108 protein-coding genes and 1 tRNA gene (1 of these 109 only partly in view) are annotated in these 112,530 nt (G+C 70.5%); 46 read left to right on the top strand and 63 right to left on the bottom strand.

The window, feature by feature from the left end; translation table 11 throughout:
- Positions 1-7 precede the first annotated feature (7 nt).
- Positions 8-1,051, bottom strand: coding sequence for a YncE family protein (locus ACZ7L4_RS24765; protein WP_472105578.1), 1,044 nt, complete (start codon positions 1,049-1,051; stop codon positions 8-10).
- Positions 1,052-1,222: 171 nt separating this feature from the next.
- Between ACZ7L4_RS24765 and ACZ7L4_RS24760 the strand changes: the two genes are divergently transcribed.
- The 4 genes from ACZ7L4_RS24760 to ACZ7L4_RS24745 all read left to right on the top strand — a co-directional run bounded on the left by ACZ7L4_RS24760 (position 1,223) and on the right by ACZ7L4_RS24745 (position 5,133).
- On the top strand, positions 1,223-2,590 hold the full coding sequence (locus ACZ7L4_RS24760) for an ABC transporter substrate-binding protein (RefSeq protein ID WP_472105576.1): 1,368 nt from the start codon (positions 1,223-1,225) through the stop codon (positions 2,588-2,590).
- A 91-nt stretch (positions 2,591-2,681) separates the two neighbouring features.
- Positions 2,682-3,488 carry a carbohydrate ABC transporter permease gene (locus tag ACZ7L4_RS24755; protein ID WP_422482633.1) on the top strand — a complete coding sequence of 269 codons (807 nt, stop codon included), beginning with the start codon at positions 2,682-2,684 and terminating at the stop codon, positions 3,486-3,488.
- A complete protein-coding gene (locus ACZ7L4_RS24750) occupies positions 3,489-4,313 on the top strand; it encodes a carbohydrate ABC transporter permease (protein ID WP_472105574.1) in 825 nt (274 codons plus the stop codon).
- A 133-nt stretch (positions 4,314-4,446) separates the two neighbouring features.
- A complete protein-coding gene (locus ACZ7L4_RS24745; protein WP_472105676.1) occupies positions 4,447-5,133 on the top strand; it encodes a helix-turn-helix domain-containing protein in 687 nt (228 codons plus the stop codon).
- 13 nt (positions 5,134-5,146) lie between these two features.
- Here the strand turns inward: ACZ7L4_RS24745 and ACZ7L4_RS24740 are convergent, their stop codons facing one another.
- Positions 5,147-6,172, bottom strand: a complete 1,026-nt coding sequence (locus tag ACZ7L4_RS24740; RefSeq protein WP_472105572.1) for a 6-phosphofructokinase — start codon at positions 6,170-6,172, stop codon at positions 5,147-5,149.
- 310 nt (positions 6,173-6,482) lie between these two features.
- Between ACZ7L4_RS24740 and pta the strand changes: the two genes are divergently transcribed.
- The 3 genes from pta to pyk all read left to right on the top strand — a co-directional run bounded on the left by pta (position 6,483) and on the right by pyk (position 11,305).
- Entirely contained in the window at positions 6,483-8,558 is a 2,076-nt protein-coding gene (gene pta, locus ACZ7L4_RS24735) for a phosphate acetyltransferase (protein WP_472105570.1), read from the top strand.
- 27 nt (positions 8,559-8,585) lie between these two features.
- Positions 8,586-9,800, top strand: coding sequence for an acetate kinase (locus ACZ7L4_RS24730; protein ID WP_472105568.1), 1,215 nt, complete (start codon positions 8,586-8,588; stop codon positions 9,798-9,800).
- Positions 9,801-9,874: 74 nt separating this feature from the next.
- Positions 9,875-11,305 (top strand): pyruvate kinase, encoded by a 1,431-nt coding sequence (gene pyk, locus ACZ7L4_RS24725; RefSeq protein WP_450817931.1) that lies wholly within the window; start codon positions 9,875-9,877, stop codon positions 11,303-11,305.
- A gap of 107 nt (positions 11,306-11,412) precedes the next feature.
- Here pyk and ACZ7L4_RS24720 read toward each other — a convergent pair whose 3' ends face one another.
- The 4 genes from ACZ7L4_RS24720 to ACZ7L4_RS24705 form a co-directional block, all read right to left on the bottom strand.
- Positions 11,413-12,699, bottom strand: a complete 1,287-nt coding sequence (locus tag ACZ7L4_RS24720; protein WP_472105566.1) for a hypothetical protein — start codon at positions 12,697-12,699, stop codon at positions 11,413-11,415.
- Complete coding sequence (locus tag ACZ7L4_RS24715) at positions 12,689-13,255, bottom strand: DUF6114 domain-containing protein (RefSeq protein ID WP_385762633.1); 567 nt, start codon at positions 13,253-13,255, stop codon at positions 12,689-12,691. Before ACZ7L4_RS24715 ends, ACZ7L4_RS24720 begins: the two co-directional genes overlap by 11 nt.
- A 156-nt stretch (positions 13,256-13,411) precedes the next feature.
- Entirely contained in the window at positions 13,412-14,029 is a 618-nt protein-coding gene (locus ACZ7L4_RS24710) for a DUF6230 family protein (RefSeq protein WP_472105564.1), read from the bottom strand.
- 645 nt (positions 14,030-14,674) lie between these two features.
- The gene (locus tag ACZ7L4_RS24705; protein ID WP_472105562.1) at positions 14,675-15,646 is read right to left on the bottom strand and encodes a tetratricopeptide repeat protein; all 972 of its coding nucleotides are present in this window, start codon (positions 15,644-15,646) and stop codon (positions 14,675-14,677) included.
- Positions 15,647-15,972: 326 nt separating this feature from the next.
- Here ACZ7L4_RS24705 and ACZ7L4_RS24700 point away from each other — a divergent pair, with 326 nt between their 5' ends.
- Entirely contained in the window at positions 15,973-16,635 is a 663-nt protein-coding gene (locus tag ACZ7L4_RS24700; protein ID WP_450817929.1) for a TetR/AcrR family transcriptional regulator, read from the top strand.
- Between the two features lie 24 nt (positions 16,636-16,659).
- Here the strand turns inward: ACZ7L4_RS24700 and ACZ7L4_RS24695 are convergent, their stop codons facing one another.
- From ACZ7L4_RS24695 to ACZ7L4_RS24660, 8 genes are all read right to left on the bottom strand, one after another.
- Positions 16,660-17,751 (bottom strand): alpha/beta fold hydrolase, encoded by a 1,092-nt coding sequence (locus tag ACZ7L4_RS24695; RefSeq protein WP_472105560.1) that lies wholly within the window; start codon positions 17,749-17,751, stop codon positions 16,660-16,662.
- Between the two features lie 630 nt (positions 17,752-18,381).
- Positions 18,382-20,082 (bottom strand): acyl-CoA mutase large subunit family protein, encoded by a 1,701-nt coding sequence (locus ACZ7L4_RS24690; protein ID WP_472105558.1) that lies wholly within the window; start codon positions 20,080-20,082, stop codon positions 18,382-18,384.
- Between the two features lie 74 nt (positions 20,083-20,156).
- Entirely contained in the window at positions 20,157-21,227 is a 1,071-nt protein-coding gene (locus tag ACZ7L4_RS24685) for an acyl-CoA dehydrogenase family protein (protein WP_472105556.1), read from the bottom strand.
- Positions 21,224-21,841 (bottom strand): TetR/AcrR family transcriptional regulator, encoded by a 618-nt coding sequence (locus ACZ7L4_RS24680; RefSeq protein WP_472105554.1) that lies wholly within the window; start codon positions 21,839-21,841, stop codon positions 21,224-21,226. The genes ACZ7L4_RS24685 and ACZ7L4_RS24680 overlap by 4 nt, the downstream gene beginning before the upstream one ends.
- Positions 21,842-21,854: 13 nt before the next feature.
- Complete coding sequence (locus ACZ7L4_RS24675; RefSeq protein WP_472105552.1) at positions 21,855-22,436, bottom strand: sugar O-acetyltransferase; 582 nt, start codon at positions 22,434-22,436, stop codon at positions 21,855-21,857.
- A gap of 108 nt (positions 22,437-22,544) precedes the next feature.
- The gene (locus ACZ7L4_RS24670) at positions 22,545-22,883 is read right to left on the bottom strand and encodes a DUF3817 domain-containing protein (RefSeq protein WP_450815426.1); all 339 of its coding nucleotides are present in this window, start codon (positions 22,881-22,883) and stop codon (positions 22,545-22,547) included.
- Positions 22,884-22,950: 67 nt separating this feature from the next.
- Positions 22,951-23,460, bottom strand: a complete 510-nt coding sequence (locus tag ACZ7L4_RS24665) for a MarR family winged helix-turn-helix transcriptional regulator (protein ID WP_450815425.1) — start codon at positions 23,458-23,460, stop codon at positions 22,951-22,953.
- 21 nt (positions 23,461-23,481) lie between these two features.
- Positions 23,482-24,753, bottom strand: a complete 1,272-nt coding sequence (locus ACZ7L4_RS24660; RefSeq protein ID WP_472105550.1) for an MFS transporter — start codon at positions 24,751-24,753, stop codon at positions 23,482-23,484.
- A gap of 69 nt (positions 24,754-24,822) precedes the next feature.
- Here ACZ7L4_RS24660 and ACZ7L4_RS24655 point away from each other — a divergent pair, with 69 nt between their 5' ends.
- Positions 24,823-25,815 carry a DUF5937 family protein gene (locus tag ACZ7L4_RS24655; protein ID WP_472105548.1) on the top strand — a complete coding sequence of 331 codons (993 nt, stop codon included), beginning with the start codon at positions 24,823-24,825 and terminating at the stop codon, positions 25,813-25,815.
- Positions 25,816-25,924: 109 nt separating this feature from the next.
- On the top strand, positions 25,925-27,013 hold the full coding sequence (locus ACZ7L4_RS24650) for a glycoside hydrolase family 6 protein (protein WP_472105546.1): 1,089 nt from the start codon (positions 25,925-25,927) through the stop codon (positions 27,011-27,013).
- 53 nt (positions 27,014-27,066) lie between these two features.
- Here ACZ7L4_RS24650 and glxA read toward each other — a convergent pair whose 3' ends face one another.
- From glxA to ACZ7L4_RS24630, 4 genes are all read right to left on the bottom strand, one after another.
- Positions 27,067-29,022, bottom strand: coding sequence for a radical copper oxidase GlxA (glxA, locus tag ACZ7L4_RS24645; RefSeq protein ID WP_472105544.1), 1,956 nt, complete (start codon positions 29,020-29,022; stop codon positions 27,067-27,069).
- 3 nt (positions 29,023-29,025) lie between these two features.
- Complete coding sequence (locus ACZ7L4_RS24640) at positions 29,026-30,798, bottom strand: glycosyltransferase family 2 protein (protein WP_472105542.1); 1,773 nt, start codon at positions 30,796-30,798, stop codon at positions 29,026-29,028.
- Between the two features lie 115 nt (positions 30,799-30,913).
- Entirely contained in the window at positions 30,914-31,210 is a 297-nt protein-coding gene (locus tag ACZ7L4_RS24635; RefSeq protein ID WP_472105540.1) for an MTH1187 family thiamine-binding protein, read from the bottom strand.
- On the bottom strand, positions 31,207-31,551 hold the full coding sequence (locus ACZ7L4_RS24630; RefSeq protein WP_472105538.1) for a DUF3817 domain-containing protein: 345 nt from the start codon (positions 31,549-31,551) through the stop codon (positions 31,207-31,209). The genes ACZ7L4_RS24635 and ACZ7L4_RS24630 overlap by 4 nt, the downstream gene beginning before the upstream one ends.
- A gap of 130 nt (positions 31,552-31,681) precedes the next feature.
- Between ACZ7L4_RS24630 and ACZ7L4_RS24625 the strand changes: the two genes are divergently transcribed.
- The 4 genes from ACZ7L4_RS24625 (at position 31,682) to ACZ7L4_RS24610 (ending at position 34,330) form a co-directional block, all read left to right on the top strand.
- Entirely contained in the window at positions 31,682-32,320 is a 639-nt protein-coding gene (locus ACZ7L4_RS24625) for an AIM24 family protein (RefSeq protein WP_472105536.1), read from the top strand.
- Positions 32,320-32,988 carry an AIM24 family protein gene (locus ACZ7L4_RS24620; RefSeq protein ID WP_472105534.1) on the top strand — a complete coding sequence of 223 codons (669 nt, stop codon included), beginning with the start codon at positions 32,320-32,322 and terminating at the stop codon, positions 32,986-32,988. The genes ACZ7L4_RS24625 and ACZ7L4_RS24620 overlap by 1 nt, the downstream gene beginning before the upstream one ends.
- A complete protein-coding gene (locus tag ACZ7L4_RS24615) occupies positions 32,985-33,758 on the top strand; it encodes an AIM24 family protein (RefSeq protein ID WP_472105532.1) in 774 nt (257 codons plus the stop codon). Before ACZ7L4_RS24620 ends, ACZ7L4_RS24615 begins: the two co-directional genes overlap by 4 nt.
- A gap of 95 nt (positions 33,759-33,853) precedes the next feature.
- The gene (locus ACZ7L4_RS24610) at positions 33,854-34,330 is read left to right on the top strand and encodes a MarR family winged helix-turn-helix transcriptional regulator (RefSeq protein ID WP_450815409.1); all 477 of its coding nucleotides are present in this window, start codon (positions 33,854-33,856) and stop codon (positions 34,328-34,330) included.
- 4 nt (positions 34,331-34,334) lie between these two features.
- Here the strand turns inward: ACZ7L4_RS24610 and ACZ7L4_RS24605 are convergent, their stop codons facing one another.
- Both ACZ7L4_RS24605 and ACZ7L4_RS24600 read right to left on the bottom strand, forming a co-directional pair.
- Positions 34,335-35,756: a sensor histidine kinase gene (locus ACZ7L4_RS24605; protein WP_472105674.1), complete on the bottom strand. Its 1,422-nt coding sequence runs from the start codon at positions 35,754-35,756 to the stop codon at positions 34,335-34,337.
- A 5-nt stretch (positions 35,757-35,761) separates the two neighbouring features.
- Positions 35,762-36,433, bottom strand: a complete 672-nt coding sequence (locus ACZ7L4_RS24600; protein WP_472105530.1) for a response regulator transcription factor — start codon at positions 36,431-36,433, stop codon at positions 35,762-35,764.
- Between the two features lie 141 nt (positions 36,434-36,574).
- On the opposite strand from ACZ7L4_RS24600, the gene ACZ7L4_RS24595 reads away from it, so the two are divergent.
- A complete protein-coding gene (locus tag ACZ7L4_RS24595; protein WP_472105528.1) occupies positions 36,575-37,222 on the top strand; it encodes a PepSY domain-containing protein in 648 nt (215 codons plus the stop codon).
- On the opposite strand, the gene ACZ7L4_RS24590 is transcribed toward ACZ7L4_RS24595, so the two are convergent.
- From ACZ7L4_RS24590 to ACZ7L4_RS24580, 3 genes are all read right to left on the bottom strand, one after another.
- Positions 37,189-38,466, bottom strand: coding sequence for an MFS transporter (locus ACZ7L4_RS24590; RefSeq protein WP_472105526.1), 1,278 nt, complete (start codon positions 38,464-38,466; stop codon positions 37,189-37,191). The two genes, ACZ7L4_RS24595 and ACZ7L4_RS24590, sit on opposite strands and share 34 nt — an antisense overlap.
- Positions 38,467-38,629: 163 nt before the next feature.
- Positions 38,630-39,586, bottom strand: a complete 957-nt coding sequence (gene meaB, locus ACZ7L4_RS24585; RefSeq protein WP_385762589.1) for a methylmalonyl Co-A mutase-associated GTPase MeaB — start codon at positions 39,584-39,586, stop codon at positions 38,630-38,632.
- 58 nt (positions 39,587-39,644) lie between these two features.
- A complete protein-coding gene (locus ACZ7L4_RS24580) occupies positions 39,645-40,847 on the bottom strand; it encodes an acetyl-CoA C-acetyltransferase (protein ID WP_385762586.1) in 1,203 nt (400 codons plus the stop codon).
- Positions 40,848-40,984: 137 nt separating this feature from the next.
- Between ACZ7L4_RS24580 and mce the strand changes: the two genes are divergently transcribed.
- The 8 genes from mce to ACZ7L4_RS24540 all read left to right on the top strand — a co-directional run bounded on the left by mce (position 40,985) and on the right by ACZ7L4_RS24540 (position 51,710).
- Positions 40,985-41,425, top strand: coding sequence for a methylmalonyl-CoA epimerase (gene mce, locus ACZ7L4_RS24575; protein ID WP_472105523.1), 441 nt, complete (start codon positions 40,985-40,987; stop codon positions 41,423-41,425).
- Positions 41,426-41,667: 242 nt separating this feature from the next.
- A complete protein-coding gene (scy, locus tag ACZ7L4_RS24570) occupies positions 41,668-45,720 on the top strand; it encodes a polarized growth protein Scy (protein ID WP_472105521.1) in 4,053 nt (1,350 codons plus the stop codon).
- 192 nt (positions 45,721-45,912) lie between these two features.
- Entirely contained in the window at positions 45,913-46,848 is a 936-nt protein-coding gene (locus ACZ7L4_RS24565; protein ID WP_385762580.1) for a coiled-coil domain-containing protein, read from the top strand.
- 202 nt (positions 46,849-47,050) lie between these two features.
- The gene (locus ACZ7L4_RS24560) at positions 47,051-48,058 is read left to right on the top strand and encodes an ABC transporter ATP-binding protein (RefSeq protein ID WP_472105519.1); all 1,008 of its coding nucleotides are present in this window, start codon (positions 47,051-47,053) and stop codon (positions 48,056-48,058) included.
- A gap of 1 nt (position 48,059) precedes the next feature.
- Positions 48,060-48,830 (top strand): ABC transporter permease, encoded by a 771-nt coding sequence (locus ACZ7L4_RS24555; protein WP_472105517.1) that lies wholly within the window; start codon positions 48,060-48,062, stop codon positions 48,828-48,830.
- Between the two features lie 35 nt (positions 48,831-48,865).
- Positions 48,866-49,579 carry a hypothetical protein gene (locus ACZ7L4_RS24550; RefSeq protein WP_472105515.1) on the top strand — a complete coding sequence of 238 codons (714 nt, stop codon included), beginning with the start codon at positions 48,866-48,868 and terminating at the stop codon, positions 49,577-49,579.
- A 113-nt stretch (positions 49,580-49,692) separates the two neighbouring features.
- Positions 49,693-50,880: an ABC transporter ATP-binding protein gene (locus ACZ7L4_RS24545; protein ID WP_472105513.1), complete on the top strand. Its 1,188-nt coding sequence runs from the start codon at positions 49,693-49,695 to the stop codon at positions 50,878-50,880.
- Entirely contained in the window at positions 50,877-51,710 is an 834-nt protein-coding gene (locus ACZ7L4_RS24540; RefSeq protein ID WP_472105511.1) for an ABC transporter permease, read from the top strand. Before ACZ7L4_RS24545 ends, ACZ7L4_RS24540 begins: the two co-directional genes overlap by 4 nt.
- A 15-nt stretch (positions 51,711-51,725) precedes the next feature.
- Here the strand turns inward: ACZ7L4_RS24540 and ACZ7L4_RS24535 are convergent, their stop codons facing one another.
- The gene (locus ACZ7L4_RS24535; protein ID WP_399231784.1) at positions 51,726-52,067 is read right to left on the bottom strand and encodes an ATP/GTP-binding protein; all 342 of its coding nucleotides are present in this window, start codon (positions 52,065-52,067) and stop codon (positions 51,726-51,728) included.
- 214 nt (positions 52,068-52,281) lie between these two features.
- On the opposite strand from ACZ7L4_RS24535, the gene ACZ7L4_RS24530 reads away from it, so the two are divergent.
- Entirely contained in the window at positions 52,282-53,316 is a 1,035-nt protein-coding gene (locus tag ACZ7L4_RS24530) for an LLM class flavin-dependent oxidoreductase (protein WP_472105509.1), read from the top strand.
- A 93-nt stretch (positions 53,317-53,409) separates the two neighbouring features.
- On the opposite strand, the gene ACZ7L4_RS24525 is transcribed toward ACZ7L4_RS24530, so the two are convergent.
- Positions 53,410-53,802 (bottom strand): SCO5389 family protein, encoded by a 393-nt coding sequence (locus tag ACZ7L4_RS24525; RefSeq protein WP_266714153.1) that lies wholly within the window; start codon positions 53,800-53,802, stop codon positions 53,410-53,412.
- Between the two features lie 297 nt (positions 53,803-54,099).
- Between ACZ7L4_RS24525 and nucS the strand changes: the two genes are divergently transcribed.
- The gene (nucS, locus tag ACZ7L4_RS24520) at positions 54,100-54,771 is read left to right on the top strand and encodes an endonuclease NucS (protein WP_385762562.1); all 672 of its coding nucleotides are present in this window, start codon (positions 54,100-54,102) and stop codon (positions 54,769-54,771) included.
- Between the two features lie 60 nt (positions 54,772-54,831).
- On the opposite strand, the gene ACZ7L4_RS24515 is transcribed toward nucS, so the two are convergent.
- The 4 genes from ACZ7L4_RS24515 to ACZ7L4_RS24500 all read right to left on the bottom strand — a co-directional run bounded on the left by ACZ7L4_RS24515 (position 54,832) and on the right by ACZ7L4_RS24500 (position 59,728).
- The gene (locus tag ACZ7L4_RS24515; protein WP_472105506.1) at positions 54,832-57,315 is read right to left on the bottom strand and encodes an ATP-binding protein; all 2,484 of its coding nucleotides are present in this window, start codon (positions 57,313-57,315) and stop codon (positions 54,832-54,834) included.
- A 229-nt stretch (positions 57,316-57,544) separates the two neighbouring features.
- On the bottom strand, positions 57,545-57,868 hold the full coding sequence (locus ACZ7L4_RS24510; protein ID WP_266714147.1) for an STAS domain-containing protein: 324 nt from the start codon (positions 57,866-57,868) through the stop codon (positions 57,545-57,547).
- A gap of 201 nt (positions 57,869-58,069) precedes the next feature.
- Complete coding sequence (locus ACZ7L4_RS24505) at positions 58,070-58,921, bottom strand: 3-hydroxyacyl-CoA dehydrogenase family protein (RefSeq protein WP_472105503.1); 852 nt, start codon at positions 58,919-58,921, stop codon at positions 58,070-58,072.
- Positions 58,922-59,089: 168 nt separating this feature from the next.
- The gene (locus tag ACZ7L4_RS24500) at positions 59,090-59,728 is read right to left on the bottom strand and encodes a TetR/AcrR family transcriptional regulator (RefSeq protein WP_450815389.1); all 639 of its coding nucleotides are present in this window, start codon (positions 59,726-59,728) and stop codon (positions 59,090-59,092) included.
- 82 nt (positions 59,729-59,810) lie between these two features.
- Here ACZ7L4_RS24500 and ACZ7L4_RS24495 point away from each other — a divergent pair, with 82 nt between their 5' ends.
- Genes ACZ7L4_RS24495 through ACZ7L4_RS24485 form a run of 3 tightly spaced genes read left to right on the top strand, consistent with a single transcriptional unit; the run spans position 59,811 to position 61,940 of the window.
- Complete coding sequence (locus tag ACZ7L4_RS24495) at positions 59,811-60,593, top strand: ABC transporter ATP-binding protein (protein ID WP_472105501.1); 783 nt, start codon at positions 59,811-59,813, stop codon at positions 60,591-60,593.
- Positions 60,594-60,598: 5 nt separating this feature from the next.
- The gene (locus tag ACZ7L4_RS24490; RefSeq protein ID WP_472105499.1) at positions 60,599-61,354 is read left to right on the top strand and encodes an ABC transporter permease; all 756 of its coding nucleotides are present in this window, start codon (positions 60,599-60,601) and stop codon (positions 61,352-61,354) included.
- 13 nt (positions 61,355-61,367) lie between these two features.
- Positions 61,368-61,940: a cob(I)yrinic acid a,c-diamide adenosyltransferase gene (locus ACZ7L4_RS24485; RefSeq protein ID WP_472105497.1), complete on the top strand. Its 573-nt coding sequence runs from the start codon at positions 61,368-61,370 to the stop codon at positions 61,938-61,940.
- On the opposite strand, the gene ACZ7L4_RS24480 is transcribed toward ACZ7L4_RS24485, so the two are convergent.
- Entirely contained in the window at positions 61,941-62,492 is a 552-nt protein-coding gene (locus ACZ7L4_RS24480) for a hypothetical protein (RefSeq protein WP_472105495.1), read from the bottom strand.
- Positions 62,493-62,656: 164 nt separating this feature from the next.
- On the opposite strand from ACZ7L4_RS24480, the gene ACZ7L4_RS24475 reads away from it, so the two are divergent.
- The 3 genes from ACZ7L4_RS24475 to ACZ7L4_RS24465 all read left to right on the top strand — a co-directional run bounded on the left by ACZ7L4_RS24475 (position 62,657) and on the right by ACZ7L4_RS24465 (position 66,474).
- Positions 62,657-63,832 (top strand): sensor histidine kinase, encoded by a 1,176-nt coding sequence (locus ACZ7L4_RS24475; protein ID WP_472105493.1) that lies wholly within the window; start codon positions 62,657-62,659, stop codon positions 63,830-63,832.
- Positions 63,829-64,476 carry a response regulator gene (locus tag ACZ7L4_RS24470; RefSeq protein WP_472105491.1) on the top strand — a complete coding sequence of 216 codons (648 nt, stop codon included), beginning with the start codon at positions 63,829-63,831 and terminating at the stop codon, positions 64,474-64,476. Before ACZ7L4_RS24475 ends, ACZ7L4_RS24470 begins: the two co-directional genes overlap by 4 nt.
- A gap of 138 nt (positions 64,477-64,614) precedes the next feature.
- Positions 64,615-66,474 carry a glycosyl hydrolase family 18 protein gene (locus tag ACZ7L4_RS24465; protein WP_472105489.1) on the top strand — a complete coding sequence of 620 codons (1,860 nt, stop codon included), beginning with the start codon at positions 64,615-64,617 and terminating at the stop codon, positions 66,472-66,474.
- A 63-nt stretch (positions 66,475-66,537) separates the two neighbouring features.
- Here the strand turns inward: ACZ7L4_RS24465 and ACZ7L4_RS24460 are convergent, their stop codons facing one another.
- The 25 genes from ACZ7L4_RS24460 to ACZ7L4_RS24340 all read right to left on the bottom strand — a co-directional run bounded on the left by ACZ7L4_RS24460 (position 66,538) and on the right by ACZ7L4_RS24340 (position 92,559).
- A complete protein-coding gene (locus ACZ7L4_RS24460; RefSeq protein ID WP_385762540.1) occupies positions 66,538-66,993 on the bottom strand; it encodes a DUF2550 domain-containing protein in 456 nt (151 codons plus the stop codon).
- 133 nt (positions 66,994-67,126) lie between these two features.
- Entirely contained in the window at positions 67,127-67,501 is a 375-nt protein-coding gene (locus tag ACZ7L4_RS24455; RefSeq protein ID WP_385762538.1) for a F0F1 ATP synthase subunit epsilon, read from the bottom strand.
- 116 nt (positions 67,502-67,617) lie between these two features.
- The gene (gene atpD / locus ACZ7L4_RS24450; RefSeq protein ID WP_450815379.1) at positions 67,618-69,054 is read right to left on the bottom strand and encodes a F0F1 ATP synthase subunit beta; all 1,437 of its coding nucleotides are present in this window, start codon (positions 69,052-69,054) and stop codon (positions 67,618-67,620) included.
- Positions 69,054-69,980 carry a F0F1 ATP synthase subunit gamma gene (locus tag ACZ7L4_RS24445; RefSeq protein ID WP_450815377.1) on the bottom strand — a complete coding sequence of 309 codons (927 nt, stop codon included), beginning with the start codon at positions 69,978-69,980 and terminating at the stop codon, positions 69,054-69,056. The genes atpD and ACZ7L4_RS24445 overlap by 1 nt, the downstream gene beginning before the upstream one ends.
- Positions 69,981-70,000: 20 nt before the next feature.
- A complete protein-coding gene (gene atpA, locus ACZ7L4_RS24440) occupies positions 70,001-71,593 on the bottom strand; it encodes a F0F1 ATP synthase subunit alpha (RefSeq protein WP_472105485.1) in 1,593 nt (530 codons plus the stop codon).
- Positions 71,594-71,713: 120 nt separating this feature from the next.
- Positions 71,714-72,535: a F0F1 ATP synthase subunit delta gene (locus ACZ7L4_RS24435; protein WP_450815374.1), complete on the bottom strand. Its 822-nt coding sequence runs from the start codon at positions 72,533-72,535 to the stop codon at positions 71,714-71,716.
- Entirely contained in the window at positions 72,532-73,080 is a 549-nt protein-coding gene (locus ACZ7L4_RS24430; protein ID WP_399231754.1) for a F0F1 ATP synthase subunit B, read from the bottom strand. Before ACZ7L4_RS24430 ends, ACZ7L4_RS24435 begins: the two co-directional genes overlap by 4 nt.
- A gap of 38 nt (positions 73,081-73,118) precedes the next feature.
- On the bottom strand, positions 73,119-73,358 hold the full coding sequence (atpE, locus tag ACZ7L4_RS24425) for an ATP synthase F0 subunit C (RefSeq protein WP_356373946.1): 240 nt from the start codon (positions 73,356-73,358) through the stop codon (positions 73,119-73,121).
- 76 nt (positions 73,359-73,434) lie between these two features.
- Entirely contained in the window at positions 73,435-74,205 is a 771-nt protein-coding gene (gene atpB, locus ACZ7L4_RS24420; RefSeq protein ID WP_422411635.1) for a F0F1 ATP synthase subunit A, read from the bottom strand.
- A 273-nt stretch (positions 74,206-74,478) separates the two neighbouring features.
- Positions 74,479-74,937, bottom strand: a complete 459-nt coding sequence (locus tag ACZ7L4_RS24415) for a hypothetical protein (protein WP_472105482.1) — start codon at positions 74,935-74,937, stop codon at positions 74,479-74,481.
- 271 nt (positions 74,938-75,208) lie between these two features.
- Entirely contained in the window at positions 75,209-76,537 is a 1,329-nt protein-coding gene (locus ACZ7L4_RS24410; protein WP_472105480.1) for an MraY family glycosyltransferase, read from the bottom strand.
- A gap of 161 nt (positions 76,538-76,698) precedes the next feature.
- On the bottom strand, positions 76,699-77,940 hold the full coding sequence (locus ACZ7L4_RS24405) for a serine hydroxymethyltransferase (RefSeq protein ID WP_472105478.1): 1,242 nt from the start codon (positions 77,938-77,940) through the stop codon (positions 76,699-76,701).
- 152 nt (positions 77,941-78,092) lie between these two features.
- Positions 78,093-78,755, bottom strand: coding sequence for an arsenate reductase/protein-tyrosine-phosphatase family protein (locus ACZ7L4_RS24400; protein WP_472105476.1), 663 nt, complete (start codon positions 78,753-78,755; stop codon positions 78,093-78,095).
- Complete coding sequence (locus tag ACZ7L4_RS24395; protein WP_450815369.1) at positions 78,752-79,399, bottom strand: L-threonylcarbamoyladenylate synthase; 648 nt, start codon at positions 79,397-79,399, stop codon at positions 78,752-78,754. The genes ACZ7L4_RS24400 and ACZ7L4_RS24395 overlap by 4 nt, the downstream gene beginning before the upstream one ends.
- A gap of 62 nt (positions 79,400-79,461) precedes the next feature.
- Positions 79,462-80,301: a peptide chain release factor N(5)-glutamine methyltransferase gene (gene prmC / locus ACZ7L4_RS24390; RefSeq protein WP_422409832.1), complete on the bottom strand. Its 840-nt coding sequence runs from the start codon at positions 80,299-80,301 to the stop codon at positions 79,462-79,464.
- A gap of 88 nt (positions 80,302-80,389) precedes the next feature.
- On the bottom strand, positions 80,390-81,466 hold the full coding sequence (gene prfA, locus ACZ7L4_RS24385) for a peptide chain release factor 1 (protein WP_450815367.1): 1,077 nt from the start codon (positions 81,464-81,466) through the stop codon (positions 80,390-80,392).
- Positions 81,467-81,571: 105 nt separating this feature from the next.
- Positions 81,572-81,793, bottom strand: a complete 222-nt coding sequence (gene rpmE / locus ACZ7L4_RS24380) for a 50S ribosomal protein L31 (RefSeq protein WP_010984345.1) — start codon at positions 81,791-81,793, stop codon at positions 81,572-81,574.
- Positions 81,794-81,947: 154 nt separating this feature from the next.
- The gene (locus ACZ7L4_RS24375) at positions 81,948-83,051 is read right to left on the bottom strand and encodes an LCP family protein (RefSeq protein WP_472105473.1); all 1,104 of its coding nucleotides are present in this window, start codon (positions 83,049-83,051) and stop codon (positions 81,948-81,950) included.
- Between the two features lie 341 nt (positions 83,052-83,392).
- Positions 83,393-85,492, bottom strand: coding sequence for a transcription termination factor Rho (rho, locus tag ACZ7L4_RS24370; protein WP_472105471.1), 2,100 nt, complete (start codon positions 85,490-85,492; stop codon positions 83,393-83,395).
- Between the two features lie 397 nt (positions 85,493-85,889).
- A complete protein-coding gene (gene thrB / locus ACZ7L4_RS24365) occupies positions 85,890-86,807 on the bottom strand; it encodes a homoserine kinase (protein ID WP_472105469.1) in 918 nt (305 codons plus the stop codon).
- Between the two features lie 280 nt (positions 86,808-87,087).
- Entirely contained in the window at positions 87,088-88,146 is a 1,059-nt protein-coding gene (thrC, locus tag ACZ7L4_RS24360; RefSeq protein ID WP_385762665.1) for a threonine synthase, read from the bottom strand.
- A gap of 14 nt (positions 88,147-88,160) precedes the next feature.
- Positions 88,161-89,453, bottom strand: coding sequence for a homoserine dehydrogenase (locus ACZ7L4_RS24355; protein WP_472105467.1), 1,293 nt, complete (start codon positions 89,451-89,453; stop codon positions 88,161-88,163).
- 105 nt (positions 89,454-89,558) lie between these two features.
- Positions 89,559-90,950, bottom strand: a complete 1,392-nt coding sequence (lysA, locus tag ACZ7L4_RS24350; protein WP_472105465.1) for a diaminopimelate decarboxylase — start codon at positions 90,948-90,950, stop codon at positions 89,559-89,561.
- Positions 90,951-90,982: 32 nt separating this feature from the next.
- On the bottom strand, positions 90,983-92,032 hold the full coding sequence (gene nrtL, locus ACZ7L4_RS24345; protein ID WP_472105463.1) for an ArgS-related anticodon-binding protein NrtL: 1,050 nt from the start codon (positions 92,030-92,032) through the stop codon (positions 90,983-90,985).
- A gap of 89 nt (positions 92,033-92,121) precedes the next feature.
- On the bottom strand, positions 92,122-92,559 hold the full coding sequence (locus ACZ7L4_RS24340; RefSeq protein ID WP_472105461.1) for a response regulator: 438 nt from the start codon (positions 92,557-92,559) through the stop codon (positions 92,122-92,124).
- Positions 92,560-92,751: 192 nt separating this feature from the next.
- Between ACZ7L4_RS24340 and ACZ7L4_RS24335 the strand changes: the two genes are divergently transcribed.
- The 3 genes from ACZ7L4_RS24335 to ACZ7L4_RS24325 all read left to right on the top strand — a co-directional run bounded on the left by ACZ7L4_RS24335 (position 92,752) and on the right by ACZ7L4_RS24325 (position 93,706).
- Positions 92,752-92,823 (top strand) — tRNA-Arg (locus ACZ7L4_RS24335).
- A 209-nt stretch (positions 92,824-93,032) separates the two neighbouring features.
- Positions 93,033-93,296, top strand: coding sequence for a CopG family transcriptional regulator (locus tag ACZ7L4_RS24330; RefSeq protein WP_472105459.1), 264 nt, complete (start codon positions 93,033-93,035; stop codon positions 93,294-93,296).
- Positions 93,293-93,706: a type II toxin-antitoxin system VapC family toxin gene (locus ACZ7L4_RS24325; RefSeq protein WP_472105457.1), complete on the top strand. Its 414-nt coding sequence runs from the start codon at positions 93,293-93,295 to the stop codon at positions 93,704-93,706. Before ACZ7L4_RS24330 ends, ACZ7L4_RS24325 begins: the two co-directional genes overlap by 4 nt.
- Positions 93,707-93,728: 22 nt before the next feature.
- Here the strand turns inward: ACZ7L4_RS24325 and ACZ7L4_RS24320 are convergent, their stop codons facing one another.
- Genes ACZ7L4_RS24320 through ACZ7L4_RS24305 form a run of 4 tightly spaced genes read right to left on the bottom strand, consistent with a single transcriptional unit; the run spans position 93,729 to position 97,490 of the window.
- Complete coding sequence (locus ACZ7L4_RS24320) at positions 93,729-94,190, bottom strand: MaoC family dehydratase (protein WP_472105455.1); 462 nt, start codon at positions 94,188-94,190, stop codon at positions 93,729-93,731.
- A 5-nt stretch (positions 94,191-94,195) separates the two neighbouring features.
- Entirely contained in the window at positions 94,196-95,689 is a 1,494-nt protein-coding gene (gene menE, locus ACZ7L4_RS24315) for an o-succinylbenzoate--CoA ligase (protein ID WP_472105453.1), read from the bottom strand.
- 11 nt (positions 95,690-95,700) lie between these two features.
- Positions 95,701-96,576 (bottom strand): amidohydrolase family protein, encoded by an 876-nt coding sequence (locus ACZ7L4_RS24310; protein WP_472105451.1) that lies wholly within the window; start codon positions 96,574-96,576, stop codon positions 95,701-95,703.
- Positions 96,576-97,490 carry an SDR family NAD(P)-dependent oxidoreductase gene (locus ACZ7L4_RS24305; RefSeq protein WP_472105449.1) on the bottom strand — a complete coding sequence of 305 codons (915 nt, stop codon included), beginning with the start codon at positions 97,488-97,490 and terminating at the stop codon, positions 96,576-96,578. The genes ACZ7L4_RS24310 and ACZ7L4_RS24305 overlap by 1 nt, the downstream gene beginning before the upstream one ends.
- 143 nt (positions 97,491-97,633) lie before the next feature.
- Here ACZ7L4_RS24305 and ACZ7L4_RS24300 point away from each other — a divergent pair, with 143 nt between their 5' ends.
- Together ACZ7L4_RS24300 and ACZ7L4_RS24295 are read left to right on the top strand one after the other, a co-directional pair.
- Positions 97,634-98,095, top strand: a complete 462-nt coding sequence (locus tag ACZ7L4_RS24300) for a MarR family winged helix-turn-helix transcriptional regulator (RefSeq protein WP_472105447.1) — start codon at positions 97,634-97,636, stop codon at positions 98,093-98,095.
- Between the two features lie 228 nt (positions 98,096-98,323).
- Positions 98,324-99,475, top strand: coding sequence for an acyltransferase family protein (locus ACZ7L4_RS24295; protein WP_472105445.1), 1,152 nt, complete (start codon positions 98,324-98,326; stop codon positions 99,473-99,475).
- Positions 99,476-99,565: 90 nt separating this feature from the next.
- On the opposite strand, the gene ku is transcribed toward ACZ7L4_RS24295, so the two are convergent.
- Positions 99,566-100,585, bottom strand: coding sequence for a non-homologous end joining protein Ku (ku, locus tag ACZ7L4_RS24290; RefSeq protein ID WP_472105443.1), 1,020 nt, complete (start codon positions 100,583-100,585; stop codon positions 99,566-99,568).
- Between the two features lie 75 nt (positions 100,586-100,660).
- On the opposite strand from ku, the gene ligD reads away from it, so the two are divergent.
- The gene (ligD, locus tag ACZ7L4_RS24285) at positions 100,661-101,542 is read left to right on the top strand and encodes a non-homologous end-joining DNA ligase (protein ID WP_472105441.1); all 882 of its coding nucleotides are present in this window, start codon (positions 100,661-100,663) and stop codon (positions 101,540-101,542) included.
- 112 nt (positions 101,543-101,654) lie between these two features.
- Here the strand turns inward: ligD and ACZ7L4_RS24280 are convergent, their stop codons facing one another.
- Positions 101,655-102,458 carry a nuclease-related domain-containing protein gene (locus ACZ7L4_RS24280; RefSeq protein WP_472105439.1) on the bottom strand — a complete coding sequence of 268 codons (804 nt, stop codon included), beginning with the start codon at positions 102,456-102,458 and terminating at the stop codon, positions 101,655-101,657.
- A 122-nt stretch (positions 102,459-102,580) separates the two neighbouring features.
- Here ACZ7L4_RS24280 and ACZ7L4_RS24275 point away from each other — a divergent pair, with 122 nt between their 5' ends.
- The 5 genes from ACZ7L4_RS24275 to ACZ7L4_RS24255 all read left to right on the top strand — a co-directional run bounded on the left by ACZ7L4_RS24275 (position 102,581) and on the right by ACZ7L4_RS24255 (position 107,876).
- The gene (locus ACZ7L4_RS24275; protein WP_472105437.1) at positions 102,581-103,264 is read left to right on the top strand and encodes a hypothetical protein; all 684 of its coding nucleotides are present in this window, start codon (positions 102,581-102,583) and stop codon (positions 103,262-103,264) included.
- A complete protein-coding gene (locus ACZ7L4_RS24270; protein WP_472105436.1) occupies positions 103,261-104,532 on the top strand; it encodes an ATP-binding protein in 1,272 nt (423 codons plus the stop codon). Before ACZ7L4_RS24275 ends, ACZ7L4_RS24270 begins: the two co-directional genes overlap by 4 nt.
- Positions 104,533-104,633: 101 nt before the next feature.
- Complete coding sequence (locus ACZ7L4_RS24265) at positions 104,634-104,978, top strand: SH3 domain-containing protein (protein ID WP_472105434.1); 345 nt, start codon at positions 104,634-104,636, stop codon at positions 104,976-104,978.
- 40 nt (positions 104,979-105,018) lie between these two features.
- Positions 105,019-106,413 (top strand): FtsW/RodA/SpoVE family cell cycle protein, encoded by a 1,395-nt coding sequence (locus ACZ7L4_RS24260; protein ID WP_472105432.1) that lies wholly within the window; start codon positions 105,019-105,021, stop codon positions 106,411-106,413.
- A complete protein-coding gene (locus ACZ7L4_RS24255) occupies positions 106,410-107,876 on the top strand; it encodes a peptidoglycan D,D-transpeptidase FtsI family protein (protein ID WP_472105431.1) in 1,467 nt (488 codons plus the stop codon). Before ACZ7L4_RS24260 ends, ACZ7L4_RS24255 begins: the two co-directional genes overlap by 4 nt.
- Here the strand turns inward: ACZ7L4_RS24255 and ACZ7L4_RS24250 are convergent.
- Positions 107,868-108,974 carry a ferritin-like domain-containing protein gene (locus ACZ7L4_RS24250; RefSeq protein ID WP_472105429.1) on the bottom strand — a complete coding sequence of 369 codons (1,107 nt, stop codon included), beginning with the start codon at positions 108,972-108,974 and terminating at the stop codon, positions 107,868-107,870. The genes ACZ7L4_RS24255 and ACZ7L4_RS24250 overlap by 9 nt on opposite strands.
- Positions 108,975-109,142: 168 nt before the next feature.
- On the opposite strand from ACZ7L4_RS24250, the gene ACZ7L4_RS24245 reads away from it, so the two are divergent.
- The 4 genes from ACZ7L4_RS24245 to ACZ7L4_RS24230 all read left to right on the top strand — a co-directional run bounded on the left by ACZ7L4_RS24245 (position 109,143) and on the right by ACZ7L4_RS24230 (position 112,461).
- Positions 109,143-110,081 (top strand): AurF N-oxygenase family protein, encoded by a 939-nt coding sequence (locus ACZ7L4_RS24245; protein WP_472105672.1) that lies wholly within the window; start codon positions 109,143-109,145, stop codon positions 110,079-110,081.
- A 35-nt stretch (positions 110,082-110,116) separates the two neighbouring features.
- A complete protein-coding gene (locus ACZ7L4_RS24240; RefSeq protein WP_450812581.1) occupies positions 110,117-110,842 on the top strand; it encodes a TetR/AcrR family transcriptional regulator in 726 nt (241 codons plus the stop codon).
- 70 nt (positions 110,843-110,912) lie between these two features.
- Positions 110,913-111,173 (top strand): hypothetical protein, encoded by a 261-nt coding sequence (locus ACZ7L4_RS24235; RefSeq protein WP_472105427.1) that lies wholly within the window; start codon positions 110,913-110,915, stop codon positions 111,171-111,173.
- A 136-nt stretch (positions 111,174-111,309) separates the two neighbouring features.
- On the top strand, positions 111,310-112,461 hold the full coding sequence (locus ACZ7L4_RS24230) for a C40 family peptidase (RefSeq protein ID WP_472105425.1): 1,152 nt from the start codon (positions 111,310-111,312) through the stop codon (positions 112,459-112,461).
- Positions 112,462-112,515: 54 nt separating this feature from the next.
- On the opposite strand, the gene ACZ7L4_RS24225 is transcribed toward ACZ7L4_RS24230, so the two are convergent.
- Positions 112,516-112,530: the 3' end of an SDR family NAD(P)-dependent oxidoreductase gene (locus ACZ7L4_RS24225; protein ID WP_472105423.1), read on the bottom strand. 768 nt of this gene lie beyond the right edge of the window; only the last 15 of its 783 coding nucleotides appear in the window; its start codon lies beyond the right edge, outside the window — the gene reads right to left on this strand; its stop codon occupies positions 112,516-112,518.

Below are 112,530 nucleotides of genomic sequence, written 5' to 3'. Positions count from 1 at the left end.
GTATGCGCTATTTCCGTACGGCGAACCGAGTCAGCGTGTCCTCGCCCGCCGGGCCCGTGCCCGACTTGTCGACGACGTACGCCGTACCGCGCGTGATCTCCACGTGGTTCGGGTTGGCGCCCGTGCTCACCGTTTTGACCACGGAGCCCTTGCGCGGGTCGACGACTGTGGCGGTCGCGTCGGTGCGGTTGACCGCGACGATCTTGCCGGAGCGGTCGTCGCCCGCCACGGAGATGGTGCCCGCGCCCGTCGGCACCGACTTGGTGACCAGGCCCTTGTTCAGGTCGACGACGGAAACGGTGCCGGCGGTGTTGTCGGCGGTGTAGGCGGTGCGGCCGTTCTTGGAGAGGGTCACGGAGAGGGGGCCGTCGCCGGTCGGGATGAGGCGCGGCTTCGTGGACTTCCGGGTGACCTCGATGAGTTGGTCATTGGTGAGGTCGGCGGCGTAGACCGTGCCGGTGCGGTCGTTGACGGCCAGGCCGGTCGGGCCCGCGCCCTCGACGGTGACGCGCTTCTTCTCGGCGAACGTGCGGCTGTCGAAGCCGACGACGCTGCCGTCGCCGAAGCCGCTCGCCCACACGGTGTCGTGCTTCTCGTCGACGACGACCTCGCGGGCGTGGGCGACGTTCGGCAGCGTGGCGAGGTGGGCGCCGTTCCTCTGGCTGTAGACGGCGACCGAGTTGTCGCGGGTGTTGGTGACCCACACGGTGTTGTGCTCGTCGTCGACCGCGATGCCGTAGACCGCCTCGACGGCGCCGGTGGCGGCGTCCGTGACCGGCGGGGTGTACGTCGCCTCGACCTTCAGCGTGACCGGGTCGAGCTTGGTGAGTGCGGACGTCGTCACCGGGGGACGGCCCACGGCCGACGTCGTCCACAGGGCGTGGTTCCGCTCCGAGTACGCCGACTGGTAGAGGCCTTTGGTGACCGGCGCGGTGGCCGGGGCGGAGGCGGTGGAGGCGCTCGCGGTGCCCGCGGGGGCGAGCGTGGCGCCCGCGACGAGGGCCACGGCGACGGCGGCGGAACGGCGGATCCTGGGGGTGATTCGAGGCATGCTGCGTCAATCTCCTTTGCGGACGGGGGCGTTGCGACGCCACCCGAAGACTAACTTAGCTTAGCCTTACCTAACTTGCACCACCCATTGACCCTGATCGCCACCGCTCATACCTTCACGGCAGCCACGCGAGGCAACGAAGCCCGCGCTGCTCCGTAGGAGGTCGTGCCCGTGCGTCCCACCGCCCCGATCCTCACCGCCACCTTCCTGCTGGCCGCCGCGACGCTCACCGCCTGCGGCGGCGGCTCCGGAAGCGATTCGGACACCATCAAGGTCTCCTTCAAGCAGTCCACGGACAACAAGGTCAAGGTCATGGACGACTACCTGGCCGCGATGAAGAAGAAGTTCGAGAAGGCGAACCCCGGCAAGAAGGTGGAGTTCGTCCCGATCAAGGCGCCGGACGCGGAGTACTACACCAAGCTCCAGCAGATGCTCCGCTCCCCCAGGACCGCCCCCGACCTCGTCTACGAGGACACCTTCCTCATCAACTCCGACATCGCCAGCGGATACCTGAAGCCCCTCGACTCCTATCTGGACAAGTGGAAGGACTGGGGCCAGTTCATCGACACGGCGAAGACCGCCGCGAAGGCCAGGGACGGGAAGACGTACGGCGTCCCGGACGGCACCGACACCCGCGGCCTCTGGTACGACAAGGCGATCCTGAAGAAGGCCGGGATCGCGCTGCCCTGGCAGCCGAAGAACTGGGACGAGGTCCTGGACGCCGCCCGCGCCATCAAGCAGAAGGTCCCCGGCGTCACCCCGCTGAACGTCTACACGGGAAAGCCGGCCGGCGAGGCCTCCACGATGCAGGGATTCCAGATGCTCCTGTACGGGACCGGCGCGGGGACCGCCGACCCGCTCTACGACAAGGGCTCGGGCAAGTGGGTCACCGGCTCGAAGGCGTTCAGGGACAGCCTCGGGTTCGTGCGGACGGTCTTCAAGGAGAAGCTCGGCCCCGACGTCTCCGACGCCCTCGACCCCAACTTCCCCACCCAGGTGCGCGGCGAGCTGCTGCCCGAGGGGAAGCTCGGCATCAACCTCGACGGTTCCTGGCTGCCGCAGGACTGGATCAAGGGCAGCGGCCACGAGTGGCCCGAGTGGTCGAGCAAGCTGGGCCTCGCTCACATGCCGACGCAGGAAGGCCAGGCGCCCGGCAAGGTCTCCATGTCCGGCGGCTGGACCTGGGCGATCCCGTCCAAGGCGGCCAATCCCGACCTCGCCTTCGACTTCGTCAAGACGATGCAGACGAAGGAGAACGCGCAGCGCTGGTACATCGCCAACTCCGGGATCGCGGTCCGCAAGGACGTGGCGGCCGACCCCGCGTACGTGAAGGCGCAGCCCGGCATCAAGTTCTTCACGGACCTCGTGGCGAGCACCCACTACCGGCCGGCCTACCCCGCGTACCCGAAGGTCTCCACGGCGATCCAGGAGGCCATGGAGTCGGTCACGACGGGCGACGCCTCGGTCGACAAGGCGGCGTCGACGTACGACGAGCAGGTGAAGACGGCGACGGACGGAAAGGTCGTCAAGAAGCCGTAGTGGAAGGGGACTTGAGGGAGACAGCAGGCTCACCGTGAACCGTCGCAGAACCGTCCTCCGGCTCGTACCGGTCGCCCCGGCGACCATCCTCATGGCCCTGTTCCTCGCGGGCCCGATCGCGTACTGCGCCTACATCGCCTTCACCGATCTGCAGCTGACCGGGCAGGCGGAGTCGTCCTTCGTCGGCTTCGACAACTTCACGGCTGCGTTCAAGGACGACGCGTTCCTGAACGCCGTGTGGCTGACGCTGGTCTTCACGTTCCTGTCGTCGATCGTCGGCCAGAACACGCTGGGGCTCGCGCTCGCGGCGCTGATGCAGCGCGCATCGAAGCCGGTCAGGACGGTCACCGGGGCGGTCGTGGTGACGGCGTGGGTGCTGCCCGAGGTCGTCGCCGGGTTCCTGCTGTACGCGTTCTTCCGCCGCGAGGGCACCCTCAACGCGATCCTCGACTGGCTCCAACTGCCCGGCCAGAACTGGCTGTTCACGCTGCCGATCCTGGCGGTGTCGTTCGCGAACGTGTGGCGCGGCACCGCCTTCTCGATGCTCGTGTACTCGGCGGCGCTCTCCGAGATCCCGACGGAGGTCACCGAGTCCGCCGAGGTGGACGGGGCGAACGCCTGGCAGCGTCTTTGGCACATCACGCTGCCGATGATCCGCCGCTCCATCGGCACGAACCTGATGCTGAACACCCTGCAGACCCTGTCGGTCTTCGGCCTGATCTGGGTGATGACCCGCGGCGGACCCGGCAATCACAGCCAGACCCTGCCCCTGTTCATGTACGAGCAGGCCTTCCAGAAGAGCATGATCGGCTACGGCACCGCGGTGGCGCTGCTGCTGCTCGTGGTCGGCTCCCTGTTCTCGCTGGTGTACATGCGGCTGCTGCGCACGGAGGACTGAGTGAAGACCCGGATCCGTAGACGACTCTCGGCGGACGCGGCGCTGCTCCTCGTCGCGCTCGCCTTCTCGCTGCCGCTCGCCTGGGTCGTGCTCTCCTCGGTCGACGCGGAGGCGAACCTTCGGGTGAAGTGGCCCTCGGCGTTCACGTTCGGCAACTTCGACGACGTCCTCAAACCCGACGTCACCTTCACGCCGCTGCTCAACTCGCTGATCCTGTGCGGCGGCGCGACGGCCCTCACGGTCGGCTGCGCCGCGCTCGCCGCGTATCCGCTCTCGCGCTACCGCTCGCGCCTGAACAACCCGTTCCTCGCGACGACGCTGTTCGCGACCTGTCTGCCGATCACGGCGGTGATGGTCCCGGTGTACGCGCTGTTCGTGCAGGTGAACCTGATCGACACGATGTCCGGCACGATCTACTTCTTCGCGGCGTCCCAACTCCCGTTCGCCGTATGGCTGATGAAGAACTTCATGGACGGCGTGCCGAAGGAGCTCGAGGAGGCCGCGTGGACGGACGGCGCGAACACCTTCCAGGGGCTCGTGCGGATCGTGCTGCCGCTGATGGGTCCGGGCGTCGCCGTCGTCACCGTGTACTCGTTCGCGATGATGTGGGGGAACTTCTTCGTCCCGTTCATGCTGCTGCTCTCCCCAGACCAGATGCCGGCCTCGGTCAGCATCAACGACTTCTTCGGCAACCGGGGCACCGTCGTGTACGGGCAGCTCGCCGCGTTCTCCATCATCTACTCGACGCCGGTGGTGCTGCTGTACGTCCTCGTGTCGCGGCGCTTCGGCGGCGGTTTCGCGCTGGGCGGGGCGGTGAAGGGCTGAGCGCTCTCGTTCTTGTGCATGAGAACGACAAGCGACAAGTTCCGTCAACAGGTACCAACTTGTCACGCGGGACGCACGGACCGTAGCCAAACGCCCCGTGACCCCCTACTTTGTGCCCGTGCAGCACGAGGCCATGCCCAACCAGCCGACACCACCCTTCAACGCCCCCGCCGCCCGGCGCCTTCGCGAAGCGCTGGGGATGGCGCCGGGGCACGTCGCGTACGGCATGCGTGCCTCGTACGGGCTCGCGCACATCACGCCGGACGTGATCGTCGCCTGGGAGCGGGGCGACGCGGCGCCCACCGCGGGGGAACTCACCGCGCTCGCCGGGGCCCTGTGGTGCTCGCAGAGCGAACTCATCGGCGTGCCGCGGACGCTGCGCGAGCACCGGCTCGCGCTGGGGCTCGCGCCCGAGGACGTGGCCCGCTCGGTGGGCCTGGAGATCCACTCGTATCTGCGGATGGAGGAGACCGGCGACTGGCAGGGCAACGACCGGCAGTCGACGGCGCTCGCCGAGACGCTGCGGCTCACCCCGCGCGCGCTGGCGACGGTGACCGGACGCGACGCGCACCTCGCGGAGCTTCTGCGGGACGCGGCGCGCACGCGCTGGCAGGGGTCCGTGCGGCCGATCGCCCGGCTGGTGCCGGTGCAGCGCCGCGAGCTGGAGGACGTACTGCACGAGATGCACCTGGAGTACCAGGCGCTGATGGCCGCCACGCTGAGCTGGGGCGGTGGCACGTCCCCCGGGGCGGGGGACGCGGGGCGGCAGTTCCTGGAGCGGATCCTGGACGAGTTCTGGTCCAGGATCCGTCATCCGTAACGGCTGTACGGGTCTAGAAGACCGACTCCGCCTCGTCCATCCGGTCCTTGGGGACCGTCTTGAGCTCGGTGACCGCCTCGGCGAGCGGCACCATCGTGATGTCGGTGCCGTACAGCGCGGTCATCTTGCCGAACTCGCCGCGGTGCACGGCCTCCATGGCGTGCCAGCCGAACCGGGTGGCGAGCACGCGGTCGTACGCGGTGGGGGTGCCGCCGCGCTGCACGTGGCCGAGGATGACCGGGCGGGCCTCCTTGCCGAGGCGGCGCTCCAGCTCGTAGGCGAGGGCGGTGCCGATGCCCTGGAAGCGCTCGTGGCCGAACTGGTCGATCTCGCCGGTGCCGTAGTCCATGGTCCCGGGGGCCGGGTGGGCGCCCTCGGCGACGCAGATGACGGCGAACTTCTTGCCGCGGGAGAACCGCTCCTCGACCATTTTGACCAGGTCGGACGGGTCGAAGGGCCGCTCCGGCAGGCAGATGCCGTGGGCGCCGCCGGCCATGCCGGACTCCAGGGCGATCCAGCCGGCGTGCCGGCCCATGACCTCGACGACCATGACGCGCTGGTGGGACTCGGCGGTGGTCTTGAGCCGGTCGATCGCCTCGGTGGCGACGCCGACGGCGGTGTCGAAGCCGAAGGTGCGGTCGGTGGAGGAGATGTCGTTGTCGATCGTCTTCGGCACGCCGACGACCGGCAGGCCCGCGTCCGACAGCATGCGGGCCGCCGTCAGCGTGCCCTCGCCGCCGATCGGGATGAGGGCGTCGAAGCCGATCTCCTCGGCGAGCTGCTTGGCGTTCTCGCAGGCCGCGCGGAACCGGTCGCGCTCCAGGCGGGAGGAGCCGAGGATGGTGCCGCCGCGGGCGAGGATGCCGCTGACCGCGTTCAGATCGAGCGGGCGGTAGCGGCCGTCGAGCAGCCCCGCGTAGCCGTCCTCGAAACCGAGCACCTCGTCGCCGTAGTGCGTGACGGCGCGGTGCACGACCGACCGGATCACGGCGTTCAGGCCAGGGCAGTCGCCGCCTGCGGTGAGAACTCCGATACGCATCGTGCTGTGTCTCCTGCTCGCTACTGGTACGTCGGTGAGCGATGTCGATTGTTCCACGCCCTTGGAGGGGACGCGCTCGCGCTCGGCTGTGCGGGGAGCTTCGGCAGGGGTTCGACGGGCACTTGTACCCGGTGGAAAAGGCCTTCTGTCCGGCGGGCGACCTAGCCACCGCCAGAGGTATTGTCAAGGGGGCACGGCTTCCATTGCGCGCCTTTTTTTGACCCGAAAGAGACCGAATCGACCCGGAAACGCCGGGTCGGTACGCGTAGGACCAGGACGCGTAGAACCACGAGGGAAACGGAGAGCACGCGTGACGCGCAGCGTGTACGTGACCGGGATCGATCGCGGCGACGGCCGCCAGGTCGTGGAGCTGGGGGTCATGGAGCTCCTGACCCGTCAGGTCGACCGGGTGGGGGTCTTCCGGCCGCTCGTCCACGACGGCCCCGACCGGCTCTTCGACCTGCTGAGGGCGCGCTACCGCCTCGCGCAGGACCCGGCGACGGTCTACGGGCTCGACTACCACGAGGCCTCCGCGATCCAGGCCGAGCAGGGCACCGACGAGCTGGTCTCGCGCCTTGTCGACCGCTTCCACCAGGTGGCCCGCGACTTCGACGTCGTGCTCGTGCTCGGCACCGACTTCGCCGACACCCAGCTGCCGGACGAGCTGGCGCTCAACGCGCGGCTCGCGAACGAGTTCGGCGCCTCCGTGATCCCGGTCGTCGGCGGCAAGAAGCAGACCGAGGAGTCGGTGCGCGCCGAGGCCCGCAACGCGTACCGCGCGTACGACGGCCTGGGCTGCGACGTCCTCGCGATGGTCGTCAACCGGGTGGCCCCGGCGGACCGCGAGGAGATCTCGGACAAGCTCGCCAACCGGCTGCCCGTGCCCTGCTACGTGCTGCCCGACGAGCCCGCGCTCGCCGCGCCGACCGTCGCCCAGATCACCCATGCGCTGGGCGGCAAGGTGCTGCTCGGCGACGACTCGGGGCTCGCCCGCGACGCGCTCGACTTCGTCTTCGGCGGCGCCATGCTGCCGAACTTCCTCAACGCCCTGACGCCCGGCTGCATGGTCGTCACGCCCGGGGACCGCGCGGACCTCGTCGTCGGCGCGCTCGCCGCGCACAGCGCCGGGACCCCGCCGATCGCGGGCGTGATCCTGACCCTGAACGAGCGGCCCGGCGAGGCGATCCTCAAGCTCTCCGAGCGGCTCGCGCCCGGCACCCCGGTGATCGCGGTGGCCGGCGGCTCCTTCCCCACGGCGGCCGAACTCTTCGCCATGGAAGGCAAGTTGAACGCCGCGACGCCGCGCAAGGCGGAGACCGCCCTCGGTGTCTTCGAGAAGCACGTCGACACGGCGGGCCTGCTGAAGACGATCCAGGCGCCGTCCTCCGACCGTCTGACGCCGATGATGTTCGAGCACAAGCTCCTGGAGCAGGCCCGCTCGGACAAGCGCCGCGTGGTGCTGCCCGAGGGCACCGAGGAGCGCGTGCTGCGCGCCGCCGATGTGCTCCTGCGCCGCGGCGTCTGCGATCTGACGCTGCTCGGCCCGGTCGAGCAGATCCGCAAGAAGGCCGCCGACCTCGGCGTCGACCTCGCCGACAGCGACATCATCGACCCGCAGACCTCGGCGCTGCGGGAACGGTTCGCCGATGCCTACGCGGCGCTGCGCGCCCACAAGGGCGTCACCCCGGAGCTGGCCCACGACGTGGTCGCCGACGTGAACTACTTCGGCACGCTGATGGTCCAGGAGGGCCTCGCCGACGGCATGGTGTCCGGGTCCGTGCACTCGACGGCCGCGACCATCCGGCCCGCGTTCGAGATCATCAAGACCAAGCCGGACGCCGCGATCGTGTCGTCCGTCTTCTTCATGTGCCTGGCCGACAAGGTCCTCGTCTACGGCGACTGCGCCGTGAACCCGGACCCGAACGCCCAGCAGCTCGCCGACATCGCCACGCAGTCCGCCGGCACCGCCGCCCGGTTCGGCGTGGAGCCGCGGATCGCGATGCTGTCGTACTCCACCGGCACCTCGGGCTCCGGCGCCGACGTCGACAAGGTCCGCGAGGCCACGGAGATCGTCAAGGCGGCGCGGCCCGACCTGAAGATCGAGGGGCCGATCCAGTACGACGCCGCGGTCGAGCCGTCCGTCGCGGCCACCAAGCTGCCCGACTCCGAGGTCGCGGGCCAGGCCAGCGTGCTGATCTTCCCGGACCTCAACACCGGCAACAACACGTACAAGGCCGTGCAGCGCTCGGCCGGCGCGATCGCCGTGGGACCGGTCCTGCAGGGCCTGCGCAAGCCGGTCAACGACCTGTCGCGCGGCGCCCTCGTGCAGGACATCGTGAACACGGTCGTCATCACGGCGATCCAGGCCCAGACCCCGGCCAACTGACCCCCACCACCACCGAAAGCAGTACCCGTGACAGCGACTCGAATCCTCGTCCTCAACTCCGGCTCCTCGTCGGTGAAGTACCAGCTCCTCGACATGAAGGACCACGCGCGGCTCGCCGTGGGCCTGGTCGAGCGGATCGGTGAGGAGACCTCCCGCCTCAAGCACACGCCGCTCGCCACGGGCGGCGGGTCCCGTGAGCAGAACCGGCCGATCGCCGACCACGAGGAGGCGCTCAAGGCGGTCGCCGCGGAGCTGACCGAGGACGGGCTCGGCCTGGACTCCCCCGAGCTGGCCGCGATCGGCCACCGCGTGGTGCACGGCGGCAAGCTGTTCACGCAGCCGACCGTCATCGACGACGCGGTGCTCAAGGAGGTGGAGCGGCTCATCCCGGTGGCGCCGCTGCACAACCCGGCGAACCTGACCGGCATCCGCACCGCGCAGGCGCTGCGCCCGGACCTGCCGCAGGTCGCCGTCTTCGACACGGCGTTCCACACGACGATGCCGGAGTCGGCGGCGCGCTACGCGATCGACGTGAAGACCGCCGACGAGCACCGGGTGCGCCGCTACGGCTTCCACGGCACCTCGCACGCGTACGTCTCCCGCAAGACGGCCGAGCTGCTGGGCAAGCAGCCGGAGGACGTCAACGTCATCGTGCTGCACCTGGGCAACGGCGCCTCCGCGTCGGCGGTCCGCGCCGGGCAGTGCGTGGAGACCTCAATGGGGCTCACGCCGCTTGAGGGGCTCGTGATGGGTACGCGTTCAGGAGACGTCGACCCTGCCGTCATCTTCCATCTGATGCGGGTGGGCAAAATGTCGGCGGACGAGATCGACGACCTGCTCAACAAGAAGTCCGGCCTCATCGGGCTGTGCGGCGACAACGACATGCGGGAGATCCGCCGTCGTATCGACGAGGGCGACCAGGAGGCGAAGCTCGCCTTCGACATCTACGTGCACCGCCTGAAGAAGTACATCGGCTCCTACTACGCGGTGCTCGGCCGGGTGGACGCGGTCGCGTTCACGGCCGGGGTCGGCGAGAACGCGGCGCCGGTGCGCGAGGCTGCGGTGGCGGGCCTGGAGGAGCTGGGTCTCGCGGTCGACGGCGAGCTCAATTCCGTACGTTCCGACGAACCTCGGCTCATCTCCCCCGAATACGCCCGCGTGGCCGTGGCCGTGGTGCCGACCGACGAGGAGCTGGAGATCGCACAGCAGACCTACGCCCTGGTACAGAACCGCAACGACTGAGCGCCCGCCCGCCCATTTGTAGATTCCACCAGACGGAATATTCCGTAGCGAAACAAACCGATAGGATCGCCCCCATGCGCCGTTCCAAAATCGTCTGCACGCTGGGCCCCGCCGTCGACTCCGAAGAGCAGCTCGTCTCGCTGATCGAGGCCGGCATGAACGTGGCCCGCTTCAACTTCAGCCACGGCACCCACGCCGAACACCAGGGTCGCTACGACCGTGTTCGCGCCGCCGCCAAGAAGACGGGCCGCGCCGTGGGTGTGCTCGCCGACCTCCAGGGCCCGAAGATCCGCCTGGAGACCTTCGCCGAGGGCCCCGTCGAGCTGGTGCGCGGTGACGAGTTCACCATCACCACCGAGGACGTCCCGGGCGACAAGTCGATCTGCGGCACGACCTACAAGGGTCTGCCCGGCGATGTCTCCAAGGGCGACCAGGTCCTGATCAACGACGGCAACGTCGAGCTGCGGGTCGTCGAGGTCGACGGCCCGCGCGTGAAGACGATCGTCGTCGAGGGCGGTGTCATCTCCGACCACAAGGGCATCAACCTGCCCGGCGCGGCGGTGAACGTCCCGGCCCTGTCCGAGAAGGACATCGAGGACCTGCGCTTCGCGCTCAAGATGGGCTGCGACATGGTCGCCCTGTCCTTCGTGCGCGACGCGAACGACGTCAAGGACGTCCACAAGATCATGGACGAGGAGGGGCGTCGCGTCCCCGTCGGCGCCAAGGTCGAGAAGCCGCAGGCCGTCGCCAACATGGAGGGCGTCGTCGCGGCCTTCGACTGGGTCATGGTGGCCCGTGGCGACCTCGCCGTCGAGTACCCGCTCGAGAAGGTCCCGATGGTGCAGAAGCGCCTCGTGGAGATGTGCCGCCGCAACGCCAAGCCGGTGATCGTCGCGACCCAGATGATGGAGTCGATGATCACCAACTCGCGCCCGACGCGCGCCGAGGCCTCCGACGTCGCGAACGCGATCCTGGACGGTGCCGACGCGGTCATGCTGTCCGCCGAGTCCTCGGTCGGCGCCTACCCGATCGAGACCGTCAAGACGATGTCGAAGATCGTCTCCGCGGCCGAGGAGGAGCTGCTCTCCAAGGGTCTGCAGCCGCTCGTGCCGGGCAAGAAGCCGCGTACGCAGGGTGGTTCGGTGGCCCGTGCCGCGTGCGAGATCGCGGACTTCCTGGACGGCAAGGCGCTGGTCGCCTTCACCAAGTCCGGTGACACCGCCCGCCGGCTGTCCCGCTACCGCGCGGCCCAGCCGATCCTGGCTTTCACCACGGACGAGGAGACCCGCAACCAGCTCTCGCTGAGCTGGGGCGTCGAGTCGCACGTCGTGCCGCACGTGGACAACACCGACGGCATGGTCGACCTGGTCGACGCGGAGCTGGTGAAGCTGGCCCGCTTCGACGACGGCGACACCGTGGTCATCACCGCCGGCTCGCCCCCCGGCGTCCCCGGCACCACCAACATGGTCCGGGTGCACCACCTGGGCGGCGGCGAGCGCGACTGACGCGTCACCGCGCGCCCGAGCAGCACATGAGCGCATGACAAAGGGCGCCCCCTTGAGGGGGGCGCCCTTTGTCGTATGCGGCTCCCGAACGGGCCTTGAGGCTACGGTCAGCTGTCCTCGACCGTGGTGTGCAGACCGGGCACGTGCAGGGTCCCGCCGAACTGCGAGGCCTGCGTGACCTTGACGTTCGTGAAGAACAGGGTCGGCAGGTTGAGCGGCGGCGGGTTCTTGGCGTTGAACGTCAGCGGAACGAGCCCGAACAGATTGCCCGAGAGCTCCTCCGTGTACATCGTCGTCTGCCCGTCGCGGATGGTGGACGTGGAGCCCTTGTCCGAACGGATGTGGAAGAACTTCCCGTCCGGGCCCGGGGCGATCTGGTGCAGATCACCGATGTCCGTGCCCTTGGAGATGATGTACTTCATGACGCGCTTGGTCGACCCGTCGGCCATCCGGACGTCCACCAGGCCCTTGTAGTCCGCGCCCTTGAGCAGCAGCGAACTGGCCTCCAGCTTCCAGGTCTTGTCCGGAAGCTGGGACGGGGTGTCCTCGTCGGCGCCCGACGCGTCCGTGGCCGCGGGGCAGTTGTCCGGCACATCGCCGGAGCCCTGCGGATCGCCCACGTTCTTGGTCGCGTCCTTGGCCGCGTCCCCCACCTTGTCGGTCGTGTCCTTGACCTTGTCGGTGGTGTCCTTGACCGTGTCGCCGAGCTTGTCGGTGGTGTCCTTGACCGACCCGGTCGTGTCCTTGACCGTGTCGTCCACCTTGTCGGTGGTGCCACCGAGCAGGCCGCCCGATTCCTTCGAGGACGTCGACTCCGACGGCGAGGGAGTCGCGCTCTCGGACTCCTTGTCGTCGGGCGTGAACGCCTTCTTCAGGGCGTCGCCGACGCCCAGCGGGTCCAGCGGGTTCTTGGTCTCGGAGGCCGAGGGCGACGGCGTGGCCGCGTCCCCGCTGTCCGAGTCCTTCGAGTCCGTGGACTCCGAGGCGGACGGCGAAGGAGTCGGGGTCGCCTTCTCCTTCTTGCTCTCGGCGTCCTCGGAGGCGGACGGGGACGGCGTCGGGGTCGGCTTGGCCGACTCCTTGGCCTTGTCCTTGTCCTTGGCCTCGTCGGACCCGTCGTCCTTGTTCGCGTCGATGGCGTCGGCGCACGCCTTGTAGTCGTCGACCGAGAACTTCGTCGGATTGTCCTTGGCCGACGCGAGCGTCGGCGTCAGGCCAAGTCCCATGAGCACGGCCGTGGGCATGGCCGCGATCGCCACCGCCTTGCCCGCGGGCATGTGCATCTTGGTGAACAGATGCTTCTTCGGTGCCGCATGCCGCCGCGCCGCATGCCGCGGCCCGGTTCTCGCACGGGGCTCCGAAGAGCCCTCGTACTGCACCTCGTCAGCCGGCACGGTGCCTCCCGTTCGTCCCGTTGTTCGGGCTCGTCCCTGACACGTCGTCGTTTACGCCCGCGACCTGATAGGTGGCTCCCGCAACCGGCGGCACGACCGGCGCCGCGTCCGGGGAGGACGTGGCCTGGTCACCGCCCTTCCCGGCCGAGTCGTCCTGCTGCTCCGCCGGCGCCCAGGCGATGCCGAGGCCACCACCGACGAGGGAGAGCAGGAAACCGATGACGAAGCCGCCGAAGTTCGAAACCACGAGGGAGACCAGGGCGAGAAGAATCGCCGCGACACCCGCGAACACACGGGAGTGCGGCTGGAACCACATCGTCAGGCCGAGCACGACCAGCAGGACGCCGATGATGAGCGAACCGGCACCGGCCGTGGTCGCCATCTTGATCGTCATGTTGCCGATCGCGAGGTTCGCGTACGGGAAGTACATGATCGGGAGGCCGCCGAGGATTGACAGCAGACCGCCCCAGAACGGGCGCTGACCGCGCCACCCTCGGAACGATTGGCGCATCTGACCAAGCTTGGGGCCCAGTCCTGCGTGCGCTTCGGCGCTCATGTCGTACAGCTCCTCGGGAAAGGCGTTGATCTGTGGTGATGGTGGCTGTCCGGAAACGGGCACGGGGACGACCCCACGTCACTGCGAGTGCCCCCGCGCCCGGCCGTTCAGCACATCAAGTGCCAAGACCCCGGCCCGCACGCGGGCCCTGTGGGCCTAGTAGCACTCGTGCTTGCCCTTCTGGACCTTCATCTTGAGGCCGGAGAGCTTGAAGGTGCCGGCTGTCGTGGCCCACGCCCGCTGCTGGACCTTCTCGAAGTGAACCGAGTCGGCCTGCTGCGCGAACGAGTTCGGGTCCGCCTTGTCGCCCTGGTGGATACCGGGGCCCTTCTTGGCGTCACCCGCCGCCACACCGATGTCGATGTTCTTGAAGGTCGCGTCGGCCTTCAGGTCATCGGCGTCGATGTAGAGGGTCTTGGCCTCGACCGGGGCGCTCTTGTCCGCACCGGCCGACAGCTTCATCGACACATCGCCGAAGACCGGGACGGGGACAACCACCGACTGGCAGAGGTTGTTGATCGTCGCGGTCTTCATACCGACAACGGCGACCGGGTGGTTACCCGTCTTGCCGGAGTCGATGGCTCCGTACTGGACAAAGCCCTTGCCGTCGAGGGAGTCCGCCGTCACCTTGAACGACTGACCCGACACACTGAACGATGCCGCGAGCGCACCCTGGGACAGGGCCACGCCTATCGCGGCGGTCGCCGCGACGCTCGGCACCATGACTACGGCGAACCGCTTCCATCTGGTTCCGCCACGAGTCACGGACTTCATGACTGTTCCTCCTTCTCGGACGTACATCTCCGGCCCTGACTGCCCCTAGAGGCGGCTCAGCCGGGCAGGGATGGGAGAAGTGCTACGTCCTCGGGAAGGAGAGCGCCCGCATCGGAAGTGCTTGGTCTGCACCGCACCTTGATCACCGGCGATCACCCCCGAGCGACAACCACTGGTCGCACCTGAGCCATCACGCGCAACCTGCCGGACAGGCCCAGCCGGACGGCTGAGACCCCCCTGTCCTAGACCGCCGGCGCTCCCCTTGGTTCGCCGTCGACCACCCGGTGGGGACCCAAAAACCCCGCCGCGCGATTGGCTGTCGGACGGTGGGGAGAGGACCGAGCGTGCCCGATCGTGGTGCATTCGCGGCGCAGACACAAGGGGGTTCGTTACTCGCGGGTAACGGACGGATAACCGAACACGTGCGGAGTGACACCGAACAACAACTGAGGGTGCTGTCAACCGAGTTGTTATACAGGTTGAATACGGGACGGAACCGGACAGAAGATCGGGTCCGACTTACTCCAAGTAACAGCGGCCGCGATTACCAAGTTTTGGTAAAACGCGGCCGCTGTGCGCCTCCGGCGACAGAACTTTCACTCCGGCATCACAAGCCGCAGTGTTTAACAACTGGTCACTGACGACTCAGAAGAGAACTCGGGCCAGAGCCGTACGCGCCGTCGTCACGCGCGGGTCGTCGCCGCCCACGACCTCGAACAGTTCGAGCAGTCGTACACGCGCCGCGTCCCGCTCCTCGCCCGCGGTGCGCCCCACCGTCTCGACGAGCCGGCCGAAGGCGTCCTCGACATGACCGCCGACCAGATCCAGGTCGGCCGCCGCGATCTGCGCCTGCACATCGGCGGGCTTCTCGGCGGCGTCCTGGCGGACCCGCTGCGGGTCGAGGCCCTGCACGCGCTGGAGGAGCTGCGCCTGGCCGAGGCCGAGCTTGGCCTCGGTGTTGCCGGGGTCGTCGGACAGGACGTTCTTGTACGCCTGCACGGCGCCGTCGAGGTCGCCGGCGTCCAGCGCCTGCACGGCCGCTTCGAGGAGTGCGTCGTAGGGGCCCGCCGGGGGCTCCTCCACGACCGGCGCCTCGCCCTCCGCCTGCGGGTCGACCGCGATGCCGGTGAGCCCGAAGCGCTCCTCGGCGACCTGGATCAACTGGTCGAGCGTGCCCCGGATCTGGGACTCGGGAGCGGCGCCCTGGAAGAGCGGGAGGGCCTGACCCGCGACGACGGCGAAGACAGCCGGGATCCCCTGGACCCCGAACTGCTGCATCAGCATCTGGTTGGCATCGACATCGATCTTGGCGAGCACGAAGCGGCCGCTGTACTCGGCGGCGAGCCGCTCGAGCAGCGGGCTCAGCTGCTTGCAGGGCTCGCACCACTCGGCCCAGAAGTCGATGACGACGGGCACCTCGGCGGAGCGCTGCAATACGGCGCTTTCGAAGTCCGCCTCCTGGACGTCGATGACCAGGCTCGACGGCGGTACGGCACCGCCACCGCCCTGCCGGGCCTGCTCGGCGCGCGTCTGCTCCGCCTTCGCCTTGGCCTCCTGGGCCGCCTTCACCGCGGCGAGGTCGACGACTCCGCTCATGGACATGTTCCGTGGCTGCATGCGTACAGTCTCCCCCTTCCGCGGACAGTTGTGGGCCGGGTCCTGCCCCGTGCACCTCCCGCCGGAATGCGAGACGCATCTGGAGGCACGGAGCGGACTCGGCCTGGTGTGCTTTCGGCGCCGGGTCCCCACCCGGCACCTGTGTGGTTGCCGCTCGTCCGGGCCGCCTCGGGGTGCAGATCCGGGACGCTCGTACGAGTTCGAGCTTTCGCTACGCCTCGTAGCGTAACTGCCATGGGCGGGACGCGGGAACCGGGCCCCCGTGATCACCCGGTGATCTGCCTCACGCGATCTTTCGGCCGTACCCGCCGGTATGGTCGACGACCATGCAGAGCCGCACGCCGTCTCCCTCGTCCCCTTCGTCTCGCCCCTCTCCCCCTGCCAACGTACGGACGGGGCGTCCGCGTTCCGCCGCGGCGGACGAGGCGATCCTGGAGGCGACGCGGGCCGCGCTCGTGGAGCTCGGCTGGTCGAAGCTGACGCTCGGGGACGTGGCCACGCGCGCGGGTGTCGCGAAGACGACGCTGTACCGGCGCTGGCCGGGCAAGAGCGAGCTCGTCGTGGACGCGGTCGCGGTCCTCTTCGACGAGCTGGAGCTGCCCGACCGGGGCTCGCTCGCCGCCGATGTGGAGGGCGTGGTGCGGCAGTTCGCGGCGATCCTGGACCGGCCCGAGACGAAGACGGCGCTGATGGCCGTGGTCGCCGAGTCCACCCGTGACGCGCCGCTGCGGGACCGGATCCGGACGTCGATCGTCGACCGCCAAAAGCGGCTCGTCCTTGAGGGACGGGCGCGGGCCGAGCGCCGCGGGGAGCTCCCGCCGGCCCCCGACCCGGCCGCCGCCGCGGCCACGGCGGATCTCATCTACGACGTGGCGGCGGGGGCGGTCGTGCACCGCACCCTGGTGAGCGCGGAGCCGGCCGACGCGGAGTGGGTGCGGCGGTTCACGGCGCTCCTGCTGGGAGGGCTGGCGGCCGCCGCCACCGACTAGCTGGTCTACGTTCTCCGGGTGCGCCTAGTCGTTCCAGGCGCAGCTGCCCAGCGTGGCGCGCTTCTTGGACACCAGGGCGTCCGCCTCCGTCGCCGGGAGGGCGCGGGTGCGGTCGTCGTGGCAGACGACAGTGCGGTCGGAGCGGCCCGCCAGGTCGACCAGGATCTGGTCCCAGTGGCGGTACTGGACGTCGTGCCCGGTGTCGGCGTACGTACGGGTCTTCACCGGCGCCGACTTCGGGAGGTTGTCGCGCCAGGCCTTGAGCGTGCTCGCGGGCACGGTCGTGTCCTTGTCGCCGTGGTAGAGGAACACGGGGGCCTTCAGCTGCGACAGGTCCGGGCCCGGGCGGTCGCAGTAGAGCCGCTGCTCGTGCACCTGCGGGGCCGGATCGGCCTGCTGGCCGCGCTGGTTGTAGGTCCGCGCGCCCTCCTCGTACGCGGTGTCGGCGAAGCCGGGGATCGACTTGACCGGGCTGTCGTCGGGGAAGGCCCACCACTTGCGCGGGTCCTTGATCTCGTCCTTGACGGCGGCGGCCAGCTGGTCGTCCGTCAGGCCGCAGTACGAGGGCTTCTCGCCGTACGGCGGGAGGGCCGCGCCGAGGTGCAGCGCGCTGATCCGGCCGGGGGCCTTGGCGGCGATCTCGGCGGCGTACGGGCCGCCGCCGGATATCGCGATCACCTTGAACTTCTTGACGCCCAGCTTGTCGAGGACCTCGAGGGCGTCCTTGGCGTAGTCGGCCTTGCCGAGCTTCGGGTCGTAGTCGGTGTCGCCGAAGCCGTTGCGCTCGACCGTGATCATGCGGAGGTTCAGGTTCTGTCTGGTGGTGCGCATGAAGTCGGTCATGTGGACGGCGCGGGCGCTGGTGCCGGTGCCGCCGATGTAGAGAACGGGGGTGCCGTCGGCGGGGCCGGAGTCGGTGTAGTGGGCGGTGCGGCCCGAGGACAGGTCGGCGGAGCGGACGTCGGCGCCGAGGGAGTCGAAGCGGTTCTGGACCTTCGGTTCGGCGGGCGGGCTCGCGCTCACCGTGCCGGCGGCGCCGATGGCGATGCCGCCGAGGAGGGCGAGGGTGGCGGCGCCGACGGTGGTTGTGGTGCGGGTGAGCGCGGGCAGCGGCACGGGGGGCTCCTGGGTCGTCGTGGGCACTTGGCGTGCCCGCGCCTACCCCAAGATCACCTGGTGACACCTGTAACTCCCCTTGCCCGGCACCGTGGTTGCGGCCACGGGGCTCTGCCCCGGACCCCGCGCCTCAAGCGCCGGCGGGGCTGAAATTGCCGAACCGGCGTTACGGCCTCGGGGCTCCGCCCCGGGCCCCGCGTGTCTCGTCCCGGAACGGGGCTTGATTTGCGGTGCCGGCGCTACGCCCCGTGCCCCCGCCCATCTCCCACCACCCGCCCCCTCCGGGGGCGTCGGCCGCACGGGGTGCCGACGCCCCGCTGCAGCCGACCTGCCGCCGGCACGGCTCCCGGGCCGTTGCGGTCGACCGCAACCGCCTTGGGCAATCTGCCGCCTTGGGCGGCAGGGTGGGCAAGGCGGCACCCCGGTGCCGCGCAACCTCGACGCGGGCGAAGCCCCGGCACGGCAGCCGAGCCCCGTGGGGCCGAAGCCCCCGGAGGGGGCGGGTGGGTGGGAGATGGGCGGCAAGCGGCGCAGCCACGCGTGAGTACCGTGCCGCGCAACGGAAACGACGGGCCCCGCCACGGTGTGGTGCCGCGCAACCAGGACGACGGCCCCCGCCACCACACCCGGTCAGAAGCCCGGCGGTTCCGTGTACACGCCCCACTCCTCGCGGAGCACCCCGCAGATTTCGCCGAGGGTGGCCTCCGCGCGGACCGCGTCGAGCATCGGGGCGATCATGTTCGTGCCGGAGCGCGCGGCGCCGAGCATCGCGTCCAGCGCGGCCCGCACCGCCGCCTCGTCCCGCCCCGACTTCCGGTCGGCGAGCACCCGGACCTGCTCCCGCTCGACCTCATGGCTGACCCGCAGGATCTCCAGGTCGCCGGTGACGGAACCTTCCGCCACGTTCACCCCGACCACCCGCTTCTCGCCCTTTTCCAGGGACTGCTGGTAGCGGAACGCCGACTCCGCGATCTCGCCCGTGAACCACCCGTCCTCGATCCCGCGCAGGATCCCGGACGTGATCGGCCCGATCGGGTGCTGCCCGTCCGGGTGCGCCCGCAGGCCCCGCTCCTTGATCTGGTCGAAGATCTTCTCGGCGTCGGCCTCGATGCGGTCCGTCAGCTGCTCGATGTACCAGGAACCGCCCAGCGGGTCCGCGACGTTGCCGACGCCGGTCTCCTCCATCAGCACCTGCTGCGTACGCAGCGCGATCTCGGCCGCCTGCTCGCTCGGGAGGGCGAGGGTCTCGTCCAACGCGTTCGTGTGGAGGGAGTTGGTGCCGCCGAGCACGGCCGCGAGCGCCTCGACCGCCGTGCGCACCACGTTGTTGTACGGCTGCTGCGCCGTCAGCGAGACCCCGGCGGTCTGCGTGTGGAAGCGGAGCCACTGCGCCTTCTCGCTGCTCGCCCCGTACACGTCGCGCATCCAGCGGGCCCAGATCCGGCGCGCGGCGCGGAACTTGGCGATCTCCTCGAAGAAGTCCACGTGCGCGTCGAAGAAGAAGGAGAGACCCGGCGCGAAGACGTCCACGTCCAGGCCGCGGCTCAAGCCCAGTTCCACGTAGCCGAAGCCGTCGGCGAGGGTGTACGCCAGCTCCTGCGCGGCCGTCGAGCCCGCCTCGCGGATGTGGTAGCCGGAGACCGAGAGCGGCTTGTACGCGGGGATGGCGGACGCGCAGTGCTCCATCAGGTCGCCGATCAGGCGCAGATGGGGCTCGGGCTGGAAGAGCCACTCCTTCTGCGCGATGTACTCCTTGAAGATGTCGGTCTGGAGCGTGCCGTTCAGGACCCCCGGGTCCACCCCTTGCCGCTCGGCCGCCACCAGGTACATGCAGAAGACCGGGACCGCCGGGCCGCTGATCGTCATCGACGTCGTGACGTCGCCCAGCGGGATGTCCTTGAACAGGACCTCCATGTCAGCCGCCGAGTCGATCGCGACGCCGCAGTGCCCGACCTCGCCGAGCGAGCGCGGGTCGTCGGAGTCCCGCCCCATCAACGTCGGCATGTCGAAGGCGACCGAGAGCCCGCCCCCGCCGTTGCGGAGGATCATCTTGTAGCGCTCGTTGGTCTGCTCGGCGTTGCCGAACCCGGCGAACTGGCGGATGGTCCAGGTGCGGCCCCGGTAGCCGGTCGGGTACAGGCCGCGCGTGAAGGGGTACTCGCCCGGCCAGCCGATCCGCTCGAAGCCCTCGTACGTGTCCCCGGGCCGCGGCCCGTAGACGGGGTCGACCGGGTCCCCGGAGAGCGTGGTGAAGTCCGCGTCGCGCTTGCGGGCCTTGTCGTAACGGGCCTGCCAGCGTCGGCGGCCTTCCTCGATCGCGTCAGCGTCCATGCTTCAAATTTACTTGGACGTCCTACTAAATGTCGATGGGCCACGGCGGCGGATCCCCATGAACCCGGCCGCCTTCAGCCCCGCAGCGCCGCCAGATGTGCCGCGCGCACGTCCGCCGTCTGCCCCTGCACCACCAGGAAAAGACCCTCGCGGGCCAGCCGCTGGGCCGGCGCCGACAGGCCGAAGGCGCGGCCGCCCCCGGCCACGATCGCGGCCGTCGTCGCCGCCCGCATCAGGTCGTACGCGCGTGTCTTCACCGCGAGCCGGTCCGCCAGCCGCTCCCCCGCCGGGACCTCGTCCACCAGCGCGTACGCGTCCCGGCGGGCGGCGTCGAGGCGCTCGCGCAGGACGGCCCCGGTCCCCTTCGCCTCGGCGTCGCCGGACGCGTCGAGCAGGTCGAGGGCGGCGCGCGCGACACCGAAGACGGCCGGGTTGGTGTTGGTGTTCTTGGGCCGGTCGGCGCGCGCCCACTCCTCGTACGGCTGTCGTACGACGATGTCCTCCTCGGCCACCGTGAGCCCGTCCAGGTGCAGGCCCACGGTGCGGGTGCCGGTGAGTGCGGCCAGCTGGAGCGGTTCGGTGGGGGTCAGGCCGGGCTGCTCGCGCGGCTCCGCCACCGCGAAGACGACCTCCCCGTCCTCGGTCGCGCCGCCGAGCAGGAACACGTCGTTCAGGCCCCAGCCCGTGTACCAGGGCACCCGCCCGTCGAAGCGCACTCCGCCGTCCGCGAGCGGCGTCGCCCGCACCGGCAGCTTCGGGAAGGCCCGCAGGTGCGAGAAGGCGATGCCCGCGAGCGCGGCGCCCTCGGACAGCGGGCGCAGCCACCGCTCGCGGGCCGCCGCGCTGCCGGTGGCGAGGGTGCGTACCGGGGTGTGGTGCTGGACCTGCACGAAGAAGGTCGAGCAGCAGGCGCCCGCCAGGAGCTCCGCGACCTCCCGCCCCACGGCGGAGGGCGCGTCCGAACCGCCGTACTCGACAGGCGCGTTCACGCCGAGCACGCCCGAGGCCTTGACCGCGGCGATCGCCTCCGGGGTGACCCCGGTGCGGTCGTGGGCCTCGGCGGCGGGCGCGAGGACGTCGTCGGCGAGCCGGCGCGCGGCCTTCACCAGCGGATGGTCCTCGACGCGGGGTGCGGTGGCGGTCATGCGGGTGCTCCTCGGTGCCGTGCGTGCCTGTGGGGACACGGTGTCAGGTCCGTGCCCCCACAGGCGGTCCACGGGGTGGTGAGGCGGCGCACCGCCTCACCGGTCAGTTCCCGGGTGTACGGCTCCGCCCCGCCCAGGGCCCGGTGCAGGGCGAGCCCCTCGATGAGCGCGTCCAGCTGACGGGTCGTGGCCGGGTCGAAGTGCCGTTCGAGCAACTGCCTGCTGCGCGCCATCCATGCCCGCGCCAGCTCGCGGTACTCCGGGCGGCGGGCAGCGAGGGTGCACAGCTCCTGCGTGAGGACCAGGTCGCGCCGGGGGCCTTCGGAGAGCACGTGGATCAGCTCGGTGACGGCCTCCCGCGCCTCCTCCTGGCCGCCAACGCCCGCCAAGTGGCGCTCGAAGACGGCCACGATGTGGTCGGCGAACCCCGTGAAGGCCTCGCGCAGCAGCTCGTCGATCCCGGCGAAGTGGTACGTCATCGAGCCGAGCGGCACCCCGGCGCGCGCCGCGATCTTGCGGTGCGAGACCCCGGCGACGCCCTCCTCCGCGATGTGGTCGAGGGTCGCGGCGAGGATCCGCTCGCGGCGCCGCGGGTCCGCCTGTCCGGTGGCCATGTGCCCGCGCCCCTCAGATCTCGCGGACGGGGCGGGCGGGGTTGCCGACCGCGACGACGTTCGCCGGTACGTCCCGGGTGACCACCGCGCCCGCGCCGATCACGCTGTTGTCGCCGATGGTCACGCCGGGGCAGACGATGGCGCCGCCACCGAGCCACACGTTGTCGCCGATGGTGATGGGCAGCGCGGCCTCCAGCTTGTCGCGCCGCGGGCCCGGCTCCACGGGGTGGGTGGGCGTGAGGAGCTGCACACCGGGGCCGATCTGGCAGTCCTCGCCGATGGTGATCCGGGCGACGTCCAGGGCGGTCAGCCGGTAGTTGACGAAGGTGCGGGCGCCGATGGAGATGTTGCTGCCGTAGTCGACGTACAGCGGCGGCCGCAGCTCGACGCCCTCGCCCACGGAGCCGAGCAGCTCGGCGAGCGTCTCGCCCGCCTTGCCGGGGTCGTCGAGGAAGGCCTGCTCGTACCGGGCGGCGAGCCGCATGGCGCGCTGCTGGCGGGCGGCGATCTCGGGGTCGTCGGCGATGTAGAGGTCACCGGCGAGCATCCGCTCCAGGTTGCTGCGCGGGTCTCCGGCGAAGTGGTCCGTGGGCATGCGGACGAACGTACACCGAGGAGCGTACGAACGTACACTCCTGGCCACAGAAAACGCGCGCGTCCGCTCCTCGGAGGGACGCGCGCGAGGTCCGGTGCCTGGCGGGTGTTACGCCTTGGCGAGCTTCGAGGTGTCGCCGGCGACCTTGCCCTCCAGCTCCGCGGAGATCTTGCGCTCCACGAAGAAGGCGGCGGTCGGGATCGTGCCGGCGATCAGCACCCACAGCTGCTTGCCGACCGGCCACTTGGCCTTGGAGCCCAGGTCGAAGGCGAAGACCAGGTACACGACGTAGAGCCAGCCGTGCGCGATGGCGATGACGCGCGTGAAGTCCGCGGCGCCGTCCATGCCGAACGCGTACTTGGCGATCATGCCGAGACACAGGAGGACCAGGAGCACACCGGTCACGTAGGCCATGGTGCGGTAGCGGGTCAGCACGCTCTTCTTCATGGGTCGAGGGTAACCGCCCGTTTTGCGCGATCTTCGGGCGGGCCGGGTGGACGGTGCTTTCCGGGGATCACTCGTCCGTGAAGTCGTGCGCCGCCACCCGCAGGGGCCGCAGCATCGCGAAGATCTCGCCGCACTCCTCCGCGTCGTACACGCCGAGGCCGAAGTCCATCGCCATGAGGTCGCGGGTGGCCGCGTCGACGGCCTCGCGGCCCTTGTCCGTGATGGTGGCGAGCGTGCCGCGCCCGTCGTTGGGGTTGGGGCGCTTGTCGACGAGGCCGGACTTCACGAGCCGGTCGACCGTGTTCGTCACGGACGTGGGGTGCACCATGAGCCGCTCGCCGATCTTCGACATGGGCAGCTCGCCGGACTTGGAGAAGGTGAGCAGCACCAGCGCCTCGTAGCGCGCGAAGGTGAGCCCGTACGGCTTGACGACCGCGTCGACCTCGGCGAGCAGGATCTGGTGCGCGCGCATGATCGAGGTGATCGCGCCCATGGACGGCACGGACCCCCACCGCTGCTTCCAGAGTTCGTCGGCGCGGGCGATCGGATCGAAGGCGAGAGAGAGGGGCTTCGGCACGCATCCGACCTTACCGGGCGGTCACATGGCGGTCAGCCCCGTCTCGGCCTTTGGGCCGCCGGCCGCATCCGCGGCCCGCCCGCTCGCCCGCACTTCGAGGGCGAGCATCGCGCAGCACAGGGTGCCGAGGAGCCCGGCGCCCGCCACGACGGTGGACACGTCGAGGACCTCCGCGGCCGCTCCGGCGAGCGCGGTCCCGACGCCCTGGATGGTCATCAGGCCCGCGCTGTGCAGCGCCATCGCCCGGCCGCGCAGCTCCTCGGGCACCGCGTCCACGAACCAGCGGTCGAGCCCGAGCGTGTACGCGGATCCGGCCCCGGCAAGGAGCAGGATCACCACCGCCCACGCGAGGCCGGGCGCGAGCGCGTAGCCGATCAGCGGCAGCAGGGTTGCGGACGCGAGCGGCAGCGCGATCCGGGAGCGGGCCGAGGGCGAGAGCAGTGAGCCGGCGGCGAGTTCGCTCAGGACGGTCCCGACGGCCATCGAGCACATCAGGAATCCGACGGCCTCGGCGCCCGCCCCGATCTCGTCCGCGTACGCCGCCGCGAGCGCCTCCGGCGCGATCACGAACATGGGCGGCACCCAGAGCAGGAGCAGCAGGGCGCGGATCCGGCGGTGCCCGAGGACCTGCCGGGCGCCGGCCAGCGAGTACCTCAGGAGGGCGCTGCCCTTGCCCTCCTGGCGCTCCCGGGCGGGGCGCGCCTTCGTCCCCAGGCGCAGCAGGGTCGCCGAGCACAGGAAGGTGACGACGGTGACGGTGAGCGCGGCGCGCGGGGTCACGACCGTGAGGAGTACGCCGCCGAGGCCGAAGCCGACGAGGAGCGCGCTCTGCGACACAATGCGCAGCAGCGAGCGGCCGAGCACGAACAGGTCGCCGTCGCCGAGCACATCGGCGAGCGTGGCCATGCGGGTGCCACTGAACACCGGGGACACAAGCGCGATGACGCAGCGCAGCGCGAGCAGCCCGGCGACCGGAGTGGCCGGCAGCGCCATCAGCGCCGCGCACCCGGCGCACACGAGATCGCAGGCGACGAGCACCCGGCGCGCGGGGAACCGGTCGGCGATCCCGGACAGCAGCGTCCCGCCGACCAGGTACGGCAGGAACCCGAGGGTGAAGGTGAGCGCGCTGAGCAGCGGCGACCCGGTCAGCCCGTAGACGAGCACGGTGAGCGAGATCTCCGAGACGACGACGCCGAGCAGGGAGGCGGCGTGCGCGACGAACACGGCGCGGAACTCGGCGATGCGGAAGAGCCGTGCGTAGCCGGGGCGTTCGGGAGGCGGTTCGCTGGTCATGGGCGCAGCCTGCCGAGTGCCGCGCGCCGGTCGTAGTGTTTCGGCGTACGGCGAATGTTGGGGGGACGGATGCCGTTGCATCTCCGGTTCGGGCAGGAGGACCTGCTGCGGTGCCGGTTCGCGATCTCGCCGCTGTGGGAGACGGAGGAGGCGATCCGCACGCTCAAGCGGCCGGACCGGCACGGCTATCACCTGCCGTGGCTGCGTCGGATCCGGGACGCCGCGCGCGGGCTCGACCTGGCACCGGCGTGGCTCCTGATGCCGCGCCGCGGGCACACGCCGGACTTCCTCGGGCCGCCCCCGATCGGCCCGGCCGCCACGTTCGACGAGGAGATCGCCGCGCTGCGGTCGACCGCTCCCGAGGAGGCGCTGCGCGGCATCGTCCAGTCGCTTGCGTGCACGCCGGGGGCCGCCGACAGCCCGCTCGGCCGCTCCCTTCTCGACGAACCGGAGCGCGCCGTACGGGAGTTGGCCGACCTCGTCGAGCGGGCCTGGCACCTCCTGGTCGAGCCCGAGTGGCCGCGGCTGCGGGCGCTGCTCGAGGCGGACGTGGCACACCACTCGCGGCGGCTGGCCGAGGTCGGGCTCGAAGGGATGCTCCGGGAGCTGCATCCGCGCCTCGGCTGGGAGCCCGGCACCCTCACCCTCGCCGCCCGTGCGAGCGAGCACAGCCGGGACCTCGACGGCCGGGGTCTGGTGCTGCTGCCCAGCGTCTTCTGCTGGCCGGACGTGGTCAGCGGCTTCGACCCGCCGTGGCAGCCCACCGTCGCGTACCCGGCGCGGGGCGTCGGCGCGCTGTGGTCCGCGCCCGCCGCGCGGGCCCCGGACGCGCTGGCGAACCTGCTCGGCAGGGGCCGCGCCGACGTGCTGTGCGCGCTCGCCGAACCCGCGTCGACCAGCGCGCTCGCGCACCGGCTCGGGCGCTCGCCGTCGTCCGTGTCCGCGCACCTGGCGGCGCTGCGGGCGGCGGGGCTGCTCTCGTCGCGGCGCCGCGGCCACCAGGTGCTGTACGAGCGGACGCCCCTCGGCGGCGCGCTGGTGACGGGCGATCAGGGCTCCTGACTCGGCGCTTAATGCACGGCGAAACGACAACCCTGTGTAACGATTGCCCGGTATTTCAGCTTTCGTACGCCTTCGTACGCCCTGTACGCGCTCCGACCCAGGGGGCAGGATGCCCGTCCCACCCGCCCACACGACCGCCCGCACCCCCACCCGGACCTTCGCGCTCGCAAGCGCCGCGATCCTCCTTTCCGCCTTCGCCATCGGCTGCTCCGACGGCGGGGGCGGCGGCGCGGGCAGCAGCGGCGGGGGCCGCGACTCCGCGGCGGAGGTGGCGCAGCGCGGTGACTCGTCCGGCTCCGTGACCGACTCCTCGCCGTTCTGGGTCGACCCGGACTCCGACGCCGCCGACCAGGTCGCGAAGTGGAAGCGGGCGGGCCGCGGCTCCGACGCCGCCCTGATCGAGCGGATCGCCGCGCACCCGCAGGCGATGTGGGCTCCGGGCGACTACCCGCGGCCGCCGATCTCCGAGGCCGCCGCGCAGGCAAGGAAGGCGAACAAGACGCTGGTCCTGGTCGCGTACAACATCCCGCACCGCGACTGCGGCCAGCACTCGGCGGGCGGCGCGCACAGCGCGGACTTCTACCACCAGTGGATCGACGCGTTCGCCTCCGGCATCGGGCGGGCGAAGGCCGTCGTCGTCCTCGAACCGGACGCCATCGGACACATCGTCAGCGGCTGCACCCCGAAGCAGTACGAGGACGAGCGGTACGCGCTGATGTCCTCGGCGATCGAGCGCCTGAAGCGGCAGCCGAACACCAAGGTGTACGTCGACGCGGGCAACCCTGCCTGGATCCCCGACGCCAAGAAGCTGGTGGAGCCGCTGCGGCGGGCCGGGGTCGGGAAGGCGGACGGCTTCTCCCTGAACGTCTCCAACTTCCAGACGGACCAGGACAGCGCCGCGTACGGCCGCCGGCTCTCCGGGCTGCTCGGCGGCGCGCACTTCGTGGTCGACACGAGCCGCAACGGCGCGGGTCCCTACGGGGACGGCCAGGGCGACGCCTGGTGCAATCCGCCGGGCCGTGCGTTGGGCTCCGCCCCGACCACGCGGACGGGTGACGCGCTCAACGACGCGAATCTTTGGGTCAAGCGGCCCGGTGAGTCGGACGGCACGTGTCGGGGCGGCCCGGCGGCGGGGACGTGGTGGGCGGATTATGCGTTGGGGTTGGCCAAGAACCGGACCAGCCCCTCCGGCGATTGAGGAGCGGGGGCCCGGGGCAGAGCCCCCGGACCGCAACGACGGCTCCGTGAGCGTTACGTCACCTGGATCCACTTCGCCTCGGACGACACACCGTCCGCGTCGGACACGAACAGCATGTACCAGCCCGGAGGGACCAGCGTCTTGTCCTTGGGGACGTCCACCGTCACCGCGCCCTTGGACTTCTTGACGTCGAGGGCGATCGAGCGCTGCTCCACGTCCGTCGTGTGCGTCACGGCGGACGGCCGCATCAGGCGGGCCTTCGCGATGCCGTCCGCGTCCTTCGTGCGGAACGTGGCCTCGCCGCTCGCCGGCAGGGTCTCGGGGCCGGAGCCGAGGACGGGCCGCCGGTCGCCCCCGCGGTGCAGCGCGGGCGGCGTGTAGATCTCCATGCGCTGCTCGAAGTGGCCCAGCTTGGTGTTCTGCTGGTTGTCGTAGAGCGGGTCGGAGCCGAAGCTGGCGACCCGGCCGTCGGGCAGCAGCAGCGCCTCGGAGTGGTAGTTACGGCCGACCTTGGGGGCGGCGGCCTCCTGGAAGGCGTTCTGCTCGGGGTCGTAGAACTGCGCCTTGAAGATGTTGCTGGCGCTGCGGCCGCGGTAGTCCTTGGAGCCGTTCGTCGTGAAGACGGAGTCGTCCGGCATGATCACGGAGTTCAAGTAGCGGGTGCCCTGCGGGAGTTGGGGTCCCGTCTTGAAGGCGGGGCTCTTCTCCTTCAGGTCCACGACCGCCGTGCGGGACGTCGCCTTCTTGGACTCGCCGACACCGCCGCCGCCGAGGATCATGAACCGCTGGTCCTGCGCGGGCGGCAGCAGCAGCGAGGACGAGGTCTCCGTCTGGTCCATGTCGGTGAGGCCGGGGACCTTCTCGAACGTGTTGGTCTTCAGGTCCCACAGGCCGGGGACGCGCCCCTTGGTGGCGGGGCCGTAACCGGCATTCGAGGCCGGATAGAAGAGCTTGCCGCCCTTGGTGAGGAAGAGCGCCGGGTACGTCGGGAAGTAGCGCTTGGGGCCCATCGACCACTTCTTGGTCCTCGGGTCGTAGATCTCGTTGTCCCCGGGGTCGATCATGCCGACGTCGTCGAGGCCCGAGACCGCGAGCACCTTGCCGTCCTCCAGGCCGACCAGGGTCGGGTACCAGCGGGCCTTCTCCATCGGGTCGACCGGCACGTACCGCTCGGCGACGGGGTCGAACTCGTAGGCCTCCTTGATCCCCTGGAAGTCCTGCTTCTCCATGGTGATCTTCTCGGAGAGGCCGTACGTGTTGTCGGCGTCCTTGCCGCGCAGGCCCTCGATCTCGTACTGGGCGTTGTCGTCGGTGACGTACTGCTTGCCCTTCCTGGCGGCCTCGACGAAGACGCGGGACTCGCTCGCCTTGATGCGGGTCTTCCACGGCTGCATGACGCCGGCCGCGTTGCGCTTCTTGTCGAAGGTGCGCTTCGCCTTGGGCACGGTGACGTCGAACTTGGAGACGTACTCGGTGCCGGAAGGGGAGCGGAACTTCGTCCCCTTCTTCAGGTGCACCGCCTTGTCGGGGCTCTCGTTCTTGACGCGCATGCCGCCGCCGGCCTTGTCGACCTCGCCGTCGAGCCGCTCGTAGCGGGCGGTGCCGCCCGCCACCAGGAGCCGGCCGCCGGGGAGCTGGGCGTGGCCGCCGCAGAAGAAGTCGGCCGGGGTCGGGATCTTCTTGAAGGTGTTCGCCTTCGGGTCCCACAGGACGGTGTCGAAGGTGCCCGCGTCGAACTTCTTCTGCTCGTTGCCCGAGCCCGCGACGATCAGGACCTTGCCGGTGTGCAGGAGCGCGGCGTGGATGGCGTTGGTGCGGTACTCCTTCGGGATGTCGACCTGCGACCAGGAGCCGTACTTGGCCTTGTAGCCGGGCTGGGCGATCTTCCAGTCCTCGTACCGCTCGGTGGCGAAGGTCCAGGCGGCCGGGGCGTTCAGGCCGACGAGGAGTGCGACGCCACCCGCCCCGAAGACGGTCTTCTTCATCCGGCGTGAAGGTCTGTACGCCATGGATCAGTTCCCTCCTGTGGTCGACGTACGGGGCGTCGCGGGCTGCACGGTGCGGACCGGTTCGACCTCCGGCCTCCTGACGGTTTCGGTCGCCGCGGCGGCAGCGCGGCGCTGCGTGGCGTACCAGACGACGGGCGGGGCGAGCGCGATGCACAGGGCGAGGACCGCCCAGGTGCGCATCGCGACGTGGGTGTGGTCGAGGACGACGGACGCCACGAGCGAGGTCGCGAGCACGCCCGCCCAGGCCAGATGGATACGGAAGGTCAGCGGCTGGTCGGCGCTGGCGTCGCCGCCCTTGGGGGTGACGACGAAACGGCTGGGGCGGCCGAGGAGGGCCGCGCCGAGCGACTTCAGGTAGATGGGCGCGGAGATCGCGGACATCCCCATGCCGGCGAGGCCGCCGGAGCCCTCGGGTTCGTGCGGTGAGACGTTGTGCCGCCGGTTCCAGAGGTAGAGGCCGATCTGGAGGGCCGCTGCGTCGCTGTAGAGCATGAGCCACACGGACGCGGACACCTGGGTGCCGGAGGCGCCGGTCCACAGGAACAGCACGCAGCTCAGCACGCCGAGCAGCCAGTTGACGGCGGTCATCGGGTAGTAGACGAGCATCATCGAGTACGAGAAGAGGCGGCCGGGCGGCATCGAGGCCGGGGCCTTCCAGTACTGCCGGAACAGCGTCTCGTACGTGCCGCGCGACCAGCGGGTCTGCTGGGTGAAGAAGTCCGTCCAGGAGGCGGGGCCCTCGCCGACCGCGAGCACGTCGGGCGTGTAGACGGAGCGCCAGCGCTCGTGGGTGTCCGGGTTGCGGTGGCGGTGGATCTCGAAGCCGGTCGCCATGTCCTCGGTGATCGAGTCGACGAGGCCGCCGATCTGCTTCAGGGCGGAGATCCGTACGACGTTGTTGGTGCCGACGAACATGGGGGCGCGGTAGCGGTTGCCCGCGCGCTGGATGAGCGCGTGGAAGAGGAACTGCTGGGACTCGGCGGCCTTGGTGACCGGGGAGTCGTAGTTGCCGTAGACCTGCGGGCCGACGACGAACGCGACGTCGGGGTCGCGGAAGTAGCCGAGCATCCGTTCCAGGAACTCGGGGTGGGGCACGTGGTCGGTGTCGACGGAGGCGAAGAAGTCGTAGTCCGCGCCGTGCGCGGCGAGCCAGGCGTTGTAATTGCCGTGCTTGGTACGGGCCTTGTGGGGGCCCTTCTTCTGGTTCCACTCCGGGATGCCCTTGCGGGTGAAGTGCCGGACGCCGAGCCGCTCGCAGAGCCGCCTGACGTCGGGGTCGTCGCCCTCGTCCAGGAGCCAGACGTCCAGCGGGCCTTCGTGCGTGATGCGCACGGCGCCCTCGAGGGTGGCCCGCACCATCGCGAGGGGTTCCTTGCCGGGGACGTACGTCGTGAGGAACGCGACGCGGGTGCCGGGCTCGGCGCGGACGGGGATCGGGTCCCTGGCGACCATCGTCGCGTGGGCGATCGATATGACGTTGACGACCATGAACAGCTCGATGAGCCCGATCGCCACGAGCATCACGATGTCGAGCGAGACCAACCAGCGTTCGCCGCCCTCGCGTTCCACCCAGTGGGTGGGCCACACCAGGTACACGAGGAGCGCCCCGGTGAGCAGGGGCGCGAGCGTCATCAGGAGGACCGCTCGTATTCGGTGCGGCTCGTTCGCCAGCAGCGAGGTGTACTGCACCCGGTAATCGCCGTCGCCGGGCGGCTCGGTGAGCGGCCCGGCGAGCCGGCTGTAGGTGTCGTAGTCGTAGCCCTCGTCAGGCCGCACAGCGCCCTCCAGGATCTGGTGTTCGACCGTCTCGGTACCCCCACAAAAGGGGACTTTTACGGGCGTGTCGACCAGAGGGGCGCGTAAGAGTGAGCTACGGCGAGGGCTACCCCGGTCAGCCGCCGGAGAGTTGCCGCTCCACGGTTTCGACCTTCGACGTCAGACCGTCCGTCACACCGGGACGGATGTCCGCCTTCATGACGACCGAGACGCGCGGCGCCCGCTCCTCGACGACCGCGACGGCGCGCTTGATCACGGCCATCACCTCGTCCCACTCACCTTCCACCGACGTGAACATCGCGTCGGTGCGGTTCGGGAGGCCGGACTCGCGGACCACGCGGACCGCGTCGGCGACGTACTCCCCCACATCCTCGCCGACCCCGAGCGGGGTCACGGAGAAGGCGACGATCATGCGTTCACGACACCTTCCTGGCGGGCGCGGCCGGCGATGACCGCGGCCTCGCCCTCGCGCTTGAGCTTGCGCTCGGCGAAGAAGCCGCCGGTGGGCAGGACCGAGAGGACGAAGTAGAGCGCGGCGGTGCCGAAGCTCCACTTCGTACGGTTCCAGGCGTCGAGCCAGAAGATCACGTACAGGACGAAGAGGAAGCCGTGGACCGCGCCCATCACGGGAACCGCGTTGAAGTCGGTCGTCCGCTTCAGGACCGAGCAGATCAGCAGCAGGAGGAACGAGACGGCCTCGGGGGCGGATACGAGGCGGAGGCGTCGGAGGGCGGAGGCGGTCTTGAGGTCCACAGGTGCACCTTCGGCTGAGCGGGCGGGCGGTCATTGATCTTGTGAATGTACGCACAAGCGTTTTCCCATTGTGGCATCGCGCCGGTGGGGCCCTGTCGGCGGGCTCTCCCTGGCGGCTACCTTCGACCTCGTGGCTACGTTCCGACTGCAGGGCAGCAAGGTGCTCGCCGTCGACATGACAGGCGACGCGGTGAAGGCGAAGAACGGCTCGATGGTCGCCTACGACGGCCGGTTGGCGTTCAAGAAGCTGAGCGGGGGCGGCGAGGGGGTCCGGGGCATGGTGACCCGGCGGATCACCGGTGAGCAGATGACCATGATGGAGGTGAAGGGGGAGGGCACCTGCTGGTTCGCGGACCGGGCGAGCGAGATCAATCTGGTGGGACTGCGGGGCGACAAGCTCTACGTCGAGTCGAGCAATCTGCTGTGCACGGACACCGGCCTGCGCACCGGCACCTCGTTCACCGGCGTACGCGGCGCCTCCCAGGGCAACGGCCTGTTCACGACGACCGTCGAGGGCCACGGCCAGGCCGCGATCATGAGCGAGGGCCCGGCCGTCGTGCTCCGGGTCAGCGGCGACTACCCGCTGACCGTCGACCCGGGCGCGTACATCGCGCACCAGGGGAACCTGCGGCAGTCGTTCCAGTCCGGGGTGACCTTCCGTACGTTCCTCGGGGAGGGCGGCGGCGAGGCCTTCCAGATCCTCTTCGAGGGCGACGGGCTCGTCTACGTGCAGCCCAGTGAGCGCAACACGATCGCGGGGGACGTGTGATGACGACGACGGGCTCCCCGGCGTTCCGGGAGATCAATTCGAAGATGGTCGAGGCGACCGTCGTGCCCGGGCAGCGGCTCTACAGCCAGCGCGGCGCGATGCTCGCCTACCAGGGCGACGTCTCCTTCACCCCGAACGTCCAGGGCGGACAGGGCGGGGTGATGTCGATGATCGGGCGGCGGGTCGCGGGCGAGTCGACGCCGCTGATGACGGTCGAGGGCAGCGGCACCGTGCTGTTCGGGCACGGCGGCCACCACGTCCAGGTGATCACGCTCTCCGGCGACACCCTTTATGTGGAGGCGGACCGGCTGCTCGCCTTCGACGGGGCGTTGCGGCAGGGAACGATGTTCATGGGCTCGCAGGGCGGCGTCATGGGGATGGTCCGCGGCCAGGTGTCCGGACAGGGCCTGTTCACGACCACGCTGCAGGGCCACGGCGCGGTCGCCGTGATGGCGCACGGCGGCGTCATCGAGGTCCCGATCACCCCGGGCAGGGCCGTGCACGTCGACCCGCAGGCGTACGTCGCGCACCACGGCGACGTACGCAACAAGCTGTCCACCGCGCTCGGCTGGCGGGACATGGTGGGGCGCGGCAGCGGTGAGGCGTTCCAGCTGGAGCTGAGCGGAAGCGGTGCGGTGTACGTGCAGGCGTCGGAGGAAAAGCTGTGACGGGCCCGATCGTGTACGACCCGGCATCGCTGCCGGTCGACGACAACGTCAACGCGTACACCTTCTGCGTGGAGCTGCGGGGCGGCCAGTGGTTCCTGCAGAAGGGGAAGATGATCGCCCACTACGGGCGGATCGACTTCAACGGCATCGGGCACGGCCGGCTCGACCGCCTCGTGCGCACCTCGTTCCACTCGCCACTGCACGCGAGCGACTGGGTGGTCGCGGAGGGCAGCGGCAAGATGCTGCTCGCGGACCGGGCCTTCGACGTGAACTCGTACGACCTCGACGAGGGGAATCTGACGATCCGCGCGGGGAATCTGCTCGCTTTTCAGCCAACTCTCGCGCTGAAGCAGTCGATCGTTCCCGGCTTCCTCACACTCATTGGCACCGGCAAATTCGTTGCGGCATCAAACGGTCCGGTTGTGTTCATGGAGCCGCCGATCCGGGTCGATCCGCAGGCGCTCGTCGGCTGGGCCGACTGCCCCTCGCCGTGCCACCACTACGACCACGGATACCTGACGGGCGTGATCGGCGGTCTACGTGCGATGACGGGCATCGGCGGGGTCTCGGGCGAGGAGCACCAGTTCGAGTTCGTGGGCGCCGGGACGGTGCTGTTGCAATCCAGCGAGTCGTTGATGCCGGAACAGCCGGTGGGTGACGTACCTCACCAGGGCGGAGTTCCGGGCGGACCGGGGGCCTCCGCGGGCAATCCTGGAGCACCGCGTCTTCCCGGACAGCTCGGCGACCTCCAGCGTCGCTTCGGGCTGTGAGCGGTAGTCTGCGGAGTGTGACGTCGAACGCGAGTGCGTAGTGTGTCACCCCCCACATTCGTTCGCCTTTCAACTTCTTAGGTAGAATCGATTCCATGGAGACCGAGACGGCCACAGCGTGGCTGACCGACGAGGAGCAGTGCGCCTGGCGCACCCACCTGGAGGTCAACAGACTGCTCAATTACCAGCTGGAGAAGGATCTCCAGCCCTTCGGCCTGACGATGAACGACTACGAGATCCTGGTGAACCTCTCCGAGGCCGAGGATCTGCGGATGCGGATGAGCGACCTCGCGGCCGCGACCCTGCAGTCCAAGAGTCGGCTCTCGCATCAGATCACCCGCATGGAGAACGCCGGCCTGGTCCGCCGCGAGAACTGCGAGTCGGACCGCCGGGGCCTCTACACCGTACTCACCGACTACGGCATGGAGACCATGCGGAAGGTCGCCCCGCACCACGTGGCGTCCGTCCGCAGGCACTTCGTGGACCTCGTCTCCGCGCAGGAGCTGGGCAGCATGCGCCAGGCCCTCTCCCCCATCGCGGAACACCTGCGTTCGCAACGCGGCAAACCGTGATCCGCTAGGGCCTGTCTTCGTCGGCGGGCAGCTCGAGTTCGAAGAGCGCCCCGCCCTCCGGCGCGGAACGCACCGTGAGCGAGCCGCCGTGCCGCTCCGCCACGTCCCGGGCGATGGCGAGGCCGAGACCGGCCCCGCCGCCGTCCCGGGTACGGGCGTCGTCGAGCCGTACGAACCGCTCGAAGATCCGCTCCCGCTCGGCCTCCGGCACGCCCTGCCCGTCGTCGGCGACGCTGAGCACCACCCGGCCCTCCTCGGCACGCACCGCCACCCGGACCCCGGCGCGGGCGTGCCGCTGCGCGTTGTCCACGAGGTTGCCCAGCACCCGCGCCAACTGGCCCCGGGAGCCGCTGACCTGCGGCACCGCGGTCACGTCCACGGCGACGGGGACGCGGTCGCCGGTGCGCTGGGACAGCTCCTCGCGCACGAGGGCCGCGAGGTCGACGCCGGCGCCGCCGGGCTTCTCCCCCGCGTCGAGCCGGGCAAGGAGCAGCAGGTCGGCGGCCAGTTCCTGCAGCCGCACCGTGTCCTCCACGGCGCCGTCCACATCGAGCAGCTCCGGGTGGGCCGCGCCGACCTCCAGCTGGGTGCGCAGCGAGGCGATCGGGCTGCGCAGCTCGTGCGAGGCGTCGGCGACGAAGCGGCGCTGGCGCTCCACGGACGACTCCAGGGCGGCGAGCGTCTCGTTCGTGGTGCCGGCGAGCCGGGCCACCTCGTCGTGGGTGTCCGGCTCCGGCACCCGCCTTCCCAGGTCCTGCGAGGCCGTGATCGCGGCCATCTCGGCACGGATGCCCTCCACGGGCCGCAGCGCGCGCCGGGTCACGAGGTACGTCACCCCGCCCACGATGACGAGCAGCACGGGGAAACCGATCAGCATGGAGGTCAACGCCGTGCTGACCGCGCTCTGTTCGGCCTCCAGGGAGCCGCCCGCGTACACGGTGAGGTCCCCGTACGCGGTGTCCTCGACCTCGACCGCGGCGAACCGGTAGTCGGCGCTGTCGCCGTCGATGGTGGCGCCGCCGTCGGTGTAGTCGGTGTGGTCGGAGACGCTGCCGTTCTGCTTGCTGTCGTCTCCCCCGTCGTCGTCGCCGTCGTCGTCGGGGCGCGCCGCGACGGGCTTGACGCCGCTCGTGCCGGTGCCGGAGATCTTCTCCAGGTCCTCGGACGTGGCCAGCACCCTGCCGTCGTCGTCGACGACCTGGACCGGGTCCTCGTCGTCCAGGTCGAGCGCGTTCGGCGCGGTGCCGGTGGCCAGGGAGGTGGCGACGCGGCGGGCGGTGGAGTCGGCGTCGCCGCCCGCCCGGTCGGTGAGGTTGCCGCGCAGCGAGAGCAGCACGGTGGCGCCGGCCGCGACCAGGGCGACCGCGACGACGAGGGTGGCGGCGAGGGCGGCGCGGGCCCGTACCGAGCTGAAGGGCCTCCTCAGCCGGCTCATCGGGGCGCTTCCAGGCGGTATCCGGCGCCGCGCACCGTACGGATCAGGGAGGAGCCGAGCTTGCGCCGCAGCGCACTCACGTACACCTCGACGATGTTGGGGTCCCCCTCGTACGCGAAGTCCCAGACGTGGTCGAGGATCTCGCCCTTCGACACCACTTCACCGGCCCGCGTGACGAGCTGCTCCAGGACCGCGAACTCCTTTGCCGTGAGCGGAACTTCACCGTCCTCGGCGTGGGTGACGCGGCGCGCGGCGGTGTCGACGGCGTAGGGCCCGACGGTGTGCACGGGGCTCGCGGCGCCGGCGCTCCCCCGGCGCCGCAGCAGCGCCTTCACGCGCGCGACGAGCACCACGTACGAGAAGGGCTTGGTCAGGTAGTCGTCGGCGCCGGTGTCGAGCCCCTCGGCCTCGTCGTACTCGCCGTCCTTCGCGGTCAGCATCAGGATCGGCACGTCGTTGCCCGCGGCGCGCAGGGCGGCGCAGACCCGGTAGCCGTTCATGCCGGGCAGCATGATGTCGAGGACGAGCAGGTCGTACGGTGCCTCGCTCGCCTGGTGCAGGCCCTCCAGGCCGTCGTGGACCACGTCCACGGCGTAGCCCTCGGCGGTGAGGCCCTTGGCGAGGGACAGGGCGAGTCGCTTCTCGTCCTCGACGATCAACAGGCGCATGTGAGCAAGGGTCGCAGGTCGAACCTGAAGAACCCTGAAGGAACCTGAAGAAGGCTTCAGGCTCCTTCAGCGGGGCTTCAGGTGCGTCCGGGCAGTGTGTTTCCCGTCGGACACACCGCCACATCCCACGGGAGGAACCCCATGAAGCGCCGCTCCACTGTCATCTCCGCCATCGCCGTCGTCGCCCTGCTGGGCGGGGGCACGGCCACCGCGGTCGCGGTCTCCGGCGACGACGGCGCCGGTTCGTCTTCGTCGGACACGGCGCGGCAGTCGTCCGTGAAGGTGAAGGACGACGACGGCGTCAGCGACAACCAGGAGGAGGCGAACGAGGCCAAGGGCGCGAAGGTGTCCGCCGAGGACGCCATCGCCGCCGCCCTGAAGCACACGCCCGGCACGGCCGTCGGTGCCGACCTCGACTCCGACGACGGTCGCCTGGTGTGGGAGGTCGACGTGATCGGCTCCGGCAACAAGTGGCAGCACGTCGATGTCGACCCCGGCAACGGCAAGGTGCTCGGCTCCCACACCGAGCGCGACGACGACGGCGACGACAGCGCGGCCCGCGTCGCGGCGACCCTGAAGGACGCGTCGACGTCGGCCGAGGACGCCGCGAAGGCCGCGGCGTCGAAGGGCACGGTGACGTCGGTGGACGCCGACGACGACGGCTCGGTGAAGGTGTGGGAGGTCGAGACGACGTCGGCGAACGGCACGCAGCACGACTGGCACGTGGACTTCAAGTCGGGTGCGGTGACCGTGGATCACGCGTCGGACGACGACGGCGATGACGACTGACGTTCACCGCTGACGGTTCCCCGGAACCGGGGCGTGGGCCACGGGGCTCCGCCCCGGACCCCGCTGGCTCTCGTCCAAGTGCGGGGCTTCAGTGGGAGCGCCACGAGCAGCGGAGCCACCGCCGCCGCCGCGAAGCAGAGCGGCAGCGGAAGGTGGCCCACCATGAGGCCGATGCCCGCCGTCCCGGCCGAACAGCCCGCGTTCAGGGACGTGTTGACCCACGCCCCGGCCTGCGTACGGAAGCCCGCGTCCACCGACTCGTCCGCGATCAGGTACGCCGTGGTCAGGGCCGGCGCCACGAACAGGCCCACGCACGCCGCCGCCACCGCGAGCGCGCCGAGCCCCGGCGCGAGCGCCGCACCCCCGAGCGCCGCCGCGAGCCCGGCCGCCAGGAGCGCGAGCCGGACGCGCGCGGGCGCCCGCCAGTCCACGGCCCCGTTCACGAGTCCGCCCACCGCGCTGCCGGCCGAGAGCGCGGCCAGGATCCACGCGGCCGCGCCGCCCCGCCCGCGCTCCTCGGCGAACGCGAGGACGAGCAGATCGGCCGCCCCGAGCGCGACCCCGACACCGAGGGTCACGACCACTGGCTGCCGGATTCGACGGGCGGCCTTCCCCAGGCCCGTACGACGCCGGCCGGACGTCCGGGGCGCCGCGGCCACCCCCGCCACCGCGGGCGAGGCGACGAAGGCGAGCGTTCCGACGGCCACGAGCCCGGCGCTCAGGGCGACGCCGAAGGCGGCGGGCGCCCACAGCACCAGGACGCCCACCAGCAACGGGCCGCACACGAGCAGCAGTTCCTCGGCGACCCCGTCGAGGCTGTACGCCCGCTGCAACAGCCGCCGGTCGTCCGCCAGCATCCGCCCCCACACCGTGCGCATGGTGGGCCCGAGCGGCGGCGTGAGCGCCCCGGTCGGCAGGGCGAGGGCCACGAGCAGCGGCCCGGACGCCCCGGGGCGCCAGGCCACCACGGCGAAGAGCGCGAGCAGCGCCGCGTACGCCAGAGCCATCGGGGGCAGCGCGCGCCGCGGACCGTACCGGTCGATGAAGAGGGCGCGCAGCGGCGACAGGAGCACGCTGGCGGCGCCGTACAGCGCCATGACCGCGCCCGCGACGGCGTACGAGCCGGTGGCGGCGGTCACGGCGAGCATCAGGGAGAGGGCGACGGTCCCGTACGAGAGGCGCCCGAGCAGGGCGGCACCAAAGGTGCACAGGGCGTACGGGGACCGCAGCACGGCGGCGTACATGATGGATTTCCTCCGGAGGAAGGCATGCGGGAGAACTCAACGGGCCGTGAAAGCACCGGAGTTCTCTACGCACGGAGGAATGACATGGCCGCACCGTAACAGCGGGCGGACGGGAAGAACAGACCGCGGGATCCCGGCCGGAGCGCCCCGGCCGGGCCCTCGCTCAGGCCCCTGTGAGGCCCTCCACCAGCTGGTCGGCCGCCCGGTACGGGTCGAGCTCACCCGCGACGATGCGCTCGGCCAGCGCGCCGAGCCGCCGGTCCCCCGAGAGGTCGCCGATCCGCTCGCGCAGCGCCGTCACCGCGATCGTCTCGACCTCACGGGCCGCCCGCGCCGCGCGGCGCTCGGAGAGCACGCCGTGCTCCTCCATCCACGCCCGGTGCTTCTCCAGCGCCTCGACGACCTCGTCGACGCCCTCGCCGCGCGCGGCGACCGTCTTCACGATCGGGGGGCGCCAGTCGCCGGGGGCGCGGGACTCGCCGAGACCCAGCATGTGGTTCAGCTCGCGGGCCGTGGCGTCGGCCCCGTCCCGGTCGGCCTTGTTGACCACGTAGACGTCGCCGATCTCCAGGATTCCGGCCTTGGCCGCCTGGATCCCGTCACCCATGCCGGGCGCGAGGAGCACCACCGACGTGTCGGCCTGCGAGGCGATCTCGACCTCGGACTGGCCGACGCCGACCGTCTCGACGAGGATCACGTCGCAGCCGGCCGCGTCCAGGACACGGATCGCCTGCGGGGCCGCCCAGGCGAGGCCGCCCAGGTGCCCGCGCGTGGCCATCGAGCGGATGTAGACGCCGGGGTCGGACGCGTGCTCCGACATCCGGACCCGGTCGCCGAGGAGCGCGCCGCCGCTGAACGGCGACGACGGGTCGACGGCGAGCACGCCGACCCGCTTCCCGGCCCGGCGGTACGCGCTCACGAGCGCCGACGTGGAGGTCGACTTGCCGACACCGGGCGAGCCGGTGAGGCCGACCACGTACGCGTTCCCCGTCAGCGGGGCCAGCGCGGCCATGACGTCGCGCAGCTGCGGGGACGCCCCCTCCACCAGCGAGATCAGCCGGGCCACGGCACGCGGCCTGCCCTCCCTCGCCTGCGCGACCAACGTGGGGACGTCCTGCATCACAGCTCCGTTCGCCAGTTCCCGTACCCGTACGAAAAGGGGTTCACCGTCGAGGGCGTTACGCCTTGGGTACCCGCACGACCAGCGCGTCACCCTGACCGCCGCCACCGCACAGGGCCGCCGCGCCGACGCCGCCGCCGCGCCGCTTCAGCTCCAGGGCGAGGTGCAGCACGATGCGCGCGCCGGACATCCCGATCGGGTGACCCAGGGCGATGGCCCCGCCGTTGACGTTCACCTTTTCCGAGGACACGCCGAGGTCCTTCATTGACTGCACGGCGACCGCCGCGAAGGCCTCGTTGATCTCGATGAGGTCGAGGTCCTCGGCGGCGATGCCCTCCTTCTTGAGGGCGTGCTGGATCGCGTTCGAAGGCTGCGACTGCAACGAGTTGTCCGGACCCGCGACGTTGCCGTGCGCGCCGATCTCGGCGATCCACTCCAGGCCCAGCTCCTGCGCCTTCGCCTTGCTCATGACGACGACCGCGGCGGCCCCGTCCGAGATCTGCGAGGAGGTGCCGGCGGTGATCGTGCCGTCCTTGGCGAAGGCCGGGCGCAGCTTGCCGAGCGACTCCGCGGTGGTCTCCGCGCGGATGCCCTCGTCCTTGCTGAAGACGACCGGCTCGCCCTTGCGCTGCGGGATCTCGACGGGCGTGATCTCGGCCTCGAAGATGCCGTTCTTCTGCGCGGCGGCGGCCCGCTGGTGCGACAGGGCGGCCACCTCGTCCTGCTCGGGGCGGGCGATGCCGAGGCGGGTGTTGTGCTTCTCCGTGGAGGCACCCATCGGGATGTTCTCGAAGGCGTCGGTGAGGCCGTCGTGCGCCATCGCGTCGAGCATCTCGACCGCGCCGTACTTGTAGCCCTCGCGGGACTTCGGCAGCAGGTGCGGCGCGTTCGTCATGGACTCCTGGCCACCGGCCACGACCACGTCGAATTCGCCGGCGCGAACGAGCTGGTCGGCGAGCGCGATGGCGTCGAGCCCGGACAGGCACACCTTGTTGATCGTGAGCGCCGGGACGTTCATGGGGATGCCCGCCTTGACGGCGGCCTGGCGCGCCGGGATCTGCCCTGCCCCGGCCTGCAGCACCTGGCCCATGATCACGTACTGCACCTGGTCGCCACCGATCCCCGCACGGTCGAGGGCGGCCTTGATCGCGAAGCCGCCGAGGTCGGCTCCGGAGAAGGACTTGAGCGAGCCGAGCAGACGGCCCATGGGCGTCCGCGCGCCCGCGACGATCACTGACGTGGTACCGGTCGTTCCTGACATGAGGCACGGCCCCTTGGAGGTGAGGAGTGAACGAGGGTTTACTCGAATGTACTGACCGGTATGGCGCACGTCATCGCCACAGAGGTGTGATCGCGCGCACGTTGCGTAACCACCTCGAACCGCGCTGCACTTACAGCATGCTGACGCGAATCGACCACATCGGGATCGCCTGCTTCGACCTCGACAAGACCGTCGAGTTCTACCGGGCCACGTACGGCTTCGAGGTGTACCACTCCGAGGTCAACGAGGAGCAGGGCGTGCGCGAGGCCATGCTCAAGGTCAACGAGACGAGCGACGGGGGCGCCACCTACCTCCAGCTGCTCGAACCCACCCGCGAGGACTCCGCCGTCGGCAAGTGGCTGGCCAAGAACGGCGAGGGTGTGCACCACATCGCCTTCGGCACGGCCGACGTCGACACGGACGCCGCGGACATCAGGAACAAGGGCGTCCGCGTCCTCTACGACGAGCCCCGGCGCGGCTCGATGGACTCCCGCATCACGTTCCTGCACCCCAAGGACTGCCACGGCGTACTGACCGAACTCGTCACTGCCGCACCGAAGGACTCGGCGGAGCACTGACCTCCACATAGCCGTGCCGGTAGGGTTGTGGGGCGGCTGCCGTCACCAACGGCCGGTCGTGGGCCGGGGTCCGGGTATCGGGGGACGAGGGTCGGGGCACGTCGGTAAGGAACGGCATCAGCCGGAACGGTCCGACGGCACCGGCGAATTCGATCTGACACCATTCCCCGGGGGCCCCGTTCGCGGGAATGGGCGGGGCTCGTAAGAAGAACTTGCGACCAGGGGACGGATGGGACCGCGCAGTGCGGGGCTATGAGAGCCAGGACGGCCGACGGCCGGCTGAGACCGACCATCTCTCGCGGTTCGAAGCCGAGATGGACCGGCTGAAGACCGATCGGGAGAAGGCCGTCCAGCACGCCGAGGACCTCGGCTACCAGGTGGAGGTGTTGCGCGCCAAGCTGCACGAGGCGCGCCGCAGCCTCGCGTCCCGGCCTGCCTACGACGGGTCGGACATCGGCTACCAGGCCGAGCAGCTCCTGCGGAACGCGCAGATCCAGGCCGACCAGCTGCGCGCCGACGCCGAGCGCGAGCTCCGCGACGCCCGCGCGCAGACCCAGCGGATCCTCCAGGAGCACGCCGAGCAGCAGTCCCGGCTCCAGTCCGAGCTGCACACGGAGGCGGTCAACCGCCGCCAGCAGCTCGACCAGGAGCTCGCCGAGCGCCGCCGCACGGTCGAGACGCACGTCAACGAGAACGTGCAGTGGGCCGAGCAGCTGCGCGCCCGCACCGAGCAGCAGGCCCGGCGCCTCCTCGACGAGTCCCGCGCGGAGGCCGACCAGGCGCTCGCCGCCGCCCGCGCGGAGGCCGAGCGGGTCGCCGAGCAGGCCCGCCAGCGCCTCACCTCGGAGGCCGAGGACGCGCGCACCGAGGCGCAGTCGATCCTGGCCCGCGCCCGGCAGGACGCCGAGCGCCTGCTGAACGCGGCGTCGACGCAGGCCCAGGAGGCCACCGACCACGCCGAGCAGCTGCGGACGTCGACGAGCGAGGAGTCCGAGCAGGCCCGCCGCCGCTCCGGCGAGCTGAGCCGCGCCGCCGAGCAGAAGATCGCCGAGGCGGACACCGCGCTGCGCGAGGCCCGCGCCGAGGCCGACAAGGTGCTCGCGGAGGCCAAGGACGCCGCGGCCAAGCAGCTCGCGAGCGCGGAGTCGACCAACGAACAGCGCACCCGGACCGCGAAGGAGCAGGTGGCCCGCCTCGTCCAGGAGGCCACCAAGGACGCGGAGACCACGAAGTCGGAGGCCGAGCAGGTCGTCGCCGACGCGCGCGCCGAGGCCGAGAAGCTGATCGCCGAGGCCAAGGAGAAGGCCCGTACGGTCACCGCCGAGGAGACCGCGGGCGAGCTCGCGAAGGCCGCGCGCACCGCGGAGGACGTGCTCAACAAGGCCTCCGAGGAGGCCAAGGCGACGACGAAGGCCGCGGCCGACGAGGCCGAGCGGCTGCGCACCGAGGCCGAGACCGAGGCGGACCGGCTGCGCGCCGAGGCGCACGACCTGGCCGCGGAGCTCAAGGGCGCGGCCAAGGACGACACCAAGGAGTACCGCGCCAAGACCGTCGAGCTCCAGGAGGAGGCGCGGCGCCTGCGCGGCGAGGCCGAGCAGCTGCGGGCCGAGGCCGTCGAGGAGGGCGAGCGGATCCGGGCCGAGGCCCGCCGCGAGGCCGTCCAGCAGATCGAGGAGTCGGCCAGCACCGCCGAGCAGCTCCTCTCCAAGGCGAAGGCGGACGCGGACGAGCTGCGCACCGCCGCGACGACGGAGAGCGAGCGCGTCCGCACGGAGGCCATCGAGCGGGCCACGTCGCTGCGCAAGCAGGCCGAGGAGACCCTGGAGCGCACGCGCGCGGAGGCCGAGCGGTACCGCACCGAGGCCGAGGAGCAGGCGGAGGCCACCCGGGCCGAGGCGGAGCGCGCGGCGCAGGCGCTCAAGGACGAGGCCGAGCAGGCGATGCGGGCCAAGCAGGAGGAGGCGGCCGAGGAGCTGACCCGCCTGCACACGGAGGCCGAGGAGCGTCTCACCGCTTCGGAGACGGCGCTGAACGAGGCGCGGGAGCAGGGCGAGACGCTGCGCCGCGAGGCCGCCGACGAGGTGGAGCGCCTGCGGGCGGACGCCGCGGAGCGCGCGCGCACGGTGCAGGCGCAGGCCGAGACGGAGGCCGAGCGCCTTCGCAACGAGGCCGCGGCCGACGCCTCGACGACCCGCTCCGAGGCAGAGAACGCCGCCGTGCGCCTGACCTCCGAGGCGTCCGCGGAGGCCGAGCGGCTCAAGACGGAGGCGCAGGAGTCCGCCGACCGGATCCGCGCCGAGGCGCAGACCGCCGCCGAGCGGATCTCCACGGAGGCCGCGGAGACGCTGGCCGCCGCCCAGGAGGAGGCGGCCCGGCGCCGCCGCGAGGCCGAGGAGACGCTCGGCAGCGCGCGCGAGGAGGCCGAGCAGGAGCGCGAGCGGGCCCGCGAGCAGAGCGAGGAGCTGCTCGCCGTGGCACGCGCGCGTGTCGAGGAGGCGCAGACCGAGGCCGTACGTCTGGTCGAGGAGGCGGACCAGCGGGCGACCGAGATGGTCTCCACCGCCGAGCAGACGGCGCAGCAGGTGCGCGACTCCGTGGCCGGCCTGCACGAGGCGGCGCAGGAGGAGATCACCGGCCTGCGCAGCGCCGCCGAGCACGCGGCGGAGCGTACGAGGACGGAGGCGCAGGAGGAGGCCGACCGGGTCCGCTCCGACGCCTACGCGGAGCGCGAGCGCGCCACCGAGGACGCGAACCGGGTCCGTTCCGAGGCCACCGCCGAGGCGGAGGCCGCCAAGGCGATGGCGGAGCGCACCGTCGCGGAGGCCTTCACCGAGGCCGAGCGGCTGCGCACGGACGCCTCGGAGCACGCCCAGCAGGTCCGCACGGAGGCCTCCGACCTGCGCACGGCCGCCGACCAGGACGCCTCGCGCACCCGCGCCGACGCCCGCGAGGACGCCAACCGGATCCGCTCCGACGCGGCCGAGCAGGCCGACACGCTGATCACCGAGGCGACCACCGAGGCCGAGCGTCTGACGACGGAGACCAACGCGGAGGCGGAGCGGGTCCGCTCCGAGTCCACGGCCCGCGCCGAGCAGTTGGTGGGCGACGCCACCGCGGAGGCCGAGCGTCTCACCGCCGAGTCCACGGCGAAGGCCGAGAAGCTCGTCGGAGACGCGACCACCGAGGCGGAGCGGCTGCGCGCCGAATCGACGGCCGCCGCCGAGCAGTTGGCCAACGAGACGCGGACCGAGGCCGAGCGCGTCCGGACCGAGGCCGTCGCCAAGGCCGAGAAGCTGATCTCGGACGCGTCCGGCGACGCGGAGCGGCTGCGCGCCGAGGCCGCCGAGACGGTCGCCTCCGCGCAGCAGCACGCCGAGCGGATCCGCACCGAATCCGAGCGCGTCAAGGCGGAGGCCGCCGCCGAGGCGGACCGCATCACGGCCGCCGCGCGCGAGGAGGCCGAGCGCACGCTGGACGAGGCCCGCAAGGACGCCAACAAGCGGCGCACGGAGGCCGCCGAGCAGGTCGACAAGCTCATCACGGAGTCCGCGACCGAGGCCGACAAGCTGACCCGCGAGGCGCAGGAGACGGCGCAGAAGACGACCGCCGACGCCGAGGCGCAGGCCGACACGATGGTCGGCGCGGCCCGCACGGAGGCCGAGCGCCTCGTCGCCGAGTCGACCGTCGAGGGCAACTCGATCGTGGAGAAGGCCCGTACGGACGCGGACGAGCTGCTCGTCGGCGCCCGCAGGGACGCGACGCAGATCAGGGAGCGCGCCGAGGAGCTGCGCGACCGGATCACGGCCGAGATCGAGGAGCTGCACGAGCACGCCCGCCGCGAGTCGGCCGAGGCGATGAAGAGCGCGGGCGAGCGCTGCGACGCCCTGGTCAAGGCCGCCGAGGAGCAGCTCTCCGAGGCGCAGGCCAAGGCCAAGGAGGTGCTGAACGACGCGGATTCGGAGGCCGGCAAGGTCCGGATCGCCGCCGTGAAGAAGGCCGAGGGGCTCCTCAAGGAGGCCGAGCAGAAGAAGGCCGAGCTGTCCCGCGAGGCCGACAAGATCAAGGCGGACGCCGAGCAGGAGGCCACCGCCATGATCGAGAAGGGACAGCGGGATCTCGACGTGCTGGTCAGGCGCCGCGAGGACATCAATGCCGAGATCTCCCGTGTCCAGGACGTACTGGAGGCGTTGGAGAGTTTTGAGGCTCCGTCCGGCGGGGGCAACAAGGACGGCGGCGTCAAGGCGGGAGCCGCAGCGGGGGCCACACGTTCGAGTGGCAAGGGCTCGGAGGGCTAGCCTTTCGGTCAACTACCGTGCTCGCCAAGGACGTTTGGCCCTGTTCTGGCAAGCAGTCCGTCCCTACGCCACTCAAAAGGGGGGTCATTCTAGAGCTGAAGGCTGATCAATCCGACATCTGCCCGATGACACGCCGCTGCGCCCCCTAGGATTCCCACTATCACCTCACCGGTCTCATTCGACAGGAACCCCATGAGCGACACTTCCCCCTACGGCTTCGAGCTTGTGCGGCGTGGGTACGACCGCGCTCAGGTGGACGAACGGATCTCCAAGCTCGTCTCCGACCGTGACAGCGCTCTTGCCCGTATCACTGCTCTGGAAAAGCGCATCGAGGAACTCCACCTCGAGACGCAGAACGCCCAGGCGCAGGTGAACGACGCGGAGCCGTCGTACGCCGGCCTCGGCGCGCGCGTCGAGAAGATCCTCCGCCTCGCCGAGGAGGAGGCCAAGGACCTGCGCGAAGAGGCCCGCAGGGCCGCCGAGCAGCACCGGGAGCTCGCCGAGTCCGCGGCCCAGCAGGTGCGCAACGACGCGGAGTCGTTCGCCGCCGAGCGCAAGTCCAAGGCCGAGGACGAGGGCGTTCGGATCGTCGAGAAGGCCAAGGGCGAGGCCACCGCGCTGCGCACCGAGGCGCAAAAGGACGCGCAGTCCAAGCGCGAGGAGGCGGACGCCCTCTTCGAGGAGACGCGCGCCAAGGCCGCCCAGGCCGCCGCCGACTTCGAGACGAACCTGGCCAAGCGCCGCGAGCAGTCGGAGCGCGACCTGGCCTCGCGTCAGGCCAAGGCCGAGAAGCGCCTCGCCGAGATCGAGCACCGCGCGGAGCAGCTCCGCCTGGAGGCCGAGAAGCTGCGCACGGACGCCGAGCGTCGCGCCCGTCAGACGGTGGAGACGGCGCAGCGTCAGGCCGAGGACATCGTCGCGGACGCGAACGCGAAGGCGGACCGTATCCGCAGCGAATCCGAGCGGGAGCTGGCGGCCCTCACCAACCGCCGCGACTCGATCAACGCGCAGCTGACGAACGTCCGCGAGATGCTGGCCACCCTCACCGGTGCGGCGGTCGCCGCCGCGGGCGCCCCGGCAGAGGACGAGCCGGTCACCCGCGGAGTGCCGGCGCAGCAGTCCCGGTAGCCACGCGCTATGTGCCGCCCCTCGCAGGCCCTGGGTTCTCCAGGCGCCGCGGGGGGCGTCTCGCTGTGCCTTTCAAGCCCCTGCGGCGATTGAGCAGCGGGGTCCGGGGCGGAGCCCCGTGAGCCGAGCCACGGCGCCGGGTGCACCCGGATCCCGCCCCACCGGAGTGGCCGCCCGCTTTGTCACGATTTAGCGTGGCCGCATGATCGAGCTCTCGGGGCTGACCAAGCGCTACGGCGAAAAGACCGCCGTGGACGACCTCACCTTCTCCGTCCGGCCAGGAATCGTCACCGGATTCCTCGGCCCGAACGGCGCGGGCAAGTCCACCACGATGCGGATGATGCTCGGCCTCGACAACCCGACGGCGGGCGACGTCCGGATCGACGGCAAGCACTACGCCCAGCTGAAGGACCCCCTGCGCTACATCGGCGCCCTGCTCGACGCGAAGGCGATGCACGGCGGCCGCAGCGCCTACAACCACCTCCTGTGCCTGGCGCAGTCCAACGGCATCCCCAAGAACCGCGTGCACGAGGTGCTCGACACGGTCGGCCTCACGGCGGTGTCCCGCAAGAAGGCGAAGGGCTTCTCCCTCGGCATGGGCCAGCGCCTCGGCATCGCGGGCGCGCTGCTCGGCGACCCGCAGATCCTGATGTTCGACGAGCCGGTCAACGGGCTCGACCCCGAGGGCATCCACTGGATCCGCAACCTGATGAAGTCCCTCGCCGCCGCGGGCCGCACGGTCTTCGTCTCCTCCCACCTGATGAGCGAAATGGCGCTCACCGCCGACCACCTGGTGGTGATCGGGCAGGGCCGCCTCCTCGCCGACATGTCGATGCCGGACTTCATCCGGAAGAACTCGCGCTCGTACGTCCGGCTGCGCTCCCCGCAGCGCGAGCGCCTGCTCGACGTGCTGCACCGCTCCGGCATCACGGTCGTGGAGTCCGGTGGCGCCCTCGAGGTCGACGGCCATCCCGCAGAGGAGCTCGGTGAGCTCGCCGCGCGGAACCAGCTCGTCCTGCACGAGCTGAGCCCGCAGCAGGCCTCCCTCGAAGAGGCGTTCATGCAGCTGACCGCGGAGTCGGTGGAGTACCACGCGCACTCGGCCGCTCCGGAGCAGCCGACCCCGCAGGACCCGCAGCCGCCCCAGACCCCACAGAACCCGCAGCAATCGGGCTGGGGTTCGAGCTGGAACCAAGAGAAGGGCGCCTGAGATGGCCGCGGCCCAGGTCCTCCGCTCCGAGTGGACCAAGATCAAATCGGTGAACTCGACGGCCTTCACGCTCGGCCTCGCGGTGCTCGTCTCCGTCGGACTCGGCATGCTGATCAGCGCGCTCACCAACAACGAGTTCGACAAGATGTCGACCGGGGACAAGCTGACCTTCGACCCGACCTTCATCTCCTTCTCCGGCCTCACCCTCGGCCAGCTCGCGATGCTGGTCTTCGGGGTCCTCGTGGTCGCGAGCGAGTACAGCACCGGCATGATCCGCACCTCGCTCGCGGCGGTCCCGCAGCGCGGCACGTTCCTCTTCTCCAAGATCCTGGTCGCCGCGCTGCTCGCGCTCGTCGTCGCGCTGGTGATCAGCTTCGCGTCGTTCTTCCTCGGCCAGCTGATGCTCGGCGACCACGGCACGGACCTGGGCGCCCCGAACGTGCTGCGCGCGGTCCTCGGCGCCGCCGTCTACATGACGCTCCTGACGATGTTCTCGATGGGCGTCGCGGCGATGCTCCGCTCCCCCATGCTCTCGCTCGGCATCCTGATGCCGTTCTTCTTCCTGGTCTCGCCGATCCTCGGCAGCGTCTCGGCCACGAAGAAGGTCGCCCAGTACTTCCCCGACCAGGCGGGCCTGAAGATCATGCAGGTGGTGGACCCGCCGAGCGACGACGCGCCGTACGGGCCGTGGGGCGGGCTCGGAATCCTGCTGGTGTGGGTCGCGGTGGCGCTGATCGTCGGATACGTGCTGCTGAAGAAGCGGGACGCTTAGGCGGGGCCCGGGCGCCTGCCCTAGCCTGCGGCACCATGGCGCTCATCGACCCCGGCCGCACCCTCGTCTCGCTCGGCTACGACACCGTCCCCGCCCTCACGCCCCTCAGCTACCCCGGACGCCCGGTCACCGCCCCTGCCCTGCTGCGCGGCGACGAACTCCTCGACCTCGACGTGGAGCGCGAACTGCCGCGCTGGACCGCGGACCGCGCCCCCGTCCTCGCCGTCGGCTCCAACGCGGCCCCCGCCCAGGTCGCGTACAAGCTGCGGAAGCTCGGTCTCCCGGTCGCCGTGCCGATGGTGCCGCTGCCCATGCGCGGCATCGGCGTCGGCTGCTCCGCGCACATCGGGCGGAACGGTTACGTGGCGGCCGCCCCCTACCCGGACCCGCGGGCCGCGCGCACCCTCGTCGTGTCCTGGCTCGACGACGCGCAGCTCAAGGCCGTCGACGCCACCGAGCTGCCGAACTACCGCAGGGTCGCCGTCCCCGACGCCCCCGTGCCGGGTCTGCAGATGTACGTGGGCGAGCACGGCGTCCTCGTCGACCCGGACACCGGTGCCCCGCGCCCCGGCGGCGGCGACCAGGCGGGCCTCCTGAGCGCGCTCATGGCGGCCTCCGCGGAGCTGTCCGCGCTGCTCGGGCCCGCCCCGCGGGACTGGGTGCGGCGGGCCGCCGCGTCCCCCGCCGTGCGCGAGGAGGGCACCCGAATCCTGCGCGCCGCCGGAACCATCCCCTCCGGCCCCGCCTGACGCTTTGCTCACTCTTGGCCGGAACCGTCAGCTCGCGTATACGCTCCTAACCCTTACGGGGGCGTCTGCCCCGACGTCCTGAAACTCTCAGAACCTTCCGATGGGTGCGGAGAATGATCGAGGCAGTCGGCCTGACGAAGCGCTACGGCGCGAAGACAGCCGTGTACAACCTTTCCTTCCAGGTGCGGCCGGGGACCGTGACCGGGTTCCTCGGGCCGAACGGCTCGGGCAAGTCCACGACGATGCGCATGATCCTCGGCCTCGACCAGCCGACCGCCGGTCATGTGACCATCGGGGGCTACCCGTACAACAAGCTCCCGAACGCGCCGCGCCAGGTGGGTGCGCTGCTCGACGCGAAGGCCGTGCACGGCGGCAGGACCGCCCGCAGCCATCTGCTGAGCCTGGCCCAGCTCTCCGGCATCCCGGCCCGCCGGGTGGACGAGGTGCTCGGCGTCGTCGGCCTCCAGGAGGTCGCGAAGCGGCGTTCCAACGGGTTCTCGCTCGGCATGGGGCAGCGGCTCGGCATCGCCGCCGCGCTGCTCGGCGACCCGCAGGTGCTGCTCTTCGACGAGCCGGTCAACGGGCTCGACCCCGAGGGCATCCTCTGGGTCAGGAACCTGATGAAGACGCTCGCCTCCGAGGGGCGCACGGTCTTCGTCTCCTCGCACCTGATGAGCGAGATGGCGCTGACCGCCGAGCACCTGATCGTGATCGGGCGCGGGCAGCTGCTCGCCGACATGAGCGTGCGGGACTTCATCGCGCACAACTCCGCCGGCTTCGCGCGCGTGCGCACCCCCGACAGCGAGTCCCAGCAGCGCGAGAAGCTGACGGCCGCGCTGACCGAGGCGGGCGGCCAGGTGCTGCCTGAGCAGGACGGCGGCCTCCGGGTCACCGGCCTGCCGCTGCCGCGCATCAGCGATCTGGCGCACGGCGCGGACGTACGGCTGTGGGAGCTGTCGCCGCACCAGGCCTCGCTGGAGGAGGCGTACATGCGGATGACGCAGGGTGCCGTCGACTACCGCTCGACCGCCGACCAGCGCGCGGGCCTGCACGAGCCGCTGCCGCCCGGCGCGGTGCCGCCCGGCCAGATGCCGGTGCCGGGGCAGGGCCAGCCGGGCTGGTACGCCCCGCCGCCGCCCCAGGCCCCGGTTCAGCCGGGCCAGGCCCCGGTCCAGCCGCCGGTTCAGCCGCCCGTCGCGGAGCAGAACCCGTACGCGACCCCGCCGGCCCCGCCCGTCGCTCCGGCGCCACCCGCCGCACCGGCCCCGACCGCCCCGCCGATGGACAAGGACGCCCGATGAGCACGCCGCCCCCGCCCCTCGCCGCCCCCGGCGCCTCGTACGCCTCGCCCATCCCGGTCCGCAAGGCGCACCTCGGCGACGCGCTGGCCTCGGAGTGGACGAAGATCCGTTCCGTGCGCTCCACGATGTGGACGCTGGGCGTGATGATCGTGCTCATGGTCGGCCTCGGCCTGGCCTCCGCCGCCGTGGTCGCCTCCGACGACGGCCCGACGCCGGACAGCGGCCAGGTGCTCAGCCTCGGCTTCTTCGGCACGCTGCTCGGCACGATCTGCGTGATGACCCTCGGCGTCCTGACCATCGCCTCCGAGTACGGCACCGGAATGATCCGTACGACGATGACGGCGTGTTCCAGCCGGAGCCGGGTGCTCACCGCCAAGGCGATCGTCTTCTTCGTCCTCGTCACGGTGCTGACCACGGTGTTCGCCGCGCTCGTCGGCGCGCTCCAGGTGGGGATCGTCGGCTCGGACTCGCCGAGCGGCGGCGCCTGGGTCAAGACGACGTTCGGCGTCGGCCTGTTCGTCGCGCTGCTCGGCCTGCTGGGCCTGGCCGTCGGCACGCTGGTGCGGCACTCGGCGGGCGCGATCACCATCATGGTCGGCGTCGTGCTGCTGCCGCTGGTCATGGCGATCTTCATGTTCGCGGAGTCGCTCAAGGACCTCCAGCAGGCCCTGCTCGAGTACTCGGTCCCCAGCCAGCTCGCCGTGCTCTACGACCAGTCCGTGACCGGCAGTTCCGGGCCCACCGGCTGGGAGCCGCTGTGGATCATGGCGGGGATCACCGCGGTGGCGCTCGGCGGCGCGTTCCTGTCGATCAACAACCGCGACGTGTAGCCGTACCGGCCGGGCTCAGTACCGCGGCGCGTTCCTGGACCGCTGCACCTTCGTGGTGCGGCGGTCCTTCGCGTTCCAGCACGCCTTGTGCCAGTGCCGCCGGTCGTCCACTCCCCCGTACTCGGGCCAGGCCACGACATGGGCGACCCCGGAGGCGATCTGCTGGTCGCAGCCGGGGCAGCGGTACGTCTTCCCGGCCGCGCTCGCGCCCGCCACGTGGCGCACGCTCCACTCCTCGCCCTGCCAGCTCTCCGTGGACTGGAACCCGCCGTAGCGCCGCCCTTCGTCCCCGCCGCCGGCGGATGCGCTGCTGCTGGACGATCCGCCTGCCTTCGGACGGTTGCGGCGCGGAGACACGTCTCACCTCGGGATGTGTGAACGGAGCTGGAGGTCGTGTCCAGCCTACGCCGAAGGGCAGGGGGTACCCGAAGACCGTCACGTCGAGGGGGCCTCGTCAAGACTTGCCGGAAAATCCGCCAATCTTCTTGGTAGGCCGTGTCTTTGGCACTTGCCAACCGTTATTGCCTTCAGGGGGAGTGCCCGCGTCGGCGCCAAGGAAGGCAGGAGTGCGATGCGTGTAGGGACGTTTGTACTGGCGGCCCAGTTTCCGGGCCAGGGGCAGGGAGAGGCGCTGCATCGCGCGGTGCGGTCCGCAGAGGTCGCCGAGGAGGCGGGCCTGGACTCGGTGTGGCTCGCCGAGCACCACTTCGTGCCGTACGGGACGTGCCCCTCGGCCGTGACCCTGGCCGCGCTGCTGCTCGGCCGCACGAACACGCTGCGGGTGGGCACGGCGGTGAGCGTGCTGCCGACCGCGCACCCGGTCGCCCTCGGCGAGCAGGCGGCATTGCTGCACGTCACATCCGGCGGCCGGTTCTCGCTCGGCGTCGGCCGCGGCGGCCCCTGGGTCGACCTGGAGGTCTTCGGATCCGGCATCGAGGCGTACGAGAAGGGGTTCCCGGAATCCCTCGACCTGCTCCTCAAGTGGCTGCGGGACGAGCACGTCGGGGGCGCGGGCGAGCGCTTCGCCTTCCGCGAGGTCCCGGTCGTGCCGCGCCCGGCCGAGGCGCTCGACGGGGTCGGCAGGGAAGGGCCGGAAGTGATCGTTGCCTGTACGTCGCCGAAGAGCGTGCGGCTCGCCGCCGAGCGGGGCCTGCCGATGCTGCTCGGCATGCACATCGGGGACGAGGAGAAGGCGGAGATGGTCGCCCTGTGGCGGCGCTGCGCGCGCGAGGCCGGGCGCTCGGTCGAGGAGAGCTACGCGGCGGAGCACGTGTCCGCCGGTGTCGCCCAGATCGGTGACAGCGAGTCGGAGGCCGCGGAGACACTCCTGAAGGCGATGCCGGGCTGGCTGAAGCAGGGGCTTGACGCCCATGTGACGGTCGACGGCAGGGCGCGGTCGATGCGCGACCCGCATGCGTACACGGAGCTGCTGTGCTCCCTGCATCCGGTCGGCACCCCGCAGCTGTGCGCGGACCGGCTCGCGGCCACGTCGGAGCGGACGGGGATCACCCGCTTCGCGCTGCTCGTCGAGGGTTCGGGAGATCTCACGGCGACGGAGGAGAACGTTCGGCGCCTGGGAGCCGAGGTACTGCCGCAACTCGACTGACCTGGTGGGCACTTCGCCTCGGCGCCTGCCGGCCCGTACAGATGCACCTCCCGCGTACGGGCCGACAGGCAAAGGCTGTTACGCCCTCAACCCTCAGCAGTCACGCAGTTCCGGTGACTGGTTGAGCAGCTGATTGCGTGCCGAGGTGAAGCGGGCGAGCGTCTCGTCCACCGACGGGTCCTGCGGGAACACCGCGACCCGGTGGCAGTTCTGGAACGCGAGGCGGACACCGAAGTGCCGCTGCAGCGCCCCACGTATCGCGTCACTCGCGAGCGCACGCAGAAGCTGTCCACGTGCCTGCTCGTCCGGGGGCGGCGTCTGGTTGTCGGCGAACGCTCCGCCGTCGACCTTCAGCTGAGCCACCAGGGAGCTGATCATCTCCCATGCGTAAGGCAGGGAGGTCCGGACGCAGTCGACGAAGTCCTTTTCGTCAACCTCGCCTCGCTCGGCCTGATCCAACAGTGCCGGTGAGACGTCGAGCGACATGGGTTCTCCTCTCGCACCCCCGGGGAGCGGGGGCATACGGACAGGGCAGAAGTCCTCGGCACGCACGGCCCGTGGAACACGCAGCGTGCACGCGCCGCGACCTCCTGTCTTCTACGGTAGGGAACGTGTCCGAACCGCAACAGGGCGTAGGGGTATTCGTTCGTACACAACCGGCCAATGGCGAACGCGTGCTTACTGGAATTAAAGGGGTGCCCCGCAGGGGCTCGGGTAGGGCGGTGGTGGGAGACGGGTGGGCGAAGTGCGTGGAGCCGTGGGGTTCGAGTAGCGTTGCCGACCATGCGTCTCGTCATCGCCCGTTGCTCCGTGGATTACGCGGGCCGGCTCACCGCCCACCTCCCGTCGGCACCCCGCCTCATCCTCGTGAAGGCGGACGGCAGTGTCTCGATCCATGCGGACGACCGGGCCTACAAGCCCCTCAACTGGATGTCGCCGCCCTGCACCTTGAAGGAGGGCACCGGGGACGACGAGGGCAAGTGGACCGTCGTCAACAAGGCGGGCGAGAAGCTCATCATCACGATGGAGGAGATCCTCCACGACTCCTCGCACGAGCTCGGCGTGGACCCCGGCCTCATCAAGGACGGCGTCGAGGCCCACCTCCAGGAGCTGCTCGCCGACCGCATCGACACGCTCGGCGAGGGCTACACGCTCATCCGCCGCGAGTACATGACGGCGATCGGCCCGGTCGACATCCTGTGCCGGGACGCCGACGGGCAGACCGTGGCCGTCGAGATCAAGCGCCGCGGCGAGATCGACGGCGTCGAGCAACTCACCCGCTACCTGGAGCTGTTGAACCGGGATCCGCACCTCGCCCCGGTGCGGGGTGTCTTCGCGGCGCAGGAGATCAAGCCGCAGGCGCGCGTTCTCGCGACGGACCGGGGTATCGGTTGCGCCGTGCTGGATTATGACGCGATGCGGGGTATCGAGGACGACAAGCTGCGCCTCTTCTGACCGTCTGACGTTGCGGGAGGCGCGGTTGCCGTCTCGGGGCTCTGCCCCGGACCCCGCGCCTCAAGCGCCGGCGGGGCTTGATTTGTCAGGCGTCGTCGTGATCGGGCCGCTTGCCGTGTCCGAGGTGTCCGGGGTCGTCGGCGCGGTCGTGGTCGGGGTCGTCGTCGGAGGGGTTGTCGGTGGCGTCGTCGGCGGAGTGGTCGGCGGCTTCGTCGGAGGCGAAGTGGGCGGCTTCGTCGGCTGCTTGGTCGGCGATTTCGTCGGGGGCTTCGTGGGCGACTTGGACGGCGACTTCGTCGGGTCGTCCGGGGACTTGGAGCCGCTGGGATCGTCCGACGGCTTGCCCGAAGACCCGGTCGACGGAGTCGGGTCGTCCTCCGTGCCCAGGACGCCGTCCTCGCCGGGGTCGGTCGGCGCCGCGCTCGTCCGGCCGTCGCCGCCGCCCGCCTTGTCGGCGCCGAGGTCCCCGCCGTTCTCCCCCGCCGTCGCCGACGGTTTCGTGTCGACCTTGTCCGACGGCGGGTCGTCGTTGCCCGACGTGGCGCCGAGCGTGACGACCGTGCCGAGCACCGCCGCGAGCAGCGCACCCGCGCCCGCCGCCACCATGTTCCGCCGGGCGCCACCGGCCACCGACCTGCGCGAGGGCGCCTTGGTGCCGAGGACGGTCGGGGCGGGCGGAGCGGGCGGTGCCGGCTGACGGGTCACCAGGGTGTCGGGCTCGGGCGGCGCCTCGGACTGCGCGTACGCGGGGACTCCGCCGGGCGGCGAGGCCGACTCCTCGTACATCGCCTCCGGGATCTCCTCCCCCGCCGCCGTGCTCCCGCCGGGGAGCGCGACGCCCGAAAGGTCGGCGACCAGGGCGAGGGCCCTGCGCCCGGCGATCGTGCCGCGCTTGTCGGCGACGGCGCCGCGCAGCGCGATGGAGGCCTCCAGCTCGACGCGGGCCCGGTCGAGCTGCCCGCCGAGGAGCGCGAGGATGCCCAACTCGTGGTGGAAGTACGCCTCTTCGGCCACCTCGCCCGTGGCACGCGCCGATTCGAGGCCGGCCCTGAGGGCGCGCTCCCACGCGCCCCAGGCGAGCCCGGCGGCGAAGGCGGGCGCGGCCGCGCGGGCCAGCTCCACGGAGGACTCGAGCGCCGTCGTCGCGGCGAGCGCGGCCAGTACCGCGTCGGCCTCCGCGACGACCCGCTCGGGTCCCACCGACGGGTGCGCGGCCCACCAGGCGTAGTGCTGGGCGGCGGTGCTGCCGCGGCCGGCGGCGTCGGTGCCGTAGCCCGCGGCCTCCAGCTGGCGGCGTACTCCGGCCGCGAGGCGGTAGCGGCCGCCGGCCGGAGTGACGAGCGCGCAGGAGACGAGTTCGGCGAGGGCCGCGTCGGCGTGCGTGTCACCGACGAGCGCCGGCAGATGCGCCTGGTGCGGGATCTCGCCGCCGAGCGCGACCGCGAACTCCAGGGTGGCGCGCGCGGACGCGCCGAGCCGGGACGCGAGCAGCGCGGCGGGCGCCGCGGCCTCGGCGAGCGCGGGCAGCGGCACGTCGTGCCCGTCGGCGGTGTCGAAGGGCGCGTCCACGGGGGCCGCGCCCGGGCCCTCGTAGTACCCGAACGCGTCGAAGGCCTCGGGGTCGGCGCGGAGCTGGTCGCGCTGCCGGAGCAGGGCGCCCGCCTGGACGAACCTCAGCGGCAGACCCTCGGACTCGAACCAGAGGTCGGCGGCCCACTGCGCCTCCTCGTCGGTGAGCACCCGGCCGACGGACCGCTCCAGGAGTTCCTGGCCGCCGCCGCGCCCGAGCCCCGCAAGGAAGACCTCCTCGACGTGCGAGTCGGCCGACGGCGCGGGCACGTCCGGCGTCGCGGACAGCAGGAAGGCGCACTCGGGCGTCGCTTCGAGGAGTTCGTCGAGCGCGGCGGCGCCGAACTCGAGGTCGTCGAGGACGACGACGGCGCCGATCTCGTGGACGAGTTCGAGCAGCAGCGCGCGGTCGGGGCGGTGCAGCGGCGCCTTGTGGACCGCGCCGAACAGCTCGTACAGCAGGTCGTCGACGGAGCGCCGGTGGCCGCAGAGCCGGACGACGCCGTCGGGCGCGATGTCGGCGCAGTCCTCGGCGATCTGGTCGAGCAGCGCTGTGCGCCCGGATCCCGCGGGCCCCGTGAGCCGCACGGAGCGGCCGCGCGCCAGGAGCCGCACCAGGCGCTCGCGCTCTTCCTGGCGCTCCAGGAGCGGCAGTTGGGGCTGTGCGGGCCCCGGAGGCAGCGGTGGCCGGGCGGCGCGGGCGAGTGCCGCGCGCTCCGTGGCGTCGTGCTTGACGGGCCGGCCCGGGCGCTCTCCGGGCGGGCAGGGTTCGATCTCACTGCCGTCGACGGGATTGACGGTCAGCAGGTGGTCGCCCGAGACGAGTTGCACGGTGCGGGCGAGCGCGGGTGCGGGCTGGCCGTAATCGGGTGTCAGAGGGTCGCGGGGCGGACGCTGTCGTCCCCCGCTGCCCCCTGTCGTCCCTTCGTGCCGTTCCTGGCTGGAATCTTCCGGTCCCCGGTTCGTCGGGTCCATCGTCAAAGCCCCCCAAAAGCGTGGTGTGCCGCTTGCCCCTCCCGGCCTGTGCGCACCGCGCTGTCGCTTGGCTCAGTATCTACGAAGCCGGGAGGTACCGCGCCGCCGGAGACGTCACAGTCTCGTGAGGATTGTCGGCGGTTCCCGCCGGAATGACGGGTTCACCCCTTCCGGGGCCATACCTTCCGTTTCAACCGCACAACTCCGGCCCCGCGCGCGGCCTTCCGCCTCAGACGCGGGGCAGGGACTCCACGCCGATGCCGCCCTCGATGGCGAGGATCCGGTGCAGTCTGGTGGCGACGAGCAGGCGTTGCATCTGGGGCGGCACGCGGCGCAGCACGAGCCGGCGTCCGCAGCGGCCCGCGCGGCGGTGGGCGCCCATGATGACGCCGAGGCCGGTCGCGTCCCAGGAGTCGAGTTCGGACAGGTCGAGCACCAGGTCGCCGATTCCGTCGTCGACGGCGGTGTGCAGGACCGAACGGGCGTCCGCCGCGCTGCGGACGTCGAGGCGGCCCCCGACGACCAGCTCGACGTGGTCGCCCCTGATGTACATATGCGCTCCCCGTGGGAAATTCAGAATGGTCGGAGTACGCGACTGCTTCAGTGCTTCTGAGCCGGTACTCAGCTGGTCATGTGATCCGGGTGATCTGGGTATGTCACTGCAACTGACGGGCCGCGGGGGCCGAAAGTTGCCGTCTGTAAGCGAACCGATACCGAATTCACCCCGAGGGGTGACATGGCATCAGCTGTGCGATCAAGCGTGCTTGTAGAAGCCCTGCCCGCTCTTGCGGCCGATGTCACCGGCGTCCACCATCCGGCGCATCAGCTCCGGCGGCGCGAACTTCTCGTCCTGCGACTCGGTGTAGATGTTCTCCGTCGCGTGCAGCAGGATGTCGACGCCCGTCAGGTCCGCGGTGGCGAGCGGCCCCATCGCGTGCCCGAAGCCCAGCTTGCAGGCGATGTCGATGTCCTCGGCGGTGGCGACCCCCGACTCGTACAGCTTCGCGGCCTCGACGACGAGGGCGGAGATGAGACGGGTCGTCACGAACCCGGCGACGTCCCTGTTCACCACGATGCAGGTCTTGCCGACGGACTCGGCGAACTCGCGGGCGGTGGCAAGGGTTTCGTCGCTCGTCTTGTAGCCGCGCACGAGCTCGCACAGCTGCATCATCGGCACGGGCGAGAAGAAGTGCGCGCCGACGACGCGCTCCGGGTGGGCGGTGGCCGCCGCGATCTTGGTGATCGGGATGGCCGAGGTGTTCGAGGCGAGCACGGTGTCGTCCCGCACGATCTTGTCGAGCGCGCGGAAGATCTCGTGCTTGACCTCGAGCTTCTCGAAGACGGCCTCGACGACGACGTCCGCGTCGGCCGCCGCGTCCAGGTCGGTGGTCGCGGTGATGCGGCCGAGCGCGGCCTCGGCGTCGGCGGCGTCGAGCTTCCCCTTGCCCACGAACTTCTCGTACGAGGCCTTGATCCCGTCGGTGCCTCGCGCGAGCGCCTCGTCGGTGACGTCGCGCAGGACGACGTCCCAGCCCGCCTGGGCGGAGACCTGCGCGATGCCCGACCCCATGAGGCCGGCCCCGATGACGGCGAGCTTCCTTGCCACGTACGTCCCCTAACCGCGTGTCCCGCGCGACCGCTTAACCGCTTTTTACTTGCTCTTCGGCGGACACTAGCGCCCGTGAGCGGCCGTGTGACAGCTAAGAGATGCGCGTCACGTCTCGAATGACGGACATCACACTGGTACGGATCAGTGATCGATCATCCGTGCCCATCAGGCGTCACGCACGGCGTAGTTGAGCACCTTCGCGCTCAGAAGTTCCTCGATCTCGTCGAGCACGTCGAGCATCTCGCGCGACACCTCCGCGGGCGCCCCGCCCGCGAGCATCCGGCGTCCGATCTCCGCCATGACGGTCTGGTGGACCCAGTCGATCTGACCCGCGATCAGGTCCGGCAGCGGGTCGGCCTCGGCGGCGCGGGTCTCCTCGCGGAGCGTCGCCACGAGGTTGTCGCGCACCTCCTGCTGGATGGCCCACAGCCGGGAACGCAGGGCGGGCGCGGCGTGCACGACGCGCATGAAGTCGCTGTAGCCGTCCATGAGCCCGACACGCGGCGAGACCGACTCGACCTCCTCACGCAGTTCCCGCAGCACGGCGGCGGCAGCGGACTCCCCCGGGCCCCGGCCGCGCACCCAGCGGGACATCCGGTCGACGACCCCGGAGGCCCGGTCGAGGAACAGGTCCTCCTTCGCCGGGAAGTAGTTGTAGACGGTGTTCACGGAGACGTTCGCCGCGTCCGCGATCTCCGCGACGGTCACCGCGTCGAAGCCGCGCTCCAGGAACAGGCCGGTCGCCACGTCCGAGATGTACTGCCTGGTCTGCCGCTTCTTCCGCTCCCTGAGCCCTTCTGCCATGCGCCGATTCTACGGGTTCGCTGGCCTCGCTGAAATTTTGGGGACGTTGCAAAATTTCAGCGACTCTGTTTTTCTGGCTCGCATGGCAGTCATCAGCGCGTCCGGGCTCGCCCGGACCTTCCAGACGAAACAAGGACCGGTGGAAGCGGTCCGCGGTATCGACCTGCGCGTCGAACCGGGCGAGATCCTCGGCCTCCTCGGCCCCAACGGCGCGGGCAAGACCACCACCCTGCGGATGCTCACCACGCTGCTCGCGCCGACCGGTGGCGTGGCCACCGTCGCGGGGCACGACCTCGCGGGCGACCCGGCGGGGGTGCGGCGTGCGGTCGGTTACGTCGCCCAGTCCGGCGGCGTCGACCCGAACGTCTCCGTGCGCGAGGAACTGGTCACGCAGGGCCGCCTGTACCGGCTGCCGAAGCCGCGGGCGGCCGCGCGCGCCGAGGAACTGGCGGCGGATCTCGGCCTCACCGACCTCCTGGGACGAAAGACCGCCGCGCTCTCCGGTGGGCAGCGGCGCCGCCTCGACATCGCGATGGGGCTCGTGCACCGCCCCCAGGTGCTCTTCCTCGACGAGCCGACGACCGGCCTCGACCCGGGCAGCCGCGCCGACCTGTGGGACCTGGTCCGCCGGCTGCGCACCGAGCACGGCACGACCGTCCTGCTGACCACGCACTACCTCGACGAGGCGGACGCCCTCGCGGAGCGGATCGTCGTGGTGGACAAGGGAGTCGTGGCCGCCGAGGGCACGCCGAGCGCGCTCAAGCTGGCGCACGGCGGGTCGATCGACGCGACGCTCCAGGACACGTTCCTGGCCATCACCGGGCGCGGCCCGGCACCCGTGGACACGACCCCGGTGGCGGTGTGAGCGCGATGAGAACCCTTGCCTCCGATACGCGGATCATCTTCGGGCGCTACGCCCGTCAGACTCTCTCCTCCCGCTTCCAGATGCTCTTCGGCATCCTCATGCCGCTGCTGTACCTGCTGTTCTTCGGGCCGCTGCTCACCGAGCTCCCGCTGGGCACCGGCGGCAGCTCCTGGCAGATCCTGGTGCCGGGCCTGCTGCTGCAACTCGGGCTCTTCGGAGCCGCGTTCTGCGGTTTCGGGATCATCATCGAGAAGAACTACGGCGTGGTGGAGCGGATGCGGGTGACGCCGGTCAGCCGGCTCGCGCTGCTGCTCGGCCGCGTCCTGCGGGACACCGCGCTGTTCCTCTTCCAGGCCGTGCTGCTCGTACTCGCCGCGCTCGTGATGGGCCTGCGGGCGCCGCTCGGCGGAATCCTGATCGGCTTCGCCTTCGTGGCACTCCTGACGGTGTCCCTCGCCTCCCTGTCGTACGCGCTCGCCTTCAAGGCCCGTACGCCGCAGGAGTTCGGGCCCGTCATCAACGCGGTCACCATGCCGTCGATGCTGCTCTCGGGCCTGATGCTGCCGATGGCGCTCGCACCCGGCTGGCTGGACGGGCTCTCGCACGTCATGCCGCTGCGCTATCTCGTGGACGCGATGCGGGACGCGTACGTCGGTCACTACGCGACGGCGAACATGCTCTACGGGGTGCTGGTCGCGCTCGCCTTCGCGACGCTCGCCGTGACGGTCGGCACACGCGGCTTCCGCCGGGCCGCCGCGTAACTACGCTGGTCGCATGGTCAATCTGACGCGCATCTACACCCGTACCGGAGACAAGGGCAGCACCGCCCTCGGCGACATGAGCCGCACCGCCAAGACCGATCTGCGGATCTCGGCGTACGCGGACGCCAACGAGGCGAACGCGGTGATCGGCACGGCGATCGCCCTCGGCGGCCTGGAGGAGGGGGTCGTGAAGGTGCTCACGCGGGTCCAGAACGACCTCTTCGACGTCGGCGCCGACCTGTCGACCCCCGTCGTCGAGAACCCCGAGTTCCCGCCGCTGCGCGTCGAGCAGTTCTACATCGACAAGCTGGAGGCGGACTGCGACCACTTCAACGAGCAGCTGGAGAAGCTCCGCTCCTTCATCCTCCCCGGCGGCACCGCGGGCGCCGCGCTCCTGCACCAGGCGTGCACGGTCGTCCGCCGCGCGGAGCGCTCGACGTGGGCGGCGATGGAGGCCCACGGCGAGACGATGAACCCGCTCACGGCGACGTACCTGAACCGCCTCTCCGACCTCCTGTTCATCCTGGCCCGCATCGCGAACAAGGAGGTCGGAGACGTGCTGTGGGTGCCGGGCGGCGAGCGTTAGTCACCCCTTGTTGGTCGTGACCGCCGGCGCCTTCTTCGGGAAGACCGTGTAGCTCAGCGCGATGATCACGTTGATCGCGATCAGGAAGAGCATGCGCTGCTGCCACTGCGTGAGGGATTCGGTCGCCCCGGCCTCGCCCACGTACCAGATCGCGCCCTGCAGCAGGCCCATCGCGATGAGCGCGGCGAGGATCCAGCGCGCGGCCAGCTTCCACTCGTGGATCGCGCGCGGCACCCCGTACTTGGGGGTCGACGGCGGCGGGCCGCCCGCGAAGCGATGGGCGACGCGGACGTCGACCCACGTGATCGTGTAGTGGCCGAGGGCGATCGAGTAGCCGATGTAGACGGCGGCCAGGCCGTGCTTCCAGTCGGGTTCGGCGCCGTTCTTGAGGTCGATGGCCGTGACCACGAGCAGCAAAACCTCGAGGAGCGGCTCGCACAGCAGCACGGCCACGCTCGCGCGCGGCATCCTCGCCCAGTAGCGCAGGGCGAGGCCCGCGGCGAGGAGCACCCAGAAGGCGACCTCGCAGACGACGATCAGTGTGACGATCACGGTGGGCTCCTCTCGTTCCCCTGTTTCCAGGCTCCCTGTCGCGCGGCGCGTGATCGTCGTCGTACATGACGAAGTGGGACTGCATCCTTCGATGTAGTGCCGTGCGGCCCCGGCTCGTCCCGTCGCACCATGGCAGGACCGCCCCGGCCGTGTTGGATGGAGTCATGCAGGCCCCCGCTCTCCCCCGCCCGCACCGCGACGACGTGCGCATCGCCGTCGGCGGGCTGCTCGGCGGGCTCGCGCTGTGGGGCTTCGGGCTCGGCATGAACACGGGGCGGCTCTTCGACGGTTCGTGGCTGCTCGTGCCGCTCGTCGCGATGGCGGCGCTCGAACTGCTGCGCCGCACCCGGCCCCGGTTCGCCGTCGTCACCGGCACGCTGGTGCTGATCGCCGACCAGTTCACCCAGGGCAGCCTGGCGACGGTGCTCATGTACACGGACCTGATGTACGCGGCCGCGCTGTACGGGACCCCGGCCCAGGCCCGCCGCCTCCCCGTCAGCACCGGCCTGGTGACGGTCGCCGTCACGCTCGGCTTCGTCGCCTGGCTGCGGCAGCCGGAGGCGATCCTGATCGGCGTCGCGACCGGCCTCGTCTCGTTCGGCCCCGCCGCCACAGGACTGCTGGTGCGCGGGCACCGCGAGGCGGCGCAGACGGAGCGGCTGCGGGCGGAGCAGACGGCGCTGCTCGCCGAGATGGACCGGACGCAGGCGGTGACGGCGGAGCGTGCGCGGATGGCCCGCGAGCTGCACGACATGGTGGCGAACCACCTCTCGGCGATCGCCATCCACTCCACGGCCGCGCTGTCCCTCGACGACCGGGACACCACCCGTACGGCGCTGCGGACGATCCGCGAGAACAGCGTGGAGGGCCTCGCCGAGATGCGCCGCCTCATCGGCATCCTGCGCGACGCGGGCGAGGACGAAGAGCCGGTCGCCGCGCCCACCCTTGCGGGTCTGGGCACACTCGTCGAGCAGTCCCGCGCGAACGGGCTCGACGTCGGCCTGACCGTCTCCGGCGGCCTCACCGGGCTGCCCGCGCCGGTCGAGCTCGCCGCCTACCGCATCGTCCAGGAATCCCTCACGAACGCGCTCAAGCACGCGGGTCCCGGCCGCGTCACGATGGCCGTCGACCGCACGGACGCGTGTGTCGAGGTGCGGGTCGACAGCCCGCTCGGGAAGCGGGACGGCGGGCCGCGCGCGCCGGGCTCCGGAGCCGGGCTCGTCGGGATGCGGGAGCGGGCGGCGCTCCTGGGCGGCACGTTCGAGGCGGGGCCCGACGCCCCGGGCGGCACGGTCTGGCGGGTGTGCGCCCGCCTCCCCCTGGAAGGAGTCACCGAGTGATCCGCGTACTCGTCGCCGAGGACCAGTCCGCCGTACGGGCCGGGCTCGTCCTCATCCTGAACAGCGCGGCCGACATCGAGGTCGTGGGTGAGGCGGCGGACGGCGAGCAGGCGCTCGAACTGGCCCGCGAGCTGCGGCCCGATCTGGTCCTCATGGATGTCCAGATGCCGCGGCTCGACGGGGTTTCGGCCACCCGAGCGGTCGTCGGGGAGGGGCTCGCCGACGTACTGGTCCTGACCACCTTCGACCTCGACGCGTACGTCTTCGGGGCGCTGCGGGCGGGGGCGTCCGGGTTCCTGCTCAAGAACACCGACGCGCGGGACCTCCTGGAGGCCGTCCGCACGGTCGCCCGGGGCGAGGGCCTGATCGCGCCGGCGGTCACCCGCCGCCTGATCGCCGAGTTCGCGCGGCCCTCCGAGGGCGAACCGGCCGACCTGCCACCGGAGTTGGAGACGCTCACCCGCCGGGAGCGGGAGGTGCTCGACCGGCTCGGCGACGGCCTGTCCAACGCGGAGATCGCGGACCGGCTCGACATGGCGGAGGCCACGGTGAAGACCCATGTCAGCCGCCTGCTCGCCAAGTTGAACCTGCGCAGCCGGGTGCAGGCGGCCGTGCTGGCGCGCGAAGTTGGCCGAAAGCCGTGATTGGTTTAGACCTTGACCGCTGGTCCAGACCTTTCTATTCTCGCCGCACTGCGGTGAGCACACCCCCCACTCCGGTGCTCATGGGCGTCGCAGGGTTCCACCCCCATTACGGACCCCGGACCTCCCGAGGAGCACCCGATGCACCCGACTGACGTACCCAGACACAGACTTCGGCACAGAACGACCGCGGCACTCGCGACCCTCGTCCTGCCCGCCGCCGCCCTCGTCGGCCTCGCCACCCCCTCCCACGCCGCCGCCGAGGCCACCACCGTCACCGCCACGTACGCCAAGACCCAGGACTGGGGCAGCGGCTTCGAGGGCAAGTGGACCATCAAGAACTCCGGCACCACGACCGTGAGTTCGTGGAACGTCCAGTGGGACTTCCCGTCCGGTACGAAGGTCACCTCGGCCTGGGACGCGACCGTCACCAACTCCGCCGACCACTGGACCGCCAAGAACCTCTCCTGGAACGGGACGCTCGCCCCCGGCGCCTCGGTCTCCTTCGGCTTCAACGGCACCGGCTCCGGCGCCCCCACGGGCTGCAAGCTCAACGGCGCCTCCTGCGACGGCGGCGACGTCCCCGGCGACGCGGCACCCTCCGCGCCCGGCACCCCGACCGCCTCAGGCATCACCGACACCTCCGCCAAGCTGTCCTGGTCGGCCGCCACCGACGACAAGGGCGTCAAGAACTACGACGTGCTGCGCGACGGCTCCAAGGTCGCGACGGTGACCGGCACCTCGTACACCGACACCGGGCTGAGCGCCGGCACCGACTACTCGTACACGGTGCAGGCCCGCGACACCGCCGACCAGACGGGACCGGTCTCCGGCTCCGTGAAGGTGCACACCACCGGCGGCGGCACCGACCCGGGCCCCGGCACCGGCGACAAGGTCAACCTGGGCTACTTCACCGACTGGGGCGTCTACGGCCGCCAGTACTACCCGAAGAACCTGGAGACCTCCGGCTCGGCCGCCAAGGTCACGCACATCAACTACGCCTTCGGCAACGTCCAGGGCGGCAAGTGCACCATGGGCGACGCCTACGCCGACACGGACATGGCGTACACGGCAGCCAACTCCGTCTCCGGGCAGGCCGACACCTGGGACCAGCCGCTGCGCGGCGCCTTCAACCAGCTGCGCCAGTTGAAGGCCAAGCACCCGAACCTCAAGATCCTCTGGTCCTTCGGCGGCTGGACCTGGTCCGGCGGCTTCGGTGAGGCCGCGAAGAACCCGGCCGCGTTCGCCGACTCCTGCTACAAGCTGGTCGAGGACCCGCGCTGGGCCGATGTCTTCGACGGCATCGACATCGACTGGGAGTACCCGAACGCCTGCGGCCTGACCTGTGACACCTCCGGCCAGGACGCCCTCAAGAAGCTCTCGACGGCGCTGCGTTCGAAGTTCGGCTCGCAGAATCTGGTGACGGCCGCGATCACCGCCGACGGCTCGTCCGGCGGCAAGATCGACAAGCAGGACTACGCCGGTGCCGCACAGTCCATGGACTGGTACAACGTCATGACCTACGACTTCTTCGGCGCCTGGGAGGCCAAGGGCCCGACCGCCCCGCACTCCCCGCTCACCTCGTACTCCGGCATCCCGCAGCAGGGCTTCAACTCCGCCGACGCCATCGCCAAGTTGAAGGCGCAGGGCGTACCGGCCTCCAAGCTCCTGCTCGGCATCGGCTTCTACGGCCGCGGCTGGACCGGTGTCACGCAGAAGGAGCCGGGCGGCACCGCGACCGGTCCCGCCGCCGGCACGTACGAGCAGGGCATCGAGGACTACAAGGTCCTCAAGACCAAGTGCCCGTCGAACGGCACGGTGGCCGGGACGGCGTACGCGCACTGCGGCTCGGACTGGTGGTCCTACGACACCCCGGCGACGATCGGCTCGAAGATGAGCTGGGCCAAGTCCCAGGGCCTGGGCGGCGCCTTCTTCTGGGAGTTCTCCGGCGACACCGCGAACGGCGAACTCGTCACGGCCATCAACTCCGGCCTGAAGTAACCCCCGCATACCGAAGCCGGGCCCACGGGAACGCCCCCCGTCGGCCCGGCTTCTCCATGCCTGCTACGCCACGTTGACCCGCTGGCCCGGAGGCGCCGCCTCCAGCCACGCGAGGAAGCCGGTCAGCGCGTCCTCGCTCATGGCCAGTTCGAGGCGGGTCCCGCGGTGCGTACACGCGAGGACAATGGCATCCGAGAGGAGCGCCAGCTCCTCCTCGCCCTCGGGAGCACGGCGCCCGGTGACCTCGATCGCCGCCCGCTCCAGAATCCGCTTCGGACGCGGCGCGTACGAGAAGACGCGGAACCACTCCACCCGGTCACCGTTGTAACGGGCGATCCCGTAGCCCCACCCCTTGCCGGAGGCATCCGCCGCCTCGGGCGCCGGCGCGTCCCACCGCAGCGAACAGTCGAACGTACCGCCGGAGCGCTGGATGAGCCGCCGTCGCACTCCGAAGGCGACAAGTCCCACCACCACGAGCACGACGACCGCGACTACGCACAGCACAAGAACGAGGACCATCTACACCGACCTCCTCGCTTCTCGACCGATAACGGAACAGCAAAACAGTTGTAGATCGCCTCAGCCGCGACCCGGTCCGGAGATTATCTCCGGCCTGGGCCGCGGCTGAGGTACATCATGTGGCTCGCTGGATTCAGCGCGCCGCCACCGTACGGAGTCGCACGTCGGCACGACGCTCGGCGGACGCGTCCGCGTCCGACTTCGCGCGCTCCAGCGCCCGCTCCGCCCGCTGGGCGTCGATCTCGTCCGAAAGCTCGGCGATCTCGGCCAGCAGGGACAGCTTGTTGTCGGCGAACGAGATGAAACCGCCGTGGACAGCCGCCACGATCGTCCCCCCGTCCGTCGTACGGATCGTCACGGGTCCCGACTCCAGCACACCGAGCAGCGGCTGGTGACCGGGCATGACGCCGATGTCGCCGGACGTGGTACGCGCGACGACCAGGGTGGCCTCGCCGGACCAGACACTGCGGTCCGCGGCGACGAGCTCGACGTGCAGCTCAGCAGCCAAGGTGGGCTCCTCGGGTCACCACCCGGCGGCACTCGCTGCCGGGTGTCGGTTCAAAGTCTAGTGGGCGTGACGGGAGGGCCGGGACATACCCCCGACCCTCCCTACGAGCACGGGGCTCAGGAGACGCCGAGCTCCTTGGCGTTGGCCTTGAGGTCCTCAATGCCACCGCACAGGAAGAACGCCTGCTCCGGGAAGTGGTCGTACTCACCGTCGATGATCGCGTTGAACGCGGTGATCGACTCGTCCAGCGGGACGTCCGACCCGTCGACGCCGGTGAACTGCTTGGCGACGTGGGTGTTCTGGGACAGGAAGCGCTCCACGCGACGGGCGCGGTGGACGGTGAGCTTGTCCTCCTCGCCGAGCTCGTCGATGCCGAGGATCGCGATGATGTCCTGGAGGTCCTTGTACTTCTGCAGCACCGTCTTGACGCGCATGGCGGTGTTGTAGTGGTCCGCCGCGATGTAGCGGGGGTCCAGGATGCGGGACGTGGAGTCCAGCGGGTCCACGGCCGGGTAGATGCCCTTCTCGGAGATCGGACGGGAAAGCACCGTCGTCGCGTCGAGGTGGGCGAACGTGGTCGCCGGGGCCGGGTCGGTCAGGTCGTCCGCGGGCACGTAAATGGCCTGCATGGACGTGATCGAGTGACCACGCGTCGAGGTGATGCGCTCCTGGAGGAGACCCATCTCGTCGGCGAGGTTCGGCTGGTAACCCACGGCCGAGGGCATGCGACCCAGCAGGGTCGAGACCTCGGAACCGGCCTGCGTGAAGCGGAAGATGTTGTCGATGAAGAACAGCACGTCCTGCTTCTGGACGTCGCGGAAGTACTCCGCCATCGTCAGACCCGCGAGGGCCACGCGCAGACGGGTGCCCGGCGGCTCGTCCATCTGACCGAAGACCAGCGCGGTCTTGTCGATGACGCCGGACTCGGCCATCTCCTCGATGAGGTCGTTGCCCTCACGGGTGCGCTCGCCGACACCGGCGAACACGGAGACACCGTCGTGGTTGTTGGCGACGCGGTAGATCATCTCCTGGATGAGCACCGTCTTGCCGACGCCGGCACCGCCGAAGAGGCCGATCTTTCCACCCTTGACGTACGGGGTGAGAAGGTCGACGACCTTGATGCCGGTCTCGAACATCTCGGTCTTCGACTCGAGCTCGTCGAAGTTCGGAGCCTTGCGGTGGATGCCCCAGCGCTCGCCCGTGTACTCCTCGTCGACGTTCAGGACCTCGCCGAGGGTGTTGAACACCTTGCCCTTGGTGAAGTCGCCGACGGGCACCGTGATGGAGGCGCCGGTGTTCACGACCGGGGCCTGGCGGACCAGGCCGTCGGTGGGCTGCATGGAGATCGCGCGGACCAGGCCGTCACCGAGGTGCTGCGCGACCTCGAGCGTCAGGGTCTTCTTCGCGCCGTCCTGCGCCGGGTCGTTGACCTCGACGTGCAGGGCGTTGTAGATGTCCGGCATCGCGTCGACGGGGAACTCCACGTCGACGACCGGGCCGATGACCCGCGCGACGCGGCCCGTCGCCGTGGCCGTCTCAACAGTGGTGGTCATTACTTGTCACTCCCCGCGGTCGCGTCGGCCAGGGCGCTCGCGCCACCGACGATCTCGCTGATTTCCTGGGTGATTTCGGCCTGGCGGGCCGCGTTGGCAAGACGGGAGAGGTTGTTGATCAGCTCTCCCGCGTTGTCGGTCGCCGACTTCATCGCGCGGCGCGTGGCGGCGTGCTTGGAGGCAGCCGACTGGAGCATCGCGTTGTAGATCCGGCTCTCGACGTAGCGCGGCAGCAGGGCGTCGAGGACGTCCTCCGCCGACGGCTCGAAGTCGTACAGCGGAAGGATCTCGTCGCCCTTACCGGACGCCTTCGACTCCTCCGCCACCTCCTCGAGGCTGAGCGGCAGCAGCCGGCCGTCGATGGCCGTCTGCGTCATCATCGAGACGAACTCGGTGTAGACGATGTGGAGCTCGTCCACGCCGCCCTCCGCCGTCTCCTTCTCGATGGCCTCGATCAGCGGGGCCGCGACCTTCTTGGCGTCCGCGTACGTGGGCTCGTCCGTGAAGCCCGCCCACGACTCCACGACCTTGCGCTCGCGGAAGTTGTAGTGCGCGAGACCACGGCGGCCGACGATGTACGTGTCGACCTCCTTGCCCTCGGCCTGGAGCCGCTCGGTGAGCTGCTCCGCGGCCTTGATCGCGTTCGAGTTGAAGGCACCGGCCAGACCGCGGTCGCTCGTGAGCAGCAGCACCGCGGAGCGGGTCGCCGTCTCGGGCTCGGTCGTCAGCGGGTGCTTTGTGGTCGACCCCGTCCCCACCGCCGTGACCGCGCGCGTGAGCTCGGTCGCGTAGGGCGTGGAGGCCGCCACCTTGCGCTGCGCCTTGACGACGCGCGAGGCGGCGATCATCTCCATCGCCTTGGTGATCTTCTTGGTCGCGGTGACGGATCGGATGCGACGCTTGTAGACCCGGAGCTGGGCTCCCATGAGTCAGGTCCCTTCCGTCGTCACTTGCCGGCGGCGGCCGGAGCGTCCTCGCCGAGAAGCTTCCCGTCCGAGGTCTCGAACTGCTTCTTGAACTCGGCGACGGCGTCGTCGATGGCCTGGATGGTGTCGTTCGACATCTTCCCGCCCTCCTTGATGGAGGTCATGAGGCCCTGCTCCTTGCGGTGCAGGTGCTCCAGGAGCTCCTTCTCGAAGCGGCGGATGTCGGCGACCGGCACCTCGTCCATCTTGCCGTTGGTACCGGCCCAGACGGAGACGACCTGGTCCTCGGTGGCCATCGGCTGGTACTGAGCCTGCTTCAGCAGCTCGACCAGACGCTGACCGCGCTCCAGCTGCGACTTCGACGCGGCGTCCAGGTCGGAACCGAAGGCGGCGAACGCCTCCAGCTCGCGGTACTGGGCCAGGTCCAGACGCAGTCGGCCGGAGACCTGCTTCATGGCCTTGTGCTGGGCGGAACCACCCACACGCGAGACCGAGATACCGACGTTCAGGGCCGGACGCTGGCCGGCGTTGAACAGGTCGGACTCCAGGAAGCACTGACCGTCGGTGATGGAGATGACGTTGGTCGGAATGAACGCCGACACGTCGTTCGCCTTCGTCTCGACGATCGGGAGACCCGTCATCGAGCCGGCGCCCATCTCGTCCGAGAGCTTCGCGCAGCGCTCGAGCAGACGGGAGTGCACGTAGAAGACGTCACCCGGGTAGGCCTCGCGCCCCGGCGGGCGGCGGAGCAGCAGGGACACGGCGCGGTAGGCGTCGGCCTGCTTCGAGAGGTCGTCGAAGATGATGAGGACGTGCTTGCCCTCGTACATCCACTGCTGGCCGATGGCCGAGCCGGTGTACGGCGCCAGGTACTTGAAGCCGGCCGGGTCGGACGCCGGGGCGGCGACGATGGTCGTGTACTCCAGCGCGCCGGCCTCTTCGAGGGCGCCACGCACGGAGGCGATGGTCGAACCCTTCTGACCGATGGCGACGTAGATGCAGCGGACCTGCTTCGACGGGTCGCCGGTGCGCCAGTTGTCGCGCTGGTTGATGATCGTGTCGACAGCCAGGGCGGTCTTGCCGGTCTGGCGGTCACCGATGACCAGCTGACGCTGGCCACGGCCGACGGGGGTCATCGCGTCGACGGCCTTGTAGCCCGTCTCCATCGGCTCGTGCACCGACTTGCGCTGCATGACCGTGGGGGCCTGCAGCTCAAGGGCGCGGCGACCGGTGGTCTCGATCTCGCCGAGACCGTCGATCGGGTTGCCGAGCGGGTCGACGACGCGGCCGAGGTAGCCCTCGCCGACACCGACGGACAGGACCTCACCGGTACGCGTGACCGGCTGGCCCTCCTCGACGCCGCTGAACTCACCGAGGACGATGGCGCCGATCTCGCGCTCTTCCAGGTTGAGCGCGAGGCCGAGCGTGCCGTCCTCGAACTTCAGCAGTTCGTTGGCCATGGCCGAGGGGAGACCCTCGACCTTCGCGATGCCGTCGCCGGCAAGGGTGACCGTACCGACCTCCTCGCGCGAGGCCGCGTCCGGCTTGTACGCCTGGACAAAGTTCTCCAGCGCGTCCCGGATCTCCTCCGGCCGGATCGTGAGCTCCGCCATCTGGGTTCCCTGCTCTCCTTGTTGGGCCCGAAGTGTTCTTGGGGGGTCTGGGGTCAGCCCCCAGGAATCCTCTGCACGGCCCAACTAGGGCCGTAGTCGTACGTGTTGCGCTTGTTGCGGTCAGCTCGCCATGCGGCGGCCGGCCTCCTCGATGCGGTCCGCGATGGAGCCGTTGATGACCTCGTCGCCCACCTGCACCTTGATCCCGCCGAGGACCTCGGGGTCCACGTCCAGGTTCAGGTGCATCTCGCGGCCGTAGAGCTTCGCGAGGGACGCACCCAGGCGCCGCTTCTGCGCGTCGCTCAGCGGGACCGCCGTGGTGACGACCGCCACCATGCGCTCGCGACGCTCCGCGGCGAGCTTGGAGAGGGACTCGAGTCCCGCTTCCAGGCTACGTCCACGCGGCGCGGTCACAAGACGCGCGACGATCCGCTCGGTGGTGGGCTTGGCCCGACCGTCGAGCAGCCGCTTCACGAGCTCGGCCTTGGCCGAGGCCGAGGCCGACTTGTCGGTGAGCGCGGCGCGCAGCTCGGTGTTGGAGGAGACGATCCGGTCGAACCGGAACAGCTCGTCCTCGACGTCGTCGAGGTCACCGTTCTTCTGCGCCGCGGTCAGGTCCGCGGTGTTGGCCAGCTCCTCGAGGGAGTCGACCAGGTCGCGGGAGGCCGACCACCGGGAGCGGACCAGGCCCGACACCAGATCGGCGGCCTCGCCGCTGATCTGGCCGCCGAGCAGGCGGCTCGCGAGCTCGGCCTTGGCCTCACCGGCCTGCGCCGGGTCGGTCAGGACCCGCCGCAGGCTGACCTCGCGGTCGAGCAGCGCGGTCACCGAGGCCAGGTCGCCGGCGAGCGCCTTGGCGTCGACCGAGGTGTTGTCGGTCAGCGCGTCCAGACGCTCACGCGCGGCGGCCAGGGCCTCGCGGCTCGCTCCGTGGGCGGTCATCGTGCAGCCTCTGCCTTCTCTTCGAGCTCGTCGAGGAAGCGGTCGATCGTGCGCGACTGCCGGGCGGAGTCCTCGAGGGACTCGCCGACCAGCTTGCCGGCCAGGTCGGTGGCCAGCAGGCCCACGTCCTGACGCAGCGCCTGAGCGGCGGCCTTGCGGTCGGCCTCGATCTGCGAGTGACCGGCGGCGATGATTTCCTCACGCTGCCGCTGGCCTTCCGCACGCATCTCGGCGATGAGCGAGGCACCCTGCTCCTGCGCCTCCTGGCGCAGCCGCGCGGCCTCGTGCCGGGCCTCGGCGAGCTGAGCCTTGTACTGCTCGAGCACGCTCTGGGCCTCGGTCTGGAGGGCCTCAGCCTTCTCGATGCCACCTTCGATCTGCGCGTGGCGCTCTTCCAGCGTCTTGTTGATGCGCGGAAGGAGCTTCTTGGCGAAGACGAAGAAGACGATGGCGAAGGCAAGGGTGCCAATGAGCAGCTCGGGACCGGGCGGGACGAGCGGGCTCTGCTCCTCCTCGGCCGCGAGTGCAACCAGGTTGGCGATCACATCAGTGCCTTTCGTCGAAACGTGTCAGTAAGAGGTGATTACTTACCGAACACGAACGGCATAACGATGCCGATGAGGGCGAGCGCCTCACAGAAGGCGAAGCCCAGGATCTGGTTGGCGCGGATCAGGCCGGCAGCCTCGGGCTGGCGGGCCAGCGCCTGGGTGCCGTTGCCGAAGACGATGCCGACGCCGATGCCGGGGCCGATCGCGGCGAGACCGTAACCGATGGAACCGAGGGAGCCGGAGACGCCAGCGGCGAGTTCGATGGACGCGGACATGCCGTTACTTCCTTTTCTTTACGAACCGGTGGGGGTTGTCCACCGGACGACCTGGGGTGGTTGGGCGGGGTGGGGCTCAGTGGTGCTCGGCGAGAGCGCCCTGAATGTACGTGCAGGCCAGGAGGACGAAGACGTACGCCTGGACGGCCTGAACGAAAAGCTCGAAGAGGATCATCGCCATCGTCATGATGAACGAGACGCCCGCGGCCGGGATCATCCAGCTGTTCAGCAGGTACCAGGAGGCGACGGTGAACATCACCAGCATCAGGTGACCCGCGAACATGTTCGCGAAGAGTCGCACCGCGTGTGTGAACGGGCGGACCAGCAGGTTCGAGAAGAACTCGATGAACGAGACCAGCCACTTGATCGGGCCGAGCGACGCGTCGTAGCCGGTGACGTTCTTCCAACCACCCACGAAGCCATGGCGCTTGAAGGTCAGCGGCACCCAGATCAGGTACACGATCACCGCGAGGACGATCGGGTACGCGATGACCGAGGAGACCGGGAACTGGGCCAGCGGGACGACCGACCAGACGTTCATGATCCAGATGAAGAAGAACATCGAGACCATGAGGGGGACGTACTTCTCGCCCTCCTTCTTGCCCAGCGTCTCGTAGACGATGTTGCGGCGCACGAAGTCGTAGCCGGCCTCACCGATCATCTGCATCTTCCCGGGGACGACCTTCGAGCGGCCGAACGCGAAGAAGAAGAACACGCAGATGACGATCGTGGTGAGCAGGGCGAGCAGCATCACCTTGTTGAAGTAGAACCAGCCGAAGTCGGCAATCGGTTCGAACAAGAAGGAGTGAAGACCCGGCGAGGGGAAGCCACACCCGTTGTCGGCCATGATCCGACAACTCCAGTCAAAGGCGAGCTGGGTCGTGTCAGCACTCACCGCGGGCTCCTTCGGCGTGACGCATAAGTACGGCAACCTCGTTGTGTCGGTGCGGCGTGCAGCCGCGGATCGGCACCGGTCTGGTGTTTCGGGCGTGGGGGCGGCGGGCAGGCAGTGAGCCTCGCGATCGTGCAGGCGTCAGCTCTCGTGCCCGCGCCGGCGATGCCGCAGTTGGCACCGGACGATAGCAGCCCGACGAACGGGCGTTTATCCCGGCCCTACCTCTCACGATGACGACCCGGTCTTCTCGGCTTTCTCACTGGTCCCGGTCCCCTTGGAACCGGGCGCCGCCTCGGGATCGATATAGAAAACCTTGGCCTTCATGTGCGCGCGGGCCTGGGCCGCCATCCACACGACAGTCGAGACGACCAGAGAGACGGCGAAGGTCTTGGGATTGAAGAGAGTCGTGTCCTTGAAAATGGCCACGAAGATCATGAGCAGCAGCAGCTGGGCGACGTAGAGCATCAGCCCCATCGCCTGGAACAGCTGCGGAAGCGATTTTGCCGTGCGGATCAGCACGACCTGCCCGAGGCCCATGAACACGATCACCACAAGAGCACCGACCAGCGCACCGATGGCCCCCTTGCCCCCCGCAACCACACCACTGATCACCGCGGCAATCACGCCTGCGGCGACGGTGGGTACGACGGTGTGAAGAAGGGTCCGTGCGTCATTGGACGGCATGGCGGCAACTCCGCTTACTGGTGTGGGGCAGGTGTCGTCATGGACGAGCGTAGTCCGGGGATTCAGCAGTCCGATTCGGGCCAAATGACCGTCGCACTACGGCCTTTCGGTCCTTCCCCCGGCTTCGTGAACGGTATCACAAACTATTTGATGCGGTCTTTACCTAGAAGGTGTGCCAACCGTCACACGTGAGGGGGATCCTGCGCGTCTGTGCACGCACAGGGTCAACATGTCTGGTATTGGGCTCATTTCGGGCACCGGTGTCGCCACGTCAACGCGACGTTCCGGCCTTACGCCGATCCGTGAAGCGCGAACGGGCGCCGATCGCCGTCGCCCCGTTGACCCCCGCCGGGATCCTGCTGCGGTCCGGTTCGCCTTCGGAGTCCTCGGTGTCCCCGGAGGCCCCGGCCGCCGCCGCGGACTCGGCAGGGCGCCGGTAGCGCGGCGGCACCAAGTGCTGGGCCCAGCGCGGCGCGTGCGGCGTGAAGCGCGGCAGCAGCAGCATGACGAGCCCGACGAAGCTCAGCGCGACGATCGTGAGCATGACCCACATCCCCGACGCGGAGTGCACCGAGTAGGCGACCGCGCCGAAGGCGATAAGGCCCGACCAGAAGTACATGATCAGCACCGCGCGGGAGTGCGAGTGGCCGATCTCCAGGAGCCGGTGATGCAGATGCCCGCGGTCCGCGGCGAACGGCGACTGCCCGTTCCAGGTGCGGCGCACGATCGCGAGGACGAGGTCGGCGAACGGGATCGCGATGATCGTCAGCGGCATCAGCAGCGGGATGAAGACGGGCAGCATCGCGTGCGTGGTGTCGCGGGTGGAGCCGCCGAGGTTGAGCTTGAGCGCGTCCGGGTCGACCTGCCCGGTGATGGAGATCGCGCCGGCCGCCAGGACCAGGCCGATGAGCATGGAGCCCGAGTCGCCCATGAAGATTCTCGCCGGATGGATGTTGTGCGGCAGAAAGCCCAGACACATGCCCATCAGGATCGCCGCGAACAGCGTGGCCGGGGCCGCGGACTCGATGCCGTAGCCGTACCAGATCCGGTACGCGTACAGGAAGAACGCCGCGGCGGCGATGCACACCATGCCCGCCGCGAGGCCGTCGAGACCGTCGACGAAGTTCACGGCGTTGATGGTGATCACCACGAGCGCGACGGTGAGCAGCGTGCCCTGCCACTGGGTCAGGGACACGGTCCCCACACCCGGGATCGGCAGCCACAGGATCGTCAGACCCTGCATGACCATCACGCCCGCGGCGATCATCTGGCCGCCGAGCTTGATGAGGGCGTCGATCTCGAACTTGTCGTCCAGGACGCCGATCAGCCAGATCAGGGCCGCTCCCGAGAGCAGCGCCCGCGGTTCGTTCGAGGACTCGAAGACCTTGTCCAGGTTGGTCAGGTGATCGGCGACGAGCAGGCCCGCGCACAGGCCGAAGAACATGGCGATACCGCCGAGCCGCGGCGTGGGCTCCCGGTGCACGTCACGTGCACGGATCTCCGGCATGGCGCCGGCCACGATCGCGAACTTCCGCACCGGGCCTGTGAGCAGATAGGTCACCGCGGCCGTGATGCAGAGCGTCAGCAGGTATTCACGCACGGGCTTCCCCACAGGTATCGCTGGCCATCTCAGCCCCACACCCTAGTCTCGCGTGCTTAGGGTTGGGGACTTCCGGGTAGCGACGATGGTTGCACGGGTGACGGTTCCAGAGACGTACCTGGTGCGGCGCAGGGGGTGTCTCGGTGGGCTTGTACCCCGTTCTAGGCGGGGTACGGGGGGAATCTTCCGGCCAGTTCGCGCACCTCTTCCCGGACCGTGCGGACGTCGAGAACGTCGCGTACGACACCCGACAGGAGCACCGCGATGCGGGCCACCTCTCCTTCACCCATGCCCTGTGTGGTGACGGCGGCGGTGCCCAGGCGCAGGCCGCGGCCGCCCTCGTGGGGCAGCGCGCATGTGTCGAGGATCATGCCCGCGGAGGCCAGCCGGCCGCGCGCCACCGCGCCTTCCACGCCGAGCGGGGCCGGGTCGAGGGTGAGCAGATGGGTGTCGGTGCCGCCGGTGGTGACGCCGAGGCCCTCCGCCTCGAGAGCCCCCGCGAGCAGCCGCGCGTTGGCGACGACCTGATGGGCGTACGCGGTGAAGGCAGGCCTTGCCGCCTCGCCGAAGGCGACGGCCTTCGCGGCGATCGTGTGCATCTGGGCGCCGCCCTGGGTGAAGGGGAAGACGGCCCGGTCGACGCGGTCCGCGAGCTCGGCGGAGCACAGCAGCATGCCGCCGCGGGGGCCGCGCAGCACCTTGTGCGTGGTGGCGCAGACGATGTCGGCGTACGGGACCGGGTTCGGGGCCGCTCCCCCGGCGACCAGGCCGATGGGGTGCGCGGCGTCGGCGATGAGGTGGGCGCCGACGTCGTCGGCGATCTCCCGGAAGGCGGCGTAGTCGATGTGCCGGGGGTACGAGATCGAGCCACACACGATCGCCTTGGGGCGGTGGGCGCGGGCCGCCGCGCGGACCTGCTCGTAGTCGATGAGCCCGCTCTCCGCGTCGACGCCGTACGGGACGAAGTCGAACCAGCGGCCCGAGAAGTTGGCCGGGGAACCGTGCGTGAGGTGGCCGCCGGACGGCAGGCCCATCGCGAGGACGGTGTCGCCGGGCTTCAGCAGGACGGCGTACGCGGCGAGCACGGCCGAAGAGCCGCTGTGCGCCTGTACGTTGACGTGTTCGGCGCCGAAGAGGGCCTTCGCGCGGTCGATGGCGAGGCGTTCGGCGACGTCGACGAGTTCGCAGCCGCCGTGGTGGCGGGCGCCGGGGTAGCCCTCCGCGTACTTGTTGGCGAGCGGGGAGCCGAGGGCGGCGAGGACCGCGGGCGACGTGAAGTTCTCCGCGGCGATGAGCTGGAGGGAGTCCGCCTGGCGGGCGGCCTCCCCGAGGAGGATCTCGGCCAGTTCGGGGTCTTGCCGCGCAAGCGATGCTGTGGCTGCGGGTTCTGTCATCACCGGCATGGTCGGCTCCGGGGCCTCGCGTCGGGGAGGTGGGTGCCTTCCAATGTAGATCCGCGCGGTTGCGGCCGCCCGGCGTCGACGTCACGGGGCTCCGCCCCGGACCCCGCGCCTCAATCGCCGGCGGGGCTTGATTTGTCCCCCACCAGCCGGAGCTACTTGGTGACGCCCGTCAGGGCCGTAACCACCGGGTCCAGGGCCTCCTGGATCTCGCCGCCCACCGACTGGAAGAACGGGAGGGGTGCGCCGTACGGGTCGTAGACCTCGTCCGCTTCCATCGAGGGGGCCAGCAGCCACCCGCGCAGCGCGGCCGCCGCGCGGACCAGGGAGCGGGCGCGCTCCACCACGCCGGACTCCACGGGGTCCGGGAGCGTGGCCGGGTCTATGGCCTGCACGAGCCGCGTGAACTCCTTCAGCGTGAACGTGCGCAGGCCCGCGCTGTGGCCCATGGAGATGACCTGTGCGCGGTGGTCACGGGTCGCGGTCAGGACCAGGTCGGCCCTTATGACGTGGTCGTCCAGGAGCTCGCGGCCCACGAAGCCGGAGGCGTCCGCGCCGAAGTCGGCCAGGACCGTTTCCGCATTGGCCTCCATGGGTGCGCCCTCGTGGCCCCAGGTGCCCGCGCTCTCCACGACGAGCCCGCCGGCGAGCGGCGCGCCGAGCCGGTCCGCGAGGGCATGCCTGGTCAGCCGCTCGGTGATCGGCGAGCGGCACACATTGCCGGTGCTGACGTGGAGGATGCGGAAGGTGTCGCCGGGGAGTGCCGGCGTGCGTACGTACCCGTTGCCTATGCCACGCCCCGTCTCAGGGGCTGTCAATTCGCCACCTCGAGGTCGGGTACGACCTTGCGCAGCTCGTCCGCGGTCAGCGCGCCCTCGCGCAGCAGGACCGGGACCTTGCCGGTGACGTCGACGATGGAGGACGGGATGTTGCCGGGCGTCGGCCCCCCGTCGAGGTAGACGGAGACGGAGTCGCCGAGCATCTCCTGCGCGGCGTCGCAGTCCTCGGGGGCCGGGTGCCCCGTCAGGTTGGCCGAGGACAGCGCCATCGGGCCGACCTCGGTGAGCAGTTCGATGGCGACGGGGTGCAGCGGCATCCGGATCGCGACGGTGCCGCGGGTGTTGCCGAGGTCCCACTGCAGCGACGGCTGCTGCTTGGCGACGAGGGTCAGGCCGCCCGGCCAGAACGCGTCGACCAGTTCCCAGGCCATCTCGGAGAAGTCCGTGACCAGCCCGTGCAGCGTGTTCGGCGAGGGGATGACGACCGGCGTCGGCATGGTGCGCCCGCGGCCCTTCGCCTCCAGGAGGTCACCGACCGCCTCGGGCGTGAAGGCGTCCGCACCGATGCCGTACACGGTGTCGGTGGGCAGCACGACCAGCTCGCCGCGGCGGACTGCGGAGGCGGCTTCACGCAGGCCGGTAGCGCGGTCGACTGCGTCGTTGGTGTCGTAACGCCGTGCCATCTAGCGGGCCTCCTGCTCTGCGTACTGCACGAATTCGTCAAACTCGAAGGACAACGCGTCGGTCACGGCAGCGCCTTGCGGGCCGTCGCGAACCTGGGGCGGTTGTTGAGGTCGGGGTGGTCGGCGGCGTCCGCCCAGCCCCGCTCCTCGGTGAAGATCCACGGCACCTGGCCGCCCTGCGTGTCCGCGTGTTCGATGACGACGATGCCGCCGGGGCGAAGGAGGCGGTGGGCGGTGCGCTCGATGCCGCGGATGAGGTCGAGGCCGTCCTCGCCGGAGAAGAGGGCGAGGTCCGGGTCGTAGTCGCGGGCCTCGGGCGCCACGTACTCCCACTCGGTGAGCGGGATGTACGGCGGGTTCGAGATCACCAGGTCGACCTGGCCGTCGAGGTCGGGGAAGGCCGTCAGGGCGTCGCCCTGGCGCAGGTCGACCCTGGACCCCTCGACGTTCTTGCGCGTCCATTTGAGCGCGTCCTCGGACAGCTCCACGGCGTGCACGCGCGAGCGCGGGACCTCCTGGGCGAGCGCGAGCGCGATGGCGCCGGATCCCGAGCACAGATCGACGATCAGCGGCTCGACGACGTCCATCGCGCGCACGGCGTCTATGGCCCAGCCGACGACCGACTCGGTCTCCGGGCGCGGCACGAAGACGCCGGGGCCGACCTGGAGCTCCAGATAGCGGAAGTAGGCGTGCCCGGTGATGTGCTGGAGCGGTTCGCGGGCCTCGCGGCGCGCGGTCGCCTCCCAGTACCGGGCGTCGAAGTCCACGTCCTTGACGGTGTGCAGCTCGCCCCGCTTGACCCCGTGCACGAAGGCGGCGAGCTCCTCCGCGTCATTGCGCGGCGAGGGCACGCCGGCGTCGGCGAGCCGCTGCGTGGCCTGGGCCACTTCCGCGAGCAGCACGCTGCGGGGGTTTGGGGGTCGCCCCCCAAAATGTTGCTGCACGCTGATCCTCCGGGCTGAGCTGTCGTACGGGGCGGGCTGTGCGGTGTTACGCGGCGGCGAGCTTGGCGGCCGAGTCCGCGTCGACGCACGCCTGGATCACGGAGTCGAGGTCGCCGTCGAGCACCTGGTCCAGGTTGTAGGCCTTGAAGCCGACACGGTGGTCCGAGATGCGGTTCTCCGGGAAGTTGTACGTACGGATCTTCTCGGAGCGGTCGACGGTGCGGACCTGGCTGCGACGGGCGTCGGCGGCTTCCTTCTCCGCCTCCTCCTGTGCCGCTGCGAGGAGCCTGGAGCGCAGGATACGCATCGCCTGCTCCTTGTTCTGCAGCTGGGACTTCTCGTTCTGGCAGGAAGCCACGACGCCGGTGGGGATGTGCGTGATCCGGACGGCGGAGTCGGTCGTGTTGACGGACTGCCCGCCGGGGCCCGAGGAGCGGTACACGTCGATGCGCAGATCGTTCGCGTGGATCTCGACGTCGACCTCCTCGGCCTCGGGCGTGACGAGCACGCCGGCGGCGGAGGTGTGGATGCGGCCCTGCGACTCGGTCGACGGCACCCGCTGCACGCGGTGCACGCCGCCCTCGTACTTGAGGCGGGCCCAGACACCCTGGCCGGGCTCGGTCGCGCCGTTCCCGCCCTTGGTCTTCACGGCGACCTGGACGTCCTTGTAGCCGCCCAGCTCGGACTCGGTGGAGTCGATGATCTCGGTCTTCCAGCCGATGCGCTCCGCGTAGCGCAGGTACATGCGCAGCAAGTCGCCCGCGAACAGCGCGGACTCGTCACCGCCGGCGCCGGCCTTGATCTCGAGGATCACGTCCTTGTCGTCGGACGGGTCGCGCGGGACCAGGAGGAGCCGCAGCTTCTCGGTGATCTCCTCGCGCTGCTGCTCGAGGTCCTTGACCTCGGCCGCGAAGTCCGGGTCGTCGGCGGCGAACTCCTTCGCCGTCTCGATGTCGTCCCCGGTCTGCTTCCAGGAGCGGTACGTGGTGACGATCGGGGTCAGCTCGGCATAGCGCTTGTTGAGCTTGCGCGCGTTCGCCTGGTCGGCGTGGACCGAGGGGTCCGCGAGCTTCTGCTCCAGATCGGCGTGCTCACCGATCAGTTCCTCGACGGCCTCGAACATCTCCGGCTCCTGCAGTTACGGGTTCGAAAGGGGGCTGCACCGCAAAGCGCCGGTCCCCGTGCCCCCGCCGAAACAGGGGCACCGTGGACCGGCGCTGGAGCTTCGCTACTTCTTGGCAGCGGCAGCCTTGCCGAAGCGGGCCTCGAAGCGGGCCACACGGCCACCGGTGTCGAGGATCTTCTGCTTGCCCGTGTAGAACGGGTGGCACTCGGAGCAGACCTCGGCACGGACGGTGCCGGACGAGATGGTGCTACGGGTGGTGAACGACGCGCCGCAGGTGCAAGAGACCTGCGTCTCGACGTACTCGGGGTGGATGTCGCGCTTCAAGGTGTCTCCTAGGTTCATGGAGGGCGCCGGGTCGCTGACGCGGGATGCGGGAGCGTGAACCGGGGCCGACGTACCAGTCTGCCAGGACAGGCCGTATCCCCCAAAACCGAGGAGGGTCCGGAAGTATTCCCGGCCCTCCCGGAGGGGGTCTCGGCTACTTCACGACGCTGTCGGCGGAGCCCTTGGCGGAGTCCTTCGTGGCCGACTTCGGGACCGGCTTGTCGTGCTCGAGGGCCTTCCAGACCTTGTCCGCGTTGGTCTCGTCGAGCAGCACGCGGTTGGCGTCGTTCGGGTCGTACTTCACCGGCAGCGTCACCATGTTCATGTCGCCGGAGCCGATGCCCTTGAGCCCGCTCGCGAACGAGGTCAGGTCCTTGACCGAGGCCAGCTGCGAGTCCGTGGTCACCGTCTTGGTGGCGGTGTTCGCGAGTGCGTACAGCTTGCTCGGGCTGGTGAAGACGCCGACGCTCTTGATCTGGTCCATCAGGGCCTTCATGAACGCCTGCTGGAGCTGGATGCGGCCCAGGTCGCTGCCGTCGCCGACGCCGTGCCGGGTGCGGACGAGGCCGAGGGACTGCTCGCCACTGAGCGTGTGCGTGCCGGCGTCGAGGTTCAGATGGCTGTCCGGGTCGTTGATCGCCTTCGTGGTGGTGACCTTGACGCCCCCGAGGTCGTCGATCAGCCGCTGGAAGCCGCTGAAGTCGACCTCGACGTAGTGGTCCATGCGGATTCCGCTCAGGGACTCGACGGTCTTCACGGCGCAGGCCGCGCCGCCCGTCGAGTACGCGGAGTTGAACATGACCTCGTTCTGCGCCGGGTACTCGTTCCCGTCCTTGTCGGTGCACGAGGGCCGGTCGATGAGCGTGTCCCTGGGGATGGAGACGATGCTCGCCTTCTTGTGGCCCTTGTAGACGTGCACGACCATCGCGGTGTCGGAGCGTGCGGAGCCCTCGTCGGCGCCGCCGCCGACCTTCTCGTTGGCGCCCGCCCTGGTGTCGGAGCCGAGGACGAGGATGTCCTCGGAGCCGTTGTCCACGTTCTGCGGACGGTCGGTGCCGAGCTGCGAGTTGATGTCGACGCTCTTGATGTTGCCGTTGAGCTGGAAGTAGACGTACCCCAAGCCGGTGCCACCGAGGACGACGACGCCCGCGGCGCTCCACGCCGCGATACGCAGCGCCTTGCTGCGCCCACTGCGCGCCTTGCGGCGGCTGCCCTTGCCGCCGCGGTGGCGGCCGGGCTTGCTGTCACGGTCCGGCATAACTCCTCGCAGGTTCGTCTGCTTCTGATCCTTGCGTCCGCTTCTTCGTTCACTCGGTGTGACGGCGGACCGCCAAGAAGGGTTGCACAAACACGTGTGCGCATTCTGGGACGGAGGAGCGACCGTATGTAGCGGGGCCAACGACCCGCAACCCTCTCACCTGCACTTTCACGCCCATGTGCCGCATGCTTCACAGAGGGCACAGATCCTTATACGTGTGGTGAAGGTCTCCGGCCGACGAGTGCCCCGAAACGTCCCGGACAGGCCGTGCGGGCCACGGAAAAGGGCTGGGCCCCGCCGCGCGAAGCGGCGGGGCCCAGCCCCTGGATCCGGGTGAAGCGTCAGTCGTTGCCGTTGCCCGGCGTCGGCGTCGTCTTCTGGATCTGCAGCAGGAACTCCGCGTTGGACTTCGTCTGCTTCATCTTGTCGAGCAGCAGCTCGATCGCCTGCTGCTGGTCGAGCGCGTGCAGCACGCGACGCAGCTTCCAGGTGATCGCCAGCTCGTCGCTGCCGAGCAGGATCTCTTCCTTACGGGTACCGGACGCGTCCACGTCCACCGCCGGGAAGATGCGCTTGTCGGCGAGCTTGCGGTCGAGCTTGAGCTCGGCGTTGCCGGTGCCCTTGAACTCCTCGAAGATGACCTCGTCCATGCGGGACCCGGTGTCCACCAGGGCGGTGGCGAGGATGGTCAGCGAGCCGCCGTCCTCGATGTTGCGGGCCGCACCGAAGAAGCGCTTCGGCGGGTACAGGGCGGTCGAGTCGACACCACCGGACAGGATGCGTCCGGAGGCCGGCGCCGCGAGGTTGTACGCACGGCCCAGGCGGGTGATCGAGTCGAGCAGCACGACGACGTCGTGACCCAGCTCCACGAGGCGCTTGGCGCGCTCGATGGCGAGCTCGGCGACCGTGGTGTGGTCCTCGGCCGGACGGTCGAAGGTCGAGGAGATGACCTCGCCCTTCACCGACCGCTGCATGTCGGTGACCTCTTCCGGACGCTCGTCTACGAGGACGACCATCAGGTGGCACTCGGGGTTGTTCACCGTGATCGCGTTGGCGATCGACTGCAGGATCATGGTCTTGCCGGTCTTCGGCGGGGCCACGATCAGACCGCGCTGGCCCTTGCCGATCGGCGCGACGAGGTCGATGATCCGCGTCGTCAGCACGCCCGGGTCCGTCTCCAGGCGGAGGCGGTCCTGCGGGTAGAGGGGCGTCAGCTTGTTGAACTCCGGGCGCCCGCGGCCGGATTCGGCCGCCATGCCGTTCGCCGAGTCGAGGCGGACGAGCGCGTTGAACTTCTCGCGGCGCTCCCCCTCCTTCGGCTGCCGCACGGCACCGGTGACGTGGTCGCCCTTGCGCAGGCCGTTCTTGCGGACCTGGGCCAGGGAGACGTAGACGTCGTTGGGACCCGGCAGGTAGCCCGACGTACGGATGAAGGCGTAGTTGTCGAGGATGTCGAGGATGCCCGCGACGGGGATCAGGACGTCGTCCTCGGAGATCTGCGGCTCGTTGCCGAAGCCCTCGTCGCGCCCGCGACGCCCACGGCGGTCGCGGTAACGGCCCCGGCGCCCGCGGCGGCCGCCGCCGTCGTCGTCGTAGCCGTCGTCCTGCTGGTTGTTGTTCCGGCCGCCGCCGCCCTGCTGGTTGTTCCGGCCGCCGCCCTGGTTGTTTCCACCCTGGTCGTCGCCCTTGCCGCCGCGGCGGTCGCGGTCGCGGCCACCGTCACGGCCGCCGTCACGGTCGCGTCCGCCACGGCCGCCCTGGCGGTCCCTGCGGTCGCGACGGCCCTCGTGGTTGCCGTCCTGGCCGCCGTCGCCCTTGTTGCCGTCGCCGCCGTCCTGACGCTCCTGCTTGTCCTGACGGTCCTGCTGGCGGTCCTGGCGCGTGTCGGACTTGGCCTCGGCGGTGACCGTCTCGGGGCTGCCCGCCTCGGACGTGGCACGGCGGCGACGACGCTCGCCGGCCGGCTGCTCGTCACTGGCGCCCTGGCCGGGGATCTCGATCTGCTGCTGGGCGGTGGCCTTCTTCGCCTTGGCGTCGCCCGCCTCGGCCTTGTCGGCCTTGCCGCCCGACTTCGCGGGCGCGGCGTCGGCCGCGGCCTCCTCGCCGGTGCGGGCCTTCGAGGTGGCCCGCCGCTTCGGCTTCGTCTCGGCGGCGTCGGCGCTCTTCGCGGGGGCGGACTGTGAGTTGCCTCCCCCGGACTGCGCCTCCTTGATGACCTCGATCAGCTGGCTCTTGCGCATCCGCGCGGTGCCCTTGATTCCGAGGCCCGATGCGACCTGCTGCAGCTCGGCCAGCACCATGCCGTCAAGGCCGGTACCGCGGCGCCGCCGGGAGCCCGAAGCACCGGCGGCGGGCGCGGCGGAGGCGTCCGCAGAGGACGCGGCGGGCGCGGCAGCAGAGCTGTCGGCAGTCACGCCCATCAGATCGGTGGTGTCGCTCACGAAGGGTCCTTCCCTGGAGCGGACGTCGGCCTGTCTGGCTCGGCGACCGGTTGTGCTGTCCGGCGGAGGTCCTGCCTGTACGGACCGTGCCGGGGCGGTTGTCCGCCGAAGAGGCGGAAGAATTCGGTGGTGACGGCGTAGCCCGATTCCGCGGGTGCACTGGATTTCTGTGTCACGCGGCTCGATCACGCCGGTTCCGGAGCGTGCTCGCCACTCTTCAGTGCCACGTCTCGACGTGCGAGGACGATGCAGAGAATCGCTGGGGAGGCTCCCGGAAGAATGGTTGTCCCTGACGGGGACACACAGCACCTCGCCATGGTAGGGCCGGGTGCAGACTTGAGGTTAACACTACCGGATCCAACAAACATTCCCCCTCTCGTATTCCGGCAACCGGGTGTCAGGAGCCAAGCGGCAGCACGCTCGCTCCGTCGACATCGAGGTCCAGGCGGTTCGCCGCCCACCCCTCCCCGGCCAGCCGGGCGACCTTGTCGGCCGTTTCTTCCTCCACCAGAGCGAGGACCGTCGGCCCCGCTCCGGAGATCATCGCGGGCACCCCGTCGGCCCGCAGCCGCTCCACCAGGGCGGCGCTCTCCGGCATCGCCGGGGCCCGGTACTCCTGGTGAAGGCGGTCTTCCGTGGCCGGCAGCAGCAGCTCGGGGCGCCTGGTCAGGGCCTCGACGAGCAGGGCCGCCCGGCCCGCGTTGGCCGCGGCGTCCACGTGCGGGACGGTGCGCGGCAGGAGTCCTCGCGCCATTTCGGTGAGGACCGGCTTTCCGGGGACGAAGACCACCGGAACGATGGAACGGGCCGCGTCGAGACGGATCGCCCGGCCCGCGCCGGTCTCGGTCCACGCGATGGTGAAGCCACCGAGCAGGCACGGGGCCACGTTGTCGGGGTGGCCCTCGATCTCGGTGGCGAGTTCGAGCAGCGCGGCGTCGTCGAGCAGGGCGCCCCCGCCTATCGTCACGGCGCGCGCGGCGACCACGGCGGAGACGATCGCGGCGGACGAGGAGCCCAGGCCACGGCCGTGCGGGATCCGGTTGGCGCAGACGATCTCGAGGCCGCGCGGCTGTCCGCCGAGGGCGTCGAACGCCGTGCGCAGGGACCGTACGAGAAGGTGCGACTCGTCGCGGGGCAGGGTCTCGGAGCCCTCGCCCGCGATGTCGATGTTCAGCCCGGAGTCGGCGACCCTGACGACCACGTCGTCGTAGAGCCCCAGCGACAGGCCCAGCGAGTCGAAACCCGGGCCGAGGTTGGCGCTGGTGGCGGGAACGCGCACCCTTACGGCGGCGGCGCGGAAAGCAGGACCGGCCATCGCTGGATGACTCTCCTTGAGCTGCGGGATGTTTCGAGAACTTCCGATGTCTTGTGGTGCATACGTCGACACCCGGGCCGCGATCGACAGAACAGCGGCGGCACCACGGCATATGCGGTGGGCGGGTTCGATACAGCCTATCGAAGGAAGGTTCAGTGGCGACATAGGGCGCACAGGAGGCGCACGATGCGTGTCGTAAGCCCCCTGTGCACCCCCTGTACTGAAAAGCCCAGTTGACGAGGTGTCAGTGTCGCGTAAGTCGCCTGAAGTGCGGCGTGGCTCAGGCGAGACCGAGCCGCTCGGCGGCCGCGGCGGAGTCGACCGGGACGGTGACCGGCTGCGGGGCACCGGCGACGGCCCAGTCCGGGTCCTTCAGACCGTTGCCCGTGACGGTGCAGACGATCTTCTGGCCCTTGTCGACCTTGCCCTCCTCGGCGGCCTTCAGCAGACCGGCGACGGACGCGGCCGACGCGGGCTCGACGAAGACACCCTCCTGGGACGCCAACAGCTTGTAGGCGCGCAGGATCTCACGGTCCGTCACCTCGTCGATGAAGCCGCCCGACTCCTCGCGCGCGGCGAGCGCGTGCTGCCACGAAGCGGGGTTGCCAATGCGAATCGCGGTCGCGATCGTCGACGGGTCCTTGACGACCTCGCCGCGCACGATCGGCGCGGAACCGGAGGCCTGGAAGCCCCACATCCGGGGCGTACGGGAGGAGACGCCGTCGGCGGCGTACTCCTTGTAGCCCTTCCAGTAGGCCGTGATGTTGCCGGCGTTGCCGACCGGGAGGACGTGGATGTCGGGCGCGTCGCCGAGGGCGTCCACGATCTCGAACGAGCCGGTCTTCTGGCCCTCGATGCGGTACGGGTTCACGGAGTTGACCAGCGCCACCGGGTAGTTCTCGGAGAGGGCGCGGGCCAGGTTGAGGCAGTCGTCGAAGTTGCCGTCGACCTGGAGGATCTTCGAGCCGTAGACGAGCGCCTGGCCCATCTTGCCGAGCGCGATCTTGCCCTGCGGCACGAGGACGGCGCAGACCATTCCGGCGCGCACGGCGTACGCGGCGGCGGAGGCCGAGGTGTTGCCGGTGGAGGCGCAGATGACGGCCTTCGCGCCCTCCTCCTTGGCCTTCGTGATGGCCATGGTCATCCCGCGGTCCTTGAAGGAGCCCGTCGGGTTGGCGCCCTCGACCTTCAGGTGCACCTCACAGCCGGTGCGCTCGGAGAGCATCTGCGCCGGTACGAGCGGCGTGCCGCCCTCGCGCAGTGTCACGACCGGCGTGGTGTCGGTCACCGGGAGCCGGTCCCGGTACTCCTCGATGATGCCGCGCCACTGGTGGGTCATTCCGGTCATCCCTGCTACTCCCCTTCAACACGCATGATGCTGGCGACACCGCGCACGGTGTCGAGCTGACGCAGCGCGTCCACGGTCCCGGTGAGGGCCGCGTCGGCCGCGCGGTGGGTGACGACGACGAGGGAGGCCTCGCCGTCCTTCCCCGACTGGCGCACGGTGTCGATGGAGACACCGTGCTCGGCGAAGACCGTCGCCACCTGCGCGAGAACGCCGGGCTTGTCGGCCACGTCGAGGCTGATGTGGTACCGCGTCACGACATCGCCCATCGGCGAGACGGGCAGCTGCGTGTACGCGGAGTCGCCGGGTCCCGTCGCGCCGTTGAGGCGGTTGCGGCAGACGGCGACCAGGTCGCCGAGTACGGCGGACGCGGTCGGCGAACCGCCGGCCCCGGGCCCGTAGAACATCAACTGGCCCGCGGCCTCGGCCTCGACGAACACGGCGTTGTACGCGCCGCGGACGGAGGCGAGCGGGTGGGAAAGCGGAATCATCGCCGGGTGCACCCGCGCGGTGACGGACTGCCCGTCGGCGGCGCGCTCGCAGATGGCGAGCAGCTTGATGGTGCAGCCCATCTGCTTCGCGGAAGCGAAGTCGGCGGCGGTGACCTCGGTCATGCCCTCGCGGTACACGTCGTCGAGGCGGACCCGGGTGTGGAAGGCGATCCCGGCGAGGATGGCGGCCTTGGCGGCGGCGTCGAAGCCCTCGACATCGGCGGTCGGGTCGGCCTCGGCGTACCCAAGGGCAGTCGCCTCGTCGAGCGCCTCCTGGTACCCGGCGCCGGTCGTGTCCATCGCGTCGAGGATGAAGTTCGTCGTCCCGTTCACGATGCCGAGGACACGGTTGACCTTGTCGCCGGCCAGTGACTCCCGCAGCGGCCTGACCAGCGGAATCGCTCCGGCGACGGCGGCCTCGTAGTAGAGGTCCTCACCGTGCTCCACGGCCGCGGCGTGCAGCGCCTCGCCGTCCTGGGCGACGAGCGCCTTGTTGGCGGAGACGACGGAGGCGCCGTGCTCGAAGGCGGTGGTGATGAGTGTGCGCGCGGGCTCGATGCCGCCGATGACCTCGACCACCACGTCGATGTCGCCGCGTTTCACGAGCGCGGTGGCGTCGGTGGTGACCAGGGCAGGATCGATTCCCTCGCGCACCCTGGAGGGCCGCCGCACGGCCACACCCGCGAGTTCGACGGGGGCACCGATCCGGGCGGCGAGGTCGTCGGCGTGCGTCGTCATGATGCGCGCCACCTCTGAGCCGACAACCCCACAGCCCAGCAGCGCCACCTTCAGCGGACGCGTACGCATCATGCGACCTCGTTTCCTCTACTACTACGTGTTTCTGCGGTGGGACCAGTCTCACCCACCGAACCGGGGTTTCAGCCCAGGGTCCGGATCGTGAGACGTAGATTTCATTTATCCGACGTCGAGACGCAGGAGATCTTCCTCCGTCTCGCGCCGGACGATCACCCGGGCCTCACCGTCGCGGACGGCGACGACGGGCGGGCGGAGCGCGTGGTTGTAGTTGCTGGCCATGGAGCGGCAGTACGCGCCGGTGGCCGGTACGGCGATCAAATCACCGGCCGCGACGTCCGACGGCAGGAACGCGTCCTTCACGACGATGTCGCCACTCTCACAGTGCTTGCCGACGACGCGGACGAGCATCGGCTCGGCGTCGGAGCGGCGGGAGACGAGGGCGACGGTGTACTCGGCGTCGTAGAGAGCGGTGCGAATGTTGTCGGACATGCCGCCGTCGACGGAGACGTAGGTCCGCAGTCCTTCGAGCGGCTTGACGGTACCGACGGTGTACAGGGTGAAGGCGGTCGGGCCGACGATGGCGCGCCCCGGCTCGACGGAGATACGAGGGGTGCGCAGCGAGGCGGCCTCGCACTCCCGGCTCACGATCTCGTTCAGCGCCTTGGCGATCTCGTGCGGCTCGCGGGGATCGTCGTCACTCGTGTACGCGATGCCGAGGCCGCCGCCGAGGTCGATCTCGGGGAGCTCGACGCCGTGCTCGTCACGGATCTCGGCGAGCAGCCCGACGACGCGGCGCGCGGCGACCTCGAAGCCCGCCATGTCGAAGATCTGCGAGCCGATGTGCGAGTGGATGCCGATGAGCTCGATGCCGTCGAGCTTCAGGGCGCGCCGCACGGCCTCGGCGGCCTGCCCGTCGGCCAGCGCGATCCCGAACTTCTGATCTTCATGAGCGGTGGCGATGAACTCATGGGTGTGGGCCTCGACGCCCACGGTCACGCGGATCTGCACGCGCTGCCGCTTGCCGAGGCCGTCGGCGATGTGGGCGACGCGCGCGATCTCCTGGAAGGAGTCGAGCACGATGCGGCCGACGCCGACCTGGACCGCGCGGCTGATCTCTTCCTCGGTCTTGTTGTTGCCGTGGAAGGCGATGCGCTCGGCGGGCATCCCGGCGGACAGCGCGGTGGCGAGCTCGCCGCCGGAGCAGACATCGAGATTGAGCCCCTCCTCGTCCAGCCACCGCACGACGGTGCGGGAGAGGAAGGCCTTGCCGGCGTAGAAGACATCGGCGTCGGGCCCGAAGGCATCGCGCCAGGCGGCGCAACGGGCGCGGAAGTCGGCCTCGTCGAGGAAGTACGCGGGGGTGCCGAACTCCTCGGCGAGCCGGGCGACTTCGATCCCTCCGACGGTCACGGAACCGTCCTCGGCGCGGGCGACGGTCTGCGCCCACACCTTCGGGTCGAGGGCGTTGAGGTCGGCGGGCGGGGCACTCCAGTGCCCCTCGGGGAGCACGTCGGCGTGACGGGGACCGGCGGGGTGTGCGGAACGGCTCATGGCTGCGGTGGCTCTCTTCGTCTACTTCTGTGTCACAGATGTTCGGGGGCGTCGATGCCGAGCAGGGTCAGGCCGCCTGCGAGCACCGTCCCGACGGCTTCGGCGAGCGCGAGCCGGGAGCGGTGGGCGACCGAGGGTTTCTCCTCGCCTTGGGGCAGTACGGACGGGTGGAGCGAGTCCATGAAGGTGTCGGCGACGCCGACGAGGTGCCGGGCGAGCCGGTCGGGGGCGTGGTGCTCGGCGGCGGCGCGGAGGATGCGGGGGTGGTCGCCGAGGGCGGCGACGAGGTCCTCCTGACCGGGTACGCCGCCGGGGGCGCCGTCGAATCCCAGCTCCGCGGCGTTGCGGATCAGGGCGCGGGTGCGGGCGTGGGCGTACCGGACGCGGAAGAGGGGGTTGGACTCGCGCTGGGCGAGGTGCTCGGCGCCGCCGCGGGGGTGGTCGTGGCCGGCGGGGTGGAGCAGCGCCCAGCGGGCGGCGTCGCGGCCGAGGGGGGTGGGGTCGGCGGGGGCGGGCACGGGGCGGATGTCGACGTCGCCGGGCTCGGCGGCGGCCACGTCGTCCACGCGCACACCGAGGACGTCGAGCCACTCGGGGCGAGGGCGGTCGGCACACACGGTCCGTACGGGGACGCCCTGGGAACGGAGCAGCCGGGCGACGGAGTCCATGACGACGAGGGCGCGCACTTCGTGGGGGGCGTGCAGTTGGACGGCCTGCCCGCTGGGCGCTTCGACGCATCCGTATCGGCGCCCACCGCGCAGGATCTCCGCGACGAGCGCGCCGGACTCGGGCTCCGCCATCCGGACATTGAGAAAGCCGGGTCCGGTGACGACGACGTCAGCGATACCGGGGCTCTCGCCGAGCCGCCGGGACAGGATCTCGGCGACCTCGCGCGGGGGCCGGCCGGCGGAGCGGGCGAGCTGCAGCGCGACGTTGGTGGCGTAGTCCCCCTGGCCGCCGGGCCGCGGCCGCTCGACGACGACCCGCTGCCCGGCCGCGCACACGGCCGCGTCGAGCTCACCGTCGTCGACCGCGCGGCGGACGGCGCGCAGGACGGTGCGGGAGAGCTCGGCGGGGGTCACGGGACAAGCGTATGGGAGGAGGGGGGTGGGTAGGCGACTCGGTTTCCCGGAAGGTCCGGGATGCGGACGCGGCGGCCGCCCGCCGGGGCTCAGGCGTCGGCGGTACGGGTGGCCTGCTCGGCCTCGTCGGCGGCCCGCGCGACGCTCGCCCGGGAGGGTCCGGCGGGGCCCGCCCCTGCACGCCCCCGCTCGCTCAACTCCCGTACGACACGCACCAGTTCACCGGGCTCGAAGGGCTTGGCGAGAAAGGCGTCGACCCCGACGTCGAGCCCGCTCTCGACCTCGTACTGGGTGCAGGCGCTGACGACGACGATGGGCAGCGAACGCGTCCGCGCGTCGGCACGCAGCCGGGCGGCGGTGCGCAGCCCGTCGAGCCGGGGCATGACGACATCGAGCGTGACGACATCGGGACGCACCTGGTCGATCACGTCCAAACACTCGGCACCATCGGCCGCGGTCACGACCTCGAAGCCCTCCAGCTCGAGATTGACCCTGATCAGCTGCCGAATGACCTTGTTGTCATCCACGACAAGGACTCGGCCGGACGCGCCTGGCACAACTCGAGAGTAGGTCGACACCGGCCACCGCGTCCGGGTTTTCCCCACTTCCGCCCCCTACAGGCGACCCGAACCCCGCCGTCCCCCGCGCAATAACCCGTTCCTGAGGACCTCAAAGGAGCTGGTAGTGTTCTACCCGTCGCCACGCACAGCGCGGCGCACGCCCCCGTAGCTCAGGGGATAGAGCAACGGCCTCCGGAGCCGTGTGCGCAGGTTCGAATCCTGCCGGGGGCACCCTGTATGAGGTGCCCGAAGACCCCGCCACCAGCGCGTTCGCTGATTGCGGGGTCTTCTTGCGTGTGCAGTGCCGCCCCTCCATGGGATCCGGCTCGAGCTCGCCCCAACTGATCGCCGCCTAACGGCCGTTCCAGGATGACGAGTGCGACCGCCTGGGTCTTGATCCCTCAAGACCCAGCGGTGGCATTCGAAGTAGCATAAAGGGCATGAGTGAGCCCACCCAGAAGTACTCGATCACGATGCCCCGGGACATCGCCGAAGCCGCCCGTGCTCACAGCGGCCCCTCCGGTCTGTCCGCCTACGTCGCAGCGGCCGTCGCCCGGCAGATCGAGCGTGACAATCTCAACGACCTGATCCATGTCGCCGAGGCAGAACACGGCCCCGTCACCGAGGACGAGGTACAGGCCCTGCGCGACCAGCTCCATGAGGCGCGCACACAGCAGACGGGCGATGGGGCGAGTGCGGCGTGACGCGCTCCCCCGCCACTCCCGGCGGCACGCTGGTACTCGACAGCGAGGGGCTCGCCAAGGCCGTACTGCGCGACCGTGCAGTCACCGCTTGGCTCGCCCTGGCACGCGCCGATGACCTGCGTGTGATCACCTCGGCGGCCACTCTCGTGGAAGTCGTCCACCCACGCGTCAACCGCGCGGCGCTGGAGTGGACGCTCTCCCGGCTCGTCGTGGAACCGGTCACGGACGCGGTCGCGCGCCATGCCGCCGCCTTGCTCATCGGCGCCGGCCTGCATGGACACAAGTACGCCATCGACTCCATGCTCGGCGCGACCGCCCTTGCCGCTCCGGGGCCCGTCACCGTACTCACCTCCGACCCGGAAGATCTCACGGCCCTCTGCGGAACGCGCGTCACCGCCATCAAGATCTGACACCTGTGCGCAGGTTCGAGAGTCAGGCGTAGAAGCGGGAGATGCTCTGCAGGGCCGCCGCAGGCTTCGGGGAGTTCTCTATTTCTATGGTGGCGTCGATCGTGATCTGGGCGCCGTTGCCCGCGACCTCTTCCACCGATGCCACCTTCGCCGCCAGGCGGATGCGGGAGCCCGCCTTCACCGGGGACGGGAAGCGGACCTTGTTCAGGCCGTAGTTGATTTTGGTGGTGACGTTGTCGACGTCCAGGAGCGACGTGAAGAGGGGGATGAAGAGGGAGAGGGTCAGGTAGCCGTGGGCGATCGGGGCGCCGAAGGGGCCGGCGGTGGCGCGGGCGGGGTCCACGTGGATCCACTGGTGGTCGCCCGTCGCGTCCGCGAACGTGTTGATGCGGTCCTGGGTGATCTCCAGCCAGTCGCTGGTGCCGAGGTCCGTGCCGGTCGGGAGCTTCTTGAGTTCGGTCAGGCCGTTCACCGTGAGGGGCATGCTCGTCAGCCGTTCTGTGCGTAGGTGTCCCGCAGGCGGGATTTGATGAGCTTTCCGGAGGCCGTGCGCGGGAGTTCGTTCGTGAAGGTCAGGGATTTGGGGATCTTGTACTTCGCCAACCGCCCGGAGAGGGAGGCCAGGAGGGGTGGGGCGGCCGGGGTTGTTCCGGGGGCCGGGACCACGATCGCGTGTGGGACCTCGCCCCATTTCTCGTCGGGGACGCCGATCACCGCGCACTCCGCCACGTCGGGGTGGGCCAGGAGGGCGGCCTCGATCTCGGCGGGGTAGATGTTCTCGCCGCCCGAGATGATCATGTCCTTGAAGCGGTCGACGATCGTCACGTAGCCGTCCGGGTCCACGCGGGCCGCGTCGCCCGTGCGGAACCAGCCGTCCGTGAAGGCCGCTTCGGTCTCCGTGGGCAGGCCCCAGTAGCCCGGCATCACGTGCGGGCCGCGGACCACCACCTCACCCGTCTCGTCCACGCCCACCGGGGTCAGGTCCGGGCCCACCACCTGGACGTCGCTGAAGAAGTGCGGGACGCCCGCCGAGCCCGCCTTGCTCACCGCGTGCTCCGCGTCGAGGAAGAGGGTGCCGGGTGCCGCCTCCGTCATGCCGTAGCCCTGGAGGAAGGTGAGGCCGCGTTCCTGGTACGCCGCGATCAGGGGCGGGGGGACGGGAGCGCCGCCGCAGGTCAGGAGGCGTAGCGAGGAGAGGTCTGCCGTCGGCCACGCGGGCTGGCGGGTCAGCAGGTCGAACATCGTCGGCACGCCGAACATGAAGGTGACTCGATGTCGGCCCACCAGGTCGAATGTCGCCGCTGGGTCGAAGGCGGCCACCAGGACGCACGTGCCGCCCTTCAGCAGCACCGGCAGCGTCAGCATGTTCAGGCCCGCCGTGTGGAACAGGGGCGCCGAGACCAGGGCGACGTCGTCCGCGATCAGGTCGTGGTCGACCAGGACGTTGATCGCGTTCCAGGTGAGGTTGGCGTGGGTGAGCATCGCGCCCTTGGGGCGGCCCGTCGTGCCCGAGGTGTACATGATGAGGCAGAGGTCGTCGCCGGCGACCGCCTCGTCGATCGGGTCGGAGGGGGCGGAGGCGAGCAGTTCCTCGTACGTGGATCCCCCGGCCTCGACCGTCATGGGGACCGGCAGGGCCTGCGCCACTTCCGCGTTCCCCGTGTGGACGAGGGCCTTCGCTCCCGAGTCCCGTATCTGGTAAGCGAGTTCGGGCGTCGACAGGCGGGTGTTGAGGGGAACGAAGACCGCGCCGAGGGTGCCCGCCGCGAACAGTGTCTCCAGGTACGAGGGGTGGTTCGCGCCGAGGTACGCGACGCGGTCGCCGCGGCGCACGCCTTGTGCGCGCAGGGCGTGTGCCAGGCGGGTCGTACGGTCGTGCAGGTCGGCGTACGAGTACGTGATGCCGTCGTGGATCAGGGCCGTGCGGTGCGGGGTCTTGCGGGCCCGGCGTGCGGGCCACGACCCCAGTCCCTCGTTGCGCATACCGGCCCCCTTCAGGGCTTGGTGAGTCCGAGCAGCCGGGCCGCGTTCTCCTTGAGGATCTTGGGGCGGACCTCGTCCTTGATCTGGAGCTTCGCGAAGTCCGCGAGCCAGCGGTCGGGGGTGAGGACCGGGTAGTCCGACCCGAAGAGGACCTTGTCCTTGAGGAGCGTGTTCGCGTACTGGATCAGTTGGGGCGGGAAGTACTTCGGGGACCAGCCGGAGAGGTCGATGTGCACGCCGGGCTTGTGGGTCGCGACGGCGAGGGCCTCGTCCTGCCAGGGGAAGGACGGGTGCGCCAGGATGATCTTGAGGTGCGGGAAGTCGGCTGCCACGTCGTCCACGTGCAGGGGGTTCGAGTACTTCAGGCGGATGCCGCCGCCGCCCGGGACGCCCGCGCCGATGCCGGTCTGGCCGGTGTGGAAGAGGGCGATCGTGCCGGTTTCCTCGATCAGTTCGTAGAGGTCGTAGGCCACGGAACGGTCGTTGGGGAAGAAGCCCTGGATGGAGGGGTGGAATTTGAAGCCCTTCACTCCGTACTCCTCCACCAGGCGGCGGGCCTGCTTCACGCCCGCCCTGCCGCGGAACGGGTCGATCGAGGCGAAGGGGATGAAGACGTCGGGGTTCGCGGCGGCGGCCTCGGCCACCTCCTCGTTGGGGACCGGCGGCGTGCCCGTCGCCGACTCGGCGTCGACCGTGAAGACGACCGCGGCCATCCGGCGCTCGCGGTAGTAGGCGGCCATCTCCTCCAGCGTGGGCTTCCGGTTGCCCTCTGTCTTGAAGTACGCGGACGAGGCCGCGTGCAGATCGTCGTCGAGGGACGCGTGCCCCTTCGACGAGACCTCCGCGTGGGTGTGGACGTCGATCGCGTCGAGGTCGTCGATGTTCATCACGCCTCCGGAAGCTTCGGGGCCGGGATGCCGACCGTCTCGAGCTCGGCGCCGACCGACGTCGGCCACGCCTCCGCCAGCGTGTCCGGGGTCCAGCCCCCGTCCGCGTAGGCCGCCCTGATCTCCTGCGGGTGCGACCAGAGCGTGAGGCGGTCGCCGCCGATGCCAATCGCCTGGCCGGTGACCGATCGGGCCGACTCGGAGGCGAGGAAGGGGACGAGCGCCGCGCAGTCCTCCGGGGTGCCGAAGCCCTCGCCCTTGCGCAGGAAGGAGGGGAGCGGTTCGCCGTCGCGCATCGCCTCGATGTACGGGGCGAAGGCCGGGATCGTCTCCGTCATGGCCGTCGCGGCGACCGGGACGATCGCGTTGACCGTGATGTTCGCCCGGGACAGCTCCATCGACCAGGTGCGCGCCATGGCGACGATGCCGGCCTTCGCGGCCGCGTAGTTCGTCTGGCCGAAATTGCCCCGTTGGCCGGCGGGCGAGCCGACGAGGACCAGGGAGCCTCCCTCGCCCTGTTCGCGCATCCGGACCGCGGCGGCACGGGCGCAGGTGAAGGTGCCCTTGAGGTGGGTGGTGAGCACCGCGTCGAAGTCGTCGTCGGTCATCTTCCACAGGACCTTGTCGCGCAGGATCCCGGCGTTGGTGACGAGGACGTCGAGGCGCCCGAACTCGCTCACCGCCCGCGCCACCAGGCGGTCCGCGGCCTCCGCCGTGCCGACCGGGACCACCTCGGCGACCGCCGTGCCGCCCGCCTCGCGGATGGACTTCACGGCCGCTTCGGCGACGGCCCCGTCGACGTCGTTGACGACGACCGAGGCGCCGTGGGCGGCGAGGGCATGGGCGTAGGAGAGGCCGAGGCCACGGCCGCTGCCGGTGACGACGGCCGCTTTCCCGGTGAGATCGATGGACACGTGTGGATCCCTTCCTGACGGCGATACGTGAGGCAAGAAGGAAGCTAAGAGCAATAATTGGTGACGTCAATAGTTGTTGCCGACCGGGAGGTGCGGCAGACTGGCCGCGCCACCACCGAGAACCGAAGACCCCGGGAGACCCCATGACCCCCGCCCCGATCGACGCGCACGAGCCATGGATGCGCGGGCTGCACGCCGACACGGGCTATCTGCTGTACCGGCTCGGTCTGCGCTCGGGACAGCTGTTCAACGCCTCGCTCCAGGAGTCGGGCCTTCGACTGCGCCACTACGCGGTGCTGCGCTTCCTTGCGACGGGCGAGGGCGCGCCCCAAAGGGAGTTGAGCGCGCGGCTCGGCTACGACCCGAGCGCGATCGTGGGCCTGGTCGACGACCTGGAGAAGGCCTCGTTCGTGGAGCGGCGGCCGTCCCCCGGCGACCGGCGCAGCCGGATCGTGGTGCTCACGGACGACGGGCGGGACTTCCTGCGCGGCACGGACGAGGCGGGGCTGCGCGTGACGAGCGAGCTGCTCGCGCCCCTGGACGCCGAGGAGTGCGAGACGCTGCACGGGCTGCTGCGGCGGGTCGCGGAGGCCGGGCTCGGCTGACGCGCACTTTCGGCCGTTGTCGACTTCTCGCTACGGAGACCACCAGGGAACCCGTTTGAGTGATTGTCATTCCTGATCAGGACTGTGAGAGCCGCCACGCGGACCCGATCCAGGTTTACTCGTGCCCCACCGCATGACTACGGTTCGGTCGATGTCTCGCAGCCACTTGAACCTCACAAATCCAGGAAGATGCGTATCCGGTAGCCGGGGTTCCCAACGGGAGGGATCGTGAGCGAACCGGTACAGCTCGCGGCTCATCGGGCCCCGCTGCCCGATCAGCAGGACGCCGTCGCACAGCCCGCGAGCACTCCGTCCCGGAGACACGCGGCCTCACCGGCCGCCGCGACACAGAAGCCCGGCAAGGCCCGGGACGCGTTCTACGACAACGCCAAGTACCTGGCGATCGTCCTGGTCGCGATGGGGCACTCCTGGGAGCCGCTGCGCGACGGGAGCCGGGCGGCCTCCGCCCTGTACATCATCGTGTACACGTTCCACATGCCGGCGTTCATCGTGATCTCCGGGTACTTCTCGCGGTCGTTCGACGCGAGCCCGGCCCGGCTCAAGCGGCTGATCACGGGTGTGGCGGTGCCGTATGTGGTGTTCGAGGTCGTCTACACGCTCTTCAAGCGGTACGCCGGTGACGATCCGGGATACGACTTCAGCCTGCTCGACCCCTGGTACCTGACCTGGTTCCTGGTGTCGCTGTTCGTGTGGCGGCTTTCGACGCCGATCTGGAAGACGATCCGCTGGCCGCTGCCGGTGTCGCTCGCCATCGCGGCGCTCGCCTCCGTCTCCCCCAGCATCGGCGACGACCTGGACATGCAGCGCCTGCTGCAGTTCCTCCCGTTCTTCGTCCTCGGTCTGTGCCTGAAGCCGGAGCACTTCCAGCTGGTGCGCCGCAAGGAGGCGCGGATCATCGCGCTTCCGGTCTTCGCTGCGGCGCTCGTGTTCGCGTACTGGGCGGCCCCGCGGATGACGGCGGCCTGGACGTACCACCGGGACAGCGCACAGGAGTTGGGCGCGCCGGGCTGGACCGGAATCGTCATGACCCTGGCCATGTTCGGCTGTTCGGTGATCCTCACCGCGTGCTTCTTCGCGTGGGTGCCGGGCCGCAAGCTGTGGTTCACGGCGCTCGGCGCGGGCACGCTGTACGGCTACCTGCTGCACGGCTTCGTCGCCAAGGGCTCCCGCTTCTGGGACTGGTACGAGGTCGACTGGGTGCACACCCCGTGGGGCCAGGTCGTGGTGACGCTGCTCGCGGGCAGCCTGATCACCGTGCTGTGCACGCCACCGGTGCAGCGGATGTTCCGGTTCGTGATGGAGCCGAAGATGGAGTGGGCGTTCAAGCGGGACGCGGCGAAGCTGGCCAGGGGTCGTTAGCCGTCTTCTGTTCGCCCGGCGACGGGGTTGCGGTCTCGGGGCTCTGCCCCGGGCTCCGCGGACCCTCGTCCAAGAGCGGGGCTCAAGTGCTCAAGCCGACGCCTTCTTGCGAGGCGTCGGCTTCTTCTTTGCCGAGGCCGACTTCGTGGACTTTTTGGCCGCTGTCGTCTTCTTCGCCGAGGTCGTCTTCTTGGCGGATGCGGACTTCTTCGCGGGGGCCGACTTCTTCGCGGTGGTCTTCTTCGCGGGGGCCGACTTCTTGGCCGTGGACTTCTTCGTGCGGGAGCGGGACGACAGCTCCGTCACCTCGGCCACGTCGTCGTCCTCGTCCCGTGCCTTCTTGGCCGCCCGGACGCTGCTCTCCAGCGCCGACATGAGGTCGATGACCTTGCCGCCTCCGCCGTCCGACTTCTTGGCGGGCTCGGCCGGTTCGGTGCCGGAGGACTTCGCCTCGATCATCTCCTCCACGGCGTCCCGGTAGTCGTCGTGCAGCGAGTCCATGTCGACCTCGCCGAGCGTGTCCATCAGGGCGTCCGCCAGATCGAGTTCGGCGTCGCGGACCGTGACGTTGGAGTCGGGGGCGGCGTCCTCGGGGGCCCGGATCTCGTCCGGCCAGAGCAGCCCGTGCATCGCGATGACGTCGTCGACGACCCGCAGCATCCCGAGCCGCTCCCGGCCGCGCAGCGCGAACTTGGCGATGGCCACCTTGTTGCTGCGCTTGAGCGCCTCCCGCAGGAGTGTGTACGGCTTGGCGGCGGGGACGCCGTTGACCTGGAGGTAGTACGCCGTGCCCATCTGGAGCGGGTCGATCCGCTCGGCCGGTACGAACGCGACGATCTCGATGGTCTTGGCCGTGGGGATCGGGAGCTGGGCGAGGTCGTCCTCGGTGATCGGGATGATCGAGCCGTCGGCGTCCTCGTACCCCTTGCCGATCTCGTCGTTCGGGATCTCCTTGTCCTCCAGCTCGCACACCTTGTGGTAGCGGATGCGGCCGCCGTCCTCCAGATGGATCTGGCGGAAGGAGATCGAGTGGTTCTCGGTGGCGTTGACCAGCTTGATCGGGATGCTGACCAGGCCGAAGGAGATGGCGCCGTTCCATATGGAGCGCACGGGGGACCTCCCGGTTCGCGTCGCCGATGCACGACATAGCAGACATAACGGGCTGGATTGCCAGAGTATTACCGTATGGCGCCGATCACAGAAGTGGAGGGGCGGCGGCTCACGCTCAGCAATCTGGAGAAGGTGCTGTACCCGGCCTCCGGATTCACCAAGGGCGAGCTGCTCCACTACTACGCGACGGTCGCGGAGGCCCTGCTCCCGCATCTGCGGGACCGCCCCGTGTCCTTCCTGCGCTTTCCCGACGGGCCCGAGGGGCAGCGCTTCTTCGCCAAGAACGTGCCGCCGGGCACACCCTCCTGGGTGAGGACGGCCGAGGTGCGGCGCTCGGACGGGGTCTCGCGGCAGATCCTCGTGCAGGACCTGCCTACGTTGATGTGGGCGGCGAACCTGGTGACCGAGTTCCACGCGCCGCAGTGGCGGGCGGACGCGCCGGGGCGGGCCGACCGGCTCGTTTTCGACCTGGACCCGGGCGCTCCGGCCGACATCGTGCAGTGCTGCGAGGTGGCGGGGTGGCTGCGGGAGCGGCTGGGGCGGGACGGGCTCGAGGCGTACGCGAAGACGTCGGGGTCCAAGGGGCTGCATCTGCTCGTGCCTCTGGTGCCCACGGCGTCCGAGCGGGTCAGTGCGTACGCGAAGGGGCTGGCGCGGGAGGCGGAGGCGGCGTTGCCGCGGCTCGTGGTGCATCGGATGGCGCGGAATCTGCGGGGCGGGAAGGTGTTCGTCGACCACAGTCAGAATTCGGCGGCGAAGACGACGGCGGTGGCTTATACGGTGCGGGCTCGGGAGCGGGCGACCGTGTCCGCGCCGGTGACGTGGGGGGAGGTCGAGGGGTGCGGGGCCGCGGAGGAGCTGGTTTTTGTTGCGGGGGACGTTGTTGCGCGGCTTGAGCGGGACGGGGATTTGCTTGCGGGGTTGTTCGACGGTGAGGGGGCCGGGGAGATTCCTTGACGCGGATGGCGTTGCGGTCGCGGGGCTCTGCCCCGGGCCCCGCGCCTCAATCGCCGGCGGGGCTTGATTTGCCCGGTCGCCCGCTTGATTTGCCGAGCCGCGGCTTGAGGGCTCACACCCGCCTCCACGTCCCCCTGTCCCGCGCCATCATGTGCAGTGCCTCCACGTCCGCCGGTTTGAGGTGGCCTCCCGTGCGGGTGAGGGTGGGGAGGTCCAGATCGGTGAAGACGTGGGCGTCGCGTGGTGGGGTCTGCACCGTCACCGTCGACGGTTCCACCAGGACCAGGGCCGCCCGAACCTCCGCCGTGAGGGCGAAGGAGCAGCGCGAGGCGTCGGCGCGGACCCGGCGGAGCAGGGGCTGCGGCTCCCCGCGGCCCGCCGTCACCCAGGGGTCGTCGACCCGCACCCGCTGCCTGCGCGCGGGCAGGGTGTGCAGCGCGAACAGGCCGCCGGGGCCGATCAGCAGGTGGTGGATGCGGGATCCGCCGGGCAGCGGCACCGAGTGCAGCACCCGCCAGCCCGCCGCCTCGAACGCGTCGAGGACCTCGCCCACCCGCACCTGCGCGGCGAGCGCCTTGCGGCGCGGGTCGGTGCGGAGCCGGCGCTGCGGGCCCGGGTCGCGGTCCAGGGCGATGACGAGGGCCTCGCCCGGCCGGTTCGGCGCGAGGTCGTCGTCGGGGTGGAGGGTGAGCCCGGCCAGTTCGGCGGGGGTCGGCACCGGGGGCGGGCCGATCGCCACCTGGCCGACGATGAACGGGCGGAGCACGTCGAGGACGTCCGCCCGGCGCGTCTCGCTGAGCAGGTTGACCCGGGCCGCATCCCGGTCGTACCAGGCGACGTTCGTGCCGTCGTCCCCGCACACGTAGAGCCACTCCTGGCCGTGCCGCCAGGTCGGTATGACGCGCAGTCCGCTCATGCCCCATCACCCCACGACCATGGGAGCAGCAAGCCATGCCGCAGGGCAAGAAGCCCGCAGGCCCGGCATGATGACCATCGCGACCCGTTCCACCCGGCAGGACCAGGCAGGCAAGGAGTGCAGTGAAGACAGGGCCCTGGCGTCTTCGCCGACCGGCTCTCGCCGTGCCCGCCGCCGCGCTGCTCTGCGCGTGCGCCGGCTGCGGGGACCAGGGCGGGCTGCGGAGCGCGGGCCCGACCCCGACGGCCGTCGGCCCGGAGCGGCTGTGGCCCACGCTGCCGCCCGCGACCCGTGCGGCGGACGACTACGGCGCCGGGGAGACGGCCGTGGTCAAGGGCGTCGAGGTGCCCGGCGGGAAGCTGCGCGAGGTCGCCCCGGTGACGATCGTGAGGGCCCGCGTCGCCGCCGCGCCCGACGACTACAAGGACATCGCGAAGAGCGTCGCCGGCTGCCCGGACTCCAAGGACTGCCCCGTGCTCGGCGGGTACTACCGGGACCTGACCGGCGACGGCCCGGACGATCTGCTCGTCGCCGTCCGCGCCCCGCACCGCCAGGCGTATCTGCAGGCGTACACGTACCGCGGCGGGAAGCTGACGCAGATCATGGACGACAAGGACGCCGTCATCAACGTGCATCTGGCGGGCCGCAACATCGTGGTGCGCGCCGCCGCCGACCTGTCCGGGTACGAGTACCGCACGTCCTGGTCGTACGACGACCACCAGAAGGCGATGCTGCCGACGCGCGACGAGATCCTGCGCACCGGCTCCACGCACACCCCTGACACCCCGTCACCGAGCCGCTCATGAGCCCGCGCGCGCCGCGGCTGCCCGCCTGGACCGCGTCCCTGACGTGGAAGGCGACCGTGTTCATCACCGTGATGTGCTGTGCGCTCGCCGCGCTGCTCGGCGTCCTGGTGCATGTCTCGGTCACCGACCAGACGACGGGGCAGGCCCGCGAGCGCGCGCTCACCCTCCTGAAGTCCACCACCAAGCGGTACGAGGCCGGGGGCAGGCTCGCGCCGGGCGCGGGCCTCGATCCGCCGGGCCTGCCCGGCGAGCTGCGCGCCCTCGCCGCGCGCGGGGAGCGCGGCACGATGATCGCGACGCGCGGGGAGCGGCCGACGATGTGGGCGGCGGGCCCCGCGGCCACCCACCGGGCCCTCGCGGTGCGGGTCGACTTCACGCAGGGCCGGCGCACCATCGACGGGCTCGACGGGGCGATCCTCACCTCGTCCGTGCTCGCGATCGGGGCGACGCTGCTGGTCGGCGCGTTCGCGGTGACCCGGGTGACGCGGCGCCTGCACGCGACGGCGCGGGTGGCGCGCAGGATCAGCGCGGGCGACATGGACGCGCGGGTCGACGACCCCCGGACGAAGGACCCGGGGCGGCGCCACGACGAGGTGGCCGATGTGGCGGGCGCGCTCGACAGCATGGCGGGTTCGCTGCAGGCCCGGATCCTGACCGAGCAGCGGTTCACCGCCGATGTCGCGCACGAGCTGCGCACGCCGCTGACCGGGCTGCACGCGGCCGCCGAGCTGCTGCCGCCGGGGCGGCCCACGGAGCTGGTGCGGGACCGGGTCGCCGCGCTGCGCACGCTCACCGAGGACCTGCTGGAGATCTCGCGGCTCGACGCGCGCAGCGAGCGCCTCGACCTGGACGAGAACCGGCTCGGCCCTGTGGCCGAGCGGGTGGTGCGGGCGTCCGGCACGGACACCGAGGTCGATCTCGTGCGGGACGTCTGTGTGCTGACGGACCGTCGGCGCCTGGAGCGGGTCCTCGGCAACCTGGTGTCGAACGCGCACCGGCACGGCGCCGCGCCGGTCACCCTGACCGTGGACGGGCCGGTGATCACGGTGCGCGACCACGGCGCGGGCTATCCCGGCTATCTCGTGGAGCACGGGCCGCAGCGCTTCCGCACCGACGGCGGCGCCCGCGGGCACGGGCTCGGCCTGACCATCGCGCTCGGGCAGGCCGAAGTCCTGGGCGCGCGCCTCGAGTTCGCGAACGCGCCGGACGGCGGCGCGGTGGCGACGCTGACGCTGCCGCACGAGGGGACCGAGCCCGAGGCTCCGTAGCGGAGAGTGACCTTTTGCGTGCCCTGCGTGCCGCTTTTAGTGTGAAACCGGGCATTCAAGGCGCCCATCCTGCTCCTCTCCCCCACCACAGGAGTACCCGCATGTCCCTCGCCACCCGCCTCAGCACAGGCGTCGCCGCAGCCGCCCTCGTCGCCACCGCGGCCGTCCCCGCCGCCGCCCAGAGCAGCGCGCCCGGCGGCGACAAGCCGCCGGTCTACAAGGGCCGCGTCACCGCCAAGTCGGGCCTGCTGCTGCGCGACGCCCCGACCCGCGGCGCCAAGGTCGTCCGCTCCGAGCCGTACCGCGCGATCGTCCCGATCTTCTGCAAGACCTCGGGCGACAGCGTCGGCGGGAACTCGTACTGGTACCTGCTCACCGACGGCACCTGGGCGTGGGGTTCGGCGAAGTACATCCAGAACATCGGCGCCGTGCCGCGCTGGTGCTGACATGACCTGATATCGGGTACTTGCTTGCTACGTTCCCGGTATGACCGGATCATCGGGTACCTCGGGAACCAGCACCTCCTCCGCGGTGCCCGCCGTGCGCGTCCCCCGGCGCCGGGGGACCGAACTGGCCCTGCTCGTCGTGGCCGTGCTGCTCAGCGTCTACGGGTACATCGACGTCGGCCTCGCCAAGGACAGCAGGGTCCCGGGCGGCGCCCTGAGTTACGGCGCCGGGCTCGGCGCGCTCGCGCTCGTCGCCCACCTCGTGGTCCGGTTCCGCGCCCCGTACGCCGATCCGCTGGTGCTGCCGATCGCGGTGCTGCTCAACGGGCTCGGACTGGTACTGATCTGGCGGCTCGACCTGGAGACGCCGAGCGACCAGGCGGCGCCCACCCAGCTGATCTGGTCGACGCTCGGCGTGGCCCTGTTCATCCTCACCGTGCTGTTCCTGCGCGACCACCGGGTGCTGCAGAGATACGCGTACATCTGCGTCGTCACGGCTCTGGTCCTGATGATCCTGCCGATCTTCTTCCCCGCCGTGAACGGCGCCCGGATCTGGATCCGGATCGGCAGCTTCTCCATCCAGCCCGGCGAGTTCGCCAAGATCCTGCTCGCGATCTTCTTCGCCAGCTATCTCGCGGCCAACCGGCACGCCCTGGCGTACACCGGCAAGCGGATCTGGCGCTTCCAGCTGCCGACGATGCGGGTGTTCGCGCCGATCCTGGTGATCTGGCTGATGACGGTGGGCGTCCTCGTCCTGGAGACGGACCTCGGCACCTCGCTGCTCTTCTTCGGCCTGTTCGTGATCATGCTGTACGTGGCGTCGGGCCGCGGCAGCTGGATCGCCATCGGGCTCGTGCTCGCGGCCGTCGGCGCGGTCATCGTCGCCTCCTTCGAGCCGCACGTGCACAGCCGCGTCGAGGACTGGCTGCACCCCTTCGCCTCCATCGACGCCGGTCAGGGCGCCAGCCAGCTCGCGCAGTCGCTGTTCGCCTTCGCGGCGGGCGGCATGCTCGGCACCGGGCTCGGGCTCGGCCACTCGATCCTGATCGGCTTCGCCGCCAAGTCCGACTTCATCCTGGCGACGGCCGGCGAGGAGCTGGGCCTCGCCGGGCTCACCGCGATCTTCCTGCTGTACGCGCTGCTCGTGGAGCGCGGCTACCGGGCGGGGCTCGCGCTGCGCGATCCGTTCGGCCGGCTGCTCTCCATCGGGCTCGCCTCGATCGTCGCGCTGCAGGTCTTCGTCATCGCGGGCGGCGTGATGGGGCTCATCCCGCTCACCGGCATGGCGATGCCGTTCCTCGCGCAGGGCGGTTCGTCCCTCGTCACCAACTGGATCATCGTCGCGATCATCATCCGGGTCAGCGACCGGGCCCGGAGCCAGCTGCTGCCCGAGTCCCCCGGGAACGCCCCGGAACCCGTGGAGGGCGCCAAGTGACCAAGTACATCCGCCGGGCCTCGGTCTTCTGCCTGATCCTGCTGGTCGCGCTGCTGCTCAACGCGGCCCGCATCCAGTTCTTCCAGGCCGACAAGCTCGACGACAACTCGGCCAACCGCCGCTCCACGATCGAACGTTACGGGCAGCCGCGTGGCGACATCCTCGTACAAGGGAAGTCGGTCACCGGCTCCAAGGACACCGGGGAGTCCCTGCGCTACGAACGGACGTACAAGAACGGGCCGCTCTACGCCCCCGTCACCGGCTACGCCTCGCAGACGTACGGCACGACGTTCGTCGAGAGCGCCGAGGACGAGATCCTCTCCGGCACCGACCCGATGCTCTCCCCCGTCCCGTTCTGGAACGAGATCTCGCGCGCCCAGAACGCCGGGGGCAATGTGAAGACCACGATCAACGCCCGCGCGCAGCAGACCGCCTACTCCGGGCTCGGCGGCAAGAAGGGCGCGGTCGCGGCCATCGACCCGTCCACCGGGAAGATCCTGGCGCTGGTCTCCACGCCCTCGTACGACCCCGGGAGGATCGCCGGCACCGACTCCTCCTCGGTCGAGGCGTGGGACGCGCTGAACAAGTCCGAGGAACAGCCGATGCTCAACCGGGCGCTGCGCCAGACGTATCCGCCCGGCTCCACGTTCAAGGTCGTCACAGCGGCCGCGATCCTGGAGAACAGCGTCGTCGACGGCATCAACACGTCGACCGACACCCCGTCCCCGTACACCCTGCCCGGCACGACGACGCAGCTGACGAACGAGTCCTCGTCGGCCGCCTGCAAGGACGCGACGCTCGAATACGCGCTGCGGGTCTCCTGCAACACCGTCTTCGCCAACCTCGGGGTGCGGACCGGGCTCTCGGCCATGGTGAAGATGTCGGAGAACTTCGGCTTCAACGACAGCGGGATCAAGGTCCCGATGACGGCCGCCAAGTCGAACTTCGACACCGACATGAACGACGCGCAGCTGGCGCTCTCCTCCATCGGCCAGTACGACACCGCAGCGACGCCGCTGCAGATGGCGATGGTGTCGTCGGCGGTCGCCAACGGAGGCGCGCTGATGAAGCCGCACCTGGTCGACAGGACGACGGACAGCGACGGCGACACCGTCTCGGAGACCGGCAACGACACCTACAAGCAGGTCATGTCCCCGTACACGGCGACGCAGCTGCAGACCATGATGGAGGACGTCGTCTCCGAGGGGACGGGCACCGGAGCGCGGATCTCCGGCGCCACGGTCGGCGGCAAGACGGGCACCGCGCAGCACGGCGAGAACAACGAGGGCACCCCGTACGCCTGGTTCATCTCCTACGCCAAGGCGAAGGACGCGGCCACGCCGAAGGTCGCGGTCGCGGTGGTCGTCGAGGACGCGTCCGCGAACCGCGACGACATCAGTGGCGGGGGCAGCGCGGCGCCCATCGCCAAGTCGGTGATGGAAGCCGTGCTGGGCTCAGACTGACTTGCCGGCCTCGACCGCCTCCGCCACCTCCGCCACCCGCGCCTGCTCCTCCGCCGCGAAGCGTTCCGCGTCGAGCTTCTCGGCGATCTCCTCGTCCTGGGCCATGAGCAGGTCGAGGTTGGAGTTGCCCATGTCGAAGACGCCCATGTCGACGTAGGCCTGCTGGAGGCGCTTGCCCCACAGGCCGATGTCCTTGACGCACGGGACGATCCGCGAGAACAGCAACTGCCGGAACATCGCCAGGAATTCGGACTGCTCCGTGTACTTCTCGGCGTCGGCCTTGGGGATGCCGAAGTTCTCCAGGACCTCGATGCCGCGCAACCGGTCGCGCATCAGGTAGCAGCCCTCGATGACGAACTCCTCGCGCTCGCGGAGCTCGGCGTCGCTGAGCTGCTTGTAGTAGTCGCGCAGCGCCATCCGCCCGAAGGCCACGTGCCGGGCCTCGTCCTGCATCACGTACGCGAGGATCTGCTTGGGCAGCGGCTTGTCGGTGGTGTCGCGGAGCAGGCCGAACGCGGCGAGGGCGAGGCCCTCGATGAGGACCTGCATGCCCAGGTACGGCATGTCCCAGCGGGAGTCGCGGAGCGTATCGCCCAGCAGGGACTGGAGATTGTCGTTGATCGGGTACAGCATCCCGAGCTTCTCGTGCAGGAAGCGGCCGTAGATCTCCGCGTGCCGCGCCTCGTCCATGGTCTGCGTCGCCGAGTAGTACTTGGCGTCGAGGTCGGGGACGGACTCCACGATCCGCGCGGCGCACACCATCGCGCCCTGTTCGCCGTGCAGGAACTGGCTGAACTGCCAGGAGGCGGAGTGCTTGCGCAGCTCGGCCTTGTCCTTGTCGGTCATCTTCGCCCAGTAGGGCGTGTTGTAGAGGGCCAGCGCGTCGTCGGGGGTGCCGAGGGGGTCGTACGGGTCGACCTCCAGGTCCCAGTCGATGCGCTTGGCGCCGTCCCACTGCTTGTCCTTGCCCTTTTGGTACAGGGACAGGAGGCGGTCGCGCCCGTCGTCGTATTCCCAGCTGAGGCGAGCCGAACTGGCGGACGGTACTTGCCAGTTGGACCCATTGGGGGCCTTGGTGTACAGCTCATGCGTCGCCATGTTGGCAGGCTCACACGGTGGTAGACGCGCGGTCAACAAGTCGGGCGGAGTCGTGCGCAAGGGATTGACGGGCTTGCTGACGCGCAGTCTCATAAGAGCGGAGGCGGCGTGACCGCCGGTAACCGGCGGCCGCCCGACGCACACCCGTACGACGAGGTGGGGACAGCCATGACGACCATGACGGAAGCCGACGCGCTGGCCGGGCTGCGCGACGCGCTCGGTCTGCTCAAGGACCGCGAGCAGGTGGCCGCACGGCTGCTCGACTCTTCCGCCAAGCACTCCTTCGACCCGGACAAGGAGCTGGACTGGGACGCTCCCTTCGAAGAGGGCAAGTGGTTCTGGCCGCCCGAGCTGGTGTCCCTGTACGGCACGCCGCTCTGGAAGCGGATGAGCGAGGAGCAGCGGATCAGGCTGTCGCAGCACGAGGCGGCGGCGCTCGCCTCGCTCGGCATCTGGTTCGAGCTGATCCTGATGCAGCTCCTTGTCCGGCACGTCTACGACAAGGCGGCGACGAGCGCGCACGTGCGGTACGCGCTGACCGAGATCGAGGACGAGTGCCGGCACTCGAAGATGTTCGCGCGGCTGATCCAGCGCGGCGAGACGCCCTGGTACCCGGTGGCGCCGGTCCACCACAACCTCGGCCGCCTCTTCAAGACGATCTCGACCACGCCCGGTTCGTTCACGGCGACGCTGCTCGGCGAGGAGGTCCTCGACTGGATGCAGCGGCTCACGTTCCCCGACGAGCGCGTCCAGACGCTGGTCCGCGGCGTGACGCGCATCCATGTCGTGGAGGAGGCCCGCCATGTCCGGTACGCGCGCGAGGAGTTGCGGCGCCAGATGGTGACGGCGCCGCGCTGGTCGCAGGAGTTCACGCGGCTGACGTCGGGCGAGTTCGCGCGGGTCTTCTCCGTGGCGTTCATCAACCCGCAGGTGTACGAGAACGTGGGCCTCGACAAGAAGGAGGCCATGGCCCAGGTCAAGGCCAGCGGCCACCGCCGCGAGGTCATGCAGACCGGGGCCAAGCGGCTGACCGACTTCCTCGACGACATCGGCGTGCTGCGCGGCGTCGGCCGGAGGATGTGGCGGTCCTCGGGACTTCTGGCCTAGACCGTACGGGCGCGGTGACGGTTACGCTTCGGAGCATGACCTCGGCCACCGGCACGCCCGCCTACAGGCGGCTCAGCGTCGAGGCGCGGCGGGCGCAGCTGCTCGAATCGGCGCTGTCGCTGTTCGCGCACCGGGCCCCGGAGGACGTCTCGCTCGACGACGTGGCGGAGGTGGCCGGGGTGTCCCGGCCGCTCGTCTACCGCTACTTCCCCGGCGGCAAGCAGCAGTTGTACGAGGCCGCGCTGCGCTCCGCCGCCGAGGAACTGGAGCAGTGCTTCGCCGAGCCGGCCGAGGGCCCGCTCACGGCCCGCCTCACGCACGCGCTCGACCGCTATCTCGCCTTCGTCGACCAGCACGACATGGGCTTCGCGGCGCTGCTCCAGGGCGGCAGCGTGGTGGAGACCTCCCGTACGACGGCGATCGTCGACGGGGTGCGCAGGGCCGCCGCCGAGCACGTCCTCAGCCACCTCGGGCAGGCCGCTCCGGGGCCGCGGCTGCGGATGACGGTCCGCATGTGGATCACGGCGGTGGAGGCGGCGTCCCTGATCTGGCTCGACGAGGACAAGCAGCCACCGCTGGACGAGCTGCGCGACGGGCTCGTCGACCAGTTCATGGCGGTCCTGACGGCGACGGCGGGCCGCGACCCGCAGACCGCGGACGTGGTGCGGTACGCGCTCGCGCTGGAGTCGCCGGAGGGCCCGGTGGGGGAACTGGCGCGGCGGGTGCTGCCGGTGGTGGGGGATGCGGCGCGGTTGTTGTGAGCGGGTGTGCGGCGTACTGCGTGACCGCTGTGGGTGATGGCTGTGCGGCGCTGTGCGTGACACTGGTCGTGTGAAGAGCGAAGACGTTCCCTTTGTCGGCGGGCCCCTCGACGGGCGGGTGCTGCCCGTGTTCGTGACCGCCACCGGGAATCCGCCCAAGGTGTACAAGGTGCCGGTGGCGGACGCCGTGCTCGTGTACGTAAGGGAGGCCGCGCCCAGCGGGAAGCGGGTGCAGCTCGTGGCGAAGTGGCGCTACGTGTTCGCGCCGGACGGGAACACCGGGCGGACGGTCAGGTGGCCGTGGTCGAGGAACCGGTCGCCGGAGGCGTAAAGGCGGCTCGCCGGGCGGGCACCGGACGGGTGGCGGGGTTGCGCCGAAGCGAGCAGCCCGGCGGGTGGGCGGCCCGCCTTTCTGTTCATGTTCACGGTGCGGGGCACAGGGGTTGTCCCGCACCGGAGGTGATCAGGTGTCAGGCAGGCTGGTGCGGTGGGTGTGCACGGCGGCCGTCACGGGCGCGCTGCTCGCGCCGCTGCCCGCGGGTGCGGCGCCGGGTCCCGAGCCGCGGCCAGGTCCCGGCGGGACGCGCTCCGTCGCCGACCTCCTCTCGGACCTCCAGCGCCTGTACCAGGACGCCGAGGCGGCCACGGAGACGTACAACGCGACGGAGGAGGCGCTGAAGAAGCGCCGCAAGGACGCGGACGGACTCGCGAAGAAGCTGGCCGCCGCGCGGTCGTCGCTGCACAGCAGCAGGACCGACGCCGGGCGGCTCGCGCGCGAGCAGTACCAGGGGCGCAGCGAGTTCTCCCCGTACCTGCGGCTCCTCCTCGCACGCGATCCGCAGCGGGCGCTCGACGAGGGGCATGTGATGCGGCGGGCCGCGCGTGAGCGGCAGGCCACGGTCGACCGGCTCACGGGCCGGGAGAAGAAGGCCGACGCGCTGGCGACGAAGGCGCGGGGCGCGCTGGACGCGCAGTTGCGGCTCGCGGAACGGCAGAAGAAGGAACGGGACGCGGTGCAGGACCGGTTGAAGGAGGTCGAGGAGCTGCTCGCCTCCCTCACCGCCGACCAGCTCGCGGAGGTGGCGCGGCTGGAGGCGCAGGGGACGACGAGGGCTCAGCAGGCGTTCATGGCCTCCGGGGCGCTGAGTTCGACGGGCCGGGCGCCGTCGGAGGCGGGTGACGAGGCGCTCTCCTACGCCGTCCGGCAGATCGGCAAACCGTACGTCTGGGGGGCGGAGGGGCCGGACTCCTTCGACTGCTCGGGGCTCACGTCGCAGGCGTGGGCGCATGCGGGGCGGGTCATCCCGCGGACGTCCCAGGAACAGTGGGCCTCGCTGCCCCGTGTCCCCATGTCGGAGCTGCGGCCCGGCGACCTGGTCATCTACTTCCCCAAGGCCACGCACGTGGCGATGTACCTCGGCGACGGCATGGTGGTCCAGGCCCCGCGCCCCGGCGCCAAGGTCAAGGTCTCCCCCATCGCCGCCAACCCCCTCCTCGGCGCGGTCCGCCCTGACCGGGGCGCGCCATCGATGCCCGGCTACCGGGCGCCGGTGCTGCCGGAGGGGGCGGGGGCGGGGGACGACGCGGGGTATGGGGCGGCGGGGGCACCGGGGCAGTAGCGGGTCGGCGTGGACCGCTCCCCCGCCGCCCCCCCATGGCGAACGGCACGACGCCTAGGCCGTCTTGAC

It is taken from the genome of Streptomyces sp. NPDC107575, from assembly GCF_055657265.1.
The sequence above is the reverse complement of the archived record's forward strand: the minus strand, read 5'-3'. Positions and strand labels throughout refer to the sequence as shown.

Bases quoted from the DNA above. Each gene is read 5' to 3' on its own strand.
- ACZ7L4_RS24765 (WP_472105578.1), bottom strand. From the start codon at position 1,051: ATGCCTCGAATCACCCCCAGGATCCGCCGTTCCGCCGCCGTCGCCGTG.
- ACZ7L4_RS24755 (WP_422482633.1), top strand. From the start codon at position 2,682: ATGGCCCTGTTCCTCGCGGGCCCGATCGCGTACTGCGCCTACATCGCC.
- ACZ7L4_RS24745 (WP_472105676.1), top strand. From the start codon at position 4,447: ATGCCCAACCAGCCGACACCACCCTTCAACGCCCCCGCCGCCCGGCGC.
- ACZ7L4_RS24740 (WP_472105572.1), bottom strand. From the start codon at position 6,172: ATGCGTATCGGAGTTCTCACCGCAGGCGGCGACTGCCCTGGCCTGAAC.
- pyk (WP_450817931.1), top strand. From the start codon at position 9,875: ATGCGCCGTTCCAAAATCGTCTGCACGCTGGGCCCCGCCGTCGACTCC.
- ACZ7L4_RS24715 (WP_385762633.1), bottom strand. From the start codon at position 13,255: ATGAGCGCCGAAGCGCACGCAGGACTGGGCCCCAAGCTTGGTCAGATG.
- ACZ7L4_RS24710 (WP_472105564.1), bottom strand. From the start codon at position 14,029: ATGAAGTCCGTGACTCGTGGCGGAACCAGATGGAAGCGGTTCGCCGTA.
- ACZ7L4_RS24705 (WP_472105562.1), bottom strand. From the start codon at position 15,646: ATGCAGCCACGGAACATGTCCATGAGCGGAGTCGTCGACCTCGCCGCG.
- ACZ7L4_RS24700 (WP_450817929.1), top strand. From the start codon at position 15,973: ATGCAGAGCCGCACGCCGTCTCCCTCGTCCCCTTCGTCTCGCCCCTCT.
- ACZ7L4_RS24690 (WP_472105558.1), bottom strand. From the start codon at position 20,082: ATGGACGCTGACGCGATCGAGGAAGGCCGCCGACGCTGGCAGGCCCGT.
- ACZ7L4_RS24685 (WP_472105556.1), bottom strand. From the start codon at position 21,227: ATGACCGCCACCGCACCCCGCGTCGAGGACCATCCGCTGGTGAAGGCC.
- ACZ7L4_RS24680 (WP_472105554.1), bottom strand. From the start codon at position 21,841: ATGGCCACCGGACAGGCGGACCCGCGGCGCCGCGAGCGGATCCTCGCC.
- ACZ7L4_RS24675 (WP_472105552.1), bottom strand. From the start codon at position 22,436: ATGCCCACGGACCACTTCGCCGGAGACCCGCGCAGCAACCTGGAGCGG.
- ACZ7L4_RS24670 (WP_450815426.1), bottom strand. From the start codon at position 22,883: ATGAAGAAGAGCGTGCTGACCCGCTACCGCACCATGGCCTACGTGACC.
- ACZ7L4_RS24660 (WP_472105550.1), bottom strand. From the start codon at position 24,753: ATGACCAGCGAACCGCCTCCCGAACGCCCCGGCTACGCACGGCTCTTC.
- ACZ7L4_RS24655 (WP_472105548.1), top strand. From the start codon at position 24,823: ATGCCGTTGCATCTCCGGTTCGGGCAGGAGGACCTGCTGCGGTGCCGG.
- ACZ7L4_RS24650 (WP_472105546.1), top strand. From the start codon at position 25,925: ATGCCCGTCCCACCCGCCCACACGACCGCCCGCACCCCCACCCGGACC.
- glxA (WP_472105544.1), bottom strand. From the start codon at position 29,022: ATGGCGTACAGACCTTCACGCCGGATGAAGAAGACCGTCTTCGGGGCG.
- ACZ7L4_RS24635 (WP_472105540.1), bottom strand. From the start codon at position 31,210: ATGATCGTCGCCTTCTCCGTGACCCCGCTCGGGGTCGGCGAGGATGTG.
- ACZ7L4_RS24620 (WP_472105534.1), top strand. From the start codon at position 32,320: ATGACGACGACGGGCTCCCCGGCGTTCCGGGAGATCAATTCGAAGATG.
- ACZ7L4_RS24610 (WP_450815409.1), top strand. From the start codon at position 33,854: ATGGAGACCGAGACGGCCACAGCGTGGCTGACCGACGAGGAGCAGTGC.
- ACZ7L4_RS24600 (WP_472105530.1), bottom strand. From the start codon at position 36,433: ATGCGCCTGTTGATCGTCGAGGACGAGAAGCGACTCGCCCTGTCCCTC.
- ACZ7L4_RS24595 (WP_472105528.1), top strand. From the start codon at position 36,575: ATGAAGCGCCGCTCCACTGTCATCTCCGCCATCGCCGTCGTCGCCCTG.
- ACZ7L4_RS24590 (WP_472105526.1), bottom strand. From the start codon at position 38,466: ATGTACGCCGCCGTGCTGCGGTCCCCGTACGCCCTGTGCACCTTTGGT.
- meaB (WP_385762589.1), bottom strand. From the start codon at position 39,586: ATGCAGGACGTCCCCACGTTGGTCGCGCAGGCGAGGGAGGGCAGGCCG.
- ACZ7L4_RS24580 (WP_385762586.1), bottom strand. From the start codon at position 40,847: ATGTCAGGAACGACCGGTACCACGTCAGTGATCGTCGCGGGCGCGCGG.
- mce (WP_472105523.1), top strand. From the start codon at position 40,985: ATGCTGACGCGAATCGACCACATCGGGATCGCCTGCTTCGACCTCGAC.
- ACZ7L4_RS24565 (WP_385762580.1), top strand. From the start codon at position 45,913: ATGAGCGACACTTCCCCCTACGGCTTCGAGCTTGTGCGGCGTGGGTAC.
- ACZ7L4_RS24560 (WP_472105519.1), top strand. From the start codon at position 47,051: ATGATCGAGCTCTCGGGGCTGACCAAGCGCTACGGCGAAAAGACCGCC.
- ACZ7L4_RS24555 (WP_472105517.1), top strand. From the start codon at position 48,060: ATGGCCGCGGCCCAGGTCCTCCGCTCCGAGTGGACCAAGATCAAATCG.
- ACZ7L4_RS24550 (WP_472105515.1), top strand. From the start codon at position 48,866: ATGGCGCTCATCGACCCCGGCCGCACCCTCGTCTCGCTCGGCTACGAC.
- ACZ7L4_RS24545 (WP_472105513.1), top strand. From the start codon at position 49,693: ATGATCGAGGCAGTCGGCCTGACGAAGCGCTACGGCGCGAAGACAGCC.
- ACZ7L4_RS24540 (WP_472105511.1), top strand. From the start codon at position 50,877: ATGAGCACGCCGCCCCCGCCCCTCGCCGCCCCCGGCGCCTCGTACGCC.
- ACZ7L4_RS24530 (WP_472105509.1), top strand. From the start codon at position 52,282: ATGCGTGTAGGGACGTTTGTACTGGCGGCCCAGTTTCCGGGCCAGGGG.
- ACZ7L4_RS24525 (WP_266714153.1), bottom strand. From the start codon at position 53,802: ATGTCGCTCGACGTCTCACCGGCACTGTTGGATCAGGCCGAGCGAGGC.
- nucS (WP_385762562.1), top strand. From the start codon at position 54,100: ATGCGTCTCGTCATCGCCCGTTGCTCCGTGGATTACGCGGGCCGGCTC.
- ACZ7L4_RS24515 (WP_472105506.1), bottom strand. From the start codon at position 57,315: ATGGACCCGACGAACCGGGGACCGGAAGATTCCAGCCAGGAACGGCAC.
- ACZ7L4_RS24510 (WP_266714147.1), bottom strand. From the start codon at position 57,868: ATGTACATCAGGGGCGACCACGTCGAGCTGGTCGTCGGGGGCCGCCTC.
- ACZ7L4_RS24500 (WP_450815389.1), bottom strand. From the start codon at position 59,728: ATGGCAGAAGGGCTCAGGGAGCGGAAGAAGCGGCAGACCAGGCAGTAC.
- ACZ7L4_RS24495 (WP_472105501.1), top strand. From the start codon at position 59,811: ATGGCAGTCATCAGCGCGTCCGGGCTCGCCCGGACCTTCCAGACGAAA.
- ACZ7L4_RS24490 (WP_472105499.1), top strand. From the start codon at position 60,599: ATGAGAACCCTTGCCTCCGATACGCGGATCATCTTCGGGCGCTACGCC.
- ACZ7L4_RS24485 (WP_472105497.1), top strand. From the start codon at position 61,368: ATGGTCAATCTGACGCGCATCTACACCCGTACCGGAGACAAGGGCAGC.
- ACZ7L4_RS24475 (WP_472105493.1), top strand. From the start codon at position 62,657: ATGCAGGCCCCCGCTCTCCCCCGCCCGCACCGCGACGACGTGCGCATC.
- ACZ7L4_RS24465 (WP_472105489.1), top strand. From the start codon at position 64,615: ATGCACCCGACTGACGTACCCAGACACAGACTTCGGCACAGAACGACC.
- ACZ7L4_RS24460 (WP_385762540.1), bottom strand. From the start codon at position 66,993: ATGGTCCTCGTTCTTGTGCTGTGCGTAGTCGCGGTCGTCGTGCTCGTG.
- atpD (WP_450815379.1), bottom strand. From the start codon at position 69,054: ATGACCACCACTGTTGAGACGGCCACGGCGACGGGCCGCGTCGCGCGG.
- ACZ7L4_RS24445 (WP_450815377.1), bottom strand. From the start codon at position 69,980: ATGGGAGCCCAGCTCCGGGTCTACAAGCGTCGCATCCGATCCGTCACC.
- atpA (WP_472105485.1), bottom strand. From the start codon at position 71,593: ATGGCGGAGCTCACGATCCGGCCGGAGGAGATCCGGGACGCGCTGGAG.
- ACZ7L4_RS24435 (WP_450815374.1), bottom strand. From the start codon at position 72,535: ATGACCGCCCACGGAGCGAGCCGCGAGGCCCTGGCCGCCGCGCGTGAG.
- atpE (WP_356373946.1), bottom strand. From the start codon at position 73,358: ATGTCCGCGTCCATCGAACTCGCCGCTGGCGTCTCCGGCTCCCTCGGT.
- atpB (WP_422411635.1), bottom strand. From the start codon at position 74,205: ATGGCCGACAACGGGTGTGGCTTCCCCTCGCCGGGTCTTCACTCCTTC.
- ACZ7L4_RS24415 (WP_472105482.1), bottom strand. From the start codon at position 74,937: ATGCCGTCCAATGACGCACGGACCCTTCTTCACACCGTCGTACCCACC.
- ACZ7L4_RS24405 (WP_472105478.1), bottom strand. From the start codon at position 77,940: ATGCCGGTGATGACAGAACCCGCAGCCACAGCATCGCTTGCGCGGCAA.
- ACZ7L4_RS24395 (WP_450815369.1), bottom strand. From the start codon at position 79,399: ATGGCACGGCGTTACGACACCAACGACGCAGTCGACCGCGCTACCGGC.
- prfA (WP_450815367.1), bottom strand. From the start codon at position 81,466: ATGTTCGAGGCCGTCGAGGAACTGATCGGTGAGCACGCCGATCTGGAG.
- ACZ7L4_RS24375 (WP_472105473.1), bottom strand. From the start codon at position 83,051: ATGCCGGACCGTGACAGCAAGCCCGGCCGCCACCGCGGCGGCAAGGGC.
- thrB (WP_472105469.1), bottom strand. From the start codon at position 86,807: ATGGCCGGTCCTGCTTTCCGCGCCGCCGCCGTAAGGGTGCGCGTTCCC.
- thrC (WP_385762665.1), bottom strand. From the start codon at position 88,146: ATGACCCACCAGTGGCGCGGCATCATCGAGGAGTACCGGGACCGGCTC.
- ACZ7L4_RS24355 (WP_472105467.1), bottom strand. From the start codon at position 89,453: ATGATGCGTACGCGTCCGCTGAAGGTGGCGCTGCTGGGCTGTGGGGTT.
- lysA (WP_472105465.1), bottom strand. From the start codon at position 90,950: ATGAGCCGTTCCGCACACCCCGCCGGTCCCCGTCACGCCGACGTGCTC.
- ACZ7L4_RS24330 (WP_472105459.1), top strand. From the start codon at position 93,033: ATGAGTGAGCCCACCCAGAAGTACTCGATCACGATGCCCCGGGACATC.
- ACZ7L4_RS24320 (WP_472105455.1), bottom strand. From the start codon at position 94,190: ATGCCCCTCACGGTGAACGGCCTGACCGAACTCAAGAAGCTCCCGACC.
- menE (WP_472105453.1), bottom strand. From the start codon at position 95,689: ATGCGCAACGAGGGACTGGGGTCGTGGCCCGCACGCCGGGCCCGCAAG.
- ACZ7L4_RS24310 (WP_472105451.1), bottom strand. From the start codon at position 96,576: ATGAACATCGACGACCTCGACGCGATCGACGTCCACACCCACGCGGAG.
- ACZ7L4_RS24300 (WP_472105447.1), top strand. From the start codon at position 97,634: ATGACCCCCGCCCCGATCGACGCGCACGAGCCATGGATGCGCGGGCTG.
- ligD (WP_472105441.1), top strand. From the start codon at position 100,661: ATGGCGCCGATCACAGAAGTGGAGGGGCGGCGGCTCACGCTCAGCAAT.
- ACZ7L4_RS24280 (WP_472105439.1), bottom strand. From the start codon at position 102,458: ATGAGCGGACTGCGCGTCATACCGACCTGGCGGCACGGCCAGGAGTGG.
- ACZ7L4_RS24270 (WP_472105436.1), top strand. From the start codon at position 103,261: ATGAGCCCGCGCGCGCCGCGGCTGCCCGCCTGGACCGCGTCCCTGACG.
- ACZ7L4_RS24265 (WP_472105434.1), top strand. From the start codon at position 104,634: ATGTCCCTCGCCACCCGCCTCAGCACAGGCGTCGCCGCAGCCGCCCTC.
- ACZ7L4_RS24260 (WP_472105432.1), top strand. From the start codon at position 105,019: ATGACCGGATCATCGGGTACCTCGGGAACCAGCACCTCCTCCGCGGTG.
- ACZ7L4_RS24250 (WP_472105429.1), bottom strand. From the start codon at position 108,974: ATGGCGACGCATGAGCTGTACACCAAGGCCCCCAATGGGTCCAACTGG.
- ACZ7L4_RS24245 (WP_472105672.1), top strand. From the start codon at position 109,143: ATGACGACCATGACGGAAGCCGACGCGCTGGCCGGGCTGCGCGACGCG.
- ACZ7L4_RS24240 (WP_450812581.1), top strand. From the start codon at position 110,117: ATGACCTCGGCCACCGGCACGCCCGCCTACAGGCGGCTCAGCGTCGAG.